This window comes from Pseudomonas sp. S2_A02, assembly GCF_054668495.1.
In genome coordinates this window covers 922747-1037102 of sequence record NZ_CP162776.1, presented here as the reverse complement: position 1 = coordinate 1037102, position 114356 = coordinate 922747, and the positions used below count along the sequence as shown (strand labels likewise).

The 114356-nt window shown below is 58.1% G+C and carries 105 protein-coding genes and 11 pseudogenes (1 of these 116 running past the window's edge); 63 read left to right on the top strand and 53 right to left on the bottom strand.

Annotated elements, in window-relative coordinates:
• A protein-coding gene (locus AB4O41_RS04495) for a GlxA family transcriptional regulator (protein WP_460146460.1) crosses the window boundary here: on the top strand, positions 1-563 show its 3' portion. 451 nt of this gene lie to the left of the window's left edge; the window shows 563 of its 1014 coding nt (coding positions 452-1014); its start codon lies off the left edge, out of view; its stop codon occupies positions 561-563.
• 111 nt (positions 564-674) lie between these two features.
• On the opposite strand, the gene AB4O41_RS04490 is transcribed toward AB4O41_RS04495, so the two are convergent.
• Together AB4O41_RS04490 and AB4O41_RS04485 are read right to left on the bottom strand one after the other, a co-directional pair.
• On the bottom strand, positions 675-1055 hold the full coding sequence (locus AB4O41_RS04490) for a RidA family protein (RefSeq protein ID WP_447789910.1): 381 nt from the start codon (positions 1053-1055) through the stop codon (positions 675-677).
• A 158-nt stretch (positions 1056-1213) separates the two neighbouring features.
• Entirely contained in the window at positions 1214-1627 is a 414-nt protein-coding gene (locus tag AB4O41_RS04485) for a tautomerase family protein (RefSeq protein WP_460146459.1), read from the bottom strand.
• Positions 1628-1781: 154 nt separating this feature from the next.
• Here AB4O41_RS04485 and AB4O41_RS04480 point away from each other — a divergent pair, with 154 nt between their 5' ends.
• Positions 1782-2669, top strand: a complete 888-nt coding sequence (locus AB4O41_RS04480) for a LysR substrate-binding domain-containing protein (RefSeq protein ID WP_460146458.1) — start codon at positions 1782-1784, stop codon at positions 2667-2669.
• Between the two features lie 50 nt (positions 2670-2719).
• Here AB4O41_RS04480 and AB4O41_RS04475 read toward each other — a convergent pair whose 3' ends face one another.
• The gene (locus tag AB4O41_RS04475) at positions 2720-3349 is read right to left on the bottom strand and encodes an FMN-dependent NADH-azoreductase (RefSeq protein ID WP_460148276.1); all 630 of its coding nucleotides are present in this window, start codon (positions 3347-3349) and stop codon (positions 2720-2722) included.
• Positions 3350-3459: 110 nt separating this feature from the next.
• Between AB4O41_RS04475 and AB4O41_RS04470 the strand changes: the two genes are divergently transcribed.
• The 5 genes from AB4O41_RS04470 to AB4O41_RS04450 all read left to right on the top strand — a co-directional run bounded on the left by AB4O41_RS04470 (position 3460) and on the right by AB4O41_RS04450 (position 10493).
• The gene (locus tag AB4O41_RS04470) at positions 3460-4314 is read left to right on the top strand and encodes a LysR family transcriptional regulator (RefSeq protein WP_460146457.1); all 855 of its coding nucleotides are present in this window, start codon (positions 3460-3462) and stop codon (positions 4312-4314) included.
• Positions 4315-4440: 126 nt separating this feature from the next.
• A complete protein-coding gene (locus AB4O41_RS04465) occupies positions 4441-5661 on the top strand; it encodes a helix-turn-helix domain-containing protein (protein ID WP_460146456.1) in 1221 nt (406 codons plus the stop codon).
• Positions 5662-5698: 37 nt separating this feature from the next.
• Positions 5699-6331: a Vgb family protein gene (locus AB4O41_RS04460; RefSeq protein ID WP_460146455.1), complete on the top strand. Its 633-nt coding sequence runs from the start codon at positions 5699-5701 to the stop codon at positions 6329-6331.
• Positions 6332-6422: 91 nt separating this feature from the next.
• Complete coding sequence (locus tag AB4O41_RS04455; protein ID WP_460146454.1) at positions 6423-7088, top strand: DUF2238 domain-containing protein; 666 nt, start codon at positions 6423-6425, stop codon at positions 7086-7088.
• Between the two features lie 204 nt (positions 7089-7292).
• A complete protein-coding gene (locus AB4O41_RS04450) occupies positions 7293-10493 on the top strand; it encodes a glycogen debranching N-terminal domain-containing protein (RefSeq protein ID WP_460146453.1) in 3201 nt (1066 codons plus the stop codon).
• A gap of 17 nt (positions 10494-10510) precedes the next feature.
• On the opposite strand, the gene AB4O41_RS04445 is transcribed toward AB4O41_RS04450, so the two are convergent.
• Complete coding sequence (locus tag AB4O41_RS04445; RefSeq protein WP_460146452.1) at positions 10511-10774, bottom strand: hypothetical protein; 264 nt, start codon at positions 10772-10774, stop codon at positions 10511-10513.
• A 456-nt stretch (positions 10775-11230) separates the two neighbouring features.
• On the opposite strand from AB4O41_RS04445, the gene AB4O41_RS04440 reads away from it, so the two are divergent.
• Together AB4O41_RS04440 and AB4O41_RS04435 are read left to right on the top strand one after the other, a co-directional pair.
• Complete coding sequence (locus tag AB4O41_RS04440; protein ID WP_460146451.1) at positions 11231-12292, top strand: hypothetical protein; 1062 nt, start codon at positions 11231-11233, stop codon at positions 12290-12292.
• Positions 12293-12308: 16 nt separating this feature from the next.
• Positions 12309-12662, top strand: coding sequence for a DUF1428 domain-containing protein (locus AB4O41_RS04435; RefSeq protein WP_460146450.1), 354 nt, complete (start codon positions 12309-12311; stop codon positions 12660-12662).
• Positions 12663-12676: 14 nt separating this feature from the next.
• On the opposite strand, the gene AB4O41_RS04430 is transcribed toward AB4O41_RS04435, so the two are convergent.
• Complete coding sequence (locus tag AB4O41_RS04430; RefSeq protein ID WP_030128949.1) at positions 12677-12871, bottom strand: hypothetical protein; 195 nt, start codon at positions 12869-12871, stop codon at positions 12677-12679.
• A gap of 124 nt (positions 12872-12995) precedes the next feature.
• On the opposite strand from AB4O41_RS04430, the gene thpR reads away from it, so the two are divergent.
• Positions 12996-13535, top strand: coding sequence for an RNA 2',3'-cyclic phosphodiesterase (gene thpR / locus AB4O41_RS04425; protein ID WP_460146449.1), 540 nt, complete (start codon positions 12996-12998; stop codon positions 13533-13535).
• Positions 13536-13937: 402 nt separating this feature from the next.
• Here the strand turns inward: thpR and AB4O41_RS04420 are convergent, their stop codons facing one another.
• The 5 genes from AB4O41_RS04420 to AB4O41_RS04400 form a co-directional block, all read right to left on the bottom strand.
• Positions 13938-15035, bottom strand: coding sequence for a polyamine ABC transporter substrate-binding protein (locus tag AB4O41_RS04420; protein ID WP_460146448.1), 1098 nt, complete (start codon positions 15033-15035; stop codon positions 13938-13940).
• Positions 15036-15174: 139 nt separating this feature from the next.
• The gene (locus tag AB4O41_RS04415) at positions 15175-16059 is read right to left on the bottom strand and encodes an ABC transporter permease subunit (RefSeq protein WP_460146447.1); all 885 of its coding nucleotides are present in this window, start codon (positions 16057-16059) and stop codon (positions 15175-15177) included.
• Positions 16056-16937 (bottom strand): ABC transporter permease subunit, encoded by an 882-nt coding sequence (locus AB4O41_RS04410; RefSeq protein ID WP_460148275.1) that lies wholly within the window; start codon positions 16935-16937, stop codon positions 16056-16058. The genes AB4O41_RS04415 and AB4O41_RS04410 overlap by 4 nt, the downstream gene beginning before the upstream one ends.
• 29 nt (positions 16938-16966) lie before the next feature.
• Positions 16967-18109 (bottom strand): polyamine ABC transporter ATP-binding protein, encoded by a 1143-nt coding sequence (gene potA, locus AB4O41_RS04405; protein ID WP_460146446.1) that lies wholly within the window; start codon positions 18107-18109, stop codon positions 16967-16969.
• Between the two features lie 315 nt (positions 18110-18424).
• Complete coding sequence (locus AB4O41_RS04400) at positions 18425-19186, bottom strand: gamma-glutamyl-gamma-aminobutyrate hydrolase family protein (RefSeq protein WP_460146445.1); 762 nt, start codon at positions 19184-19186, stop codon at positions 18425-18427.
• Between the two features lie 280 nt (positions 19187-19466).
• Here AB4O41_RS04400 and AB4O41_RS04395 point away from each other — a divergent pair, with 280 nt between their 5' ends.
• The 12 genes and pseudogenes from AB4O41_RS04395 (at position 19467) to AB4O41_RS04340 (ending at position 30557) form a co-directional block, all read left to right on the top strand.
• Positions 19467-20843, top strand: a complete 1377-nt coding sequence (locus AB4O41_RS04395) for a glutamine synthetase family protein (protein ID WP_050681361.1) — start codon at positions 19467-19469, stop codon at positions 20841-20843.
• 282 nt (positions 20844-21125) lie between these two features.
• Positions 21126-22616 (top strand): aldehyde dehydrogenase, encoded by a 1491-nt coding sequence (locus tag AB4O41_RS04390; protein ID WP_460146444.1) that lies wholly within the window; start codon positions 21126-21128, stop codon positions 22614-22616.
• 52 nt (positions 22617-22668) lie between these two features.
• Entirely contained in the window at positions 22669-23952 is a 1284-nt protein-coding gene (locus AB4O41_RS04385; protein WP_460146443.1) for an NAD(P)/FAD-dependent oxidoreductase, read from the top strand.
• A 364-nt stretch (positions 23953-24316) separates the two neighbouring features.
• Entirely contained in the window at positions 24317-24865 is a 549-nt protein-coding gene (locus AB4O41_RS04380) for a cupin domain-containing protein (protein WP_008011722.1), read from the top strand.
• A gap of 78 nt (positions 24866-24943) precedes the next feature.
• A complete protein-coding gene (locus tag AB4O41_RS04375; protein WP_460146442.1) occupies positions 24944-25390 on the top strand; it encodes an NUDIX hydrolase in 447 nt (148 codons plus the stop codon).
• Positions 25391-25646: 256 nt separating this feature from the next.
• Positions 25647-26108, top strand: a pseudogene (locus AB4O41_RS04370) (GNAT family N-acetyltransferase); the annotation flags it as partial.
• Between the two features lie 175 nt (positions 26109-26283).
• Positions 26284-27279, top strand: a complete 996-nt coding sequence (locus AB4O41_RS04365) for an L-tyrosine/L-tryptophan isonitrile synthase family protein (protein ID WP_460146441.1) — start codon at positions 26284-26286, stop codon at positions 27277-27279.
• A complete protein-coding gene (locus AB4O41_RS04360; protein ID WP_460146440.1) occupies positions 27279-27995 on the top strand; it encodes an HAD family hydrolase in 717 nt (238 codons plus the stop codon). Before AB4O41_RS04365 ends, AB4O41_RS04360 begins: the two co-directional genes overlap by 1 nt.
• A gap of 35 nt (positions 27996-28030) precedes the next feature.
• Positions 28031-28858: pseudogene (locus AB4O41_RS04355) on the top strand (L-tyrosine/L-tryptophan isonitrile synthase family protein); the annotation flags it as partial.
• A 475-nt stretch (positions 28859-29333) separates the two neighbouring features.
• A complete protein-coding gene (locus AB4O41_RS04350; protein ID WP_460146439.1) occupies positions 29334-29792 on the top strand; it encodes a TauD/TfdA family dioxygenase in 459 nt (152 codons plus the stop codon).
• Positions 29793-29952: 160 nt separating this feature from the next.
• Positions 29953-30246 (top strand): type II toxin-antitoxin system RelE/ParE family toxin, encoded by a 294-nt coding sequence (locus AB4O41_RS04345; RefSeq protein WP_460146438.1) that lies wholly within the window; start codon positions 29953-29955, stop codon positions 30244-30246.
• A gap of 2 nt (positions 30247-30248) precedes the next feature.
• The gene (locus AB4O41_RS04340) at positions 30249-30557 is read left to right on the top strand and encodes an addiction module antidote protein (RefSeq protein WP_460146437.1); all 309 of its coding nucleotides are present in this window, start codon (positions 30249-30251) and stop codon (positions 30555-30557) included.
• Between the two features lie 101 nt (positions 30558-30658).
• On the opposite strand, the gene AB4O41_RS04335 is transcribed toward AB4O41_RS04340, so the two are convergent.
• Positions 30659-30943: a fructose-bisphosphate aldolase gene (locus AB4O41_RS04335; RefSeq protein WP_460146436.1), complete on the bottom strand. Its 285-nt coding sequence runs from the start codon at positions 30941-30943 to the stop codon at positions 30659-30661.
• A 577-nt stretch (positions 30944-31520) separates the two neighbouring features.
• Between AB4O41_RS04335 and AB4O41_RS04330 the strand changes: the two genes are divergently transcribed.
• Entirely contained in the window at positions 31521-31943 is a 423-nt protein-coding gene (locus AB4O41_RS04330) for an HD domain-containing protein (RefSeq protein WP_460146435.1), read from the top strand.
• 65 nt (positions 31944-32008) lie between these two features.
• Here AB4O41_RS04330 and AB4O41_RS04325 read toward each other — a convergent pair whose 3' ends face one another.
• Positions 32009-32578: an NADPH-dependent FMN reductase gene (locus tag AB4O41_RS04325; protein WP_460146434.1), complete on the bottom strand. Its 570-nt coding sequence runs from the start codon at positions 32576-32578 to the stop codon at positions 32009-32011.
• A gap of 464 nt (positions 32579-33042) precedes the next feature.
• On the opposite strand from AB4O41_RS04325, the gene AB4O41_RS04320 reads away from it, so the two are divergent.
• The 3 genes from AB4O41_RS04320 (at position 33043) to AB4O41_RS04310 (ending at position 35217) form a co-directional block, all read left to right on the top strand.
• Complete coding sequence (locus tag AB4O41_RS04320) at positions 33043-34320, top strand: sugar MFS transporter (protein ID WP_460146433.1); 1278 nt, start codon at positions 33043-33045, stop codon at positions 34318-34320.
• Between the two features lie 194 nt (positions 34321-34514).
• The gene (locus AB4O41_RS04315; protein WP_460146432.1) at positions 34515-34868 is read left to right on the top strand and encodes a methyltransferase family protein; all 354 of its coding nucleotides are present in this window, start codon (positions 34515-34517) and stop codon (positions 34866-34868) included.
• A gap of 145 nt (positions 34869-35013) precedes the next feature.
• Positions 35014-35217 carry a hypothetical protein gene (locus tag AB4O41_RS04310; protein WP_460146431.1) on the top strand — a complete coding sequence of 68 codons (204 nt, stop codon included), beginning with the start codon at positions 35014-35016 and terminating at the stop codon, positions 35215-35217.
• Positions 35218-35623: 406 nt separating this feature from the next.
• On the opposite strand, the gene AB4O41_RS04305 is transcribed toward AB4O41_RS04310, so the two are convergent.
• Entirely contained in the window at positions 35624-36457 is an 834-nt protein-coding gene (locus tag AB4O41_RS04305; protein WP_460146430.1) for an NAD(P)H-dependent oxidoreductase, read from the bottom strand.
• An 85-nt stretch (positions 36458-36542) separates the two neighbouring features.
• Between AB4O41_RS04305 and AB4O41_RS04300 the strand changes: the two genes are divergently transcribed.
• The 5 genes from AB4O41_RS04300 to AB4O41_RS04280 all read left to right on the top strand — a co-directional run bounded on the left by AB4O41_RS04300 (position 36543) and on the right by AB4O41_RS04280 (position 39584).
• The gene (locus tag AB4O41_RS04300) at positions 36543-37436 is read left to right on the top strand and encodes a LysR family transcriptional regulator (protein ID WP_460146429.1); all 894 of its coding nucleotides are present in this window, start codon (positions 36543-36545) and stop codon (positions 37434-37436) included.
• A gap of 232 nt (positions 37437-37668) precedes the next feature.
• Positions 37669-38457 carry a DeoR/GlpR family DNA-binding transcription regulator gene (locus AB4O41_RS04295; protein WP_460146428.1) on the top strand — a complete coding sequence of 263 codons (789 nt, stop codon included), beginning with the start codon at positions 37669-37671 and terminating at the stop codon, positions 38455-38457.
• Between the two features lie 61 nt (positions 38458-38518).
• Complete coding sequence (locus tag AB4O41_RS04290) at positions 38519-38755, top strand: hypothetical protein (protein WP_258621651.1); 237 nt, start codon at positions 38519-38521, stop codon at positions 38753-38755.
• 124 nt (positions 38756-38879) lie between these two features.
• Positions 38880-39116 carry a hypothetical protein gene (locus AB4O41_RS04285; RefSeq protein WP_008006269.1) on the top strand — a complete coding sequence of 79 codons (237 nt, stop codon included), beginning with the start codon at positions 38880-38882 and terminating at the stop codon, positions 39114-39116.
• A gap of 69 nt (positions 39117-39185) precedes the next feature.
• Positions 39186-39584 (top strand): YfeK family protein, encoded by a 399-nt coding sequence (locus AB4O41_RS04280; protein WP_460146427.1) that lies wholly within the window; start codon positions 39186-39188, stop codon positions 39582-39584.
• Between the two features lie 16 nt (positions 39585-39600).
• Here the strand turns inward: AB4O41_RS04280 and chrA are convergent, their stop codons facing one another.
• Both chrA and AB4O41_RS04270 read right to left on the bottom strand, forming a co-directional pair.
• Positions 39601-40959 (bottom strand): chromate efflux transporter, encoded by a 1359-nt coding sequence (gene chrA, locus AB4O41_RS04275; protein WP_258621656.1) that lies wholly within the window; start codon positions 40957-40959, stop codon positions 39601-39603.
• Positions 40960-40994: 35 nt separating this feature from the next.
• The gene (locus AB4O41_RS04270) at positions 40995-41846 is read right to left on the bottom strand and encodes a CAP domain-containing protein (RefSeq protein ID WP_460146426.1); all 852 of its coding nucleotides are present in this window, start codon (positions 41844-41846) and stop codon (positions 40995-40997) included.
• 190 nt (positions 41847-42036) lie between these two features.
• On the opposite strand from AB4O41_RS04270, the gene AB4O41_RS04265 reads away from it, so the two are divergent.
• Together AB4O41_RS04265 and AB4O41_RS04260 are read left to right on the top strand one after the other, a co-directional pair.
• A complete protein-coding gene (locus AB4O41_RS04265; RefSeq protein WP_460146425.1) occupies positions 42037-42657 on the top strand; it encodes a cell wall hydrolase in 621 nt (206 codons plus the stop codon).
• A gap of 334 nt (positions 42658-42991) precedes the next feature.
• Positions 42992-44893, top strand: a complete 1902-nt coding sequence (locus tag AB4O41_RS04260) for a potassium transporter Kup (protein ID WP_460146424.1) — start codon at positions 42992-42994, stop codon at positions 44891-44893.
• Between the two features lie 154 nt (positions 44894-45047).
• On the opposite strand, the gene AB4O41_RS04255 is transcribed toward AB4O41_RS04260, so the two are convergent.
• Positions 45048-46118, bottom strand: coding sequence for an alkene reductase (locus AB4O41_RS04255; protein ID WP_460146423.1), 1071 nt, complete (start codon positions 46116-46118; stop codon positions 45048-45050).
• A gap of 102 nt (positions 46119-46220) precedes the next feature.
• Here AB4O41_RS04255 and AB4O41_RS04250 point away from each other — a divergent pair, with 102 nt between their 5' ends.
• The 6 genes and pseudogenes from AB4O41_RS04250 to AB4O41_RS04225 all read left to right on the top strand — a co-directional run bounded on the left by AB4O41_RS04250 (position 46221) and on the right by AB4O41_RS04225 (position 51313).
• On the top strand, positions 46221-47108 hold the full coding sequence (locus AB4O41_RS04250) for a LysR family transcriptional regulator (protein WP_460148273.1): 888 nt from the start codon (positions 46221-46223) through the stop codon (positions 47106-47108).
• A 248-nt stretch (positions 47109-47356) separates the two neighbouring features.
• The gene (locus tag AB4O41_RS04245) at positions 47357-49072 is read left to right on the top strand and encodes an amidase (RefSeq protein WP_460148272.1); all 1716 of its coding nucleotides are present in this window, start codon (positions 47357-47359) and stop codon (positions 49070-49072) included.
• A gap of 74 nt (positions 49073-49146) precedes the next feature.
• Positions 49147-49634 (top strand): annotated as a pseudogene (locus AB4O41_RS04240) (GNAT family N-acetyltransferase).
• 33 nt (positions 49635-49667) lie between these two features.
• Complete coding sequence (locus tag AB4O41_RS04235; protein WP_217854561.1) at positions 49668-50126, top strand: metallophosphoesterase family protein; 459 nt, start codon at positions 49668-49670, stop codon at positions 50124-50126.
• A 190-nt stretch (positions 50127-50316) separates the two neighbouring features.
• A pseudogene (locus tag AB4O41_RS04230) lies at positions 50317-50469 on the top strand (hypothetical protein); the annotation flags it as partial.
• A 307-nt stretch (positions 50470-50776) separates the two neighbouring features.
• Entirely contained in the window at positions 50777-51313 is a 537-nt protein-coding gene (locus tag AB4O41_RS04225; protein WP_460146422.1) for a hypothetical protein, read from the top strand.
• A 170-nt stretch (positions 51314-51483) separates the two neighbouring features.
• Here AB4O41_RS04225 and AB4O41_RS04220 read toward each other — a convergent pair whose 3' ends face one another.
• The 7 genes from AB4O41_RS04220 to AB4O41_RS04190 all read right to left on the bottom strand — a co-directional run bounded on the left by AB4O41_RS04220 (position 51484) and on the right by AB4O41_RS04190 (position 61854).
• Entirely contained in the window at positions 51484-52170 is a 687-nt protein-coding gene (locus AB4O41_RS04220; protein ID WP_460146421.1) for a tetratricopeptide repeat protein, read from the bottom strand.
• Between the two features lie 14 nt (positions 52171-52184).
• Positions 52185-52862 (bottom strand): hypothetical protein, encoded by a 678-nt coding sequence (locus AB4O41_RS04215; protein ID WP_460146420.1) that lies wholly within the window; start codon positions 52860-52862, stop codon positions 52185-52187.
• A 398-nt stretch (positions 52863-53260) separates the two neighbouring features.
• Positions 53261-53764, bottom strand: coding sequence for an SPOR domain-containing protein (locus tag AB4O41_RS04210; RefSeq protein WP_460146419.1), 504 nt, complete (start codon positions 53762-53764; stop codon positions 53261-53263).
• Between the two features lie 164 nt (positions 53765-53928).
• Entirely contained in the window at positions 53929-54798 is an 870-nt protein-coding gene (locus tag AB4O41_RS04205; RefSeq protein ID WP_460146418.1) for an AraC family transcriptional regulator, read from the bottom strand.
• A gap of 253 nt (positions 54799-55051) precedes the next feature.
• Positions 55052-59431, bottom strand: coding sequence for a response regulator (locus AB4O41_RS04200; RefSeq protein WP_460146417.1), 4380 nt, complete (start codon positions 59429-59431; stop codon positions 55052-55054).
• A gap of 43 nt (positions 59432-59474) precedes the next feature.
• Positions 59475-60632 (bottom strand): response regulator, encoded by a 1158-nt coding sequence (locus tag AB4O41_RS04195; protein ID WP_460146416.1) that lies wholly within the window; start codon positions 60630-60632, stop codon positions 59475-59477.
• A gap of 328 nt (positions 60633-60960) precedes the next feature.
• A complete protein-coding gene (locus AB4O41_RS04190) occupies positions 60961-61854 on the bottom strand; it encodes a LysR family transcriptional regulator (protein ID WP_347911969.1) in 894 nt (297 codons plus the stop codon).
• A 94-nt stretch (positions 61855-61948) separates the two neighbouring features.
• Here AB4O41_RS04190 and AB4O41_RS04185 point away from each other — a divergent pair, with 94 nt between their 5' ends.
• Together AB4O41_RS04185 and AB4O41_RS04180 are read left to right on the top strand one after the other, a co-directional pair.
• Positions 61949-63115, top strand: coding sequence for an MFS transporter (locus AB4O41_RS04185; protein ID WP_460146415.1), 1167 nt, complete (start codon positions 61949-61951; stop codon positions 63113-63115).
• Between the two features lie 269 nt (positions 63116-63384).
• Positions 63385-63657, top strand: a complete 273-nt coding sequence (locus AB4O41_RS04180) for a tyrosine-type recombinase/integrase (RefSeq protein ID WP_460148270.1) — start codon at positions 63385-63387, stop codon at positions 63655-63657.
• Positions 63658-63812: 155 nt separating this feature from the next.
• Here AB4O41_RS04180 and AB4O41_RS04175 read toward each other — a convergent pair whose 3' ends face one another.
• The 3 genes from AB4O41_RS04175 to AB4O41_RS04165 form a co-directional block, all read right to left on the bottom strand.
• Positions 63813-64193, bottom strand: a complete 381-nt coding sequence (locus AB4O41_RS04175; RefSeq protein WP_009043509.1) for a hypothetical protein — start codon at positions 64191-64193, stop codon at positions 63813-63815.
• 196 nt (positions 64194-64389) lie between these two features.
• On the bottom strand, positions 64390-64605 hold the full coding sequence (locus tag AB4O41_RS04170; RefSeq protein WP_460146414.1) for a hypothetical protein: 216 nt from the start codon (positions 64603-64605) through the stop codon (positions 64390-64392).
• A gap of 611 nt (positions 64606-65216) precedes the next feature.
• Positions 65217-66725, bottom strand: a complete 1509-nt coding sequence (locus tag AB4O41_RS04165; RefSeq protein ID WP_460146413.1) for a hypothetical protein — start codon at positions 66723-66725, stop codon at positions 65217-65219.
• A gap of 649 nt (positions 66726-67374) precedes the next feature.
• On the opposite strand from AB4O41_RS04165, the gene AB4O41_RS04160 reads away from it, so the two are divergent.
• On the top strand, positions 67375-68148 hold the full coding sequence (locus AB4O41_RS04160) for a nuclease-related domain-containing protein (protein WP_460146412.1): 774 nt from the start codon (positions 67375-67377) through the stop codon (positions 68146-68148).
• A gap of 202 nt (positions 68149-68350) precedes the next feature.
• A pseudogene (locus AB4O41_RS04155) lies at positions 68351-69782 on the top strand (IS1182 family transposase).
• Between the two features lie 204 nt (positions 69783-69986).
• On the opposite strand, the pseudogene AB4O41_RS04150 reads toward AB4O41_RS04155, so the two are convergent.
• Positions 69987-70894: pseudogene (locus AB4O41_RS04150) on the bottom strand (LysR substrate-binding domain-containing protein).
• Between the two features lie 92 nt (positions 70895-70986).
• Between AB4O41_RS04150 and AB4O41_RS04145 the strand changes: the two are divergent.
• Positions 70987-71982 carry a DMT family transporter gene (locus AB4O41_RS04145; RefSeq protein WP_460146411.1) on the top strand — a complete coding sequence of 332 codons (996 nt, stop codon included), beginning with the start codon at positions 70987-70989 and terminating at the stop codon, positions 71980-71982.
• 409 nt (positions 71983-72391) lie between these two features.
• Here the strand turns inward: AB4O41_RS04145 and AB4O41_RS04140 are convergent, their stop codons facing one another.
• Both AB4O41_RS04140 and AB4O41_RS04135 read right to left on the bottom strand, forming a co-directional pair.
• Positions 72392-73291 (bottom strand): DMT family transporter, encoded by a 900-nt coding sequence (locus AB4O41_RS04140; protein ID WP_460146410.1) that lies wholly within the window; start codon positions 73289-73291, stop codon positions 72392-72394.
• Between the two features lie 443 nt (positions 73292-73734).
• Positions 73735-74815: pseudogene (locus AB4O41_RS04135) on the bottom strand (SDR family oxidoreductase).
• Positions 74816-74888: 73 nt separating this feature from the next.
• Here AB4O41_RS04135 and AB4O41_RS04130 point away from each other — a divergent pair.
• Positions 74889-75278: a MerR family transcriptional regulator gene (locus AB4O41_RS04130; RefSeq protein ID WP_460146409.1), complete on the top strand. Its 390-nt coding sequence runs from the start codon at positions 74889-74891 to the stop codon at positions 75276-75278.
• Positions 75279-75404: 126 nt separating this feature from the next.
• Here AB4O41_RS04130 and AB4O41_RS04125 read toward each other — a convergent pair.
• Positions 75405-75539, bottom strand: a pseudogene (locus tag AB4O41_RS04125) (transposase domain-containing protein); the annotation flags it as partial.
• 557 nt (positions 75540-76096) lie between these two features.
• Here AB4O41_RS04125 and AB4O41_RS04120 point away from each other — a divergent pair.
• A complete protein-coding gene (locus AB4O41_RS04120) occupies positions 76097-76693 on the top strand; it encodes a class I SAM-dependent methyltransferase (RefSeq protein WP_460148269.1) in 597 nt (198 codons plus the stop codon).
• A gap of 113 nt (positions 76694-76806) precedes the next feature.
• Here AB4O41_RS04120 and AB4O41_RS04115 read toward each other — a convergent pair whose 3' ends face one another.
• Positions 76807-77286: a VOC family protein gene (locus AB4O41_RS04115; protein ID WP_460146408.1), complete on the bottom strand. Its 480-nt coding sequence runs from the start codon at positions 77284-77286 to the stop codon at positions 76807-76809.
• Positions 77287-77484: 198 nt separating this feature from the next.
• Between AB4O41_RS04115 and AB4O41_RS04110 the strand changes: the two genes are divergently transcribed.
• Complete coding sequence (locus AB4O41_RS04110; RefSeq protein ID WP_460146407.1) at positions 77485-77784, top strand: hypothetical protein; 300 nt, start codon at positions 77485-77487, stop codon at positions 77782-77784.
• A gap of 138 nt (positions 77785-77922) precedes the next feature.
• Here the strand turns inward: AB4O41_RS04110 and AB4O41_RS04105 are convergent.
• The 4 genes and pseudogenes from AB4O41_RS04105 to AB4O41_RS04090 form a co-directional block, all read right to left on the bottom strand.
• Positions 77923-78440 (bottom strand): annotated as a pseudogene (locus AB4O41_RS04105) (isochorismatase family protein).
• A 274-nt stretch (positions 78441-78714) separates the two neighbouring features.
• On the bottom strand, positions 78715-79641 hold the full coding sequence (locus AB4O41_RS04100; protein WP_460146406.1) for a sugar ABC transporter substrate-binding protein: 927 nt from the start codon (positions 79639-79641) through the stop codon (positions 78715-78717).
• Between the two features lie 100 nt (positions 79642-79741).
• Positions 79742-80530, bottom strand: coding sequence for a TIM barrel protein (locus AB4O41_RS04095; RefSeq protein WP_460146405.1), 789 nt, complete (start codon positions 80528-80530; stop codon positions 79742-79744).
• Positions 80527-81549, bottom strand: a complete 1023-nt coding sequence (locus AB4O41_RS04090; protein WP_460146404.1) for a Gfo/Idh/MocA family oxidoreductase — start codon at positions 81547-81549, stop codon at positions 80527-80529. The genes AB4O41_RS04095 and AB4O41_RS04090 overlap by 4 nt, the downstream gene beginning before the upstream one ends.
• A 201-nt stretch (positions 81550-81750) precedes the next feature.
• Here AB4O41_RS04090 and AB4O41_RS04085 point away from each other — a divergent pair, with 201 nt between their 5' ends.
• Positions 81751-83772: a sigma-54 interaction domain-containing protein gene (locus tag AB4O41_RS04085; protein WP_460146403.1), complete on the top strand. Its 2022-nt coding sequence runs from the start codon at positions 81751-81753 to the stop codon at positions 83770-83772.
• Between the two features lie 6 nt (positions 83773-83778).
• On the opposite strand, the gene AB4O41_RS04080 is transcribed toward AB4O41_RS04085, so the two are convergent.
• Positions 83779-84828, bottom strand: a complete 1050-nt coding sequence (locus AB4O41_RS04080) for a LacI family DNA-binding transcriptional regulator (RefSeq protein WP_460146402.1) — start codon at positions 84826-84828, stop codon at positions 83779-83781.
• 180 nt (positions 84829-85008) lie between these two features.
• On the opposite strand from AB4O41_RS04080, the gene AB4O41_RS04075 reads away from it, so the two are divergent.
• The 4 genes from AB4O41_RS04075 to AB4O41_RS04060 are packed head-to-tail and all read left to right on the top strand — an operon-like array spanning position 85009 to position 88593.
• Complete coding sequence (locus AB4O41_RS04075) at positions 85009-86121, top strand: fatty acid desaturase family protein (protein WP_460146401.1); 1113 nt, start codon at positions 85009-85011, stop codon at positions 86119-86121.
• A gap of 35 nt (positions 86122-86156) precedes the next feature.
• Positions 86157-86477, top strand: a complete 321-nt coding sequence (locus AB4O41_RS04070; RefSeq protein WP_038983770.1) for a MocE family 2Fe-2S type ferredoxin — start codon at positions 86157-86159, stop codon at positions 86475-86477.
• Between the two features lie 18 nt (positions 86478-86495).
• Positions 86496-87737, top strand: coding sequence for an NAD(P)/FAD-dependent oxidoreductase (locus AB4O41_RS04065; protein ID WP_460146400.1), 1242 nt, complete (start codon positions 86496-86498; stop codon positions 87735-87737).
• Position 87738: 1 nt separating this feature from the next.
• Positions 87739-88593 (top strand): sugar phosphate isomerase/epimerase family protein, encoded by an 855-nt coding sequence (locus AB4O41_RS04060; protein ID WP_460146399.1) that lies wholly within the window; start codon positions 87739-87741, stop codon positions 88591-88593.
• Positions 88594-88782: 189 nt separating this feature from the next.
• On the opposite strand, the gene AB4O41_RS04055 is transcribed toward AB4O41_RS04060, so the two are convergent.
• Positions 88783-89610, bottom strand: coding sequence for a helix-turn-helix transcriptional regulator (locus AB4O41_RS04055; protein ID WP_460146398.1), 828 nt, complete (start codon positions 89608-89610; stop codon positions 88783-88785).
• A 96-nt stretch (positions 89611-89706) separates the two neighbouring features.
• Here AB4O41_RS04055 and AB4O41_RS04050 point away from each other — a divergent pair, with 96 nt between their 5' ends.
• Positions 89707-90663 (top strand): threonine dehydratase, encoded by a 957-nt coding sequence (locus AB4O41_RS04050; RefSeq protein WP_460146397.1) that lies wholly within the window; start codon positions 89707-89709, stop codon positions 90661-90663.
• A gap of 116 nt (positions 90664-90779) precedes the next feature.
• Here the strand turns inward: AB4O41_RS04050 and AB4O41_RS04045 are convergent, their stop codons facing one another.
• Positions 90780-91283, bottom strand: a complete 504-nt coding sequence (locus AB4O41_RS04045) for a GrpB family protein (RefSeq protein ID WP_460146396.1) — start codon at positions 91281-91283, stop codon at positions 90780-90782.
• Between the two features lie 213 nt (positions 91284-91496).
• Here AB4O41_RS04045 and AB4O41_RS04040 point away from each other — a divergent pair.
• A pseudogene (locus AB4O41_RS04040) lies at positions 91497-92023 on the top strand (tyrosine/phenylalanine carboxypeptidase domain-containing protein).
• Between the two features lie 181 nt (positions 92024-92204).
• On the opposite strand, the gene AB4O41_RS04035 reads toward AB4O41_RS04040, so the two are convergent.
• Positions 92205-92687 carry a cupin domain-containing protein gene (locus AB4O41_RS04035; protein WP_460146395.1) on the bottom strand — a complete coding sequence of 161 codons (483 nt, stop codon included), beginning with the start codon at positions 92685-92687 and terminating at the stop codon, positions 92205-92207.
• A 185-nt stretch (positions 92688-92872) separates the two neighbouring features.
• Here AB4O41_RS04035 and AB4O41_RS04030 point away from each other — a divergent pair, with 185 nt between their 5' ends.
• Entirely contained in the window at positions 92873-93271 is a 399-nt protein-coding gene (locus tag AB4O41_RS04030; protein WP_460146394.1) for a DUF1801 domain-containing protein, read from the top strand.
• A gap of 13 nt (positions 93272-93284) precedes the next feature.
• On the opposite strand, the gene arsN2 is transcribed toward AB4O41_RS04030, so the two are convergent.
• The 5 genes from arsN2 to AB4O41_RS04005 all read right to left on the bottom strand — a co-directional run bounded on the left by arsN2 (position 93285) and on the right by AB4O41_RS04005 (position 97134).
• A complete protein-coding gene (gene arsN2, locus AB4O41_RS04025) occupies positions 93285-93755 on the bottom strand; it encodes an arsenic resistance N-acetyltransferase ArsN2 (RefSeq protein ID WP_460146393.1) in 471 nt (156 codons plus the stop codon).
• Positions 93756-93857: 102 nt separating this feature from the next.
• On the bottom strand, positions 93858-95045 hold the full coding sequence (locus AB4O41_RS04020) for an MFS transporter (protein ID WP_460146392.1): 1188 nt from the start codon (positions 95043-95045) through the stop codon (positions 93858-93860).
• Positions 95046-95105: 60 nt separating this feature from the next.
• A complete protein-coding gene (locus AB4O41_RS04015) occupies positions 95106-95804 on the bottom strand; it encodes a dienelactone hydrolase family protein (RefSeq protein WP_460146391.1) in 699 nt (232 codons plus the stop codon).
• Positions 95805-95851: 47 nt separating this feature from the next.
• On the bottom strand, positions 95852-96367 hold the full coding sequence (locus tag AB4O41_RS04010) for an HvfX family Cu-binding RiPP maturation protein (RefSeq protein ID WP_460146390.1): 516 nt from the start codon (positions 96365-96367) through the stop codon (positions 95852-95854).
• A 137-nt stretch (positions 96368-96504) separates the two neighbouring features.
• Positions 96505-97134, bottom strand: a complete 630-nt coding sequence (locus AB4O41_RS04005) for a hypothetical protein (RefSeq protein ID WP_460146389.1) — start codon at positions 97132-97134, stop codon at positions 96505-96507.
• Between the two features lie 236 nt (positions 97135-97370).
• Here AB4O41_RS04005 and glsB point away from each other — a divergent pair, with 236 nt between their 5' ends.
• From glsB to AB4O41_RS03985, 4 genes are all read left to right on the top strand, one after another.
• The gene (gene glsB, locus AB4O41_RS04000; RefSeq protein ID WP_258621718.1) at positions 97371-98279 is read left to right on the top strand and encodes a glutaminase B; all 909 of its coding nucleotides are present in this window, start codon (positions 97371-97373) and stop codon (positions 98277-98279) included.
• An 85-nt stretch (positions 98280-98364) separates the two neighbouring features.
• Complete coding sequence (locus AB4O41_RS03995) at positions 98365-99483, top strand: DUF3616 domain-containing protein (protein ID WP_460146388.1); 1119 nt, start codon at positions 98365-98367, stop codon at positions 99481-99483.
• An 84-nt stretch (positions 99484-99567) separates the two neighbouring features.
• On the top strand, positions 99568-101070 hold the full coding sequence (locus AB4O41_RS03990; RefSeq protein WP_460146387.1) for an aldehyde dehydrogenase family protein: 1503 nt from the start codon (positions 99568-99570) through the stop codon (positions 101068-101070).
• Positions 101071-101288: 218 nt separating this feature from the next.
• Complete coding sequence (locus AB4O41_RS03985; protein WP_460146386.1) at positions 101289-101639, top strand: BON domain-containing protein; 351 nt, start codon at positions 101289-101291, stop codon at positions 101637-101639.
• Positions 101640-101757: 118 nt separating this feature from the next.
• On the opposite strand, the gene AB4O41_RS03980 is transcribed toward AB4O41_RS03985, so the two are convergent.
• Positions 101758-102417: a carbonic anhydrase gene (locus tag AB4O41_RS03980; RefSeq protein ID WP_460146385.1), complete on the bottom strand. Its 660-nt coding sequence runs from the start codon at positions 102415-102417 to the stop codon at positions 101758-101760.
• A gap of 160 nt (positions 102418-102577) precedes the next feature.
• Positions 102578-103045, bottom strand: a complete 468-nt coding sequence (gene cynS / locus AB4O41_RS03975; protein WP_460146384.1) for a cyanase — start codon at positions 103043-103045, stop codon at positions 102578-102580.
• Positions 103046-103163: 118 nt separating this feature from the next.
• Here cynS and cynR point away from each other — a divergent pair, with 118 nt between their 5' ends.
• A complete protein-coding gene (cynR, locus tag AB4O41_RS03970) occupies positions 103164-104048 on the top strand; it encodes a transcriptional regulator CynR (protein WP_460146383.1) in 885 nt (294 codons plus the stop codon).
• A 1-nt stretch (position 104049) separates the two neighbouring features.
• Here cynR and AB4O41_RS03965 read toward each other — a convergent pair whose 3' ends face one another.
• The 5 genes from AB4O41_RS03965 to AB4O41_RS03945 form a co-directional block, all read right to left on the bottom strand.
• Positions 104050-104352, bottom strand: a complete 303-nt coding sequence (locus AB4O41_RS03965; protein WP_460146382.1) for a hypothetical protein — start codon at positions 104350-104352, stop codon at positions 104050-104052.
• A gap of 163 nt (positions 104353-104515) precedes the next feature.
• Positions 104516-104845 carry a hypothetical protein gene (locus AB4O41_RS03960; RefSeq protein WP_052962958.1) on the bottom strand — a complete coding sequence of 110 codons (330 nt, stop codon included), beginning with the start codon at positions 104843-104845 and terminating at the stop codon, positions 104516-104518.
• A gap of 285 nt (positions 104846-105130) precedes the next feature.
• Complete coding sequence (locus AB4O41_RS03955) at positions 105131-105310, bottom strand: hypothetical protein (protein WP_460146380.1); 180 nt, start codon at positions 105308-105310, stop codon at positions 105131-105133.
• Between the two features lie 95 nt (positions 105311-105405).
• A complete protein-coding gene (locus tag AB4O41_RS03950) occupies positions 105406-105942 on the bottom strand; it encodes a GNAT family N-acetyltransferase (protein ID WP_460146378.1) in 537 nt (178 codons plus the stop codon).
• A 181-nt stretch (positions 105943-106123) separates the two neighbouring features.
• Positions 106124-108073, bottom strand: a complete 1950-nt coding sequence (locus AB4O41_RS03945) for a DNA topoisomerase III (protein WP_460146376.1) — start codon at positions 108071-108073, stop codon at positions 106124-106126.
• Between the two features lie 252 nt (positions 108074-108325).
• Here AB4O41_RS03945 and AB4O41_RS03940 point away from each other — a divergent pair, with 252 nt between their 5' ends.
• Positions 108326-108688, top strand: coding sequence for a DUF427 domain-containing protein (locus AB4O41_RS03940; protein ID WP_007907061.1), 363 nt, complete (start codon positions 108326-108328; stop codon positions 108686-108688).
• A gap of 202 nt (positions 108689-108890) precedes the next feature.
• On the opposite strand, the gene AB4O41_RS03935 is transcribed toward AB4O41_RS03940, so the two are convergent.
• Together AB4O41_RS03935 and AB4O41_RS03930 are read right to left on the bottom strand one after the other, a co-directional pair.
• A complete protein-coding gene (locus AB4O41_RS03935) occupies positions 108891-110513 on the bottom strand; it encodes an MFS transporter (RefSeq protein WP_217854627.1) in 1623 nt (540 codons plus the stop codon).
• A 140-nt stretch (positions 110514-110653) separates the two neighbouring features.
• A complete protein-coding gene (locus AB4O41_RS03930) occupies positions 110654-112318 on the bottom strand; it encodes a GMC family oxidoreductase (protein WP_460146374.1) in 1665 nt (554 codons plus the stop codon).
• Between the two features lie 135 nt (positions 112319-112453).
• Here AB4O41_RS03930 and AB4O41_RS03925 point away from each other — a divergent pair, with 135 nt between their 5' ends.
• Together AB4O41_RS03925 and AB4O41_RS03920 are read left to right on the top strand one after the other, a co-directional pair.
• Positions 112454-113347: a LysR family transcriptional regulator gene (locus AB4O41_RS03925; protein WP_460146372.1), complete on the top strand. Its 894-nt coding sequence runs from the start codon at positions 112454-112456 to the stop codon at positions 113345-113347.
• Between the two features lie 570 nt (positions 113348-113917).
• A pseudogene (locus AB4O41_RS03920) lies at positions 113918-114273 on the top strand (DUF6124 family protein).
• The last annotated feature ends 83 nt before the right edge of the window (positions 114274-114356 follow it).

Below are 114356 nucleotides of genomic sequence, written 5' to 3'. Positions count from 1 at the left end.
GCGCCATTCATCCCGAACATCGTCCCGCCCTCGCGGAAATCTCCAAGGCGACGCATGTCACCAGTGAGCCCTATGTCATCGATCGAGACCGGCTCACTGCGTCCAGTCCCTCTGGCGCATTTCATATGGCGTTGGACTGGATCAAGGAACTGCACGATAAAGCCCTGGTCGAGGGTATCGAGGACATTCTGGCTTTCGAGGAGTCTCGCTACCGGCGCATCAAACCGGCTGAAAATATCTGTGTGAGCGCGCCGTTGCGAGAGGTGGTCAAGCTAATGGATTCCAACCTCGAAGAGCCTCTGGAGCTGGAGCAACTGGCGGTCTATGCGGGCCGTTCCCGGCGACAACTCGAACGCTTGTTCAAGGAGCAGCTCGGGACCACGCCGCAGCGATATTACATGGAGCTGCGCATCACCGAAGCGCGTCGACTGCTTCAGCACACAGAGCTGTCACAGGTAGACGTGCTGGTTGCCTGTGGCTTTGTGTCGCCCAGCCACTTCAGCAAGTGCTATAGCTCGTACTTCGGCTACAGGCCTTCCAAGGAAAAACGGCTGGTCAAATAAAAGCCGTCCTTTGAGTACCGGCGAAGATTCCCAACGGCGCAAAATTTGCCGTCGGGAATGGCCCGGTGGCAGCCGCTCGCTGGAACAGTGCCACCGGATAAGTCCGCGGACTCAGCCCTTGGCCGCCATCGCAGTAACTTCCACGCGCATCCCTTCGACCGCCAGGGACGCCACGCCAACGGCGGCGCGCACCGGCCAGGGCTTGGCGAAGAAGCGCTTGTAGACCTCGTTGAAAGCGGCGCGGTCGGCCATGTCAGTGAGGTAGATGGTCAGATGCAGCACCCGGTCCATCGAACTGCCGGCAAGCTCCAACGCCACCTTGAGCGCTTGCAGAGTGCACTCGCTCTGCTCGGCGATGCCACCCAGCTCCAGGCTGCCGTCGGCGCGGGTGGGGATTTGGGTGGAGACCAGCAGGCCGCCGAAACCGGCGACGTCGGAGGAGATGGATTCCGGGTCTGGGTCGGGCAGGAAGGTGAGGTCGCGGTTTGCCATGGGGGATCTCATGCTTGAAGGGGTGAAGGGCGGTTGTGTATGGGGCGGCTGGCAGCGGGCTGGATCAGCCACGCGGCCAGTTTACAGCCCCATCGTCGGACCGTTGGTGAATCAGTGTCGAAAACGCTCAAGGCAAGCAAGATTTGACGCTTTGACCTCTACACGGCAGAGGCACCACCGGTTTGTTGCACTAATGCCATTGCAAACTTGCCATAACCCACCGACCAATCCGAATAGTCATTCTCATGCATGAAGATGAAGATATCTTGCGGACGAACCTGTGCTTGAGCGCCGAGGTTGTCAGCAATTTTCTTATAGAGGTCCCGCTTCATGGCGTCGCTTCGACCTCTACGCATCGTAATTTCAATCACGATCAGACTGTCTGAACGAGCGACGCCATTGAAGGTGCGGCTGTAAAAAAATTGTTCCGGGTCATAGTCCGCTACCAGGTTGAACAGTTCATCCGCAGGCATACCAATGCTGTCTACCAGCGCTTGGTGTATGCCGTCGACGATGCGTTGACGTTGCTGCTGGCTGGTGCCTTTGATGACGGCTGTTCGAACGAAGGGCATGTGAGATTCTCTCAATTGATTTGGGGGGGCGCCCCTGCACAGCGGTTGATCCTGAACAGGTAACCAGGCAGGCGGGCGTCGGGTCATCTTCCAAAACCGGAAGACGACTGGAAATCGATTTATGCGCCCGAAGTAATTGAGTTAAAGTCACTTGATGAAACGACGCCTCCCTCCTTTAAATGCACTCCGCTCTTTCGAGGCCGCTGCCCGATTGGGGAAAATGACATCTGCTGCCGATGAGCTTTGTGTCACGCCTGGCGCCGTGAGTCGCCAAGTACGCCAGTTAGAGCTGAGCCTTGGGGTGGACCTGTTCGAGGGTACGAAAAATAAACCACGGCTCACCGCTGCCGGAAAAAAACTGCTGCCGGATTTGACGGCAGCGCTGGATCAGATTGAGGCCGCCGTAGACAGAATAAGGGACACCGCGACGGGTATTCTGGACGTGTCTTGCTTCAGTACGTTTACGGTCAAGTGGCTGATTCCGCGTCTTTTCGATTTCAATGCGAAGTACCCTGACATCAAGATTTGCTTGAATTCCTTTGTCCACGCTACTGATCCGGACCGAGACCGATATGACGTGATGATCACGGCTGAGCAGGGCGTCCTTGAAGGTCAAAAAAATACCCTCCTGCTGTTTCCTGAAAGATTGGGCATCGTTCTGTCACCGACGTTATCTGCGCGTATCCAACTCACTGAATTGAGTTCTATTTTCCTGCATCCGCTGCTGCACACAAAAACTCGTCCAAATGCCTGGGCAAGTTGGAGTGACGCGATTGGATATAAGGTGACCGCGCCGGTCGGAGTGGAGTTTGAGCACTACTATTTCACACTGGAGGCGGCGATTTCCGGCCTGGGGATCTGTGTCGCCCCTTGGCATCTGGTGGCCGACGACATTCGTCTTGGCCGTTTACTGGCGCCGTTCGGATTCCACCAAAGTGACTATTCCTATATTGCGAAGCGAAGTCCGGGCCCTGACAAGAAACTGGATCTGTTCTGCGCGTGGCTGGGAGGCCAAGCCGAACAGGACAGCTTTGCGGATTGAGATTGCAAACGCAGGTTCAATCGTCGCAACCAGCGAGAGCACTTGAAGCGTCAGCTAACGAGACTATCTGCCAGCCTCATGGCCTGCTGGATCGCGGCCTTGCGCGCACTCAGGTCAACGTCTTCCCCCAGGATGGTTTTCTCGACAATCACCGAGCGCACATCGCTCACGCCGATAAATTGCAGCCAGGCTTCCACGTAGGGCTTCTGAAAGTCGAAGCGCTCCGCTGGCGTGATCGATTGCGCCGAAAAATCCAGGCCGCGGGCGTACATCACCACGGCGGTTTTGTTGTGCAGCATGCCCTCCAGACCGCGTTCCGGGTCGAAGCTGAATAAAATGTCTTTCTGCGACACCAGGTCGATGAAGTGTTTGAGTTTGTACGGAATGCTGAAATTCCACAGCGGTACGGACATCACCAGGATGTCCGCGCGGTGCAGGAACGCGGCCAGATCTTTCAAGGTGTTCCAGGCGTCTTGCTGCGCCGGGGTCAAGGGCGTGCCATTGAGCCCGGCGTATTTGGCGTCCATTGCCAGCTCGTCGAATTCCGGCAACACCATGTTCCAAAGATCGAGGGTGATGATTTCGGTGTCCGGGGTGTTTTCTTGATAGCGCGCAATGAAGCCGCGGGCGACTTCAAGGGAGGCTGACCGCTGTTTGCGCGGGGAACATTCGATATGCAGAAGGGGTGGTCATGGCGTGTCTCGGGTGGTGGGGACGTTGGAATATTGCAACATAGTTTTATTTGGAATATAAATCGTGAATAAATAAGTCATTGATCACGAATAGAGCTATGTTCGATGTTCTGCTGTTAAAAACATTCGTCACTGTCGTCGATGAAGATGGTTTCAGTCGCGCAGCCGAAAAGCTGCACCTGACCCAATCTGCGGTCAGCGGTCACTTGCGGCGACTGGAAGAACAGGTCGGTAAACCGCTGTTGAAACGTACGACCCGTTCCCAGCAATTGACGCCCGATGGCGAGCGCCTGATCGCTTATGCGCGCACGATCCTCGCGCTGAGCCGTGATGCCTGGGCGCAACTGACGCGCACGCCGTTTAACGGGCGGGTGCGGATCGGGGTATCGGAGGATTTTGTCGAACCGCGACTGCTGCGGGCTTTTCAGGATTTCGCGGCGCAGTACCCAGGCATGGAAATCGACGTGCAGGTGGGTATTCCCGGCACGTTGCTGAACCTGATGAAGCAAGGCGATCTGGAGCTGGTCATCGGTTCGCTGTGCGAAACCAGCGAAGCGGGATTGCTACTATGGCAAGAACCGCTAGTGTGGGCCTGGTCGGCGCAACCCGTCACCCAGTTACCGATACCGTTGCCGCTGGCGCTGTTCCCCGAGCCCTGTCCTTATCGTGAGATAGCGCTCAGGCGACTGGCTCAGGCGGGGATCGCCCAACGCACGGCGATGTCATGCACCAGCACCGCCGGGTTGCGGGCGGCGGCATTGGCGGGTTTCGCGGTGGCGCCCATGGCGGTCAGTCAATTGGGGCAGGGACTGGCGGCTCTGGGGGCGGAGCAAGGGTTGCCGGATTTGCCGGCTGCGCAGTTTCGGTTGTTTACCTCTGCTGAAGCGGATCAGGCGATTGTCGCAGCGCTCACTCAGCTGATTGTGGAGTATTGCTCCACGCGAAGGGCTTGACCGTCATTTTCGAGGCTACGATCAAGTAAGCGGCTCCCCCTAACGGATCGGCGTGCGGCTATGCGGTCGTGAGATAGACTGATTAGCGGGCATCGACCGGTGGGGGTGACAGGTGGCGCGCTTCAGATGGATTCGCTGATCACGGCGGCGGCCCGTGCGCTTGCGGCGGGTGATCCCCTCGGCGCGCTGAACCGCATCGCCTTGCGCGATGATGCGCCAGCCCTCGCGCTTCGCGGCATCGCGATGGCGCAGCTGGGTGATCTTGTGCGCGCGAAGGCGTTGGTGCGCAGCGCCGCACGTGCCTTCGGGCCGAAAGAGGCTTTGGCCCGGGCGCGATGTGTCGTCGCCGAGGCCGAAATCGCGTTCGCCTCGCGGGACCTGAACTGGCCAACCAAGGCACTCGACGCCGCGCGGGCGACGCTTCAGGCGCACGGCGACTGGGTCAATGCTGCTCATGCGCGATACCTCGAGATCCGCCGCTTGTTGCTGATCGGGCACCTTGACGAGGCTGAACACCGGCTCGCCGAACTCGATCCGACGCCGTTACCGCCCGCATCGAGGGCAGCCTACGAACTGGTCGTGGCGGGCATCGCAATGCGTCGCCTGCAAACAAAAACGGCGCGCGCTGCACTCGAACGGGCCAAGCGTGCTGCACAACACGCCGCTATCCCCGCGTTGACGGCAGAGGTCGAAAGCGCCGCCCGCATCCTCGACACACCCGCGGCGCGGCTGATTGTCGGTGGCCAGGAACGGCCGCTGCTGCTTGATGAAATTGAAGCGTTATTGGCATCCCCCACACTGGTCGTGGACGCGTGCCGGTATGTCGTGTGCGACGCAGGCTCAGCGGTTCCGCTCGCCCGGCGGCCGGTGCTATTTGCGCTCGCCCGGGCGTTGGGCGAAGCGTGGCCCGCCGACGTGCCGAGGGAGACGCTGATTGCGCGCGCCTTTCGGATGAAGTACGCGGATGACTCCCATCGCGCGCGGTTGCGCGTCGAACTCGGGCGGTTGCGCGCGGCGCTGCACTTGATCGCCGATGTCGTCGCGACCCCGCGAGGGTTTGCGCTGGCGCCGCATGTTGCGCATGACGTCGTGGTGCTGGCGCGGCCTGTCGAAGAACAGCATGCGACGCTGCTCGCCTTCCTCGCTGACGGTGAATCATGGTCGAGTTCGGCGTTGGCGTTAGCGCTTGGCGCCAGTCAGCGCACCGTGCAACGAGCCCTCGACACGCTGGCGGCGGCCGCCAAGGTGCAGTCATTCGGTCACGGCCGTGCCCGTCGCTGGATGACCCCGCCGGTTCCGGGATTCGCGACGGTATTGTTACTCACAGGGTTGCTGCCGAGTGACTAGCATCGACTTCACCCACCCAGTGAACGAGGAGCAAGACATGAAACATTCAACGGCCGAAATCATCCGCGAATACGGACCTTTTCCAGGCGTCGACAGCGTGCATGGCGTCACCCATGACGGTCATCAGGTCTGGTTTGCCTCCGGCGACAAACTCAACGCCCTTGATCCTGCGAGCGGCAAGACGCTGCGCTCGATCGATGTCGCCGCCCATGCCGGCACAGCCTTCGACGGTCAGCACCTGTTTCAGATCGCCGAGGATCGCATCCAGAAAATCGACCCACAGACCGGCCGCGTGCTCTCCACCATCCCCGCGCCCGGCGGCGGTAGCGACTCGGGGCTTGCATGGGCTGAAGGGACGCTCTGGGTCGGCGAGTATCGCGAGCGCAAGATTCATCAGGTCGATCCCCAGACCGGGGCAGTGCTGCGCACGCTCGAATCCAACCGCTTCGTCACCGGGGTGACCTGGGTTGAGGGCGATCTATGGCACGGCACTTGGGAGGGTGAGGAGAGTGAGTTGCGGCGAGTCGACCCGGCCACGGGCGAGGTGTTGGAGAGCGTCCAGATGCCGGCTGGTGTCGGCGTGTCGGGACTTGAGTTCGATGGCCACGACCGGTTTTTCTGTGGTGGCGGCAACAGCGGAAAGGTGAGGGCAGTGCGCCGGCCTGAATAAGCCTTTGCGGCGCAAGTCTCGGGTCGTACCGCGGTGCGCGAATGGAACTAATCTACAGTGGCCGAGCGAGACCTTTTGAGGGGCTCAAGCCATGCAACCGAAGGAACATCCGCGATACGACCTGGCGCTGTTGATCGTGTTTCTTTTGATCGTCGCAGCGCTGGGGATCTCCCCCCATAGCCGAGTGGATTGGGTCCTGGAAAATCTGCTGGCCCTGCTACTGGTGATGGTCTTGGTGGGCGTCTCCCGACGGTTCCGTCTGTCTGCCGTTTCCATCAGTCTGGTGTTTGTATTTCTCTGCATTCATGAGCTCGGGTCGCACTACACCTATGCACTGGTGCCCTACGACCGCTGGTGCTCAGCCTTGACCGGGGTCAGCCTGAACAAAACCCTTGGGTTGGAACGCAATCATTACGATCGACTGGTCCATCTGACGTATGGACTCTTGATGGTGTATCCGATTCGGGAAGTGCTTGTACGAATCACACCGCTGCGCGGTTTCTGGGTGGGTTTTATCGCGCTGAACATCGTGCTGTCGACCTCGTCTGTCTATGAAATCGTGGAATGGATAGGTGGACAGTTCCTGGGAAAAGACACGGCGAAGGCATTTGTCGCTGCACAAAATGACCCATGGGACTCTCAGGCCGACATGGCACTGGCAGTGGCAGGTGCGTTCTTCACGTTATTGGTTGTCTGGTTCCGGCGACGCTTGTTTCATCGGAACGCTCAATTAAATGCCCTCGAAAAAAATTCATAAGTTCTCATTGAATGATGTCGATAAGCCGCCAATTGCTCAGAAGTCTGAAGAGCGGCGACCGGTGAGCCCCAGGGCGTATAACCGGATGGAACTGTTGCAGCAGGCGTACCGTCAATCGAGGACAGGGCCGCCAGATCCGAGTGAGAGGAAACGCCGAGGTGCTGGAGGCCATTATCCTTCGACCCCATGACGGAGGGTCTCTCCATGAGGATCGCTCAGATCGCGCCGCTTACCGAACGTTGTCCGCCCCGTTTGTATGGTGGCACTGAGCGGATCGTGTCTTACCTGACCGAAGAACTGGTGCGCCAGGGCCACGATGTCACGCTCTTCGCCAGCGGCGATTCGCAAACCTCGGCACGCCTGGAGTCAGGCGCCCACCAGGCCCTGCGGTTCGATCCACGCGTCAAGGACGGGTTACCTCATCATATCCTGATGCTCGATCATGTCCTGCATCAGGCGGATCAATTCGACGTGATGCATTTTCATGTCGATATCTATCATTTCCCCTTGATTCGACACTTGGCTGGCCGCAGCGTAACCACGCTCCACGGGCGTCTGGATATTGCCGATTACCAATCCTTTTACCCGCACTTTCCTGAAGTGCCACTGGTTTCGATTTCCAAGGCGCAACGCATCGCCGTGAAGGGAGACGTCAATTGGGTGGGTAATGTCTATCACGGCATTCCGGGCGATTTGCTGAGCTTCAACCCTGAACCGCGTGGCGATTATCTGGTGTTTCTGGGGCGAATCTCACCCGAAAAACGCCCGGACCGGGCCATCGAAATTGCCTTGAAGGCCGGGCTTTCATTGAAGATCGCGGCAAAGGTCGACAGAGCTGATCAGGTGTATTGGGAAGAAGTCATCGCCCCGATGATCGCCTCCCATCCGAATGTCGAATTTCTCGGCGAGATCGATGAATCCCAAAAGGCGGACTTGCTGGGCAATGCCCGCGCATTGATCTTTCCCATCGATTGGCCCGAGCCGTTCGGTCTGGTCATGATCGAAGCCATGGCCTGCGGCACGCCGGTGATTGCGTTTGGTCAGGGCTCGGTGCCGGAAGTGATCGACGAGGGCGTGTCCGGTTACATCGTCGATGGCGTTGCAGGGGCGGTAGCGGCGGTGCAGCGGTTGGCAGAGCTGGATCGGCGTAAGGTGCGGGCCAGGTTCGACGAACGGTTCACGGTCGAGCGCATGACCAATCACTATCTGGAGTTGTATCGCCATCTAACGGCGGGCAACACCTATGGCCATCCCTCGACACCCTTCGACATTCCGGCCACCGCGTCGCTGCAAGAGCTGCGCTTGCGCAACCTGAAAAACAACGACACCTTCGCCGTGTTCGATCCCAATGGCGACGTGCTGTTCGCGGACGACAGCCCGCAAGGGATTTTCCATACCGATACCCGACACCTTTCCGGGCTTTACCTGACGCTCAACGGTGCGCGGCCGTTGTTGCTCAGTTCCACGCTGCGTGATGACAACGCGATGCTGACCTGCGATCTGACCAATCCGGACCTGTTCGATGCCAATGGTGAAAAGATTCTGCACCACGATTTGATCCATTTGCGCCGCTCACGGTTTTTGTGGAAGGGCTCCTGTTACGAACGGCTGACCCTGCGCAATTTCGACGATTCGCCCCAGCATCTGCAATTGAGAATCCAGTTCGCGGCCGACTTCAAAGACCTGTTCGAAGTTCGCGGTGCCCGGCGCCCGCAGCGCGGAGAAGGGCACAGGGCAGAGATTACCGATGAAGAGGTGGTGCTTTCCTACACCGGCCTGGACCACAAACGGCGCATGACCCGCCTGCGTTTCGCCCCGATGCCGGCCAGCCTGACTTGCGATTCAGCGTTGTTCGAGGTGCGGCTGGCCCCGGGGGAAAGCCAGTCGCTGTTCATGGACATCAATTGCGGCGTGCAAAACCCGCCGTTTACGGTGCGCCACGGGTTCTTTATTTCATTGCGCGATTCCCGGCGCGAGCTACGCACATTCTCTTCGCGGGCGGCCTCGGTGGTGACCTCCCACGATGTGTTTAACGAGGCGGTCAGCCGCAGCGTTTCCGACCTCTACATGCTCATGACCAAAACCCGCGAGGGGCTATATCCCTATGCCGGCATTCCATGGTTCAGCACCGTTTTCGGACGAGATGCGCTGATCACGGCATGGGAGATGCTGTGGTTCGATCCCGGTATCGCCAAAGGCGTGCTCGGGCATCTGGCTGCCAACCAGGCAACCATCGTCGACCCCCACGCCGATTCCGAGCCCGGTAAAATCCTGCACGAAATAAGACTGGGAGAAATGGCCGAATTAGGCGAAGTGCCGTTCCGGCGTTACTACGGCAGCATCGATTCCACGCCACTGTTCGTCATGCTGGCCGCCGCGTATCTGGAGCGCACCAATGATTTGGGCACAGTGCGTCAGCTCTGGCCAAACATCGAAGCGGCGCTGACCTGGATCGAGGAATACGGCGACCGCGACGGCGACGGTTTTGTCGAGTATGGCCGACAGTCCGCCGAGGGGCTGATAAACCAGGGCTGGAAAGACAGCCACGATTCGGTTTTCCATGCCAATGGGCAACTGGCCGTGGGGCCGATTGCGATTGTCGAAGTTCAAGCCTATGTGTATGGCGCCTGGACCGGTGCCGCCAAAATCGCCCGTCGGCTGGGTGATCCAGAGCGGGCGCAGCGCCTGAAGTACAAGGCTCAACGCTTGCGAGAAGAATTCGATAACCGCTTCTTCGACGAAGAGCTGGGCACTTATATATTGGCCCTGGACGGCAACAAGAAACCCTGTCGAATCCGTACCTCCAATGCCGGCCATGCCCTGTTCGCGGGCATCGCTTACCCGGAACGCGCGGCATCGATCGTCAGCACGCTGATGGACCGTTCATCTTTTTCCGGCTGGGGCGTGCGCACCGTCGCGTCTTCCCAGGCTCGCTATAACCCGATGAGTTATCACAACGGCTCCGTCTGGCCCCACGACAATGCGCTGATCGCCGCCGGCTTCGCCCGCTACGGTTACCGTCGGGACGCGGCGCGGATTTTCGAAGGCCTGTTCGCCGCGTCGACCTACATCGATCTGCGGCGCCTGCCCGAACTGTTCTGCGGTTTTGCCCGGCAACGAACCCAAGGGCCAACGTTCTATCCAGTCGCCTGCATGCCCCAGGCCTGGGCCGCCGCTGCGCCGTTGTCGATGATTCAGTCATGCCTGGGGCTGAGTTTCAGGCCGAGGAAGCTCAACATTTTGTTCGACGAACCGGTGCTCCCGGCATTTCTGGACACCATCGCCTTGCGGCGTCTGGCAGTGGGTAATGAATGTGTGGACTTGATGCTCCGGCGCTCGGGGGAAAACGTCATGATCGAAGTTCTCAATCGTCAGGGGCCGGTGCGGATCTTGAGCACCAGTTAGGAGGATGAACGCCAGCGTCAGAAGGTGAACGCCTGTCCCGACGGATGCTGAGCCATTTCCGTCTCCAGCAGATGCTCAACCAGCACATCGTTCAAAAAGCGGAACTGATCGTTGAGCCCGACCACTTCGTTACTGAAGTGGTTGGCCGCTGCCGGCATCAGCAAGGCCTCGAAGTGTTTGTCGAACACCAACGCGATTGCTTTGCGAGGCACGACTTGCTGCGAATAGTAGTTGCTGCCGAACACCGGAAAACTCACGGCGAGGCTGATGGCATAAATCATGATTTCTGCTCCTCGGTTTTACCGATATTCAGCACCAAGCGGGAAAACAGGGTCAGGGTGACGGCCGTCAGGGCCAGGCAGGTCAGGAGATGGATCAACATGATTTGCCCCTCCGGTGCGGGGGTTGATTGGGGGATGAGGTTAATCCTGCACCTGACGGTTTTTTTGCGGAAGGCATTCGTGGCGATGGTGAATATTGATGTGAATGATGGTGGTGATCGGCAACGGTCTTGGGGCCTTTTCGCGAGCAGGCTCGCTCCCACATTGGATCCCCTGCGCACACGAATCTTGTGTCCAACGGTGATCAAGTGTGGGAGCGAGCCTGCTCGCGAAAGCGTCCTTGAGGGCATCATCCAATCATCTGACGGACGGAGTCCGCCCCCGACCTATACTCAAATCAGCACGTTCTTTAGCGTCGGACACCCCGTTCGGCGAAGACTGTAGGACACCGCGATCTTGAACCTGCGTTCGCTGATCGTCGCTGTGTTGGTGGTATTGGCGGGATGCGCCACGCACACGCCTGCCCCGGTAATTGTGGTGCCGGTGGTGGTGTCCCAGAGCACCTGGCAGCAAGTGGACCGGGAAATTGTCGCCGCTTCGCAACAGGCCACCGAACAGGCCAGGGTCTACGCCCGCGGGTCCATGGAGCACTGGCGCACGCGGGTTTATCAGCAGACCGAAGAAGTCTTTATTCCGTGGTTCAGCAGCTACTGGACCCAGGAATGGCTGTCGATGAAAGTCAGCTGGTACGCTATCAATGCCGGGGACGAGCAGGATGCGACAACCAAACGCCTGGCGGCCTATCTGCTGGAGCAATATCAGCAGCGCGTGCTGGAACCAGTGGCTGTGGAGATCGATCCTGACGCGATCCTCGGCCAGGCGACAGAGTTTTACGTGCAGCTCATGGGGCAGCAACTCGAGGTTATTTCCAAACGCCATGGCGTGCCGATGGCGCAGCTCAACGGTCGCATCCAGAAAATTCCGGCTATTTCACTGGGCCCGCCGCCCGTCCGTGAAGCTTCGTTGTATCAGGTGGTGCACACCGAGCTGAGCAAATTGCCGGCCTACCAGGCGCTGATCGACAAGATCCACACGGCGGGCGGCGAGAAGGGTATTGCCTCGACGGACGCAGGCATGACACCGGTGGCCAAGCGTGCCAGCAAGCGAATAGAAGCCGAAATGGCCCCGCGAGGTGCGGCCAGTGCGGTGGCGGCAATGGCGGGTAAGGCTGCCGGGGCATTGATTTCTGTAGGAGTGGCGGGGGTGCGCGCGATTATTCAGGCCAACGATAGGCCTGACAGCGAGGCACTGATTCGCAGCAGCCTGGGCAATTCGTTCGACAAGGCATGGGTGAAGCTGGTGGATAACCCCGCCACCGGCGTCATGGCCGGAACGTTGTACATGGCCAGGCAGATCGAGGGCAGCCTGGAGGAAACCGTCGAGCCGTCGGTCGGTCTGGATGCAGGAACTGTCGATTTTAGCCACGCTGATTCGACTACCCACCAGATCAACCCATAACCCGAGGAGAACGATCATGGCTTACGTTGATGGCTGTGTCTTTGCGGTGCCCACCGCCAACCGCGAAAAATTCAAGCAACACGCACAATCCGCTGCCGCAATCTTCAAGGAAAACGGTGCAATCAGCCTCGCCGAATGCTGGGGAGACGACGTGCCTGATGGCAAAGTGACCTCGTTTCCCATGGCGGTAAAACTCAAGGAAGACGAAACCGTGGTGTTTTCCTGGATCGTCTGGCCCGACAAGGTCACCCGTGACGCCGGAATGGCGAAACTCATGAGCGATCCGCGGATGCAACCCGACGTCAATCCAATGCCGTTTGACGGTCAGCGCATGATTTTTGGCGGTTTCGAAATGATCGTGAAAGCCTGAACGTAGTCGCAGGATCACTCCGGTGTCGGGGCGGTCCTGCAACTCTTGCGATTACGAATCTCGCTGTCTGAGGGGCGCTCCTTGATGAACTCGAAGCGTGGCTCGCCTTCGTTGTAGTGAACCAGCCAGCCCCATTCCAGCTCGGACTCATCCTGGCCGGGTTTCGGTGGCACGGCCCACCATGGCTCTTTACTGATGATCTGACGCATGGCGCCCTCCCGTCGATTCGGTTGCTTCAACTATAACGCGCATGCCGGCAGGTGCCAGAAATGCACTTGCTGGTGTGGTATCCCTTTGTAAAATCAAGGGTCCCAAAGCCTTGAGGTGCCAGATATGAGCGATGAAAATCGTGAGCCGTTCAAACGGCTATTCTTCGCCCTGAACTGCGCCCCCGAACAACGCCGGGCCATCGCCCAATGGCGCAACGCGCTGGGGCTCAACGTCGGGCGCCCGGTGCCGGCGGAAAACTTTCATCTGACGCTGCTGTTTCTCGGTACGGTGGGGATGGCGCAGATAGCGGGCGTCTGCGAGGCCGCCGCCAATGTCCAGATGCCCGGCATGCCGTTGACGGTTGTGCTGGATCGACTGGAAGTCTGGCGTCGCTCCGGGGTTTTGTTGCTGGCGCCCGAGCAGGCAGAACCGCCGTTGCTGCGGTTGGTGTATGCGCTGGAGCAGGCCATGTTGCCGTTTGGCTTCGAGGACACCCGTCGGGAATTTCGCCCGCATTTAACCCTGATGCGCGACTACCGGGCACCAGTCCCCGAATCCGCTACGCCGCCAGAGTTTATCCTGCGTGCTGATCGCTTCACCTTGTTCGAATCCCATAAAGGCCGGTACCGGGCACTGGCCGAATGGCCGTTGGTCTCTGCATAAGCCCACAAAAAAAAAGCGCCCGAGGGCGCCTGAAATTCACCTTAACCGAGGGAAGCCAGGTGAAGCCGTTCTTCTGAGAGGAGTGCAGCGGTGGTAAGGCGCTGCGTGAACGGAAGATGGTTGAAACCTTGCCACTGATCGTTCCCACGCTCTGCGTGGGAATGCAGCCCGGGACGCTCCGCGTCCCTTCCAGAGCCGAACGCGGAGCGTCCCTTGAAGCATTCCCACGCAGAGCGTGGGAACGATCATCTGCGCTCCACCACGGACTCCTGTGGGAGCGGGCTTGCTCGCGAAAGCGGTGGGTCAGTCACCAATGATGTTGAATGTGATGGCCCCTTCGCGAGCAAGCCCGCTCCCACATTTTGGTCCGTGGTAGTCAGATATTTTGTGTTCGATCGTGAATCACTTACCGAGCTTCACCCGCGTCCAGCCCCGGGTCATCACCCGCTGAATACCGATCGGCATGTCAGGAATCGCATACAGCGTCGCCATCACCGCTTGCGGCGGGTAGGAACCCGGGTCGTCGCGAATGGCTTCATCCACCAGTGGCGTGGCCGCCGCGTTGGCGTTGCTGTAGCCGATGTTGTTGGTGACTTCGGCGATGATGTCCGGGCGCATCAGGAAGTTCATGAGCAGGTAGGCGTTGTCGACGTTGGCCGCGTCCCGTGGGATGGCAACCATGTCGTAAAAGCTGCCGGCGCCTTCTTTCGGGATGCTGTATTCGATCGTCACCTTGTCGCCGGCTTCCTTGGCGCGGGCCTTGGCTTGCAGCACGTCGCCGGAGTAACCGACGGCGACGCAGATGTTGCCGTTGGCCAGGTCGGAGATGTACTTCGACGAATGGAAATAAGCCACCGATGGGCGAATCTTCATGAACAGCGCTTCGGCTTCGGCGATCTGCGCCTTGTCCTGAGAATTCACCGGGTAGCCCAGATAGTGCAGGGCGGCCGGGAGCATTTCTGTCGGCGAATCAAGAAAGCTGATACCGCAGGCTTTCAGCTTCGCAGCGTTTTCCGGTTTGAACAGCAAATCCCAGGAGTTCACCGGGGCATCAGTGCCCAGTACTTCCTTGACCTTGGCCGGGTTGTAACCGATGCCGATCGAGCCCCACATGTATGGGAAAGCGTGGCCATTGTCAGGATCGCTGGCAGAGGCATTTTTCAACAGCACCGGATTAAGATTTTTCCAGTTCGGCAGCTTCGATTTGTCCAGCGGCTGATAGACGCCAGCCTTGATCTGCTTGGCCAGGAAACTGTTGGACGGCACCACAATGTCGTAACCGGATTTACCGGCCAACAAGCGTGCCTCAAGGGTTTCATTACTGTCGAACACATCGTAGGTCACGCGGATGCCGGTCTCGTCTTCGAACTTCTTGACCGTGTCCGGGGCGATGTAATCCGACCAGTTGTAGACGCGCAATACCTTGTCATTGGCCTGGGCACCGGTAGCCATCGCGCCCAATAAGGACAGTGTCAGCAGAGTCCTGCCAAACATTTTCATCGGTACAACTCCATTTTCTTTTATAAAACACAAAACCGATTGTAGGAGCGAGGCTTGCCCGCGAAGAATGCACCGCGGTTTTTCAGGCATTACGCGTCATCGTTCTTCGCGGGCAAGCCTCGCTCCTACAGGTAAGGCACTAAGCCGTCGCTTCGACTCGCTGGTTTTTCGGTTGCTGCCACGACTCGCTGGCAGTCTGGTCCATGGCTTCCTGGATCGCTCGCTTGCGCGTGGCTTCGGCCTTGCGGCTGAAGTACCAAACCATGAGTGTGACGATCGACACCGCCAGCAGAATCAAACTGGCCACGGCATTGATCTCAGGCTTCACACCCAGACGCACCGCCGAGAACACTTCCATCGGCAACGTCGTCGAGCCCGGGCCAGAGACGAAACTCGCCAACACCAGATCATCCAGCGACAAGGCAAATGACATCATGCCGCCCGCCGCCAGCGACGGCGCGATCATCGGAATGGTGATCAGAAAGAACACCTTGAGCGGACGCGCACCGAGGTCCATGGCCGCTTCTTCAATCGACAGGTCCAGCTCTCGCAAGCGCGCCGATACAACCACCGCCACATACGCTGCGCAGAACGTGGTGTGGGCGATCCAGATCGTCACCAGGCCACGCTCCTGCGGCCAGCCGATCAACTGCGCCATGGCCACGAACAGCAGCAACAGCGACAGACCGGTGATCACTTCCGGCATCACCAACGGCGCCGTCACCAAGCCACCAAACAGCGTACGACCCTTGAAACGCGTCACACGGGTGAGCACGAAAGCGGCGAGGGTGCCCAACGCCACGGCGGCAATCGCGGTGTAGCAGGCGATTTCCAGCGAGCGCACCACCGAGCCCATCAGTTGCGTGTTGTCGAGCAGGCCGACGTACCACTTCACCGACCAGCCGCCCCACACCGTCACCAGTTTCGAGGCGTTGAACGAGTAGATCACCAGAATCAGCATCGGCAGGTAGATAAACGACAAGCCGAAAATCAGCATGAACTTTGAAAATCCGAAGCGTTTCATCCCCGTCCCTCCATCTCTTTAGCCTGGCTGCGGTTGAACAGCAGAATCGGCACAATCAGGATCGCCAGCATCACCACCGCCAAGGCGGATGCCACCGGCCAGTCGCGGTTGTTGAAGAACTCCTGCCACAGCACGCGGCCGATCATCAGGGTTTCCGGGCCGCCCAACAGTTCTGGAATCACGAACTCACCGACCACTGGAATGAACACCAGCATTGCACCTGCAATGATCCCGTTCTTGGCCAGCGGCACGGTGATTTTCCAGAAGTTGTTGAAGTTGCTCGAACCCAGGTCTGACGCGGCTTCCAGCAGGCTTTGATCGTGCTTCACCAGGTTGGCGTACAGCGGCAACACCATGAACGGCAGGTAGGCATAGACCACGCCGATGTACACCGCCGTGTTGGTATTGAGGATCTCGATCGGATGCGACGTGAGCCCGGTCCACATCAGGAACGCATTGAGTAGACCGTTGTTGCTGAGGATGCCCATCCACGCATAGACGCGGATCAGGATCGCGGTCCAGGTCGGCATCATGATCAACAGCAACAGAACGTTCTGCGTTTCCTTGTTGGCTTTGGTGATCGCGTAGGCCATCGGGAAACCGATCACCAGGCACATTAGCGTGCTTAAAAACGCGACCTTCAACGAGCCAAAATAGGCCGAGATGTACAACTCATCTTCGGTCAGTAGCGAGTAGTTGCCGAGGTTCAGCAGCAGCTGAAATTTCTGTTCGGCGAAGGTGTAAATCTCGGAGTAGGGAGGAATGGCCAGGGCCGCTTCCGAGAAACTGATCTTCATCACCAGGAAGAACGGCAACAGGAAAAACAGGCACAGCCACAGGAACGGAATGCCGATGACCAGTTTGCGGCCGCTGGGCACCAAGCGCAGGAACTGCTGATTGAAGGTTCTCATGAGCGCAGTACCACGCCGCTGTCGTCTTCCCACCACACGTAGACCTGATCGTCCCAGGTCGGGCGCGCGCCACGGCGTTCGGCGTTGGCCATGAACGACTGCACGATCTTGCCGCCGGGCAGCTCCACGTAAAACACCGAGTGGCCGCCGAGGTAGGCGATGTCATGCACCTTGCCTTCGGACCAGTTGTAGCGAGTCTCGGGCTTGAGGGGGCTGACCAGCATTTTTTCCGGGCGGATGGCGTAGGTGATCGACTTGTCCTGCACCGACGTACTCACGCCGTGGCCGACGTAGATCTTCTGTTGCAGATCCGGGCTGTGAATGATTGCGTGGCCTTCCAGATCCTCGACCACGGTGCCGTCGAACGCGTTCACGTTGCCGATGAACTCACAGACCATGCGGCTGACCGGCGCTTCATAGATGTCGACCGGGCTGCCGATCTGAGCGATCCAGCCCAGGTGCATGATCGCAATGCGTTCGGCCATGGTCATGGCTTCTTCCTGATCGTGGGTCACCATCACGCAAGTCACGCCGACGCGCTCGATGATCTCCACCAGCTCCAGTTGCATCTGCGAGCGCAGCTTTTTATCCAGCGCGCCCATCGGTTCGTCGAGCAACAACAGCTTCGGACGCTTGGCCAAGGAACGGGCGAGGGCGACACGTTGACGCTGGCCGCCGGACAACTGATGCGGCTTGCGTTTGGCGTACTGGGTCATGTGCACCAGCCGCAGCATCTCTTCGACACGGGCGTCGATTTCGCTGGCGGGCAAACGGTCCTGCTTGAGGCCGAAGGCGATGTTCTGCGCCACCGTCATGTGCGGGAACAGTGCGTAGGACTGGAACATCATGTTGATCGGCCGTTCGTACGGCGGCATGTCGGTGATGTCGACCCCATCGAGCAAAATCCGCCCTTCGGTCGGTCGCTCGAAGCCGGCGAGCATGCGCAGCAGCGTCGATTTGCCCGAGCCGGAACCGCCGAGCAGGGCGAAGATTTCGCCTTGATGGATCTCCAGGGACACATCGTCCACGGCGGTGGTTTCGTCGAATTTCTTGGTGACGCGGTCGACTTTCACCAACACCTTTTTCGGTGCCTGGTGACCTTCAAGAGCCTTCCTGTAGATGCTGGAGGCGTTTGCCATATGAAACTCCCAACAGATTTCAGTCGTCGGGCCAACACGGCCTGACTTAGTAGTTGATTGCAAGCCGTATCGCGGCCCCTGTAGGAGCTGGCGAAGCCTGCGATCTTTTGATCTTTATCTTGAAGAGCAAAGTCAAAAGATCGCAGGCTTCGCCTGCTCCTACGGGGATCCGATCGGGCTTATTCGGCACCGCCATCCTGGCTGCCTGGTCGTACTTGTTGTTATTGCGGTTCATCTATTACGTGAGCGACCGGCGCGCAAAGGCGCGCCCGCCAGACTCACGGGGGCAGTTAAATCGTTGAATGCTTTTTGACGTCAGCGCGTATTACGCAGCGCCGCCCTTAGCCGGCACGCATCGCCAAACGCCTGGAAAATACTCAAATAGGGGGAACTCGAAAGCACCTGCCATTCCGGGTGCCACTGCACGCCGACAGCGAAAGCCTTGCTGTGCTCGACGGAGATCGCCTCGATCAAACCATCCGGCGCGACAGCCTCAGCGCGCAGACCGGGAGCGAGCCGGTCGATGCCCTGGCTGTGAATCGAATTGACCTGGAACACCTGCGGCAGGTCCAGCGCGTCGAATACACCGCCCGGTTGCACATTCACCGCATGAGCTGGCGCGTATTGCACAGCCAGGTCCGGGTGATTCGCTTCGCGGTGATCAAGGTAGCCGGGCAGGTCATGCACCTTCTGATGCAGGCTGCCGCCGAACGCCACGTTCATTTCCTGAAAGCCCCGGCAAATGCCGAGCACCGGAACACCGGCGGCGATGGCTGCGCGCAGTAAGGGCAGGGTGGTGGCGTCCCGTTGCGGATCGTGATCCGTACCGGGGGCACTGGCCGGGCCTTGATAGTGGAAGGGCTCCACGTTCGACGGCGAGCCGGTCAGCAACAGACCGTCGAGCTGCGCGAGCAGGTCATCGATTTCGGTCAGATCGCCTAAGGAAGGAATGACCACTGGCAACCCCAAAGCCGCGACGCTGACAGCACGCAAATACTTGTCGCCGCTGACGTGGTAGGGGTGCAGGCCAATCTGTTTGACGCACGCAGTAACGCCGATCAATGGCTTGAATGCCATTTTTATCACCTCGAAGTTTCACACTTGAACGAGCTTTTCCGGAGCTTAGCCTTGTTGATTTTAATTAACAACTCTGATGTAAAAAATTCTAAACGCCATACGTCCGATCTTCAGGTTTTACGCGGTTCGCAAGACTCGACTAGCACTCTAGCGCCAAAAAACGCCCGTAAAATAAAGGGTGAGACGTCATGTGTTCGCTATTGACTTCACTTTGCCGTTCGGGTTGACTGGGCTCGTGAACGTGAAGTGAACATAATAATTAACAGCTAATAGGTGCATCATGTCGGTCCCTCTGCGTGCCGTTCAACTCAACGAAGCAAACGCATTCCTTAAGAAATATCCTGAGGTTTTGTACGTCGACCTTCTGATTGCGGATATGAACGGTGTGGTGCGCGGCAAGCGCATCGAACGCACCAGTCTTCATAAGGTTTACGAAAAAGGCATTAACCTCCCGGCGTCACTGTTTGCCCTGGATATCAACGGCTCTACGGTGGAAAGCACCGGCCTGGGTCTGGACATCGGCGACTCGGACCGCATCTGTTTCCCCATCCCCAATACCCTCAGCATCGAACCCTGGCAGAAGCGCCCGACCGCGCAGCTGTTAATGACCATGCACGAACTCGAAGGCCAGCCGTTCTTCGCTGACCCGCGCGAAGTGCTGCGTCAGGTGGTGAGCAAGTTCGATGACATGGGCCTGACCATTTGCGCAGCCTTCGAACTGGAGTTCTATCTGATCGACCAGGACAACGTAAACGGTCGTCCGCAGTCGCCACGCTCGCCGGTTTCAGGCAAGCGTCCGCACTCGACTCAGGTGTATTTGATCGACGATCTGGACGAATACGTCGATTGCCTGCAAGACATCCTCGAAGGGGCGAAAGAGCAGGGCATTCCTGCTGACGCCATCGTCAAGGAGAGCGCCCCGGCGCAATTCGAAGTGAACCTGCACCACGTCTCCGACCCTATAAAGGCCTGCGACTACGCGGTGTTGCTCAAGCGTTTGGTGAAGAACATCGCCTACGACCACGAGATGGACACCACCTTCATGGCCAAGCCGTATCCGGGCCAGGCGGGCAATGGTTTGCACGTGCACATTTCGATTCTCGACAAAGAAGGCAACAACATCTTCGCCAGTGAGGATCCCGAGCAGAACGCCGCACTGCGTCACGCGATCGGCGGTGTGCTCGAGACCCTGCCGGCGCAGATGGCGTTCCTCTGTCCGAACGTCAACTCGTACCGCCGTTTCGGCGCGCAGTTCTATGTGCCGAACTCGCCAAGCTGGGGCATCGACAACCGCACCGTAGCGGTCCGCGTGCCCACCGGTTCGGCGGATGCCGTGCGCATCGAACACCGCGTTGCCGGCGCCGATGCCAACCCGTACCTGTTGATGGCGTCAGTGCTGGCCGGTATTCACCATGGCCTGACCAACGAAATCGAACCGGGCGCCCCGGTCGAAGGCAACAGCTACGAGCAGAACGAGCAAAGCCTGCCGAACAACCTGCGCGATGCGTTGCGTGAGCTGGACGACAGCGAAGTCATGGCGCGCTACATCGACCCGCTGTACATCGACGTGTTCGTCGCGTGCAAGGAAAGCGAACTGGCCGAGTTCGAAAACTCCATCTCCGACCTTGAGTACAACTGGTACTTGCATACGGTTTGATGGGCTAAAAACCGTCAGTCAAGGATGAAGGGTTGGGTGTACACAGATCATGTGTACACCGCCAAGCCCTGTGGGAGCGGCGACGTACACAGGTTTTGCGAGCAACACCCATCAACTGTGGGAGCGGGCTTGCTCGCGAAGAGGCCATCACATTCAACATTGATGGCGCCTGACCCACCGCTTTCGCGAGCAAGCCCGCTCCCACAGTTGATGGGGGTTCTGATATTTAACCGGTTGGCATCAATCCAACGATCAACTATTCCTCTGCGTAGAGTCACAACCATGACAAACACTCGCAGCGACTGGGAGCAACGCTTCCAGTCCCTCACCCTAGAAGGCCGCGCATTCATCGACGGTCAATACTGCCCGGCACTCAGCGGCGATACCTTCGAATGCATCAGCCCGGTCGATGGCCGCTTCCTGGCGAACATCGCCAGTACCGACGAAGCCGACGCCAATGCCGCCGTGCAGGTTGCACGCCGCACATTCGAATCCGGCATCTGGGCCAAACTGCCCCCAGCCGAGCGCAAGCGCATCCTGATTCGTTTCGCTGATCTGATTCTGCAAAACCAGGAGGAACTGGCGCTGCTGGAAACCCTGGACATGGGCAAACCGATCAGCGATTCCATGAGCATCGACATCCCAGCGACCGCCAACGCGATCCGCTGGAGCGCCGAAGCAATCGACAAAATCTACGACGAAGTCGCCGCCACGCCCCACGACCAACTCGGCCTCATCACCCGCGAACCAGCAGGCGTGGTCGCCGCGATTGTGCCGTGGAATTTCCCGCTGATCATGGCCAGTTGGAAGTTCGCCCCAGCCCTCGCGGCAGGCAACTCGTTCATCCTCAAGCCTTCGGAAAAGTCACCGCTGACGGCCATTCGCATCGCGCAATTGGCCCTCGACGCCGGCATCCCCAAAGGCGTGTTCAACGTTCTGCCAGGCTTCGGTCACACTGTCGGCAAAGCGCTGGCGTTGCACATGGACGTCGACGTGCTGGCCTTCACCGGCTCCACCGCGATTGCCAAGCAATTGCTGATCTACGCCGGCCAAAGCAACATGAAACGCGTCTGGCTCGAAGCGGGCGGCAAGAGCCCGAACGTGGTGTTCGCCGACGCGCCGGATCTACGCGCGGCAGCACAAGCAGCGGCTGGTGCGATTGCTTTTAACCAGGGCGAAGTCTGCACCGCTGGCTCACGTCTGCTGGTGGAGCGCTCGATTCGTGAGCAGTTCATTCCATTGCTGGTGGAAGCCCTGCAAGCCTGGAAACCGGGGCATGCCCTCGATCCTGAAACCGCCGTCGGCGCGGTCGTCGATCAGCGGCAATTGGACAACGTGCTGCGCTACATCCAGATCGGCAAAGACCAGGGCGCGCAACTGATCGCTGGCGGCAGCCGCACCCTCGAAGACACCGGTGGCCTTTATGTGGAACCGGCAATTTTCGACGGCGTGACCAACGCCATGACCATCGCCCGGGAAGAAATCTTCGGCCCGGTGCTGTCGCTGATCACCTTCGACACCGCTGAAGAAGCCCTGCAGATCGCCAACGACAGCATCTTCGGTCTGGCCGCCGGCGTGTGGACCAGCAACCTCAGCAAGGCCCATACCTTCGCTCGCGGTTTGCGCGCCGGCAGCGTCTGGGTCAACCAGTACGACGGCGGTGACATGACCGCGCCGTTCGGCGGGTTCAAGCAGTCGGGTAACGGTCGGGACAAATCGCTGCACGCGTTCGACAAATACACCGAACTCAAAGCGACCTGGATCAAGCTCTAACACCTTTACAGCGGCGGTCGCCGGCGCGTGCCGGCGGCCCTCGGAGAAACGTATGAAACAGACTCATGTAAACAGCTACTACGCCGCGACTCGTAATCAGATCGGTGATTACCCGGTTCTTGAAGAATTGGTGGAGTGCGACGTCTGCGTGATCGGCGCCGGCTACACCGGTCTGTCCTCGGCGCTGTTCCTCAGCGAAGCGGGCTACAGCGTCACCGTACTGGAAGCCGCCAAAGTCGGCTTCGGCGCCAGTGGTCGCAATGGCGGCCAACTGGTCAACTCCTACAGCCGCGACGTCGATGTGATCGAAGAACGCTACGGCGACAAAACCGCCGAAGTGCTCGGCAGCATGATGTTTGAAGGCGCCGACATCATCCGTTCGCGCATCAAAGAGTACGACATCAAATGCGACTACCGTCCCGGCGGCATCTTCGCAGCGCTGAACAAAAAGCAACTCAACGGCCTGGCCGAGCAAAAGAGCAGTTGGGAGCGCTACGGCAACAAAAAACTGAGAATGCTCGACGCCGCTGAGATCAAGCGCGAAGTCGGTTGCGACAACTACGTCGGCGGGCTGCTCGACATGCAGGGCGGCCACGTCCACCCGCTGAACCTGGCCCTTGGTGAAGCCGCCGCGATCATCAGCCTGGGCGGCAAAATCTACGAACAATCCGCCGCCGTGGAAATCAGCTATGGCGAACCGATCACCGTGCGTACCGCCAAAGGCGTGGTGCGGGCCAAGTACCTGTTGATCGCCGGCAACGCCTACCTGCCTCAAGACCTGGACAATCGCGTCACGCGCAAAAGCATGCCCTGCGGTTCGCAAATCGTCGTCACCGAGCCATTGTCCGAACAGGTTGCGCGCAGCCTGATCAAAAACAACTACTGCGTCGAAGACTGCAACTACCTGCTCGACTATTACCGCCTCACCGCCGACAACCGCCTGCTGTACGGCGGCGGCGTGGTCTACGGCGCTCGCGAGCCGGACGACATCGAGCAACTGATCAAACCAAAAATCCTCAAGACTTTCCCGCAACTCAAAGACGTGAAAATCGACTACCGCTGGACCGGCAACTTCCTGCTGACCATGTCACGCATGCCGCAATTCGGCCGCATCGAAAAGAACGCCTATTACATGCAAGGCTACAGCGGCCACGGTGTCACCTGCTCACACCTGGCCGGCAAGCTCATCTCGGAAATGATCCGCGGCGACGCCGAACGCTTCGACGCCTTCGCCTCCCTGCCACACATGCCCATGCTCGGCGGCCGCACCTTCCAGGCCCCGCTCACCGCCATGGGCGCTGCGTATTACGCGCTACGCGACCGGTTCGGCATCTAAGCCAAACCTTACCGGCGGCCATCCCAAAAATGTGCCGCCGGACCAATGCCAGTCATGGCAGGGCACCGCAACCCCTGTGGGAGCGGGCTTGCCCGCGATGAGGCCAGCACAGTCAACATTGATGTCACCTGACACACCGCCATCGCGGGCAAGCCCGCTCCCACAGGTTTCGTACATGGGCGGACGACTATCATTCACCTATTTGATTTATCTGCCATTTATCGAACCTGCTGAGCGACACCAACAAACGTGATTTAATACCCGCCTTTCACGGTTCCGGGACGGGAAACGGCGTAATCCGCGGCCACCAGTCGCCCGCCACCCACCCCCATTACCCCTTAGGTATTCTTCGCATAAGGCTGTCATGGACACGGGCTCACGACTCAAATTAGTACGCGAAAGCTACAAACTGTCCCAGCGCGAGCTGGCCCGGCGTAGCGGCGTCACCAATGCCACCATTTCCCTGATCGAACAGAATCGCGTCAGTCCTTCCGTCAGCTCCCTGAAAAAACTGCTCGAAGGCATCCCCATGTCCTTGGCGGACTTCTTCACCTTCGACCAACCGCCGCGTGAGCATCAGTACGTGTTCCGCGCCAATGAGCAGCCAGATCTCGGGCGCCATGGGCTGCGGTTGTTGCTGATTGGCGCTTCGGTGCCGAGTCGGCAGATGCGGTTGTTGCGCGAGCAGTACGCGCCTGGGGCCAGCTCTGGTGAAGAACCCATCGTGCATGCTGAAGGGGAGGAGTGTGGGCTCGTAACCCGTGGCACGGTTGAGCTCACCGTTGATGGTCAGATTAGTGTGCTGAATGCCGGGGATGGGTATTACTTTCCGACGACGCTACCGCATCGGTTTCGCAATATTGGGGCGGATGAGGCGGAAATCATCAGCGCCAACACTCCGGCTAACTTCTGATATCGATAGCGAACAACAAACCTGTAGCAGCCATCGGTAGCTGCTACGGGTTTTTTCAAAGTAAATGGACTTCACCTCATGACCACACAACGCATCCGCCCCCTCGCACTCTGTGTCTTCCATCACAACGGAAAAATTCTGGTCAACGAAGCTTACGACTCAGTAAAAAAACAGACGTTTTTCCGCCCGGTCGGTGGAGGCATCGAGTTCGGCGAAACCAGTGTCCAGGCAGTTGTGCGAGAGGTACAAGAGGAACTCGGGTTATCCATCTCTGATGTTCGCTTACTCGGTACGCTTGAGAGCATCTTCACTTATGCCGGCACTCCAGGGCATGAAATTGTTCAGGTGTACGATGCAAAATTTGTGGATGCGAGCGTCTACGAATTGCCGCAGTTGAAGGCGTGTGAGAGTGACGGCACGGCCTTCATAGCGAAATGGCATGGCGTCGCAAGCTTCACTAATGGGTCACCTTTGGTTCCAGATGGACTTTACGAACTACTGAAGAAAGTCGCATTGCTGGATTGATATCTGAAGCAGCAAAGGAGTGACTTGAGGGGACTTCTCCTGGTCCTTCCGCTCCACGATTGACAACCCGAATCATCCAAAACACTATCGGCCCATGACCTACACACGCCACATGAACATAATGTGCACCTCCATGACCGCTTCCGGCGGGCCATGAGGTCATGCGTTCGTAGAATTTGACGTAATCACCCAAGGCCCCGCCAGAAATGGACGGGGCTTTTAGTTCTCCGTCTACCGATGGCTAACGGAGAATGAAATGTTCGAGATTAGACGCGCCACGCACAGCGATGCCCAAACGGCATTCGACATTCGCCTTCAAGCGATACGGCATCAATGCATCGGCGCCTATACCACGGAGCAAATGCTGGCCTGGACGGCAGGATCAGCCAAGGACGGGTATAGCGACCTGATGGATAAACACTTTTATCTGGGCTGTATTCAGGGTGAGCCGGTGGCGACAGGAATGCTTGATCTGGAGAGGAGCGAAATCGGCGCGATTTTCGTGCTCCCAAGCTTTATGCAACAAGGCATTGGCTTGAGAATCCTGGACTACCTTGAATGCCTGGCGCGGGATTCGGGGCTGAGGGAAGTCAATTTGGACGCCACGTTGAACGCCACTGACTTTTACCGGCGCTGCGGTTTCGTGGGTGACAAATCTGCTATTTACCATTCGCCCTCCGGGCTTCAGCTGGCTTGTGTGCCGATGGTGAAAGCGCTAGACAGGATTGATAGCTTCACCGACGGCAGACCTGGAGGAGTTCGTGCAGCCCGCAATATTCCTGATTGCCACGATTGACAGCCCTCACGACTTGTAGGAATTTAGCCGCCCGCAGGTAAGGAATATCTGCTGACGGCCAAAAAATGGCCGTTATTCACCACACAAGGGATTGTCTATGCAAGGTTCAAACACCGTTGCTCAACAGGTGTGCGGTCAGCTGGTGCACGAGCATCAGAACACCCCACACATGAACATTGCCGAGCAAATCCTCGAATGCCTGTTTCGGCGTCGTAGCCTTGCCCCAGGGCAGGATTCCGAGCTTTCATTGCAGGTATTGGAACCCCATCTGGCGAAGGTAATGCAAGCGGTCGAGAACGGTCGCCAGATTGAAATGGTCTTGCCAGCGTTCCCAGGCAAATCACCCAGCCGCAAGAAAACCCTCAGCCATCTACCCGATCTTGCTGAACATCACGCAATCGACGAGTTGTATCGCCTGTGCAAGGAGATCCAGGAGATCTACGCACCGGGCGCGCTGATTCATATCTGCTCCGATGGCTATGTGTTCTCTGACCTGGTGCATGTTCCCGATGCGGACGTCAAAGCCTACACCGACGCTATCCAGGACTACGCCGAACAGCACTATCCCGGCACGTTCGCCCATTTCGACCTCAGGGATGCCTATCCTCCACTTGATTGTCTGGACGCCATGCGTGAGGAGATGATGATCGAGCACGGCCAGTCATTGGTCTTGTTGCAGCAGCGTTTCAAGGATGATCCGCACATGATGTTGATGTACTGCGGTATCCATCGCTTCCTTTCCGAGGATTACTCGGGCCTCAAAGTATTCGCCGGCATGAGCCTTAATGCGGTGAAGAAAGTCGCCAAGCCGGCCTCGCAGCGGGTGATCCAGCGCAGTGAAGCCTGGAGTGCTCTGTTACAGGCGCGCTACCCACATTGCCTGCGCCTGTCGATTCACCCGCAACTGGCGGTGTCGACGAAGATCGGTATCCGGTTGGTGCCAACCAGTGACCTGTGGCGTACGCCCTGGCATTCGGTGGCCATCAATCGACGGGGTGTGGTCACCCTCGAAAAACGCAGCAATGTCGATGAACGTTACCACCGCTTGGTGTTCCGCAAGGGGCGTCCTTGTCACTACGCCAGTGCTCAATAATGGCGTCTCGGTTGCGGGTCGAAGCCGTACTCTTCGATCTGGATGGAACCTTGGTCGACACCTTGCCTGACATCACCTGGTGCCTGAACCAGGTATTGCTCGAACACGGTTGCCCGGCGCAGACAGCGCAAACAGTGCAGGGTTATATCGGCGGCGGGGTCACAGCGATGATCGAGCAGCTTGCCACGCAGTTCGGCATAGCCGATGCGGTCGCGCTGCACCAGCGCTATGTGACGCTCTACCAAAGCAACCTTGTTCAATTTTCCCGGCCCTTCAGCGGTGTGCTTGCCTTGCTTGAAGGTTGTCGGCAATTGCAAGTGCCGCTGGCAATCGTGACCAACAAAGCCGAGGAAATGGCCCTGCAAGTAGCCGATGCGCTGCTTCCACAGAATACCTTCGGGACGATTCTGGGGCATCGCGCGGGCAGGGCGCTCAAACCTCAGCCGGAGGTGGCATGGGAAGCTGCCCGGCGATTGTCGGTTGATCCGCAACGCTGTTTGTTCGTCGGTGACACCGAGATCGATCTGAAGACCGCCCGTGCTGCAGGCATGTACTCGGCGGCGGTCACCTGGGGATATGGCATGACCTCAACATTGCAGGCCCAAGCCCCGAACTTCTACTGCGAACAGCCAGCCGGATTGCTGCGCAATCTGCAGCAAGTCTGCGCAACAGCGCATGCATTCACCGAACATGGCGACACTGTTAAATCGTATTGATACACACACACTCTCTCTCTCAAGGAAGTTGTTCTATGGAACATAGAGACGCATGGATCGCTGCTGTCAGCGATTTGCTCGCGGGTTATCTGCTCAAAGACACGGATGATTGTTTCGAAGCACAAGGCCGAGCGCATCTCGCGCTACGCCTGGGACACTGCTTCGATCAGAGCCTGCCAGTGCGCCTGGTACTGCCAGGCTTTCCCTGCAAGTCGCCAAACGCCATCGACCAGACCTTCGGCGTGCTGCCGGACTACGGCGAAGTAATCGCCATCGAGCGCCTCGACCAGCTCGGCCAGGCCATCGCTGCGTTGCATGCACCGGGCTGTGTGGTGTCGATCCTTAGTGACGGCACGACCTTCAATGACATCGTTGGCGTTGCCGACGATGTTCGCGTCGCCTACAACCGGGCGTTGCGTGAACTGTGCACCACCCACACGATTCAGTGGGTCAGCATGGAAGACCTGTTCCCACAGGCCCAAAGTGCCGAGTCGGTTCGCGCCAGCCTGGTCAAGCAGGCCCGTCTGCCCTGGAAAAACCTTGGAGATCTGATCGAGAAGAGCCGCGAAGATGAATCCCTCAGCCAGGCCCATGACCACCTCTGCAGTCACCTCTACAACGATCTGCGACTGTGCCGGGAAGAAGGGCAGAGCGAGGATGAGTACCTGCAGCAAATCAATTTCAAAGCCTACCAAATGATGTATCGCGGGCAGGCATTGAATGCGGCAGTGGATCGTTTCTTCGGCGATGACATTCGCTTGTCGGTCCACCAGTACAGCAATGCCGGACCCAAGTTCACCTTCGGATTGGCAGAGGGGCTGACCCGTGTTTACAGCCCTTGGCATGCCGTGCCGGTGTGCAACCTCGATGGCAGCCAAACCCTTCGCACCCGCGCCCAGGTCGACCTCGACCACCACGTGTTGGTCACCTATGACGGGCGACCATGGCTCTACCACCAAACAGAAAACCCACACGCGCAAGGCTTCGAGTACGAACTGCAAAAGCTTCCGCTCTTTGGCCTGGTCGTGCGAGACCCATTGGGGTTGGGTTTCGAACGACTGTCCACCGGCCTGCTGGAGGCATTGGTGGAAACCTTCGGTTTCGTCTGCCTCAAGGGCTCTCGTTTCGACGATCAGGACAGTTTTGCTCGCAGCTGCGAACGCTTCGGCACGCTGTACGAATGGGCCTTTGGCGCCGTGCACGTGGTCAAACCTGCGGACAAACCCCAAGGCGTGGTGCACTCGCTAGAGAAAACGCCTTTGCACTGGGACCTGAACATGCTGCCCGACAGCGACGCACAGGTTCAGCGCAATCCGGAAATTCTGCGCCAGCAAATTCATGCTGTATTGCAAGACCGCGCCGCAACCGGGCGAGGGCCAGACCACCATCGTCGACAGCCGAAACGTACTGCGCAAAGTCGGGCAGCAAGTCGCCCGACAATGGCAGAACGTGAACATCACCTACTACACCAAAATGACCTACTTCGGTGGCTCCCCGCGCATGTACAGCCTGGTGGATCATCACCCCCGCAGCGGCGAACTCATCCTGCGCTACCAAGAGGGCACCGACTCGACACTGCAGACGCTTAGCCAGGCTGTGCAGGACCATGACGAAGAGGCTCAACAGGCGCTGCTCGAACAGGTCAACGCGCTGGTTTATGACCCGGAGTGTTTGATTGCTCATCAATGGAGTGAAGGGGATTTGGTGCTGATCGACAACTATCGGACGTTGCATGGGCGGTTGCCGATGTCGGCGGGTTCTTCGTCGCGGGAGTTGTGGCGGGTGCAGGTTTACTGATTGCTGTTGTCTGGAAGGCCCTGGCGACGGGGCCTTGCGAGAAGTCTCGAATCATCAGTAACCGTTTCGTCATGCTGCCTACACAATTCAGGGAAAAATATACACAGGACTAGAGAATGACCTGACTGCTCGTCTGTATTCACATGGATACAGTCGAGCAATGAATTATCTTATTCAGCAAACCACCATCTTCGTGGCATGGCATGCCTCGATTCGCGACTTGCGGGCCAAGGTTGCAATCGCTCGTCGCATTGACCGTGCCTCTGCGGGTAATCTAGGCGATATCAAGCCGGTAGGTGATGGTGTCTCCGAAATGCGCGTGGATGTCGGCGCTGGCTATCGGGTTTACTTCATCATGAGAAATGGCGTAGTCATCGTTTTGCTGGCCGGTGGTGACAAGTCTTCGCAAAACACCGATATCCGACGGGCGAAAAAATTGGCAAGGGAGGTTTAAACATGGGCCACACGTTGACTACCTTCGACATGGCGGCACTGCTCGACAGTGACGAAGCCATCAGCGAGTACCTCTCTCAGGTACTGGCAGACGGCGACAACGAAGAATTTCTTCGTGCTATCGGCTACGTGGTAAAGGCCCGTGGCATGACACAAATTGCCAAAGATTCCGGAATGGGCCGCGAAAGCCTGTACAAGGCTTTCGCGCCAGGCGCGAAACCACGTTTTGATACGGTTCTAAAGGTCATCCATGCCCTTGGCATTGATCTCTGCGCACAACCGGGACATGCGGTAAATCACTCGATTCCCTGAGAGTGTCCGTAGCTGTTTACCTTACTGGGAAAACGGAAAAAAGGTGACGGGAAAAAGGTGACAGATCTATTTAAACAAATAGATCTGTCACCTTTTTGATTTTACGGCGTATCAAACCCACGCTGCTCAATCACCCGAAACACATCGCTCACATCCTGGACCTTGATCCGGGCGATGTTGGTGACGGTGTTGATGTCGTACTCGGCGTAGTCGGGCAGGCTGGTGCAGGCCATGAGGTTGAGGTATTTGAGGACGGCGCTGAGTCGTTCGCTGAGGCAGTTGTGGAGTTCGCGCAGTGGAGCGTCGGCGTCGATGAGGAGGACGGGGTGGTCGGTGGCGAAGTGGGACATTGGGGTGTAGTGGCGGAGCGGGTTTTTCATTGTCATAAGGATGGTCCTATCGTGAAAAACGTAGTGCCACTGTTCTGCTGCGAAACAAATAGGTGGCAGCTGTGAGCGGGTTCGCAGACCGAGGACAAGACCAACCCGGCAGACCCGAAGGTCTCCCACACACAGCCGCCATAAAACGTAATGCTGGCGAAGTTTGCCAGAATTGTTGTTTGACAGTGTTAGGTCATTTCCCTCAGGGCTGCGAAACCCTATCGCTAACTGCGGTTAGCGACAGACCCACTCTAGGCAGCGATTTTGATAGCCGCAACCGGGCTGTAGGACCACACGCGGTCACTTTGGGGGGCTTGTCGGAACGCCGCATCGCCCCGTTCGGTGGCGCAGCCGCCGCAAAATGGGGTGTTGCGGTGTGTCTGAAGAAACGGGCTAGCAGGATCTGGGGCCGCTTCGCAGCCCAACGAGGGCAAGCCCCCTCACCACAAAGGGCAAATTCCTACGAAATTCTCAGACTTCAAAATCCTGGCCGCGGCTTCATCAAACGATCACGATTGCGGGTTGTTTCAAGCGCAACATTCATTTCACCAGCCGTTACGGCGTTTAACCCGAGGAGAATCCCATGAGTCAGACACTGGAACGCGCCATTGCCATTGCCGCTGCGGCGCATGAGGGGCAGGTGGACAAGGGCGGCGCGCCTTACATCCTGCATCCGCTGAAAGTCATGCTGCGGGTGAGCACTCTGGATGAGCGCATCGTCGCCGTGCTGCATGACGTGGTCGAGGACTGCGGCATCAGCTTCGACGATCTGCGTAACGAAGGCTTCAGCGAAACAGTGCTGATGGCAATTGCGTCGGTGACCAAGGTTCCGGATGAGTCCTACGAGGAGTTTGTCGAGCGCGTGGCGCAGAACCCGATCGGGCGGGTGGTGAAGCTGGCGGATCTGGAAGAGAACAGCGACTTGTCGCGGATTGCCCAGCCGTCCTGGGAGGATCTGGAGCGCGTTGAGAAATATCGGCGAGCGATAGGGGTGTTGCGTTCGTAGCGAGTGGGTTGAGAGTTCGGAGTCCATCAAGCGATACCCACCCACCGCCGCCCAAACGCTTATTACTATCGACTTAACTGGCGGAATCTCTGTGAAGATAGCCCGCTTTTTTTGCCATCGATTTGCTGCTTGAATGCTTCAAGTGCGGAAACAATCAGTGGGCGGATCGTTGGATCATTTGCGATGGTCTCTGCACTCAATTCCGTGGAAAGCAAATTTACGGATATTGATGCTTCCTCCACGATACAAGCCGACATTGTTTCCAGAACCAGCCGCAGTGCCGCCTGCGCATGCGAAGCCCGAGGTGAAGCGTTGAAAAGAGCAACGGGTTTGCCTGGGAACTCCTCAGAGCTAACGAGCCAGTCCAGCATATTCTTGAATGAGCCGGGAATTCCGCGAGCGTACTCAGGGCAAGAGATTAGAACGCCGTCCGCTTGGGCGATACTGAAGCGTAAGCCCATGATGGATTCAGGAGGAGTTTCCGTGAAGTCCGGGTTGAAATGAGGTAACTGGCCAACCTCGTGATAATGCGCTATCGACAGCCCTTTGGGACAGAGAACCTCAGCTGCACGCAATAGCACTGAGTTGGAGGAGGCCTCGCGAAGACTCCCTGAAACTGCAAGCAAACGCACCATGTCAACACTCTCCCTGATTTGTAGGGCGGGGAGTGTCGCATGAGGGCCACTTACTGCACCATCATTGGCCCTACCACCGGAGTCAAACCCTATGCCCTGGTTTCGCAGGGATGACCAGATGGCTTTGCCAGACGCGTACCCAGCAAATAACCAGTTCGAGCGTCCAAGTACCCACGGCCCTGCTGCAGCCCAAATGAGCGAATTTACCCCTTATCTCGGCATAACCCCCAAGAGATCCAGCGGCTTGCCAAACGAAAAGTCAGGCACTAAGGTAGCGCCCTCTAACGACTGGCCCCGGACTTTGGGTGAGCGGTAACGGCTACAGACAAAAAATCAGATGGCAGCGCACCCTCCTTTGGCGAGTACTTCACCGCACAAAGATAGCGCTGTCTCACTATCAAGGTGCCTGAGACTCGATAGAGTTTTCCTTGAAAGTAACAATCACAAGAAAGAGGAAGCCCGTGATGACTAACGCTAGTGCTAGCGCGACTGTCACCAACAGTTTGGCAACACCCCACACCCAACGGATGAGCACCTACGTGTTCGCGCTGTTTTTCATCCTCGGCAGCATCACCAGCCTTAACGATGTCCTGGTGCCAAAACTCAAGCACCTCTTCAGCCTCAGCTATACCGAGGCCATGCTTGTGCAGTCGTCATTCTTTTTTGCCTATTTCATTTTCGCCATACCCGCAGGCCTGCTCATTTCGCGAATCGGCTACATGAGAGCGGCCGTCCTCGGGTTGCTGCTGATGGCTGGTGGATGCCTGCTCTTCATTCCCGCCACCCAGTCCGCATTGTTTCCAGCCTTCCTCGGCGCCCTCTTTGTGCTTGCGATTGGCGTGACAACCGTTCAGGTCGTTGCGAACCCGCTGCTTTCACTACTCGGAACCGCCGCAATGGCCCCTAGCCGCCTCACCCTCGGCCATGCGTTCAATTCGCTGGGAACCACGGTCGCACCCTACCTGGGTGCCATACTGATCCTGGGCTCCCTTAATGCGGTAGATACTTCCGCATTGTCGCCAGCAGAACTGACGTCCTTCCTGTCGCAGGAAGCCAGCGTGATCAGCAACACCTATGCAAGCATTACGCTCTTCATCTGCATCGTCGCCTTGATCGTCTGGCTGAAAAGAAATGAGCTGCAACCGTCAACAAGACCTGAACGTCTCAATCCACTCGCTGCGCTCGACCTTCTAAAGCAGCCGCGCTTTGCACTCGGCACCGTCTGCATATTTCTCTATGTCGGCGCCGAAGTCACGATTGGCAGCCTCATCACCGACTACCTCATGCTGCCGACAACCCTGGCCCTTCCCGCCGAAGCCGCAGGCAAGCATGTTGCCTTCTATTGGGGTGGCGCCCTGGTTGGCCGCTTTATCGGCTCGGCGCTGATGCGCACTTTCGCGCCCGGGAAACTGCTGGCCTTTGCCGCCACGGCAGTCATTGTGCTGTTGACGATCTCTGCCACCACACAAGGCGTTGTTGCCGGATGGTCGCTGCTGGCCGTCGGGCTGTTCAACTCCATCATGTTTCCGACGATCTTTACCCTTGCGACCGCAGGGCTCGGTCATCGCGCGGCGGAAGGTTCGGGCCTGTTCTGTTGCGCCATTGTTGGCGGGGCATTTATTCCGCCATTGACAGGGTATGCGGCCGACCTCTCGACGCTCGCGATGGCATTGAGCGTGCCAGCGACCTGTTATGCCGGCATCGCAATCTACGGTTGGTATGCCCGCGCTCCGAAGCACTAGCATTCCCTTGCCTTTTACCCATTGTCTCGAGAATGTTGGCGTTCCGGCTCGGAGAGGAACTCATCACTACCGATGGACCTGAGCCAAGAAGGCGGAATCGTGCCGCGCTCATATTGCCGACGATGACGGCGGTCCTGCCGGTCGCGGCGATCGATGTCGGGCGTTTCCATTGGTCGGCGGTACCGGGCTGGTTGGTGCTAGGCGGCTACATCGCTGTGCTGGCGGGCATCGCGGTAACAGGCTGGGCGCCGGCAGTGAAGCCGTTCTTCGAACCAGGTGTGCGCATCCAGGCCGAGCGGCATCAGCGCGTGATCGATAGCGGCCCTTACCGTGTCGTGCGTCACCCCGGGTACATCGCCGCACTGTTCCTGTTCTTCGGCATGGCCCTTGCGCTGGGTTCGTTCTGGGCACTGGTGCCCGCCGCGCTGGCGTCGGCGTTACTCGTCTTGCGCACGGCATGGGAGGACCAGCTGTTGCGGTCTGAGCTTGCAGGGTATGACGATTACACCCGTCGAGTACGGTGGAGATTGGTCCCCGGCCTCTGGTGAAGGCCAGGGTTGGATAGTGGTTTCCGAGCGGGAGGAGAGGAGCGCGCCAAGGCTGGCCGCCCCTTCATGACTTCACACACTGGGCCGGCAAAAAACAACGCTTTTGCTCGCCTGTTACGTTCATAGTCAGGTCGAGGAGAACAGCATGAAATCCCGGATCATTGGGCTGCGAGTGGCCGGCACCTTCTACGCACTGATGGCCTTGGCGCAACTGGGGCGCCTGATTATTCGCCCTGAGGTTCTCGTTGATGGGTATCCCATGCCCCTGTGGCCAAGCGTGCTCGCCTTGGTATTGCTCGTGGTATTGAGTGTCTGGATGTGGTCGCTCACACAGTCGCGAGCAGAGTGAGGCTGACTCAGCCGAACAGCTCCACAAAGGCGTAATGGAGTCCGTCTTGCCGCGTTAGTATTTTTCCATTCTGCAGTCATTCCCCTAGAAAAGAATCGGTCTAAAAAGCCCGACCCAGGCTTCGAACGATTTGCTATTCTGAAGTTGTAGGTGAAGACGCAGACTGATGCGCAAAGGGATAGCGAGGAAGCGTGGGGCGCGCTCCCAAGGGTACACGGTTAGAAAGATCTCCGCGCTGAGATCCAGCCCTTATGCCGTGTGAGGCAGAACAGCCGAAAGCAACAATTTTCTGTTCTGTGAGAGGCCCGATAAACCTTGTAAGCCAGAGACCAGCGCTGGCCACCTACATCGATTCCAAAGCCCGCCTTGTGCGGGCTTTTTCGTATTTGCGGGTAGCCAGTTTGTTCTACATGGCGTTCACTTTTGCGAATGACTCGCGCACGCCTGGTTCATCGCGTTCCGCCTGTCTGAGGTGAGCCGCAAAGCCAGACTGATCCGAAGCAATCTCGGCGCGCAACGTGAGTTGCGGGATGTCATACGCCCCGGCATTCTGCGGTCGGAAAGGAATCGGCGCGGTCCTCCCTAGGTCATCAAATCGTTGTCCGAGGGCGTCGCAGGTCGTTGAAAATTTCGCCTCATCCATTCGGCCGGTCCGATAGATCACGAACGGTGGCAGCACGTCGAAACCGGGGTAAAACAGGATTCCATGCTGAATGGGGAATAGCAGATCATCGATGGGTCCATTAATGCCCCGCGGGCTGTAATGAGACTCCCATCCGCCCGCAGTGACGATCAGCATCGCCCGTTTGCCCGCCAGCGTCCCTTCTCCATAGCGGTTACCCCAGCGCGCATCGGAATGCTCTCCTACGCCATAGGCAAACCCATGGGCATAAACGCGTTCCACCCAGCCTTTGAGGATCGCCGGCATCGAAAACCACCACAGCGGAAACTGCAGAATGACGGCATCGGCCCAGAGCAGTTTTTCCTGTTCGAGGACGATGTCCTGGCTTTGTCGGCCTTCTTCGAAGGCATGTTTGGAGTCCAGCGAAGGATTGAACCGCGATTCGGCTGGCCGGCCGGGGCTGTCATCGGCGTCCAGTGAGGCTTTCCAGTCCATCGCGTATAGATCGGAGACCTGCACTTGGTGGCCGGCAGCTTCCAGGTGTTTGACGGCAAAATCTTTGAGCGAACCATTCAATGATTTGGGTCCGGGATGAGCATAAACGAGCAGAACTTTCATGGCTGAGTCTCCGGTGTCAGGAGCCAGCAGAATCAGACTTTAGCCGGTATATTGGAAATGAATAACCAATATGCCAGGTATTACCATGAATAATCTGCGACGCCTGGACATCAACTTGTTGCTGACCCTTGATGTCTTGCTCTCGGAACACAACGTGACCCGTGCGGCGCAACGTCTGAATTTATCTCAACCGTCGGTGAGTGTTCATCTCGCCAAGTTGAGAGACATTTTCGGTGATCCGCTGTTGCTGCCAGGACCACGGGGCATGCGGCCCACGGCCCGGGCCGATGAGTTGCGCGAGCCGTTGCGCCTGGCACTGGAAGCCCTGGAGCGCGCCGTGTCGCCCGCCAGCCCTTTCAACCCGGCCGAGGCCCGGCAGACGTGGAATGTCATGGCGTCCGACTATGGTGAGACGACTATCGTTTTGCCTGCGTTAGCCGGGCTGCGTTCGGCAGCACCCGGCACGCGTCTGGCGGTGTTTGACCTGGTTCCGTCACAGATCGCCAAGCAAGCGGAGCAGGGGACAATCGATCTGGCTTTTCACGTCAGCGAGGACGCGCCTCTCGGCTTGCGACGTCGCGTGTTGTTTACCGAGCAGTATGTTTTGGTGGGCCGCGCTGGCCATCCGCAGTTGAAAAAGCGGCCGACACTTGTGCAATTCTGCGAGCTCGACCACGTGATCGTGTCACGGGATGGTGGAAGTTTTCAGGGTGCCACCGACCAGGCGCTTTCGGCGGTGGGCATGACGCGCCGGGTGGTGCTTTCAGTCCCGCATTTCCTGTTTGTGCGGTCCGTGGTGGAGAGCACTGACATGGTGGCGATGCTGCCGTCGCGGCTGGTTCGCGATGCGCAGGCGCTGGAGGTGGTCGAGTCACCGCTTGATGTCCCGGGTTACGAGATGTCGATGCTCTGGCCCGAGCGTGTTCATCGCGACCCTGCGCATCAATGGTTGCGGGAGTTCATCGTGAGTGCGTTGTGATGGGCATTGAGGGAAAAGCAGAAGCTCTTTTTAGCGCAATCCATGTGGGAGCGGGCTTGCCCGCGATGGCGGCGGCACATCCAGCATTGATGTTTGCTGACACACCGCTTTCGCGGGCAAGCCCGCTCCTACAGGTTCTGCGCTTGGTATGAGCCTGCATTCTTCTGCCGCCTGTTGTGTTCATCCCGGTGCTTGTCTAATCTCGCACAAACACGCAAAAACAGGCATAACCATGCAGGCCGAGCATTCCATCGCCGAACTCCCGCAGCTGCGCCGTCAAAAAATCCTGCTGATCCTCGAACGCGACGGTAAGGTCATGGCCTCCGAATTGAGCCAGCATTTCGCCGTGTCCGAGGACACCATCCGCCGGGATCTGTCGGAGCTGGCCAGCGCCGGGCTGGTGCAGCGGGTACACGGCGGGGCGCTGCCGCGGCCCAAAGACACGGGCAAGGATTACTTCACCCGGGTCGGCGAAACCGATGAAGTGAAAACCCGGCTGGCCCAACTCGCCGCACGGCGGGTTAAAAACGGCCAGATCGTGATTTTCGATTCCGGCAGCACCACGCTGCAGATCGCGCGCTCGTTGCCCGCTGACATCTGCATCACGGCCATCACCGCGTCGCCGATGATCGCGATCACCCTGGCCGAATACCAAGGCATCACAGTGATCGTCGCCGGTGGTCAGCTCAATCCCGCCACGATGTCTTCCGGCGGCCATGAAGCGCTGCGGCTGATCGAGAGCATCAAGGCCGACCTGGTGTTTACCGGGGTTTGCGCCATTCATCCGGAAGTCGGCATCAGCTCGCTGCATTTCGATGAGGTGCCGGTGAAGCAGGCAATGCTCGCCAGCGCTTCCCATGTGATTGCCGTCACCACCGCAGATAAACTGGGGGCGGTGGAGCCCTTCGTTGTTGCGCCTTGCAACCGCGTGCACACCCTGATCACCGAACGTCATGTGGCCTCGGGCAATGTCGAGGATTATCAAAAACTGGGGATTGAGGTGGTGCAGATAGACGCTTGAGCGTCATCGCGGTCAGCGCTGCATGGGTTACGCTGATAGCTACGACGGGAGGAATGCAGTCATGACTGAGCGCCATATGATCCACTCGGAAACGCTATCGAACGGATGCACGATCAAGGTAAAGGCCGAGATATTGAGAGACGGTTCGCTGGGGATGTTCATCGGTGTTTACTGGCCGGACGGCTCGGCTATCGTTGAGGACAACCATCCGTCGCCGCATCAGATGGACATGGAAGCTGCGATGGAGTGGGCCATCGAAAAAGCCAAAACCATCGGCAACAGCCAAAGAACGCTCTAAGGCCCTGCGATAACGGAATCATTGATTGGCTGGAAGGTCGTAGTTATGGGTTTGAACGCACTGCGATTTATTTCGCGGGAAGCGTCACCTCATCCCCGCAGCTCTGACCTTTTAGGACGTTCAAATGAAGCGCACCGCGATAATGACCCTGGCCATTGCAAGTACCCTCCTGCTGGGAGGTTGCTTTCCTCACTGGGAAGATGACGACAGGTACGATCGGGATCACCGCCGTGAATACCGTCGCGACCATGACCGAGGCTATGACCAACGTGATGATCGAGGGTATGACCGCGATTACGACCGTCGTGATGATCGCCGTCGTTACCGCGATCGGGACCGTGACGACCGCGACGACGATTGATACTTGTCCGTCAACCTTCAGAGCGGGCACCACCGCCCTGATCTGCCGTTAGTCATGCGAGGAATCACCATGGGAATCCTGCCTGGACGTTTCGCTCGGCGCCTCAGCCATTGGCTGATCGCGTCGGGTATCGGCTTGACCGCCGTGGCGTTCGATGCACAGGCGCAAACCCCACCTCAAGCCACTCAGGAAATAAACAGCTTGCTGGACTTTGTCGAGCACAGTGAGTGCCGGTTTGTGCGTAACGGAAGCGAATACCCGGGCGCTGAGGCCCGGGAACATTTGCAGAAGAAGCTGAAGTATCTTGAAGACCGGAACAAGGTAAACAGCGCAGAGGACTTCATCGATCTGGCGGCCAGCCAAAGCAGTATGAGTGGCCGCGCCTATGAAGTGCGTTGTCCGGCAGGCGTACAATCGGCCAGCTTCTGGCTGAAGACTGAGCTACAGAGGCAACGGCAAGGCCAATGATTTCGTCTGGATCGGGCTAGCGCAGCAGATGCACCGCCAGCCCAATCAGCCCGCATCCCATCAGTACTTCGATTACACCCCGCTTGAAGCGGAACAACGCAATGGCCGCCGTAATGGCGATCAGCGCCGAAGGCCAGTCGAGTTGACCGCCGAAGCCGTTGGGCCAGAGCACGTGGTAGCCGAAGAAACACGCCAGATTAAGTATCACTCCCACCACCGCCGCAGTAATCGCGGTTAGCGGTGCGGTGAGCCTGAGTTCGTTGTGCGTCGATTCCACCAGCGGACCGCCAGCGAGGATGAACAGGAACGAAGGCAGGAAGGTAAACCAGGTCACCAGCGTGGCGGCGAGGGCGCCGGCCAGGAATACATGATCGGGGCCGAACACCTGATGAACATAGGCGCCGACAAAGCCGACGAAAGCTACCACCATGATCAGCGGTCCGGGAGTCGTTTCGCCGAGTGCCAGACCATCGATCATCTGCGTGGGTGTCAGCCAGCCATAGTGACCGACGGCGCCCTGATACACATAGGGCAGCACGGCATACGCGCCGCCGAACGTCAGCAACGCCGCTTTGGTAAAAAACCAGGCCATTTGGGTGAGGGTGCCTTCCCAGCCGAACAGAGCGGTGAGAATGCCCATCGGCAATACCCACAAAACAGCACCCACCAACAACAGGCGCAGCAATTTAAAACTGCTGAAGCGGGTGTGTTCGGGAGGCGGAGTATCGTCGTCGATCAACGCCGGGCCGAAGGATTTTTTCGCAGCGCCGTGGCCCCCGGTCTGGAACCTTTCAGGCACCAGACGTCCGCCGACATAACCGATGATGGCGGCGCCCAGCACAATCAACGGGAACGGCACATTGAACACGAAGATGGCCGTGAATGACGCTGCGGCGATTCCCCACAGCCAGTTGTTCTTCAGGGCCCGCGAGCCGATCCGGTGAGCTGCCTGCACCACAATGGCGGTCACGGCAGGCTTGATCCCATAAAAAAGACCGGCCACCGCCGGCACTTCGCCAAAGGCGATGTACACCCAAGACAACACGATCAGGATGAACAGCGAAGGCAGCACAAACAGCGCGCCGGCGATCAGGCCGCCCCATGTGCGGTGCATCAGCCAGCCGATGTAGGTCGCCAGCTGCTGAGCCTCAGGCCCAGGCAGCAACATGCAGTAGTTGAGGGCATGCAGAAAGCGCCGTTCCGAGATCCAGCGTCGGCGCTCTACCAATTCCTGGTGCATGATCGAAATCTGTCCGGCCGGCCCGCCGAAACTGATGAAGCCGAGCTTCAGCCAGAACAGAAACGCTTCCCGCAGACTGATGGCCTCAGGCTTCGACAGGTCCTGCTCGACGATCGAAGAGGGGGCTTTATTCAAGTGAGCATTCCTTTTTCAACTGTCGATTCAAGCCTTCACGGCGTACCAAACATCGCTGTCCAGTAGATGCCCGCGTCACTCTTCGGGTCCACCGCATAGGCCGCGCCCAGCTCGCGAAATTGTGGGTTCATCAGGTTGGCGCAATGGCCCGGGCTGGCCAGCCAGCCATCGACCACCTTGCGCACCGTGTCTTGCCCGGCGGCGATATTCTCGCCGACCTGCTGACCGGCGTAACCCGCCAGTTCAGCGCGATCACCCGGCGTGCGACCATCGCGGTCCTTGTGATCAAAATAGTTATTGTTGGCCATGGCCCGGCTGTGGATCTCGGCCGCGGAGCCCAGCGTGGCGTTCCAGGCCAGTGGCGTCGTGGCGGTAAAGGCTTGGGTGCCGCACTGGCGTGTCTGAGCGCGGGCGCTGTTCATCGCTTCAAGCAGTTTCTGTCCCTCCGCCTGCCAGTCGCCCAGACGCCCGGTCAACAGCGGACGCGCCAGCACAATGCGCCATTCACGGCCATCGCGGCTGACGCCGATGTCGACGAATTGCGGGTCCAGCACCACTTGGCAGAAGCTCTCCTGAATCGCCTTCATGGCGGACGGCGCATCACGCGGGCCGGACAAGCTGATTGCCTGCACATTGACCATCGGATAAGCCGCGCGGGCCAGAGCCTGCTGCAAGTCGCCGATGCTGTTGGCGGACAGGACCAGACGCGGATCGCTCGCCAGTGGCGGCAACTCCGAAGACGCCTGGCCGCCGCAGCGCTGCGCCTGGCTGCGGTAAACGTTGATCGACTCGACCAGCTGCGTTTCATCGGTCGCCGACGCGGCGACGCTGAACACCAGCCCGAATGACAACACGGCAAGATGCAAAACGGATGACAGGCTGCGCATGAAAATCTCCCTTGAACGGTCTGTGCCCATGATGCGCGATTTCACCCCTCCTGACGCAATGCCTTTTCGCCCCGACATGCAGATTATTGTCAGGCGGCTGGAATGACTTGTGGCGACTACAATCAAGCCAGGTCAGCGCTACAACGTCGCCGTTTCATTGCCCAGGCCAGTGTCATCGAAAGGATCGTTCATGCGATTAAAATGGGTACTCACCTGCTTCGCAATCATCCTTCTAGACGGCCAGGTGTTGGCGACTGAGCAGGAGCAAAAACAGGCAGTGGCTGAGGACAAGGCACAGATCCTGGAACAGAAAGCCGCCGAGAAGGACAGCGAACTTCCAGTGCCCAAGTCCGAGGTCATCACCCCCTCCGAAGCGCAGGCGGTCGATCCCGCAGGCGCAGCCCCTCTGGACGATGCAATCACCTGCCTTGCACGCAGCATCTATTGGGAAGCCAAAGGTGTGGCCGGTGCGGACATGGAAGCCGTCGCCAGCGTGGTCATGAACCGGCTCGGCCACGAGGGTTTTCCCGATACGGTATGTGCGGTGGTCAAGCAAGGTTCTGAAACGCATTCCTGCCAGTTTTCGTGGTGGTGCGACGGACGTGCGGATCAGGTAAAGGAAGACGATGAATATGCCCTCGCCAAGGAAATCGCGCGCAAGGCACTCAACAAGCAACTCACGGACCGCACCCATGGTGCTTTGTACTTCCACGACAGAACGGTAAAGCCCGCCTGGGCAAAGAAATACGCCAGGACGGCCGAGACCCGGAAGTTTCTGTTTTATAAACCTCGTGGCGGGACGGCGCAGTAGGTGCGAGTCGCTGGCGGAGCGTGCTGTCGGTAGAAATTTACGGTTTTTTTACGGTGGATACTCTTCCCCGCAATGATACTGGCCACGTTTTTTTATCATCGATAGGCCTGCAATTCTTCCTGATTCCAGTCAGTTAAGGTGCGAAACCTGTGGGAGCGGGCTTGCCCGCGAAAGCGGTGTGTCAGGCGACATCAATGTTGACTGTGCCAGCGTCTTCGCGAGCAAGTCGGATCGCCGCACCGCCGCACCGCCGCACCGCTGCACCGCCGCTCCCACATGGATTTCGCTTAACTGACTGGCATTGCAATCCTTCCTCCTTATCGAGAAGCGACCCGTGAGCGAAACAGCAATCCCTGCCCATGAAGAATCCCATTCCAGAACCTCGGGAGTGGGTTTGCTTGTCGCCGCGGTGGGCGTGGTTTATGGGGATATCGGCACCAGTCCTCTTTACACCCTCAAAGAAGTGTTCGCCGGTCACTACGGAGTCCAGGCCAATCACGACGGTGTACTGGGTATTCTGTCGTTGATCTTCTGGTCATTGATCTGGGTTGTCTCGATCAAGTACGTGCTGTTTATCCTTCGCGCCAGCAACCAGGGCGAGGGAGGCATCATGGCCTTGACGGCACTGGCACGCAGGGCTGCGGCGCCGTATCCCAAGATGAGCAGGGTCCTGGTGCTGCTTGGCCTGTTTGGCGCGGCACTTTTTTACGGCGACAGCATGATCACCCCGGCCATTTCGGTGCTCTCGGCGGTTGAAGGGCTACAGCTTGCGTTCGATGGCATTGAGCATTGGGTGGTTCCGCTGTCCGTGGTCGTCCTGGTAGCACTGTTCCTGATACAGAAACACGGCACGGCGCGTATCGGCATCCTGTTCGGCCCGGTCATGGTGCTGTGGTTTGTGGTGTTGGGTGCACTCGGCATTTACGGCATCTTGCAACGGCCGGAAGTTCTGCAAGCGCTGAATCCTGCGTGGGCGGTGCAATTTTTCTTGGTTCATCCGGGCATTGGCGTCGCCATCCTGGGCGCCGTCGTGTTGGCATTGACCGGTGCTGAAGCACTGTATGCCGATATGGGCCATTTTGGTCGCAAACCCATTGCTCGTGCCTGGTTCATCCTGGTACTCCCCGGCCTGGTACTCAACTACTTTGGTCAAGGCGCGCTGATCCTCGGCAACCCTGAAGCGGTACGTAATCCGTTCTATCTATTGGCACCTGACTGGGCGTTGCTGCCGATGGTCGCGCTCTCGACACTGGCCACCATCATCGCCTCCCAAGCGGTGATTTCCGGCGCGTTCTCATTGACTCGCCAGGCTATTCAGCTGGGTTACGTGCCTCGTATGTTTATCCAGCACACCTCCAGTCAGGAGCAGGGGCAGATTTACATCGGCATGGTGAACTGGGCGCTGATGGTCGGCGTCGTGTTGCTGGTCATCGGCTTTGAATCGTCCAGTGCGCTGGCGGCGGCTTATGGCGTGGCGGTGACGGGGACCATGCTGATTACCACCATTCTGTCCTCGGCCGTTGTATTGCTGCTTTGGAAAACACCCCGTTGGCTGGCTATTCCGATGCTGTTGGGTTTTCTCATGGTGGACAGCCTGTACTTCGCCGCCAACGCTCCGAAGATCTTCCAGGGCGGTGCGTTCCCCGTCATTGCCGGTATTGCCCTGTTCATTTTGATGACCACCTGGAAACGAGGTCGAAAGATCATTGTCGAGCGATTGGACGAAACCTCGCTGCCGCTGCCGTTGTTCATCAGCAGCATCGGCTCGCAACCACCTCATCGTGTGCAGGGTACCGCGGTATTTCTGACGGCCAGGGCTGATGCTGTCCCGCATGCCCTCTTGCATAACCTGTTGCATAACCAGGTACTGCACGAGCAGGTGGTGTTGCTTACCGTAGTGTCTGAAGACAGTCCGCGTGTGGCTGCGGATCGGCGATTCGAGGTCGAGGCTTTTGGTGAAGGATTCTTTCGAGTGAGTCTGCACTTTGGTTTTATAGAGGAGCCTGACGTACCTCTGGCGTTGAGCCTATGCCATTTGAAAGAGCTGGATTTCAGTCCGATGCGCACCACTTATTTCCTTAGCCGAGAGACGGTCATCCCGACCAAACGCATCGGCATGGCTCGGTGGCGCGAAAGCCTGTTCGCGTTTTTGCTGAAGAACGCCAACAGCAATCTCAAATACTTCAAATTGCCGCTCAATCGTGTGATAGAGCTGGGCACGCAGGTTGAGATGTAGACGGCAACAGTCAGTCAAACACACATCCCTGTGGGAGCGGGCTTGCCCGCGATAGCGGTGTATCAGGCAACATTGATGTCGACTGACACTCCCTCTTCGCGGGCAAGCCCGCTCCCACAGGTTTTGCACCAGATTTTTAGCCTTGCAGCGCCACTCAGGCGCTTTGAGCCGGGTTCATGGCTGGGTAATCGATATACCCCTGAGCGCCCGGTGCGTAGAACGTGTCTTTATCCGGCACATTAAGCTCGGCGCCTGTGCGAAAACGCTCGGGCAGGTCGGGGTTGGCGAGGAATGCGTTGCCAAACACCACCGCGTCGGCCTGGCCCTTAGCGAGCAGGGATTGGGCGGCGTTTTGGTCGAGCCCGCCACCGATCAGGTAGCTGCCATCGAACAGGGGACGCAACAAGGCGTGGTAATCGACGCTGGCGCCGAACAGGGCAACGTGCAGATAGGCGAGATTCAGCCCGCGCAATTGCTCGACCAGATGGGTGTAGGTTTCTTGCGGGTTGGCATCGACGATGTCGTTGAAGTTCATTTCAGGGGAGAGCTTGATGCCGACGCGATCACTGCCAATTTCCGTCGCTATGGCGTTCAGCACCTCCAGTACAAAGCGAACACGGTTTTCAACCGATCCACCGTACTCATCGGTGCGCTGATTGCTGCCCGTCGAGAGAAACTGTTCAGGCAGATACCCCGACGCGCCATGCAGCTCGACACCGTCGAAACCGGCCTCGATGGCCAGGCGAGCGGCCTGACGATAGCCCTCGATGACCGCGGCAATTTCGACCACGCTCAGCGCATGAGGAGTGACGAAGTCCTGAAGGCCTGTGGCTGTCCAGGTCTGGCCGGCGGGTTTGATCGCGGAAGGGGCCTGTGGCAGGGCGCCGTCAGGCAACAGCGAAGGGTGTGAAATGCGTCCGCAGTGCATCAGCTGCATGAAGATCCGCCCGTCGCGAGCATGTACGGCTTCGGTAACCTGCTTCCAGGCGGCCATTTGCTCGGCGGTTTCGATACCGGGAGTGCGCAGGTAACCCTGGCCAAGGGCCGCAGGAAACACCCCTTCAGAGACAATCAGCCCGGCATCGGCGCGTTGCGCGTAGTAAGTAGGCACCAGCTCGGTAGGCACCCCGAAATCATCGGAACGCGAACGCGTCATCGGTGCCATGACCATGCGGTTGGACAGTGTAAGGCGACCGATCTGGACTTGAGAAAAAAGCGAATGCATTGCGGTACTCCTCAGGAAACGATGTGGCTATCATTGATCAATCCGAATTCGGGATAAACCCGGTAAAACAGAATTGACTGATCCACTGATGGAGCAATGACATTGGAGTTTCTCAACGACATGGCGCTGTTCGTCGAAGTCGTGAAGGCGCGCAGTTTCCGCCGGGCGGCCGAGGCGATGGGGATGCCGAACTCGACACTGTCGCGCCGGATAAGTGGCCTCGAGAAGGAAATCGGGCTAAGGCTTTTGCATCGCACCACGCGCAAAATCGAACTGACCGAGGCGGGGCAGTTGTACTTCGATCGCTGCAAACGCATCGTCGACGAAGCCCGGCTCGCGCACGAGCAGCTCGGCGAAATGCTTGCCCAGCCCAGTGGTGTACTGCGGGCCTCGTTCCCGGTGGATTTCGCCACTCTCTACCTGGCGCCGCTGATTGCGGAGTTTGCCCGGTTGTATCCCGGTATCAACTTCGAGTTTGATCTGACTCCACGTCAGGTCGATCTGGTGAGTGAGCCGGTCGATGTGGTCATCCGCATGGGCGAGCCAGCGAGTTCGAATCTGATCGCCCGTAAGCTCGCCAGTTTGTCCCGTTGTCTTTATGCCTCACCTCGTTATCTCGAACTGAACGGTGAACCGATTCATCCCTCGGACCTGACCAGGCACGAATGCCTGCGTATGCGCGGCACGCGCGCCGACCGCTGGATTCTCTCCGGCAGTGACGGGGAAGGGGAGCTGGAGGTGGAAGTTGACGGTCGATTTGAACTCAATAGCGTGGGAATGATTCGACGTATGGCGACGCTGGATCTGGGTATCGCGTTATTGGGGGAAGGTATCGTTGCGCAAGACATCGCCGATGGCACACTGCGTAGAGTCTTGCCACAGTGGCAGGCTTCACCCGTCTCGGTTTACGCCCTCACCGAGACACGGCTGTTGCCAGCGAAAACCCAGCGATTTATCGAGTTTCTGCGTGAGCGGCTTCAGGATGCGTAGCGTTTCAGGGCTGTTCATGGCGTGCGTTCTTTCTCTATCTTATGCAAAATCACGGGTACGACGTACTCACCGCGTATTGATCGCATCTCCTGCATCAAGCGCCCCAAAATAAAGATGTTGAACCCATATTGTGAATAATCGACCGCGCTGATGCAGTGCAACGAGAACCGATATGAAAACCCCTTTTGAGATAAGTGATGCCTTTGAGTCAAAGATCCAGCCACCCATCAGCCGCCGACGGTAACAGCATGATTGAGGTCACCGAGGTTTCCATTGCCCAACTGCGTGCTGCGCTCGAATCGGGCCAGACGACGGCGGTTGAATTGGTCCAGGCCTATCTCGCCAGGATCGATGCCTACGACAGCCCGAACACTCCCACCGCCCTCAACGCAGTGGTGGTTCGCAACCCCGATGCGCTCAAGGAAGCGCAGGCGTCCGATGCCCGTCGGGCCAAGGGCGAAACGCTGGGGCAGCTCGATGGCATTCCCTATACGGCCAAGGACAGTTATCTGGTGAAGGGGCTCACCGCAGCCTCCGGAAGTCCCGCCTTCGCGAACCTGATTGCTCATCGCGATGCATTCACCATCGAACGGCTTCGTGCCGCCGGCGCGATCTGCCTGGGCAAGACCAATATGCCGCCCATGGCGAACGGCGGCATGCAGCGCGGGGTCTATGGCCGTGCCGAGAGCCCGTACAACGCTGACTATCTCACCGCCCCTTTCGCCTCGGGTTCATCGAACGGTGCCGGTACGGCAACCGCCGCCAGTTTCGCGGCCTTCGGCCTGGCCGAAGAGACTTGGTCGAGCGGCCGAGGGCCTGCCTCGAACAATGGTTTGTGCGCCTATACACCTTCGCGCGGGGTGATCTCGGTGCGCGGCAACTGGCCGTTGACGCCGACCATGGACGTTGTCGTGCCGTTTGCCAGAACCATGGCGGACTTGCTCGAAGTGCTCGACGTGGTGGTGGCGGATGATCCCGACACACGAGGCGATCTGTGGCGGATGCAACCCTGGGTGCCCATCCCGAGTGTCGCCTCGGTGCGTCCCGCTTCCTATGGGTCACTTGCCGTGAATACCGATGCCCTTGCCGGAAAACGCTTCGGCGTTCCTCGTATGTACATCAACGCCGATCCCGATGCAGGCACCAGCGATGCGCCTGGTATCGGCGGTCCGACGGGCCAGCGAATCAACACCCGTCCCTCGGTTATCGGGCTCTGGGAAGAGGCTCGCAAGGCACTCGAAGCCTTTGGTGCCGAAGTGATCGAGGTCGATTTCCCGCTGGTCTCCAATTGCGAGGGTGATCGCCCTGGCGCACCGACGGTGTTCAACCGCGGCCTGGTGTCCAAAGAGTTCCTTCACCATGAGTTATGGGACCTGACGGCCTGGGCGTTCGACGATTTTCTGCAGGCCAACGGCGATCCAACACTCAATCGCCTGGTCGATGTAAACGGACCGCTGATTTTCCCGCACGACCCAGGAACGCTGCCCAACCGTGAGGGCGACCTTGCCGCTGGCATGGACGAATATGTGCGGATGGCCGAGCGCGGCATCACTCCTTGGGACCAGATCACCACGGTGCCTGACGGGCTACGCGGCCTTGAGCAGACGCGCCGGATTGATCTTGAAGAGTGGATGGACCGGCTGGGGCTCGACGCAGTGATCTTCCCGACGGTGGCCGACGTCGGGCCGGCGAATGCCGATGTCGATCCGAAGTCTGCGGACATCGCGTGGAGTAACGGTGTCTGGGTCGCCAACGGTAATCTCGCCATCCGCCACTTGGGTGTTCCCACGGTCACGGTGCCGATGGGCGTCATGCCGGACATCGGCATGCCCGTCGGGCTGACCTTTGCCGGTCGTGCTTATGACGATTCGACGCTGCTTCGCTTGGCTTCGGCGTTTGAGTCGACGGGGACGAAACGATTGATTCCGCCTCGAACCCCTCCATTGTCGGGTGGCCAGAAATAGGAAGGCCGGGATTGGGGCAGAACACGTTCCAATCCCGCTTGGTAAGCGGTAAACATAGACCTCAAGGATGCGCGATGATATTGCAACACAGGCCAGTGAAGGCTGATGACATCAAAACCATTTGTAGCTTTCCCTTGACGCTCGGGAACTGTTTTATATGTTTCCGAAAGCTCAATACCCGCTGACTGAAGCTCAGCTGTCTAACGCTATTACTCAACGATTCGACTCGACGGTTGTCGAGAGCGGGAATAGCGTCGTCGGCTTTGCTAACTTTTATCGGGCTGAAACGGGTGGGGTTTGCTGTATCGGCAATGTCATCGTTGCCCAAGAGGCACGAGGTAAAGGCGTAGCGACCTTCATCGTGGAGACGATGACAGCTCTGGCATTCAATCGCTATGACGCCACAGAGGTCCGGATCTCATGTTTCAATGAAAACACAGCAGGCTTGTTGCTTTATCCAAAACTGGGCTTCTTGCCCTTTGCTGTCGAAGAGCGATCTTCTCTGGATAGTCGTAGATCAGCACTCATCCATATGACCCGCAGCAGAGCGGGCCGACCATAATACTCACCTTGAAAGCCCGCTCCGGAGCTTTGCATGAAAGTTGGCGTGATCTCCGATACCCATGGCTTACTGCGCGCCGAAGCCCTTGCTGCCCTGGAGGGGTGTGAACGGATCATTCATGCTGGCGACATCGGCAAGCTCGAAATACTTGATCAACTGGCGTCCATTGCCCCGCTGCACGTCGTACGCGGGAACAATGATCTGGACGCCCCTTGGGCAGAAAATCTCGCCGATCGACTTTGTTTCGACCTGAATGGATGGCAGACCTTGCTGGTACACGACATTGCCGATGTCCCTGCCGTGCTTGATGCAGACATAAGGCTGGTGATTACCGGCCATTCGCATAAGCCACGCATAGAATGGCGCGGCGAACGGCTATACCTCAACCCAGGCAGCGCTGGCCGGCGGCGTTTCAAACTACCGGTGACGCTGGCTCTACTTGAGGTGCTTACATGCTCGATTGAGCCGCGCCTGGTCTCGCTACTGGAATGACATTCCTGCCGCCAACCCTAAAATAGTGATGGCGGCTCATTTCCGGCCTCGGTATGCGAAAAGACCTGATCTGGAACTGCTTGGCCCCAATATCTGAACAGAAGGCGAGGTTCGGTATTTCCGAAGTAGTGATCCACGATGCTCGCGGGGGGCACAGTCAATTAGATCACTACGGTGCCTGACGGACTTCATGCCGGACATCAGCATGCCCGTCGGGCTGACCTTTGCCGGTCGTGCTTATGACGACTCGACGCTGCTTCGTTTGGCTTCGGCGTTTGAGTCGACGGGGACGAAGCGATTGATTCCGCCTCGAACCCCACCATTGTCGGGTAGCCAGAAATAGGAAGGGCGGGATTGGGGCAGAACACGCTCCAATCCCGTTTGGTAACGGCACGTCAGAGCGCGGCCTACGTAAATTCAGATCTGTGTGACCCTGCCGACAAATTTCTGCTTTCACGTAGAGGCGCGTGCTTCGATTTTTACTGAGGTTTTCACACCGCTTGGGCCGAAAGCGGACAGCTGTCGAGATGGGGGGCGGTAGCCGAGTTGGGGGGCATCTTGCTTTTCTGCGCCTTTGGCCACCTACGGTTGGTATGATCTGTGTCCGGAGCCGCCTGCTGGAGGCGGTATGTTTGAGCACAGGAAGTCCCATGAAAAGAATGCTGTTCGGTGTGTGTCTACTATCGCTGGCCGGTTGCGTCAGCTCGCCCGATACCACCTTCACCCAGGCTACCCCAGGCTGCAAAACGGCCACAGCAGAAGTCAATGGCAAACCGGTCGCCACGCAGTTCTGCATCAAAACCATCGCCTTCAAACCATCACAATACCGCGTGACGGTCAACGACCAGGTGCTGTTCACCGGTACTGACTACCAACGCGTCGCCTTCACCAAAACCATCAAGGAAGGTCCGGCCAAAGGCGCGTGCAACGAGCTGATCGAGTTGCAGGGCGCCGGCTCGAAGACGCTGCCATTGAACGAGTTGCCCACCGAATTGGTGGCGGGCTGCCGGATTACCGCCGACGCGGCCGGTAACTCCCAAGCCTTCAGCAAAGACGTCGCCTGCGATAAGGCGTTCTACAAGTCGCTGGCGCCGTTGCTGGGCAAAGTGATACCGGTTGAAGTGGCCCGCCAATGCACCGTGACGGTGGCTGAGCAGGCAGTGTTTGACCAGCGTTTCAATTTTTAGAAAAAAGGAACTGGAGCAGGGGCAGCGGCATACGATGGGTACCTGTATTTTCATCGATGTCTTCTTTTGGCCGTTTTTTGCCCTTCGCGATAGGCATAAATCAGCCAGTAGCAGGACTCCGCGCCCCCTGTCGCTGACCCACTGCGTTCGCCACTAAGCCGGCTCTCACATTACGGCATGGAAATCCTGTACTCGGCGAGCTTGGCCTTCTGCTCCTCCAGCACGTAACTTTTGTTGGCGATCTGCGAGAACTTCATGAAGTCGGCCTTGGCGTCGTCCTTGTCCCCCAAATGGTCGTACGCGATCCCGCGCGCGTAAAAGGCCCAGGCATAATCCGGCTGGCGCTCAAGGCCGGTGCTGAATGCTTCAGCGGCTTCTCGGTACTGACCCAGGTCTGTCAACGCGAGGCCCAGATGATAGTAGGTCGGCATGTGGAAGCCGGAACCCTTTCCGGCTTCTCCCAGCCCGTTGTCAAGGTTGTACTGCACGAGTTCAAGGGCTTTTTTCGGGTTGCCAGCATCGCGATACATGGAGCTTAAGTCCAGGTTGGCGCGCGGATCAGGCTTGACCGCCAGTTGCATGGATTTTTCCTTGGCCGCCACGGCTTCGGGAAAGTGCTTGAGGTTGCTGTAGGCGTCGGCCTGCACCGCGTAAATCAAACTTTGCAGTGAGGCAGGCAGCGTATTTTTCTGCAGGCATAGATCGCCTTCCTGCAGCACCAGAGGGTAGTTTTCGGCTTTGGACGCCTTAAACTGATTTGCGCAGTGGACAAGGTTGGCTTTTTGCGGGTTCTGCATCCCGGCACAACCGGTGAGGATGACGGAGCAGGCGATCAGTGCGGGCCAGCGAGCATTCATGAAAAGCATCCTTGTTAGTCGAGCAGACGAGCATTGAGGTCAGGGCGATAGACTTGCAAGAGCGGCGCGGTCACGGTGCCTTGTAGCGAGCAGAACACGGTGGTGTGTCCTGCGAGCGGCGGTGTGGTGTCGCCCGTGTCGACCATCAACACGCGGTCTACGAAACCAAATGGCGTGGCGACGCCGGGACCGGTCAGTCCTTCGGTGCGCCATTGGCTGATCGGGTCACCGACGCGGCGAATTTCAGCGCGGGTAATGGCTTTGCCCTGACTGACAAAGCGTGCGTTGTCAACGATAAGCGGCTTGAGTTTTGCGGCCACCTCTTGCGGCGAGCCATCGGCTACGAAACCCCAGAACAGAAAATTGCCGACGTTCTTGATGGTTTGGGCCTGGTTGTAATAGCCGACCATACGCACGCCGTTGACGATCAGGGGCGTTTCGAAGCGCTGGTAAGTGCCACCTTCCTGCAGCGGACTCGTGATGGTCGGTGCCTTGACCGAGCCATAATCACTCAGGCGCAAGGTACCTGCTGGCAGGCGGGCGTCGCGCAGGCTCTCGAAGAAATGCGCATCGCAACGAGAGAATTCAGTCAGCAGTTGTTCGGGCGTGGTGACGGTCTGGGTCTGGGCCTGGGCAGTGCAGGCGGCGCCGACGGCGAGCAAAGCAACGCCGGAAAAAAGAGAGCGGAACATTGAAATCATCCGTGAGGTGGGAACGAAAGCTGTCGGCTTGTGAGTCGCAAACTTTAGCAAGACGGGCCTGCGCGAGAAGGCCAGAATGCTAGAGCATCCAGATAAACGCTGTCTGGCGCGACGCGGTCGAGGATGGACACGCGTGCGAGGTGTTGACTCGGCAGTGGCGGTTCAGTTTGTATTTGCTGCGGGACGTTGCGGTTTTTGTCGCATCCAGCGGTGCGGGACTCGCCCTGGCATGGGGCGTTTTGCGAGGACGGGGGGCATTCAAGCGCTGCGTTTTTGTCCATGTTGTGCTCCCTATGCGGGGAGAGAGGGAGGGGGCCTGTCTGCGAACCAGATGGAATCCATGTAAGCCAAGTATGCAGACAGCCAGGCGCGATGATGGGAGTGTCTTGTTACCTAGTCACTGACCGCCACGTCACTAGTCCATCCAGGTCATGATTGGACTTCAGGTATTTGAGCATGTTTTGCGCCTCGGCCTTTTCTTCAAACGGACCTGCAAAAACGTGAGGCGCTTCATCGAGAATTGTTGGTATGTCGATTAGCGTCATCTGTGCAGCCATCCGTTCAAATTCTTCATCGGTATGGGCAGTAATGCGCGCTACCCAGCCGCTGCGATTTCTCAGGGCGATAGGCTCCACTTCGGCTCCGCAGCGCTTGCATCGTGAGGCTGCAGCTTTGATGGCTTGGGTGCAGGCAGGGCAGGGGCGCAGATCTTCGTGCACTAGAGCGTCAACACCGGTCTTTGCCAACCGTGGCATTAACAACACGGCGATCAGGGCTACGCCGGGAACGAAAAGCCCGATTGCAAACCATCTTGGCCCTGATCGCCCGCGTGTACTCGCAACGTAAGCGGTCATGGCCGTGAGAATGAGCCAGAGGGGGAGTGGGACGTCCATTGCACTTCCTTGCTTTGAAATTTGAGTGAGAACCCCGCTGACCGGGCTCATCAAAGTATCTACTCTTTGTCAGCTACGCCACAAAGAGAGAACAAAGACTGCAATCCACACCCCTGAGCGGACACTCGTCAACATCCGCTCAGGGTCAAAAGCTGCTTGCTCCGCTATTGCAGCGGAACATACACATCAGTTTGCCATTGATCCTGCGGTGTCTCGGGATAGACGCTCAGGTAATGAAAGAACAGTGGCTGGTCACGAAGTTCCTCTCCACTGGCGGGAAGCCAATCGCGGTAAATCGGATAGATCGTTTCGCCAATGTGATCCGGTGACCCCGCGTGTCGCACCACGACGTAGCGACCGCCAGGAATGACGATCTCGTGCACACTGAACTCATTCGGCGCTACCGCCTCGTGAATCTCGCCGCAAATGGCGAAGCGGAATGCTTGTGGCGGTGTCGTATCGGGGTTGCCATAGGGAATGCCAAAGGAGCGACTCGATGCCACCGGCGACTGTCCGCTCTGCATACGCCACTCGATGAACTTGCGCACGCTCTCATTGACGAGCCCGGTTGGCCCGCAGTGCTCAAGCGTTGCTACCCTGACTTCAGGGAATTCCACGATTCGTACTTGCATGATGATAGTCCTGGAAAAGTGAGGGATTGCGAATACCGCATTCCAGACCTGCCAGTTCGGTTCCCTCCTGAACGCACTCGGCGTCATACCGAACGCCCGCCTGAACGCCCTGCAAAATGCCTCGGGACTTTCAAAGCCGGCACCGAGTGCGGCGTCCAGTACCGAGTGTTCAGCGGAGGCGGCCAGGCGATGTGCCGCGCGTCGTAGCCGCATCAGCTGCACATAGCGTGAGACGGGCACGCCTACGAACGCGGTGAATTGTCGATGGAAGTGAAACGCCGAAAAGTTCGCCACGTGGCTCAACGTCTTCACCGACAGGTCACCTTCGAGATGGGCATCAATGTAGGCAAGTACGGCGTTGAAGCGTTTTGTGTAAGCGAAGTTGATCGGCATGTCAGACACTGGGAAAAAGCTCCTGGAAGTACGGTCGGCAATAGAGTCGACTATAGCGGCGTGAACGCGCCTAGCCGCGTTTGCTCAAGGCACGTTTTGGGTTGGCCAATGCGATATCTTCCAACGCGATGTAAAGGGCGAGGGCATTCCAGGTGTCACTTCTGGCCGATTGCTGCCTGTCATGAAGGGCTGCAATCGACCCAAACCGGCCAGTCGGTCTCCAGTTGCCAGAAGAGATCAGTAGCTCCTTTCCTGGCAAAACTCACCCGTCCTGCAACAGTTCCAGGGCACGATCAAAATCGAACAGCTCCACCTGCTCCGCGACCAGAACCAGACGTTTGGCCAAGGCCCGATCGAGTGACAGATTGCGCAGTTCGGTAAGCGCTTCCATAGCCGCCGTGTCACTTTCGGCCAAAAGACCTTTGAGCCTGTTCAGTTGTTCGCTCAACTTGGGGCCATCCTGCAGGCCATCGCTCATCGATGCCGGGGCGTTTGCTGTCAGGTCAGCCAGAGCGGCCAACGTCGGCAGCAGGCAACGCTCGACCTCCGTCGCCAGGTCATGCACCACCATAGCGGGCTCGCCGTTCTGGCAGGCCAGCTCCAGCACAGCGGCGGCCTGCGCCACGGCCCTGGCACCGATGTTGCCGGCCGTGCCGCGCAGGCTGTGGGCCACACGTCCGGTCGCGCTATCATCCGAGTCGGCCAGTGCGGCCTGGAATTGCTCGGCAAAACCTGTCTGAGTGTCGCGAAACTTGCAGAGCAGGCGCAGATAGAGTTCTCGCCGGCCCATACAGGTCGCCAGGCCGGCAACCATATCAATGCCCTCAAGACGATCCGGCAGTCCATCCGACAGGCCTACATTTGGCGATGCTGGAGCAGCCTGTGGCCTGATCCATTTTGCCAGTGTGGCGAACATGTCATCGACATTGAGTGGCTTGGATATGTGGTCGTTCATGCCACTGCTCAGGGCTCGCTCGCGATCACCGTCCATGGCGTTGGCAGTCATGGCGATCACCGGCAAAGCATTAAAGCGCGGCTGTTGGCGAATCCGCTGGGTGGCGGTGTAGCCGTCCATCACCGGCATTTGGCAATCCATCAGCACGCCGTCGAAGCTGCCATCCTCGGTCAGGATGTCCAGGGCCTCCTGGCCGTGCCTGGCCAGTCGCAGCTGTATTCCGACACTCTCCAGCAGCTCGCAGGCCAGTTCCTGATTCAGCTCGTTGTCTTCTACCAGCAGCAGCCGGGCTCCATTCAGGCTGGCTACGGTGCTGGCATTCTGTTGGGAGCGTTCGCCGGCCCGAGTATCGCCCTGCGGGCCTTTACGCAGCACCACAACGATGGCTTCGAGCAAAGAGGACGGTGTTACTGGCTTGGTCAGCACCGCCGGTAACTGGATGCCCTGGCGCTCGGCTTCCTCGCGTGCCTCTTCGCGGCCAAAGGCGGTGACCATGATGACCGACGGGGTATGCATCAGGCTGGCGGAATGCATTCTACTCACGGCTTCTATGCCATCCATGCCGGGCATCCGCCAGTCCATCAGCACTAGATCGTAGGGCAGCACCTTATGCTCGGCATCGGCCAGCATGTGCAGCGCCAGGCTACCATTCTCCGCGACATCCACCTCCAGGCCGAAGCTGCGCGCCATGCCCGAGAGGATTTCACGAGCACTAGCATTGTCGTCCACCACCAGCACCCGCATACCCAGCAGTTCGTCGGCCTTGAACATGCGACGCGGCTGAACGCCTTGCTGCACGCCAATGCGTACCTGGAAATGGAACGTGGAGCCGACCCCCGGCTCGCTCTCAACCCAAATGTGGCCGTCCATCAGCTCCACCAACTTCTTCGAGATGGACAAGCCCAGCCCGGTGCCACCGTACTTGCGCGTGGTCGAGCTGTCGGCCTGACTAAACGACTGAAACATGCGCGAACACTCCTCGACGGTCATGCCGATACCAGTGTCGCGCACCCAGAAATGCAGCTGCACGCGCTCTTCGTGCGTGCCAATTTCTTCCACACCGACCACAATCTCGCCGCGTTCGGTAAATTTGGCAGCGTTGTTGCCCAGGTTGATTAGCACTTGACCCAGGCGCAAGGGATCTCCGAACAGAGCAGTGGGTAACTCAGGCTGGGTCTGGAACAACAACTCCAGGCCCTTGTCCTCGGTCTTGAGGCCGATCATGGCGGCGAAACTGTCGAGTACGTCCTCCAGGCGGAAGGGGGTTTGTTCGAGGTTCATCCTGCCGGCCTCGATCTTGGAGAAGTCGAGGATGTCGTTGATGATCCCCAGCAGGTTCTCCGCCGAGCGATGCACCTTTTCGATGTAGTTGCGTTGGCGATTATCCAGTTCGGTACGCAGCGCCAAGTGGCTCATGCCGATGATGGCGTTCATTGGCGTGCGGATCTCGTGGCTCATGTTGGCGAGGAACTCGCTCTTGGCCTGGGTCGCGTCCTCGGCCGCCGCCCTTGCCTCTGCCAGTGCAGTCACGTCGATGTTGATGCCGGTTGCGCGCAATGGCTTGCCGTCAGGCGTGCGTGAGAATCGGTTGAGCGATTTGAACGTGCGCACCAGCCCATCGTTTTGCCGCACGATGCGGAAGTCGAACTCGACGCGATCATCGCCACTTTGGACTGCGCTCTCGAATGTACTACTGATATGCGCCACGTCATCGGGATGCACCAACGCCTTCCAGTGCTCCAGAGTGCCACCGAATCCGCCAGGCTCAAGCCCGAACAGCGCTTCGAGCTGTGGCGTCCAATAGTTTTTACCGCTGACCAGGTCAACATCGAATAGACCGATGTCGCCGGCCTCTTGCGCCAGATTCAGGCGATCGCTGGCAGTACGTAGCTTGGCCTCCATCGCCCTGCGCTCACTCACGTCGCGCACCGAGGCACAAACACAGACGCCACGCCCTTCCAAGCGGGGCAGGTGGGACAGACCAATTTCCACCGAGAACAGGCTGCCGTCCTTGCGCACGCCGTGCAGGTCATTCAAATCGCCGCCCATCTGCCGGGTTCCGCCGCTGGCAATGAACCCGTCGCGTAGCCGAACATGGCGCTCGCGGGCGGCCTGCGGCACCAGACGCTCGATGCTGGCACTGATCAGTTCGCCGTGTTCGTAGCCAAACAGGGCATCCATCTGCGGGTTGGTCATCAGGATGTGGCCGTCGGCGCCCAGCACCAACATGCCGTCCGGTGCTGCCTCGATAATGCCGCGGTACCACGCCTCGGTGGCGCGCAGTGCCGCCTGCTGAGCCTCCAGCTCCTGGGCCTGGAGTTCCAGTTGCAGGGCCTGGGCACCCATTTCGTCAGCCTGGCGACGAGTTTCCTGCAGCAGCGCCTGGGCCGCCTCGTTGCGCTCCATAATGGCCATCGCACCGGCCAGCCTCGGTAGCACTTCCTGCAGCAGCAATGCCTCGTTCTCTTCCAACGGGCGAAAGCCGGCCATTTCCACAACCCCGAGCAGACGCTCGCCACGCAGTACAGGCTGAACCAGCAGATGGCTGGCAGGGGCTTCGCCCAACTGTGCGCGCACACGCCAGAACTGCTCAGGCAGATCGTTGAGCTGGCGGGGTTGGCGATCCAGTGCGCACTGGCCAAGTAGCCCTTCACCGAGTTCCAGCTCAGCGCGCAGTGGGTGCTCACTGTCCGCCGCATAACCACCCAGCAATTGCAGGCGTGGCGCACCTTCATAGAGAACGTACAGCGCCCCTTGGCACATGCCCAATAGTGGCGCGATGCGGCAAAAGAAAGCCTGGGCCAACTGCTGCGGCGTCTCCGCCTGTTGCAGATCCACTTGCAGGAGCGAGGCATGGGCTTTGACCCAGCGCTGGCGCTCAAGTTGACAAGCCTCCAGTTGCAGCGTGGCGATGGCGCGCGCCAGGTCGCCAGTTTCGTTGCGCAGGTCGGTGTGAGGGATCTGACTGTCCAACTTGCCGGATGCCAGCTCGTCAACCGCCGCGCGTACGCGGTTCAGCGGCACGCCGATGGAACGGCTGACCAGCCAGGTCAGCAGCAAGGCCAGCGTCGAACCGCCCAGCAGCAATACATAAGTGATTGTGCTGCTGCGCTGCGCATACTCGGCCAGATTCTTCGCCGTATCGTGGATGTCGGCTTCTTTGTTTTTCTCTATCTGGATGAGCAGCTCGTCGCTTTCCTGCTCCAGCGCGAGAAATTCCTTACTGTTGAGCAACATCAACGCCTGACCCAGGGAACCCTTGCCGGCCAACTCCAGCGCTTCATCGCCATTTTTTTGCAGGCGCTGCAATACCATCTCAAACGCCAACAAGCTGTTGAGGCTGCTCTGTCGCCGCAGCGTTGGGCGAACCTGCTCCAGAGCCTCGTGCAGACGCTCCTGAGCGATGGCCATCTGGGCCCTGGCGCTGATGCGGATGTCCGCGTTGCTGGTAGCGACGGCGCGTTGCAGTGCCAGCAACAGATGCGGCAGCTGCACCCGAACCTCCTGCACATGCTGGATACCGACCAAATCCTGCTGGTACAACTGCTGCATTTCGTACCTGAGTGAATATTGAGTGCGTAGGCTTTGCACACCCAGCATCAGGATCAATATCAGCAGCGCAGCGAAGCCGATGATCAATTTACTGCGCAGGGAAAGGCGCTCGAGCAGCTCGAACAGTCTGTTCATATACCGCCTCGTTTAGCTTGATGTGCAGAATGATGCAAAGGGCTCAGGGCTGCTCAGCGATCTGCTCAAGTGAGGCCAACTGCTTGGCCATGTCCTGGTCGCTGTCGGCGAACCGCGCGGCAATTTCCCGGAACCGCTCGGCATTGGCCAGAAAGGCGTCGCAGATGTCTGGGTCGAAATGCGAACCGCGGCCTTCGCGGATAATCTCCACCGCCTGCGCATGGGGCATACCGGGTTTGTACACGCGGCGGCTGATCAGCGCATCGTAGACATCCGCCACGGCCATCAAACGGGCGCTGATGGGAATGTCGTCGGTGGCCACCCCTTGCGGATAGCCACTGCCATCCCATTTTTCCTGGTGCCCGTAGGCGATTTCCTTGGCCAGAAGAAGGAAGTCGACGCCTATCCCCAACTGATCCTCGGCGTGCTGGATTGCATCGCGCCCCAATGTAGTGTGGGTCTTCATGATCTCGAACTCTTGCGGGGTGAGACGTCCCGGCTTGAGCAGGATGCGATCGGGAATGCCGATCTTGCCGATATCGTGCAGCGGTGCCGACTTGAACAGCAGCTTGATAGTTTCGTCGTCGAGGAAGTGGCGGAAGCGTGGATGCTCGCGCAGCAGCTCGGCCAGCAGTTTGATGTAGTGCTGGGTACGACGAATGTGGTTGCCGGTTTCGTTGTCGCGGGTTTCGGCCAGCGATGCCATGGCGTGGATGGTGACGTCCTGGATGGCGGTCACCTCGCGGGTGCGGCGCTGCACCTCCTGCTCCAGAAATTCGTTCTTGTCGCGCAGGAAATCCGCAGCCGCCTTGACCTTGATCTGGGTCGCGACCCTGGCCATGAGTACCGGGGGGATGATCGGTTTGGTGATGTAGTCCGCAGCGCCCAGGCTCAGGCCGCGAATCTCGTCCTCGGTGGCAGCCATGGCGGTAAGGAAAATGATCGGAATGTGGCGAGTGCGGGTGTCAAGTTTGAGCTGCTCGGCAACGTCGTAGCCGGACAGGCCCGGCATCATGATGTCCAGCAGGATCAGATCGGGAAGTGGGTCGCCCTGGAGAAGCCGCAACGCTTTCTCGCCGCTGTTGGCTGCCTTGACCCGATATCTGTCCTTGAGAAACTCGGTTATCAACATCAGGTTGTCGGGGGTGTCGTCGACCACCAGAACGGTGGCTGATGGATAAACGTTCTGCATGCTATCCATAGATATTGGCTCCCTTGCCTGACAATTAAGGAGAGGCCGCACCTACGCCGTTCCCTTGCTGGAAAGCGTAGCTAGAAAATTTGCAATCGTTAGGAGAAAGTCGGAGGTTTATGGGTATCCGCTTCTGGCCGATTCGTGCCTTCCCCGATCGGCAGAAACCGGCCAAAAGCGGTCTTTCACGACGGCCATTTAAGACGTGCGGACGCCCCATCAATGCCAGAGCTCACGATTGTTCCAGTAAGGCAAACCACCTATTGATAGTGCACCCAAAAATGCTTTGGTCACTTCAACATCACGAGTACCCGGAAATATCAGCTTACGCCTCCGCTTACATCCGGTGATGTTCCAGCAAGAAGTCCACGAACAATCGCACCCGCGCCGGCATTGCCGCCCCGCCGACGAACACCGCATGAATCGGTTCCTGGTCCCCGGGGTTCCAGGCTTCCAACAGTGGAATCAGGTCGCCGCGCTGCAGATCCTCGCTCACGCTGAACTCACCGATACGTGCAATGCCGGCACCTACTCGCGCGAGTTGTGCCAGCGCTTCACCACTGCTGCATTCGATGTTGCCGCTGACCTTTAGGGAAAACTCTTTTCCATCGCGGATGAACGGCCAGTTGGGCTCGGCACGCCGGAAGTTGAAGCGCAGGCAGTTATGCTGTAGCAGGTCTTCCGGTTCCTGGGGGATGCCGTGGCGCTGCAGATACTCGGGCGATGCCACCACTACCTGGCCGGTGTCGCCGATCCTGCGCGCGGTCAGCGGGCTGTCGGGCAGATGGCCAAAGCGGACCGCGACGTCGGCCTGCCCGCCGAGAATGTCGACCACTTCGTCGCCGAGGGTGAGGTCGACGACGATGTTCGGGTAACGGGCGCTGAATGCTGCGACCAAGGGAACGATGGCCAGCCGCCCATGGCCAAGGGCGGCACTGACCCGCAATCGCCCCCTGGGTACGCCTTGGTCGGCGATGGCTTCTTCGACCTCGTCCATGTCGGCCAGGATACGCCGGGCGCCGCGCAGGAACGCTTCGCCCTCGGCAGTGAAGGTGATCGCTCGGGTGGTGCGCAACAGCAGGCGGGTGCCAAGACGTTGCTCGGTACGCGCGATGATCCGACTGACTGCCGAGGGTGTCAGGCCCAGTGCACGCGCGGCGGCCGACAGGCTGCCTTCCTGCGCCACGGTGGTGAACACGCTCATTTCACCTGACCTGCCGTTGAAATCCACTTGTGCCTCCTGCGCAAAGGTGATTGCCAAAAATGCTATCTACCGCCTGAAAAGACTGGATCGTAGCATTAGCGGCATAGATAAGGAGCCTTCCATGCGTATCAACCCACCACTTGTCGCGCTCGCCATCGGTGCCTTTGGCATCGGCGTAACAGAATTCGCCCCTATGGGCATGTTGCCGGGTATCGCTGCGGATCTGGGCGTTTCCATTCCCGCCGCCGGTTTGCTGGTCAGTGCTTATGCGCTGGGCGTATTGCTCGGCGCACCGCTGATGACCCTGACCACCGGCAGGATTCCCCGGCGCCATCTGCTGATCGGGCTTATGGCGATTTTCACCCTGGGTAATCTGATGTCAGCCCTGGCCACCGATTACTACAGCCTCATGGTCGCCAGGGTGGTGACCTCACTGAACCATGGTGCATTTTTTGGCGTTGGCTCCGTCGTCGCCGCCAGCGTGGTCGCTCCAGAGAAACGTGCCGGGGCGGTTGCGGCGATGTTCATGGGCCTGACCTTGGCGACCATCGGCGGTGTGCCGCTGGCCGCCTGGTTTGGCGAACTGTTCGGTTGGCGCACCGCTTTCTGGGGTATTACCGGCCTAGGCTTGGTGACCATGGCTGCGTTGTGGTTTGCCCTGCCCAACGTGCGGGCGCCGCAAAGTGTCGGTGTAATGGCGGAAATTCGGGTATTGGGGCGCGGCCCGGTGCTGGGCGCGCTGGCCCTGACCGTAGTCGGCTCGAGTGCCATGTTCACCGTCTTCACCTACATCGCGCCGATCCTCAGCAGCGAGACCCATGCGTCCACCGCCTACATCACCGCCATGCTGATGCTATACGGTGTTGGTTTGACGCTGGGCAACATGTGGGGCGGCAAGGCCGCTGACCGCTCGATAGATCGCACCCTGATCGTCTCGCTGAGCGTGCTGATTCTCGTCTTGTTGGCGTTCACCCTGCTGATGCGTTGGACGGTGCCGGCTGCTCTGGCCATCCTGATATGGGGTATCGCCAGTTTCGCCCTGGTGTCGCCGCTACAGATGCGCGTCATGGAAGCAGCGAAGGACGCGCCCAATCTTGCCTCTGCGGTGAACATTGGCGCCTTCAATTTTGGCAACGCGATTGGCGCAGCGCTGGGCGGAGCGGTGATCAACGCTGATCTGGGTTATCCGGCGATTTCCCTGGCCGGAGCGGCGATGGCTGCTCTGGGGCTGCTGATGGTGTTGGCTTATGCCTGGCGTTCCAGAACGATTGAAGCAGCAGTGGTGTGACGAAGATCGGGGGAGTGGTTCGTTACCATCGATGAGTGGCGGCAAGTAGTAGAATTGCTGCCCTTGGCGAGGGGCGGCAACCGGTCAATTTTAGCCATTGCTGACCGGCAGCTTTGGGTCGGTTAGCGCCCACCACGCACCGTAACTGATCCACCCTTGTCCTCCCTCAACGTGGAGGACAAACCATGAAGATCATTGCTATATATAGTCATTAGCCTTGGAACAAGGGAAAGCTTGTCGGACAGAAAGCCCCGCTCCGAGTCAGATATATCTGGGCTATCCGGATAAGACTTCAGCTTGCTGAGAAGACACGTGATTTGGCGCTATTCAACTTGGCGTGGGTGACAGCCATTGGCCTTGATCCAACCATGTACGGTACTCACACGCTACGTAGAACCAAGGCATCGTTGATCTATCGCAGGACGAAGAACCTGAGAGCTGTCCAACTCCTGCTTGGTCATACGAAGCTTGAAAGCACCGTCAGATACCTGGGTATCGAGGTCGATGATGCCGTGGAAATGGCTGAACAGACGGAGGTGTAATTCCTCTGCGATGGTCGCAACTAAACTGTCGCCAATAGCTGCCAGACTAACTGAATTGTAAGCGCTCCATAAACCCTACCTGCACATGAAGCGCCGATTCAAGGATGCTGAGCTCCCATTTCTCGCTCGAATCGACCGATCCGCCGGACGGTCTGTTAGTCGTTACGTGTCTGTTCAAGCCGCTTATCAAGCTCGCTTGGCGGCAAGTTCGGCGTCGAGTGAAGCGTCAGCCATACGGCCCGCAGAATGTTGATCGCGGCCATGTTCAGGTGTTGTTCGGCGGCGTGGAGGGCCAGTTCGGCTGCCAGGCGCTTGTCGGCAGCACTGAGGTGCGCCGTTTTGTGGGTCATGTCCGCATCGACGTTGGCCAACAGCCCCTGGAGTTCCTGCACCGCCTGATCCGATGCCTGACGCATGTCCGCCAGCAGGCGGCTGGCTTCGGCAGGCGTCATGGCCAAGGCGCGGACGCTGCGAAAAGTCAGGCGGGCGGGCAAGGTGGCCAAACTGAAACCCGTCGAAATTAACTTGCCAATCATGCGAATAACTCCTGTAAACGAGTGCTTCAGCAGCGTATCAGAGTAAATCGCAAAAAAATGTCTGCTCATCGCTTGCCAGAATCAACTCTCCGCCTCTTTTTGGCATCAAGCGTCTGATCGTCGTCAGAACCCTCGAACGATGCGCCCATAGGCACTTTGGAGTCGGATTCAGGCAGCCTTGGCAAAGGTGTTGCACCTAGCCGATGTCCAATTTCTTCAATCGAGCCAGGATTTGTTTGATATGACCGGCGTTTTCACCCATGGTCCACAGTGCACCACGGACATTTCCGCCCACGTCCTGTGCCCCTTGCTCCTCAATCAGCAGGGTCAACTCTATAATGGCCGCCTCTAAGGCCTGCTTATTTTCGAACAGCCTTTCCAGTACATCCGACAGTGAATAATCGCTTGGCATGGTGTCGATTCCTTTCGAGAAAGCTCAAGCATGGCAGCGACAGTGCCCCCCATTGGAACCTGCAATAGGTTGATTGGAGTATGGTCAATTGAAGAAGGCTGTCACCGGCTACTTTCGATCCAAAGCGGACTGTTACACTCATTGGCGAATGAAGAGGGTACTTGTTACCTGATATGAAAGATTCCAGCAACTCAGCTTGCGACCCAAAGTACCTTTTTCCTATTGTGGCGCTTTCAGCTTAGTCGGGCGTTTAGGGCGAGGGCTGTAACGTTCTATCTCTCGAATGTACTCGCGCGCTTCGCGAAAATAGTAGCGCATCAAATGAATTCGCAGGTTCTTCCTTAGACGCCAATTACAGTTTGCACCTGCGCAAAGAAAGAAAAAACAATGCCAGCTGGTTGGAGTCAGATAAAAATATAGCCAGGCAAATAAGCGCTACGATAATTAATTGATCAGACGTATTGAGCCATCCGCTGTCTGTTCCTCGCTTGCTCAGGTGCGAAGCATCCACCTATACAGGGCGAAAATAAGTGTCGGTTATCGACCCATAACCGACGCTCGCAAACGTCTACGAAATTAGGGGTGATTCACACTATCGCGAAAGACATGTTTTATTGCGCTTTCGTCCATTCATCCATTGCTCTTTCTTGCTCTGCCGATACCTTGTTTTGAGGTTGATAGAGTTCCGGCACGACTGTATATCCGGTGCGTGAAGCGGCATTGCCGGTCGTTCCCTGTAACCTTGCCTTTTCCGCCTTCAACCATTCATCCATTGCTCTTTCTTGCTCTGCCGATACCTTGTTTTGAGGTTGATAGATTTCCGGTGCGGCTATATACCCGGTACGTGAAGCGGCATTGCCAGTCGCTCCCTGTAACCTTGCATTTTCCTCTTTCAACCATTCGTCCATTGCTCTTTCTTGCTCTGCCGATACCTTGTTTTGAGGTGGATAGAGTCCTGGTGTGACTGTATGCCCGGTACGTGCAGCGGCATCGCCAGTCGCTCCCTGTAACTTTGCTTTTTCCTCTTTAATCCATGCATCCATTGCTTTTTCTTGCTCTGATACCTCGTTTTGAGGTTGATAGTGCCCCGGAGTGACTATATGTCCACTGCCGTCATAACTGGGTTCGTCGTTTTTAACGGTGCCATCCTTCAAGCGCTCCGATGAACTAGCAATATCTCTTAAACTTCTATCGTCCTTTTTAGTTTCAGTCGCAGCCTGGCTTGAGTTCTGACTGACAGAATTTTCACTCGATTTAACGGTGTTTACGGTGGGTGTGTCACTAGCTGTGTTAGATTTTAGGGGGAGGGCAGCGGGAGCAGAGACGGTGTCTACTCTAACTTTTGATCTGCTTTTTTTCGCCAATTTATTACCTTTTTTTTGCATTTTCTTAGCCGTTGAAAAAGCAGAGTTTAGTTCTTTTTTATTGTTGCGAATAAGATTGTCAATTGGGACGTAGCTAATAATTTGGTTGGGTTTTCTTTTGATACTTGAATTGTAAAACGTCACTTGCCTTTGTGTTAGCTGAATATCAGCAATGGGCTGCAGCCGAGTGAGACCAATAATCGCCTCGCGAGCAATAGCATATGTAAGTTGATCAAGGCTGTAAGAAAAACTATTACTGGATTTTGGTATGGCAGGGGATGGCACCATTACTTCAATGGTACTATCATGCTTGGAGAATATTTTTCCTGCCACTAAATCTTTATATGTGTAAACAACATTGCATTTCGATCGAATTCCACCCCAAGCGTTGCGTATAGATACTGAAGATACTTCTGCACTTATTTCAATGCGGCCGCTGTAAGTTCCAAATTCGATAAAACGATCACTGTTATGAATTTCTTTCTGGGTCACATTCTTGATCGCATTCCCCCAGTTTGAAATTTTTAGTTCGTTTGAAAAATTATTGTCTATATCTACATTTTTTTTGGTTTTTATTTCTGCAGGAAGCACAATGATATCTACATTGTATGCAAGGTCATAATAGTCAATATCAGGAACAATGCCCTTGTCTCTTTCGCTTGAAATTTCTGAATAGTTTCTTATGTCCGCGCAACTCGTAACTCCGAAAAAGCTAAAAGCCAGCACGAGTAAGACCGTTCTTTTTTTTATCGACATGTTACTCTCCTATAATTGTTGATTTAGGACGTGCTTTGTCGCTGAGGTATAACAGTGATTAGACCGAATTCGGTGATAACGAAATAATAGAGGTCTCTAGATAACTCTGCGCTACCAATTCCGACTTTTTTTAAAAATCCATATAAATCATAGGTCTATATTTCACACCCAACACCTCAGCTGTAATCGCGCGACTTCTTTTTTTTTTGGCGCCAATATAACTAGCCGATGACAGAACGCGATCAATAGGGGCGAGGAGACTGAATGTAACCTTTGGCTTTGGGAGGCCGATTCCTGCCTGTCATGACTGGCCGAAATCCACAACCCTGAGCGGACACTCGTCAACATCAGCTCAGGGTCAAAAGCTGCTTGCTCCGCTATTGCAGCGGAACATACACATCAGTTTTGCCATTGATGCCTGGCCGCGTTTGCTCAAGGCACGTTTTAAGTTGGCCAGTGCGATCTCTTTCCAATTGTGTAGGAGCGTGATTTTCGTTCCGGTTTTGCCTGTCAAATCTGCTTTAAAACGTTTTTACACAGCCAGAGCCGAAGGCAGACATATGTTACCTCGCCTAAGCTAGGAAGGAACAAAAGGGAAGGCGTAGCCACATCCGGCTTACTGACACACCTTCGCCACGCAAAGGAAGCAATGAATATTTTTGTGATGCTCCAGCCGCTGTTCGACATCCTGAAGTGGCTGCTGCCATTATTGGTCTTGGCCATCATCATCAAGACGCCCTGGTTCAAGGGCTGGTTCGGTGAGTTGCTGGTGCGGGCATTCGCCCATTATGGGCTGGATAGCCAGGTCTACCGTCGGTTGCACAACGTCACACTGGATACGCCCGATGGCACTACCCAGATCGATCATGTGTTCCTGTCGCCTTTTGGCATTTTCGTGCTGGAAACCAAAAACATGAGCGGCTGGATCTTCGGCGGTGAGCGCCAGGCCCAGTGGACACAGCAGATCTTCCGGCATCGCTTCAGGTTCCAAAACCCGCTGCGGCAGAATTACAAACATCTAAAAGCGATAGAAGCGCTGCTCAGCGTTTCGCCCGAGCACGTCCATTCTGTAATCGCCTTCGTCGGCGGCAGCCGCTTCAAGACCGTCATGGCGGACAATGTCATCCAAGGCGTCAACTGCATCCGCTATATCAAGTCCTTTCAGCAGCCTGTGTTTAACGAAGTGCAGGTGAGTGTAATGGTGAAGGCGCTGGAGAGCGGGAAGAGGGCCGGTACGCTCACTACCCACTACGAGCATGTACAGTGCCTGAAACAGCGAAACGACCCTTTCGCGAAACGCAGTTGCCCGCGTTGTGGAAGCGCTTTCGAAATTCGTATCCGTAAGATAGGCGATAGAGCAGACGAGCGATTCTGGGGTTGCAGCGCCTACCCCAAATGTCGAGCGAAGCAGGATTTGGATTAGTCCTCTAGGCACTTCGTCCAGTGAAGTCGCGAATGAAAGCAAACGACTGATCATCCATTCCCCGGCAAAAGCGGCCGCTCACGAATGGTCGTATCGATCCAAAGCTGACTGTGGAGACAGGCAGAAATCGGCCCAGAGTGTGTAAAAACGCCTCCGCAAACCCTTGCTATGATTTCTGAGGATTTCATCGCAGGGATCGCCCATGAAGCGCTTTATCCAAGGTGAACATCGAGGCCAAGGCACCTTACTTCCCGAGAGCCTCGACGACTACGTCAGCGATACCAATCCGGTCCGCGTAGTCGACGTCTTCGTCGACGAACTCGACCTGGTCACTCTGGGTTTTGAAGGTGTCATTCCAGCCGATACTGGCCGGCCTGCTTACCACCCCGCGATCTTGCTGAAGATCTACATCTACGGCTATCTCAACCGCATCCAGTCGAGCCGACGTTTGGAGCGAGAAGCCCAACGCAACATCGAACTGATGTGGTTGACCGGGCGTTTGATGCCGGACTTCAAGACCATCGCCAACTTCCGAAAAAGACAACAGCCAGGCCATCCGAGGCGTCTGTCGCCAGTTCGTTGTGTTGTGCCAGCAGTTGGGACTGTTCGGAGAACATCTGGTCGCCATCGATGGCAGCAAATTCAAAGCGGTCAACAACCGCGACCGCAATTTCACCAGCGCCAAACTGAAGCGGCGCATGGAAGAAATTGAATCGAGTATCAATCGTTACCTGACGGCACTCGATGCTGCCGATCGGCAAGAACCAACAGCTTCCGAGCCCAGTGCCGTGCGGCTGGAAGAGAAAATCGCCAAGCTTAAAACTCAAATGAAAGAGCTTCAGGCGATCGAAATCCAGCTCAATGAATCGCCGGATAAACAGGTCTCACTGACCGATCCAGACAGCCGCTCCATGATGACGCGCGGCACGGGAATCGTTGGCTACAACGTGCAGACAGCGGTCGATACGCAGCACCATTTGATCGTTGCGCATGAGGTGACCAACGTCGGTTCCGACCGCGATCAACTCAGCTCAATGGCCAAGCAGGCCCGCGAGGCGATGGCATCGGAGACGTTGTCGGTAGTGGCGGACCGAGGTTACTTCAAAAGCGAACAAATCCTGGCTTGTCACGATGCAGGCATCACCGCCTATGTGCCCAAGCCGATGACCTCTGGAGCCAAGGCTGACGGGCGTTTCAATAACGATGCCTTCGTCTATGACGCGGCAAAAAACGAATATATTTGCCCGGCTGGAGAGGCGCTGATCTGGCACTATTCCTACGTTGAAAAAGGCCTGAAGCTGCATCGTTACTGGAGTTCGAAATGCCGGGGCTGCGCGTTGAAATCGCAGTGCACCCCGAGCACGGAACGACGAATTCGACGCTGGGAACATGAAGCTGTACTAGAGGAAATGCAGGCCCGGCTGAGCAATGCACCGGAGATGATGCGAGCCCGAAAACGGACTGTTGAGCATCCCTTCGGGACGCTCAAACAATGGATGGGTGCGACGCACTTCCTGACGCGGAAGCTGGCCGGGGTGGGTGCGGAGATGAGTTTAAATGTGCTCGCCTACAACATGAAACGGGTCATGAAAATCATCGGTGCTAACGGTTTGATGAAGGCGTTGTCGGCCTAAAAAAGGCTGATTTTGGCCCATCCCAGAGGCTGTAAAAACAGCATTGACGTGTTCCAAGTCGCGACTGATGCGACACGCAGCATTTGCCTTGCGATCGTTCAGCCACGAACGTCGATGATCCAAGACGATGAGGCCATGAGCGTTTTTACACACTCTGGGCCAAAAGCGGTCGTATCCCAGCGTTATCGATAGGGAATAGAGCTTTCAGTTTTCACTACGTAATTCCTCTGCAAGCCACTCAGTAAGCGCGCGCACTTCAATCCGATCCTCTGCGCCATATTGTCTAAAAACGGATATCGCTTCAGGTAAAGGGACGCTTTCTATACAAGGTCTCACCAGCATACCGTTATCAATAAGCCTCCCAGCTGTTCGGCGCCACCCCATTGCAATTCCATGCCCCTCGACGGCGGCTTGGAGCATCAAGGGGTAACTATCAAACACGGAGCCCTGAGGATAGCCCTCTAATGTCTGACCAAAGGCGTGCAGCCAGGTATCCCATTCCATCAAGTGCGGTGGCGTGGCGCGATGGTGTAAAAGCGTATGGAGGCGAAGATCGGTAATCCGGAGTGACTGTCGGGCGGTCAGGTAATGAGGACTGCACACAGGAAACACTTCATCAGCAGCGGTGAACGCCAGAGCATGCAAGCCGCTGGGGCGTCCGGTACTTTGTAAGGCAACGTCAAAATGGTCATTGAATTCAGTCAACGGTCGAGTGGATGTCGCGACCTGGATCTCGATTTCCGGGTGTAGCTGGTGAAACATCGAAAGGCGCGGCATCAACCAATAGAACGCTTCGCACAACTGACACAGTAAAACGACGCGGTTTTTACGCGGTGATTCACGAAGGGTGACGGCACTGTCGCTGATACTTTGCAATGCGGTGCTCACCACTCGCCCTAGCTCACGCCCCTCCTGCGTCAGGAAGACTGCGCGGTTGCGGCGGCAAAAAGCTTCAACCCAAGATTTTCTTCAAGCCCACGGATCTGGCGGCTGATCGCCGCTTGAGTGATGTGCAATTCATCGGCAGCCTTCGAAAAGCTTTCCAGTCGAGCAGCCGCTTCAAAGGGCAGTAAACTGGCAAGCGGCGGCAATGATTTCCCAAGCGTATTCATAATCAGACGTTATGCATCCAAGACCGAGAACTCGTTTGTAGCATACCCCTGGCGCTGTGCACCATGAGCTGAATACCTCGCGGATATGCCTGATGATCATTGCTCACTCAAACATCATCGCCGGAGTGACCCTTGCCGTGGTCGCGACCCTGAGCTGGGCTCTGAATTTCATAGCCCCCTACGTCATTGGCGCCTACAGCATCTATGACTTGATGGTTATCCGGTTTCTGATCGCGGGTGTGCTGGGCGTGGTTGTCATGGTGCTCTGTCGCGCCCAGCTACGGTGCCTGCGTCGCAATCAGCAATTTCTCGCCGCCGGTCTGGGCGTGATCGGATATCTCGGGTACAGCACCTGCATTGCCGCCGGTGTTATTTTTGGCGGCCCCGTGCTGACTCCAGCGTTCATTGGCATGGTGCCAGTCTTGTTGGCACTGCTCAGCAACGCCACGAAAAAAACGCTTCCATGGCGCAGACTGATGATACCGCTGACATTTTTGACTGGCGGGCTTGTGCTGACGAACATCAGCAGTATCAATCAACCCGTTGCGGGCCACGGGTCGTGGCTGATGGGGTTGATTTTTTCTGTCTGCGCCGTTGTCTTGTGGCTCGCATTCAGCTTGCTGAATCAGAGTGCACTGGAGAAACTCCCGGCCAATGCGTCAGGTGTATGGACAGGCCTCCTGATGGCCGGTGCCGGAACGGGCACCGTGTGCTTGTTACCGGTTGTGCAGGCGCTCGACCTTCTCAAGCTGCCAATCCTTGGTTTCAGTGTTTCCCTGGCAGGACATCTGTACGTCTGGGGCCTGGTTATTGCGGTGATGTCCTCACTCGCCGGAGCCTGGGCATGGAACGCAGCATCCCATCGTCTTCCCATGGTGCTTTCTGGACAACTGATATCCCTTGAATCCCTGTTCGCTACATTACTCGGCTTGTTGTTTCAAAGTCGGCTGCCAACACTTTTAGAAGCATTGGGTCTTGCTGCCGTTCTGGCCGGTGTGGTTATGGCTGTTCGTATCATCCTGACTTCGATCGATAACTCACCAGGCACGATAGAAAAACTGACTTCGTTTGCTCCTGATAGTCATTAACCGGTACTGGAAGCGGTCTGAAGAAGATAACCATAATTGGATTTAGCGACCGTTTTTGTCGATTGCAGCCCTTTGTGATGCGATCAGACCAGCCTGGATCTTTCTGTTCAAACCGAAGCGGGTCTGGTTATTCCATGTGCGGGCCTGGGCATCTTGGATTACTCCAAAGAGCTCTCGCCGCCTTGCATCGAAGTGAACATTTTCGGTATTCCACATCCTCTCTATGGTGAGTTGTTTCCTCAGCAGGTCACTCTGGATGAGCGTCAATTTAGCTAATCTGTTGCATCGACCGGTTGAATCCACAGTCGAAAGCGGCCCTTGGCGACAGGCAAAAATCGCCCAGAAGCGGTCAGTCGCTCAAAACACTTAAAACCAGTGATTGCTAGAGTAATCAGGATCCGAAAATAGCTCACTCGGTCGAAGGGACGGATGCTTTGCTGCCCAAGCGGATTAGTTCATTGGAGAAACACAGGCCGACGATGATCAGTGCCGCTCCCGCGTACAGGCTTTCGCGCGGTACTTCATTGAGCGCCACAAACGCCAGCAGCGCGGCGAACAGTGGCTCGGTCAGCTCCAGCGCCTGTACTTGGGATGGCTTGAGATACTCGATGGCCTTGGTGGTGCAGAAGAAGCCGAGGATTGTCGGCAGCGTGGCCAGCGCCAGCAGTGCGGCAATCGCCAGCGGCGACAGCTCGCCCATCGCGAAACCATCGGCCGCAGCCGGCATCAGCAGGTACAGGCTGCCAAAGAACAACAATTGTCGGGTGAAGTGCAGCCCCCCCGACACACCCATACGCTTCATGGCAACCGAAAAGGCCCCATAGCCGCAGCCGGCCATGGAGGCGAGCGCAGCACCTTGGAGGGTAAAGCCCTGCTGCAGGTCGCCGCCGAAGATCACCGAGATCCCAGCAATAGCCAGTGCGGCGCCCACGGTAGCGTTCGCGGTGATGGCATCCTTGAGGAAAATGCGCCCCAGAATGATTGAGGAAATTGAGGCACTGGCCATCAGCACCACCACCACACCTGCTGCAGCGTAGTGTCGATAGGCGGACGTTTCGAAATGGAACAGCACAAAGATGCCAAGGAATGCGCAGATAGCCGCCTGAGTCCATTTGATCGACGCCGCCGGGCGCTTGAGGAAAAACAGTAAGATCGAGAGAAGCACGCAACCAAGTACGGTCTTGATGACAGCGACACTGCTAGCGGTGAAACCATTACTCATGAGTACTTTGCTGAGTACACCGATCGTTGCGTTCAGTGCCGCAGCGGAGAGTGCAAACATGACGCCTTTGCTGAAAGTAGATTGCATTGATGACGATCCCTGTCGCTGATTTGTCGTTCGATAGAATGCCGCCCCACATCGACGGCGCAAAGATTGAGGATACGAAGATCCCGCCAAGCCCAGTATTTATTGTGGCATAAGCTGGATCGCCCAGTAGGATGCTGTAGGCCTTCTTGAAGTTCCAGTACGAAATGGCAGAAAAAAGAGGGTGGATCAGGTGGACGTTCACTCCCATGCATCGCCGTGAAGTAGTGCGCAAGCGTATGGCTGAGGCGATTGAGTGTTAGTTAAACATACCTCCAAGCTAGAGGCGATTTCGCACCCTGTTCTCCCAGCATAGAATCGACAAATGACTCGACAAAGGCCGATTTCAAGCACGATGGTTGAAATTCTAAGTTGACGAATCCGCATTACTTACCTTAGGAAAGTCCATTTAATCGGGGCTAACGGCTTTGTCGCCCCATGAGAAGTCAGCGGGCCTTGCCCTTGGCTATGCAATATGAGTTGACGAATGTTGCAGTGTGCTGCAAAGACTGACGTATATCCGGTTTGGCTATTCCATGCCTGTTGGCAAATTGCTCGACCGCCGCTGTATCAAAACGAGTGGTCTGGATAAAGTCCAAGGCTTCGGGTTTTGTATTCAAAAAACGCGCGACGGGAGGAATACTCAGTAGCAACTTCAGAAATCGCAACGAAATGTAATGCTTGGGAGACTTTAAGCCAACGGGTTTTGCCACCTGTACCAGGAGTTCTCGCAAGTTGGGAGTTTGGTCATCAAGCGCCAGCAGTTCCTGGCCAGCCATGGCAGGATCAAAAGCACAAACCGCCACCAGTTCAACCAGGTAATCCACGGTAACCAGTGGTAGCCAGTGCTCGGCGGTACCGGGCACCTGCAGTCAGCTTTCCCTGTACAAGGTTGCGTATCAGCTCCACCAGCGGCTGACCGTCAAGGATATGCCCCGTGCGGCTGTGTCCACAAACCGTCGCGGGGTGGACAACGGTAATCTCCCCGCCCTTGGCGGACATGACCTCCAGGGTCGCAAAATGCGCCTCCAGCTTGCTCCCCTCGTAACCACCGACATGCCGGTAGACGGCAGGCCAATTCGTCAGCGCCGGATAACGAGGATCAATCCCGATGCGTTGCAGATGCTCATGATTTTTCAGCATGTAGCCGCCGATCATCACTAACCGGCTTTTTTGCTCAGCCGCCAACAGCGCCACGCGCTTTGCCCCTTCTACATTCACCGCACGAGAATGCTCCACTGAAAGCCCCCAAGCGAAGTGGGCGCCTAGGTGGAATATGACTCTGGCGTGCCTTAGCACTTCTCGGTCAGCTAGACTCAGTCCGAGGTTGTCCCGTTCCAGATCGCCAGCTACGGCAAATACCCGGGTTGCGCTCCCTCCCAAATTGTCGACTTGCTCCCGCAGTGCAGCTAGTCGCTCTGGGCGACGCATCAACACCCGAATGGTGTGACCTTTTGCACTCAGGTACGCCACCAAATGTTGACCGATGAAGCCTGTACCCCCCGTGACAAAGCACTCCACGCTCATTTCCCTGCTCCTGGTTAAGGTGAGAAATCAAGCGTAAACTATCGACCCAACTCTATAGTCAAGCGGTGTTTTCATGAAAATCGGCGAACTCGAGGCCCGCAGCGGCGCCAGCCGCCATACGCTGCGTTACTACGAGCAAATTGGCCTGATCTCACCGCTGCGGGGAACTAACAACTATCGCGTTTACACAGCGCAGACTCTGCAGGATCTGAACTTTATCCAGCGCGCGCAAAGCATGGGGTTTTCCCTGGGGGAAATAGGCGAGATTCTGGATGCGCAGCGGAACAAGCTGATCGATTGTGCTGACGGCGCGAAGCTAATTGAAAAGAAGATGGCAGAAATCAAACAGAAAATCGCCAACCTCCAAAGCATTTATCGGTATCTGGATGAAGAGCGTGCAACCCTCGAAGCCAGTGCGGCCAAGCAACTTGAGCTTCAGCAGCTGAACAACTCTTCCAACTGAACTGTCAGCATCTGGGAAACGGAAGCAGCAGCCTGCTTCCAGTTTCAAACCCATCGCTTACGCATTTTCTAAAACCTTCTGGCCTGGCCCTGGACAGTAAGCGTCCGCCCAAAAGGCCTTGCGTGGTTAAACGGGCGCCCATCTATGCGGCAGCAACTCGATAATCTCACGCGGCCGCTGCATCGGCAGTCGCGTGAGCACGCCCTTTAAATACGCATACGGATCAAGGCCGTTAAGCCGTGCCGACTGGATCAAGGCCAAAGGTTTTCACCCAGCCTTTGACGATATGGGTCGTAAGCTGACGTTTTCGAACGTCCGCTTCTGGCCGATTCTGTTGAAAAAGTCGGCCATGGTTTCCACGGTAGAAAAGTACGCACTTGAGATTGAAGTCTTTACATTGAGCAGAGGATTCCGGGCTCAGATTTCGTGTAGCGGCGCGCCAGAAAGGCGTTCTCAGCAGTCAGTATGCGGGCAGTCTGGAAGAACCGACTTTTTCAACAGAATCGGCCGATAGCGATCTGTCAGGAAGGGCTGCAACCGAGCCAAAGTTAACTGTCGCCACAAAGCTGAATCAGCTTAAGCAAACGCGAGAATTGTTTGAACTATATATTCCTTGCGGGAATGCAATACATAAAATTAATGAATTTTTATTATTGCTGGGTATAACGTAGCTTGATTCAAGGACATGGAGAACCGCCTTGAAATCATACCCTCTCAACGCTGCTGAAAAATTTGATACCTCACGAGCCAATGAGTACGGACGACAGAGCCGTATTGCACTAGCCGGATATGACGCTTGCCAAGACTTGGCGGCGTGCATGCTGGCGGCAAGCCTTGGTAATACAAGCATGGCAAAAATACTGGTAGTGGGCGCTGGGGGCACGGCGCAGGAGATTATTGCTATGGCCAAGCTTGAGACGGGTTGGCGCTTCACTGCCGTTGATCCATCCGAGCCGATGCTGGAGGCAGCAAAGCAGCAGTTAGAGGCGAACAACTTGCTTGAAAGAACGACCATGCATCTTGGGCATGTTGAAGACCTGTCAGCAGACGAATCATACGACGCAGCCACCTTGATCGGTGTACTCCATCATCTTGATGGGGATGATACCAAGCGACAAATTTTACGATCCATTCGGACTCATCTAAAGCCGGGTGCACCGCTGATTGTCGCGGGGAATCAATATGCTTATGCCAGCCAGCCGTTACTGCTTGCGGCCTGGGGGCAACGGTGGAGGCAGCATGGAACCAGCCCGGATGAAGTGAAGGTCAAGCTTGGGAAAATTCTTCAAGGCGCGGACCCTCCACACTCCGAGGCGGCGGTTCAAAAGCTGTTGCATGACGCCGGATTTGGGGACGCCACCCGTTTCTTCAGCAGTCTTTTCTGGGGGGCGTGGTTGACGTGCAAAGCGGCCTGAACATGGAGGCTTTTTGGCCGATATCTGCCGGTTACAGTTTTTCAGTCCCGTACCCGGCTTCAGCACCGGCCACATCCGACACGTCCAAGCGCGCCAACCCCAGGCACCGCTGGTTAACCCTTCAGAGCCGCTTCGATCGCAGCGATGTCGATCTTTATCATCCCCATCATGGCGTCGAACGCGCGCTTGGCCGCCGCTCGATCAGGATCGGTTATCGCAGCTGTCAGAACGCGTGGGGTGATTTGCCATGACAGCCCCCACTTGTCCTTGCACCAGCCGCATGCACTTTCCTGGCCGCCGTTTTTGACAATTGCGTTCCACAAGCGGTCTGTTTCGGCTTGGTCGTCGGTCGCCACCTGAAACGAGAAAGCCTCGTTGTGCTTGAACGTCGAGCCCCCGTTCAGCCCAAGGCAAGGAATGCCCATCACCGTGAACTCGACCGTCAAGACATCGCCCTGTTTGCCCGCCGGATAATCGCCCGGTGCGTGAAAGACAGCTCCCACAGCGCTGTCCGGAAACGTCTCGGCATAGAACGTCGCAGCATCCAGCGCGGTGCCGTCGTACCAGAGACAAATCGTGTTTTTGCTGATCATCTCGGTTCTCCAAAATAGGGGACTGATGCATACATTTTAGTAGCGTAGGCAACCGGGCTATTTTGGCAACTTCCGGAGGGTGGCAGGCCAGCGCAAATCAGTCCGCTGAACGGCGCCAAGGGCAGGCACAACACCGTCTAATCTGAGTAGTACACGAGCACAAATGTGGCTCATGCCTCTTGCTACAGGGGAAACGGGATGACCGGAACAACAGCGTGCCAATGCTCATCATGGGTCCTGCTCTCCCTGTTAGCCATCAACCTGACGCTGACGGCGGGATGTTCAAACAAGGCTGCCACGGCTCGCTATTCGGCCTCAAACATAGGCTCAAGCTGTTATGCAAAAGCGCTACCCACCGCTGGCGAAGGTGGCCTGGCTTGGGGCTCTACCTTGAACATTGCGCGCGAAAAATCCCTGACTAATTGCATACGCTATGCCGGCCGATCCGGTGGTACGCCGGATACCTGCCACGTGGTTTTGTCGGAGTGCAAAAATTAGAAAATGGCTCGTTAGATGGAACGAGCGAGTAATGTCAGACCCGATATCCGACACGCTCGGGCCTGACTCGCGGCGCAAGCGGAAACGACGCCGACGAAGGATAGATCGACCCAGTCCGAGCCGATCTATCAACGTTGGTCAGAAGTTCCAGTTCTCAGCGCGAACGACACGACAGAATGGGCCCGCCAGGGTTGCATTGTGATGAGCGACGATATTTTCGGCCGTCAACGCAGGGGTGTCGGTGCAGGTATGACCGTCGGCGATCAGCACTGCATCGAACCCAAGATCTCGTGCGGCGCGGCAGGTGCTGTCGACACAATACTGGGTCTTCATTCCGGCAATAACCACACCTTGAGATCCACACGCTTTTAACCGATCGGCCAGATCAGTCATGGCGAAAGCGTTGGGTCGGCTTTTTCGAAGATCACTTCGTCGCCTTGTAGCAGCAGTTCCTGCACCAATTGTGTCAACGGGCTCGCAGGCTCGATAGGCGAGCCAGGCGGACCCACATGGCGAGTCAGGAAAACTGGCGCGCCTGCCTTCCGGGCTTTGCTCAGCAGGCTATTCAAGGTATTTAACAGCGCTTCGCCAGCCCAGGGTTTATCCGGGCCATGAAACAATCCAACCTGCATATCGAGAATCAACAGTGCATGCATAGTGCTTTTCCTTGCGTTTGGACCAGTGACACAAGGGCAAAAGAAAAGGCCCTCTCCATCACTGGCGGGCCTTTGAAGTTCGTGCGTTATTGGCTCACGACACCTCTCACGACCCGCCCTGGGCGGTCGTGGTTGTGGTGGTCGAGGCAATGCGTGGTTGATTCATGAAGCTGACAGTACCTGCACGGTGCCTGGTTGGCAAGGACGCGCATCCGTGTGCCAAACATAGTGATGCCACGGGTCGCTTTGAGGAGTAGGCCGCAACCGTTTGACGCTATCTATAATGCTGCTCAAACACCGCTACCTGCTCCGGCGTGATCAGCTGAAAGGGCACCCAGACATCCGTTTCGACCGGCTCCCCTTTGATCATTTTGATGGCCGATTGCAGCGCGCTGGTCGCTTGCGCTTTGGGGTCTTGAAAGACAGAGGCTACGAGCATCCCGCGCTTGATGGCCGCGAGGCCGTCAGGCAGGCCGTCGATGCCGACAATTGCAATCTCGCCCTTGGCTTTGCCGGCTTGCTGCAGTGCCATGGCGGCGCCGATGGCCATCTCGTCGTTGTTGGCAACGATGGCATCGAAGCCGGTGCCGGCCAGCAGCCAATTGCTGGTCAGGTCCATCCCTTTATTGCGCTGCCACTCGGCACTTTGTTGTTCGACGATCTTGATCCCGGGATAGTCCTTGAGCACCTGTTTGACGCCTTCGGTGCGGTCGTGCGTGGAGTTTTGTGCCAAGTCGCCCATGATGATTGCGATGTTGCCTTTGCCCGCCATCTTGTCAGCCAGGTAGCGCATTTGCAGTTGCCCGGCCTCAACGTCGTTGGACGCCACCGTGACCACGCCTTTGGGCAGGACGCGTTCGTCCGGATGGCGGTTGACGTAGACCAGCGGTATTTTCGCTTCGACGGCGGCGCGAGTCATGTTGGCGGTGGCGGCGGTGTCCACGGGCAGGACGATGACGGCATCCACTTTCTGGCCGAGAAAGCCCTGAATCTGATTGAGCTGGCGAACCACATCGCCCTGGGCATCCTCGAACTGGATCTGTACGTTCTCCTTTTTGGCGGCATCTTCCAGGCCGCTGCGCACATAGGTCATGAAGTTGTCGTCAACCCTGGCAATGCTGACGCCGATGCGATAGCTGGCGGCGGCCCATTGGCTGAAGAGGAATAACAGCGTGGCAAAAAGCAGTGTGCAGCGACGCATGATGGTTTTTCCTTTTTTGTTATGAGTTGAAATTCATCAAGATCAAACGTGAGGGTTTCTGGCGCTCTCTGAATCAAACCCGCCGAGAGCGCCAGCGTCTTCAATCCAGCGTGAAGGCTTGCCGAAAGCGTTCAAGTGCCGCTTCGCTGTCGCCGCTGGCCCAGCCCTCAAGCCCGACGACACCGGTGTATCCCATGCGAAACAAGGCTTTGGCAATGGCCGGATAATGGATTTCGCCGGTGCCGGGTTCCATGCGGCCGGGGACATCGGCGACCTGGATTTCCCCGATGGCGCTGCCGGCGCGCTGGATCAGTTCGATCAGGTTTCCTTCGCCGATCTGGGCATGGTAAAGGTCCAGGTTCATCTTCAAATGAGGGCTGCCCACGGCCTCGATCAGCGCCAGGGTATCGTCGGCGCGAGCGAAGGGCGTGCCGGGGTGGTCAACTTCGGTATTGAGGTTTTCCAGCAAGAATACCCGACCAGCGTCTTCGCCCAGGCGAGCGATTTTTTCCAGGGTCTTGCAGGCGTTCAGCCACATGCGTCCGGTGGTGTGGGCTACGGGTTTGACCGGCAGGCCTTGGTCACCCAAACCGGTGCCATGCAGGTTGAGGCTCGGGCAATTCAGTTGTGCAGCGACGGCCAGCGATTCTCGTGCGCTGTCGAGCAGGTGCTGGATGTCTTCGGGGTCGGTCAGGTTGCCCGAGATGTAGCCGGTCATGGAGGTGAAGTCAGCGCCCGTGGCGACAAGGGCCGCAATGTCTTTCTTCGTCCAGTCCCAGAGTTCAGCACTGAAACCCAGCGCGTGAATGCGTTTGACGCGCTCTGTGAACGGCAGATCGAGGAAGACCATCTCGGCACTGATCGCCAGTTTGAACGGTGTGAAACTCATGAATGGGCTCCTTGCACGCGCACAGGTTTGCCCTGCTGGAAGGACTCGATACACGCGCGGGCAATGGCCAGTGCCGCCCGGGCATCTTCACCGCTGGCGAGTGGTTTTTCGCCGGTGCGCAGGCAATCGACAAAGTGATTGAGCTCGGCCACGTAGGCATCACGCAGCAGGTCGGTGTCCATGCGTTGGGTGTCGGCCTGGATGCCATTGGCCAGATAACGTACCAGGTCAGAATCATTGAGGCTGCCCATGGTCAGCATGCCAGCGCTGCCGAACACTTCCCCTCGAACATCGTAGCCATACACGGCCTGGAAATTGGCCTCGGCCGTCGCGATGGCGCCGTTGTCGAAACGGATCGTGACCACTGCGGTGTCGAGGAAGCCCTTGGCCTTGTAGTCCGGTGCGATCAGGGCATCGGCCATGACAAAAACTTCGACCGCGTCTGCGCCGGGATTGAGGTAGCGCAGGGTATCGAAGTCATGGATCAGGGTTTCGAGGAAAATCACCCACTGCGGTGAGGCCGCCGGATTGTTCAGCGCCGGGTCGCGGGTCAGCGAGCGCAGCAGTTGCGGCGTACCGATGCGGCCGGCGACCACGTCCAGATGGGCAGCCCGGAAGCTTTTGGCAAAGCGGCGGTTGAAGCCGACCTGCAGCGGCACACGTGCGTCGGCGGCTGCGGCTATGGCGCGGTCCGCCTCGTCGAGGGTGATGGCCATGGGTTTTTCACAAAACACGCCTTTGCCGGCGCGGGCCGCACTGATCACCAGTTCGGCATGGCTGCGGGCGGGGGCGGCAATCAAGACAGCATCAATTTCCGGGTCATCGAGCAGTTGCTGTGGATCGGTATAGACCCGTTGCACACCCAACTCTGCGGCCAGGCGCGCGGCTTGACCGGGTGTAGGGTCGGCGATGGCGGCCAGGCAGGCGCCGGGAATGTGTCTGGCGGCAGTCAGGCCGTGAAAGCTGCCCATGCGGCCGGCACCGATGAGACCCAGGCGGATGATCTTGGACGTACTCATGAAATGACTCCCTTTTATTGTTGTTCAATGACTCGCAGCAGGAATGTCCTCGCTGGCGTCAATCAAGGGAGCAAGGGCTGTGCCAATGTATAAGTTATTGATATTTAAGTAATTAATTAATATTGATTGAAAAATGTGTTCATTTGCATGACATGTCTACACTGACATGTCTAAAACGTGAACATAGAAGCGGATCAGACGATGGTGAACCAACAGCTGACAGCCTTCAGCGCGCAAGACCTCGATTACATCACCGCGCTAGGGCCTGCATCGTTGAACGAAGGACCGATCGCCGAGCTGGACCAGGCTTGGCTGGCTTGCCTGAAAGGGCGCATCGATCGACCGGCCGGCGTCCGGCAGGTTATTTGGGATTCCTGGCTGCGCAGCGTCAGTGCCGGCCTCGACCCTGAGGATGGCGAATACCGGTTTGTCGCCCCGACCGTTCTGGCTGCGACGCTGGCGGCCAATCGCGCCTTGATCGCCGCGGCGGCGGAGGTCATGAAGGGATTGCTGGCTTACAACCCCAGGGGCCATATCAATCTGACCGATGCCGCAGGAACGACCTTGTATTTCTGCGGTCTGGACCTCACGCCTGTGGGCAGTCGGCTGCTGGAGTCAGTGCAGGGCACCAACTGCACCGGGCTGGCGATAGCCGAAGATCGATTGGTGTATGTGCTGGCCGAGGAGAACTTCGGGATCGGCCTGCGTCGCCGGCGCATGCATTGTGCTGCCGCGCCGATCAGGGATGCGCAGGGCAGGACGCTGGCGATGCTGACCTTGACCGCCGAGCCGGGCTGGTTTCATTTCCATACGCTGGGCACCGTCCAGGCAGCGGCCGAAGCGGTCTCGCGGCAGATGGCGCTGCAAACACTGCTGGAGGAACAACAAACCGTCCTCGAAGTGCTCAACGAGGGTCTTGTGGTGCTGGATGAGCGGGGCTGCATCAAGGCGCTCAACCGCTATGCCCGCCAATTGTTTCGCGTGGGGCGGGATCTGTTGGGCAGCCCGTTCCAGCGTCTGGGCCAGAGCGAACTGACCGATGAGATTCTGCTGCGCGGCGGGGAAGGGCAGCAGTATGAAGGGATAAGAGATCTGGATTGCACGTTTGAGCTGCATGATCGCAGCCTCTTGGCATGTCTGGTGTCGGTGTGCCCACTGGAGCAGGGTGGGCGCATTGTTTCGTTGCGCGAGAACCGGCGCATCCGGGAAATTACCCGGCGAATAATCGGCACTCAAGCCAGCTACACCTTCGAGACCATTCAAGGCAGTTCGCGAGCCATACAGGACGCGTTGCACTTGGGGCGGATTGCCAGTCGCAGTGATTCGACCACGCTGATCCTGGGTGAAAGCGGTACCGGCAAGGAGCTGTTTGCCCAGGCAATCCATAACGCCAGCGACCGTTGCAGCGGTCCTTTTGTGGCCGTCAATTGCGGGGCCATCCCGCGAGATCTGGTGCAGAGCGAACTGTTTGGTCATGTTGAGGGCGCCTTCACCGGATCGGCCCGTGGAGGCTCTGCCGGGAAGTTCGAATTGGCCGATGGCGGAACGATTTTCCTCGACGAAATCGGTGACATGTCTTTCGATGCCCAGGTCAGCCTGCTGCGCGTTTTGCAAGAAGGAGAGGTGACTCGCGTGGGCGCGAAAAAATCCCGGCAAGTGGATGTGCGCATCATCGCCGCCACCCACCGCAACCTGAGCCAGGCGGTTGCCGATGGCGCCTTCCGTGAGGATCTTTACTACCGGCTCAACGTGCTGAACCTGACGGTTCCGCCGCTGCGGATGCGCCGGGAAGATGTTCCATTGCTGGCGCGACATTTTCTCAATCGTTGCACCCGGTCGCTGCGCAAATCGGTGCAGGGCATCTCGCCAGAGGCATTGGATATTCTTTCGGCCTACAGCTGGCCGGGTAATGTTCGTGAGTTGGAAAACACCATCGAGCGCGCGACCAATCTGGCGGTGACCGGACTGATCCAGCCAGCTGATCTACCGCTTGAAATCAAGCAAAGGCTACGTCAGCCGGCGCCGGGAAGTGTGCCCGAGCCCCAGGTTGCCCTGGACCTTGGCACCCATGAAATGAATGCGATCATCGCGGCACTCAGGGATACCCGTGGCAACATCCGCCTGGCCGCGAGGCAGCTGAATGTTTCTCGCGGCGGGTTGTACAACAAGATGAATCGGTTCGGGCTGAGTGCCGATGTTTTCCGGTCGGAACCCAACCTCTGAGGGCACTCACGCTCGGGCGTTTTCTGAGGTGATGATCTGCAATGGAATATGGATTCGATGCCTGATCGGATCGAAGTCCGGCGTGGTCTGCAACTCGACCAGCAACTCGACCAGCGCGGTTGCCAGTAATTGCGGCTGGGAGTCGATCACCAGACTGATCAATCCCTGATCCAGCGCTTGTCGCGACAGTTCGGTCGACTCCTGCAGAATGCAGCACAGCGACGGCCGCTTTGGCTGCTGCGACAGAGCGCTGATAATGCCGTCACCGCCACCGCCGACCACGCACAAACCGCGCAAGTCGTCATGCCGCGCCAGCAGGTCCAGCGTCGCCTCTTCGGTGATGTCGCAGTTGTCCAGATTGATCACCGCTTCCAGCAGCCGCAACCCCGGGGCGCGCTCCGCCAGGTAACTGCGCAACCCCTCGACCCGCGCCTGATGGCCAAGAAAACGGTGACCGCCGAGCAACACCCCGACACTGCCTTTACGGGCGCCACACGTGTGCGCCATCAGCCAACCCATGGTACGTCCGACCTCGTGATTATCCTGGCCGACGTAAGGCTCATCCGCCGCCTCATGAATGTCGGACAGCATTGCGATCACCGGCACGCCGGCCTCTCTGATCTGCGCGATGGCGGCACTGATCAGCGGATGCGCGAAGCTGACCACCGCCAGACCATCGCACTGCACCGCCAGTTGTTCGATCTGGGCAATGATCGCGCTGGGCGTGCGATCGAAAACGTACTCGAATTGAATGCTCAGGTTGGCGCCGGCCTGACGCTGTGCCGCCTCGGTGATGGCGGCGGCCACGTTGCCATAAAAAGCCTGGGCGGTACCGAGCAGCAGGATGCCGAAACGATAGGTGGGACGCCGTTCGCGGATCCGCTGACCGATCAGCCGGGCGGCGAAATAACCGACCGCTTCGGCGGCCTGGAATACCTGCTCGGCAGTGTCCGGGTTGACCGGAGCCCTGGCGTTGAGCACGCGGTCCACGGTGGCGACACTCAGGCCAGCGTGTTCGGCAACAGTGGCGATGGTTGGGCGTTTAGTGTTGTTCATGGCGGGCCCCGCAAGCGCTTTGATAGAAAACTATCAAGCTTCAATGGGCCTGGATGATAGCTTGATAGGGAATGTATTCAAGGGCTTGAGGGTGATTTCTGCGCTCTCTATATTTTCGCAAGCGATGTGATCCTGCGTCGAAAAGTGCCTAAAACAATCAAGCTTGCGGAGAACAATAAAATGCCTGAACAAAACGCAGCCTTTGAAAACCCTGATAAGCCCGTGCCTCGGGATTATCGATTGACCGGCCCCGAAGCCGCCAGAGCGGCACAAAAAGGCCTGGTATCGGCAAGCTGGTACCAATCCCCCATTTCTCGTAAACGCATGAAGGAATTGATGCAGCGCCGCGATGGTCCGGCCTTGCTTGATACCGCGATCTGGCTGTCGGCGATGGTTGTGACCGGGTTCGGCGGTTATTGGTTCTGGGGCTCCTGGGCCTGCGTTCCGTTTTTCTTCGTCTACGGGATGCTCTACGGCACGGCGTCCAATGCCCGTTGGCACGAAGCGGGTCACGGTACGGCGTTCAAGACCCGCTGGATGAATGATGCGGTCTATCAGCTGTCGAGCTTCATGTTCATGTTCGAACCCCAAGTCTGGCGCTGGAGCCACGCACGGCACCATACCGACACCGTCATCGTCGGCCGCGATCCGGAGATCGTCGAGCCACGTCCGCCAAGCCTGATCAATATGGTGCTGAGCCTGTTCAGAATGCCTTATGCGTTGAAGACGATGTGGTCAGTCTGCCGGCATGCGGTAGGGCGGATGGGTGAAGAAGAAAAGACGTTCATCCCCGAATCCGAGTGGCCCAAGGTGGTGAGGGACGCACGCGTCTGGCTAGCGATTTATGCGCTTACCGTGGGCACTGCGCTGTACATGCAGAGCTGGTTGCCACTGATGTTTATCGGCCTTCCGACCCTCTATGGCGGTTGGCTGTCTTACCTGTTCGGCCTGTCGCAGCATGTCGGCCTGGCTGAGGACGTACTCGATCACCGCAGCAACTGCCGCACGATTTACATGAGCCCGGTGCTGCGCTTCATGTACCTCAACATGAACTATCACCTTGAGCACCACATGTATCCGATGGTGCCTTTTCATGCGCTGGCGCAGCTTCACGAGGAGATTCGCGACGACTGCCCGCCGCCTTACACCAGTCTGTTCGAGGCCTTCAAGGAAATCCTCCCGACCATCTGGAGGCAGCGCAAAGACCCGACTTATTTCGTCTCTCGTCCTTTGCCACAACGCGCAGCGCCGGCCGCCAACGTCCAGGCAGAACCTGAAGTAACGCCGGCCTGACACCTCCTGTCTGTACCACTACAAGAGAAAACGCCATGACCGATCAATGGATCGATGTATGTGCCGTGGACGATATCGACGATGAAGATGTCATTCGTTTTGACCATGGCCAGCACACCTATGCCGTCTACCGCTCCGCCGACAGCGAGTTTTTCGCCACCGCGGGCCTGTGTACCCATGAGTCCATCCATCTGGCCGATGGCCTGGTGATGGAGCATGTCATTGAGTGCCCCAAGCACAACGGGCGTTTCGACTACCGCTCCGGCAAAGCCCTTGGCGCACCGGTGTGCGTCAACCTCAAGACCTATGAAGTCCGGGTCGAGGCGGGGCGTGTGCTGCTCGCCATCACGGTTTAACTGCGCGGAGTCTGTGTCATGAATCCTGCCAATGCTCCATTGATCATCGTCGGCGCCGGGCATGCGGGTGGCCGCGCGGCCCTGACCTTGCGCGGCGAAGGTTATAGCGGTCGCCTGATTCTGATAGGCGACGAGTCCCACCCGCCCTATGAACGTCCGCCGCTGTCCAAGGGGCTGTTGCAGGGCACGGTCGATCTGGCGGGTTACAGCCTGTGCGACACCACTCAGCTCGCCGATCTGGACATCGAACACCTGGCGGGTCACTCGGTGAAGTGCCTGGATCCACAGCAGCATCGTCTGCAGTTGGCCGACGGCAACTGGCTGCATTACGCCCGTCTGTTATTGGCGACGGGAGGGCGGTCGCGCAGACTTGCCTCGGTGCCTGAACATCTGCTCAATGTGCTTTATCTGCGTACTCATGACGAAGCCCTGGCACTGCGCGCTTCGTTGCAGCCTGAGGCCCGGGTGGTGATCATCGGCGGCGGTTTCATCGGGCTCGAAGTCGCCGCCACCGCTCGTGCCTTGGGTTGCACGGTGACTTTGCTCGAGGCCGGGCCGCGCTTGGCGGGACGGGTGTTGCCGGAGCAACTGTCCAGTGTCCTGCTGGACCTGCATCGCAGTCAGGGCGTGGATGTCCGGCTGAATGTGGCCATTGAGGCGGTGCAGGGCGCTACTCACGTTGAGTCCGTGCAACTGGTCAACGGCGAGTTGCTTCCCTGCGACCTGGTGGTGGTGGGCATCGGCATGCAACCCAATACCGAGTTGGCAATGGTCGCCGGGCTTGAGGTCGGCCAGGGCATCCGTGTCGATGCCCAACTGCGCACCAGTGCGCCGGACATCTTTGCGGCGGGCGATGTCTGTGAGTTTCGGCTGCGCCCGCAAGGCGTTTTCCAGCGTCAGGAAACCTGGCGCAACGCCGAGACCCAAGGTCGTCACGCCGCCCTGAATCTGTTGGGCGGCGAACTGCCCTTCGAGGTCATTCCCGGTTTTTGGTCCGATCAATACGACTGGGGATTGCAGACCGTGGGCGTGATCGCAAACACACAACCCACGGCGAGCCGGACAACCCCGGGTGGCGGTTTCCTGCTGTTCTACCTCGATTCCGAGCAACGTCTGCAAGGTGCTTGCGGCTGGGGGCAGGGGAATAGCATCGCCAAGGACATCAAGTTGTGCGAACGACTGATTGCCCACCATAACCCCCTTTCGGTGAACGCTCTGGCCGACGCCGATGTACCGCTCAAACAACTGCTGAGGAACTGACATGCGTGAATTCCTGGTCTTTCAGTCCCAGTGGGCCATGCAAGATCACCGCGGCCAATGCGACCTTCCCCTGGAAGCGCAAGTGGAGAAAATCGCCGCCGCCGGCTTCGACGGGATCACCGACCATTTCTGGGTCGCGCCACATGCCGCACGCCTGCATGCCGCCGCCAAGGCGCAAGGCTTGCAAATCGAAGGGCAGGTGTTCCCTCGCACCGTGGATGATCTGGCGGCAGCGATCGATATCGCGTCCCGCTACGGCTGCCACCACCTCACGCTGCAAGCAGACGTGCGGCCGCGCACGCTGAAGCAAGCTATCGAGCTGATCGAAGGCTGGCAGCGTCTGGCCGAGCAGGTGGACTTTCCCGTTCTGCTGGAAACCCACCGTTATCGCCTCACCAATGACTTGTTGTTCACCCTCGACATTCTCGCTGAAATGCCCGATCTCAAACTGTTGGCCGACCTGTCCCACTATGTCGTGGGCCGCGAACTGCCAGAGCCGGCCACTGCCGAGGACGACGAACAGATCCATACCATCCTGCGCCACAGTTGGGGTTTTCATGGACGCGTCGCCAACGGCGAACAGGTCCAGGTGCCCCTGAGCTTCGCCCAGCATCGACCCTGGCTGGAGCGTTTTCTGGGTTGGTGGCGTTATGGGATCGAGGATTGGCTGGCCCGACCGAACACGGCCGACAGCCTGTCCTTCACCTGTGAACTCGGCCCGCCGCCTTATGCCATTACGGGTGCCGACGGACGCGACATCACCGATCGCTGGGCGGAGGCGCTGATGCTTAAGGAGGTGATGCGTGAGGTTTGGAATGACTGCCGGGGGCGGTCAAATGATGGGGGGCTGATTTAACGCAGTAGTGGTGTAGGGCGGACAGCTTTCGACTGTGGATTCATCGGTCGATGCAACACTCCTTCTGCTTACTCAGAATTTAGTTGTGTTGCGTCCAACGGTTGAATCCACAACCCAAACCGGTCGGTCTTGGCGGGCAGGAGTTGGCCGCTAGCGGGTCCTCAACCAAATGGCAAAACGGCCAATAACCTAGCTTTGACCGTACGTCGAACGCCTTCGCAATTGCGCTGGACTGACTCCAAGGCGTTGCTTGAAAGCGGTTGTCATGTGCGCTTGGGAGTTAAAGCCGCAGGTGAGTGCGATTTCCGACAGGCTGGCGGTCGAATCGCGCATCGATGCTCGGGCCTTGGCCAGGCGTCGGTCGATTAGATAGCTATGAGGGCTCTTGCCCGTTGCGTTCTTGAATGCGCGCATGAAGTAACCTTCGGACAATTCAAGCAACCCCGCCATTGCCTGTATACCCAGTGGTCCGTCGAGGCCAGCATCTATGAATTCATCGAGCAGGCGCATCCGGCTGCCGGTTATAGAGCCTTGGGGCGGCGTCGAGGACGCTTCGATGCCCTCCGCCCGTTCAGCCAATGCGAATGCCCAGGCTTCACAGTCGTCCTCCACGGAAGCCTGCAACAGCGCGCGGCGCATTCGCAGGGCGAGGTAAACGGCTGGTTGGTCAATGCGATTGTTGAATGCCCGGTCACCCAGCAATGAAATACCGTCGGCGCGCATGACCCGCAGGTATTCACCGCCATTCGGTGACTCGGACAACACATCACAGCCTGCGGGGACGAACGCCAGTCCATTGGGCATGGCATCGAAGGGGCACACTCGGTCGCTGCCAATGGCGTGCAAGCCTCGTTGGCTGTCGAAGGCAAAGCCGATTGCTGCCCGGGTCGCAACATATCGGGTCGCGTAGGCGGCGCCGGGTAGCAATTCGATCGCCCACGGCCCGGCCTCGAGACGACGAATCGGTTCAGGTACGAGCGAGGGCTGCAGACGGTTTCGAAGGCTCATGAACACCATAGTAGTGAAGAGGGGGCGTAAAAGTCAGGTCAGTTTTTTGAAAGCCGGCGTGACGTGCCCGTGCCTAGACTGGGAAAAGCCTCAGGAAGACAACTCATGCACAAACTGACTCGCGACGATCTCGAACAAGCTGCCCGCCACGTATACCAAGTCATGCCTGCCACCGCCCAATACCCTTGGCCACTGCTGGCTGAGCGGTTAGGTTGCACTGTCTGGGTCAAACACGAAAACCACACACCTACAGGCGCTTTCAAAGTACGGGGTGGCATTACCTTCTTGCACTGGCTGCGGCGCGAACACCCAAGCGTGAAGGGCATTGTCTCCGCTACGCGCGGCAACCATGGTCAGAGCCTGGCGTTGGCGGCAAGCACGCCGGGTTTGAGGGCTCTGATTGTCGTGCCGGAAGGTAATTCGCTGGAGAAGAACAATGCCATGCGCGGCTTTGGCGGCGAAGTGGTTGAGTGTGGTCGCGATTTCGATGAGGCCCGTGAAGAGGCCGCGCGTCTGGCGCAGGTGCATGACCTCTACCTGGTGCCGCCGTTCCACACCGAGTTGGTCAAAGGTGTGGCCACGTATGCGCTGGAGCTGTTCATCGCTGCGCCGGATCTGGATACCGTCTACGTGCCGATTGGCTGTGGATCGGGGATTTGCGGGGTGATCGCCGCCCGCGATGCGCTGGGCCTGAACACCCAAGTGGTGGGCGTGGTTTCCAAAGAGGCGGCGGCGGCGAAGTTATCGTTTGAAGCTGGGGCAATATGCGAGACCGACTCGGCAAATACCTTTGCGGATGGCTTGGCCGTGCGTAAGCCAGTTCCCGATGCGTTCGCCATCTACGGGGCCGCTTCGGCGCGAATCGTCTCTGTCAGCGAGGGCGAGATTGCCGAGGCCATGCGCGTGTATTACACCGATACCCACAACCTCGCTGAAGGGGCAGGTGCGGCAGCGCTGGCAGCGCTCATTCAGGAGCGTGAAATGATGCAGGGTAAAAAGGTGGCTGTGATTCTGTCCGGCGGGAATGTTGATCGGTCGGTGTATGCGAGCGTGATTGGGTGATTGGGTGATTGCGAGCTGATTACTCCAACCCGCCTCGCGACGTGGCCAGAGCTTCAACTCTGTTTCTGATCTGAACTAACGCTGACTGGAACAGCCTGTGACAGGGGGCAGGGAAATCAAGTTTGAGACCGACCCATAAGCCCGTCGATAAACGGTGCTTTCTGTGCCAGGTATTCTCCTATGCCGTCGGTGTTGCTTGCTTCCAGTTCAAGTTTTAAGTCTTGATACTGCTGGCGAATCACAGGGGCGTCCCTGAGCAGGTCACGAAAACGGAGCATTCTTTCGATTTGACCGTGGCCGGTGACACAAACGTGGGCCTTATGTGTTCGCACACCATCAACATCGCGACGATAAAAATGGTGTCCCGCCGACAGATCGCTTCCCCGTGCGTACCCTAGTTCGCGCATGACATTGTCTCGGGAGGATTCGTTTCGATGCTCCGCAACCTCGACCAGGAGATCGATTTCTGGTTTGGCTGCGAGCCCGGGAACGGCGGTACTTCCGACATGATGGATGGCAACAAGCTCAGTGCCAAACGCCTTCGCGATCTGCTCTTTGGCACTAAAGAAAAGCGCGGGCCATCTACTGTCGTAGGGGGAAATCTTGCTGGTTAGTGCCATGTGCTTCTTCCTTGTATCCGCAGGCTTGGCAATATGGAGACTCCAGGATTGTGCGTGCTCCACACGCCGCCAGGCAGCATCCATGCGAGGGCGGGATGTTAGCGTCTCCAAGGAACACAGAAAAGCCTGGTTCAGACTCGACTTGTCCCGAACGCCACGCTTCAACAACGACTAGACTTTTGCGATTGCCCCTCGTCTCCCAAGGAGAGTTCTGTGAGCGCCGCTGCCCTGTCCGAACTCGATGCCGCTTTGCCTGGTTTGGCCCGCAAGATCCGCGTGCTGGATGCCTTGGCTTGGCCGGATGGCGTCGAGGAAGTATTCCTGGCGCGTTGGCGCGCCGGGCATGCAGAACTGCCCAGGGTCGAACTGCGCCCGCGCGAGCACAGCGCGGACATCGCCGCCCTGGAAGCCTTTACCGACCGCTGCGATGAGGGGCATCCGGCCGGGCGCTATCTCGCCATGACGGCGCGTAGCTATGCCACAGCCGGGCGGAATTGGTGGGCCATCTGTTCGCCGGGCGCCTCAGTCTGGGTGATACCGTTCGTTTGGCTCCGCTCTTCGAGTCCGGCTGGCTCCAGGGGCCGGTTCATATCCCGGCCTGGGCCGCCGATCTGCGTCGGCTCGCCGCTAATCTTGCCTTCTCGGCCTTTATCGCCCAGATCAAGCTGGATGTGCTCGATCTGGAGGTGCTCATGGCCTTCGCAGACGAGCATGAAGCCGATGCCAGCGCCTTGGCTTGAATCCAGCAGCGTAACGACCTCCACCCCCTGTGGTTGGCTTGTACACCAGCAGGAAACTGTTCCTTCCTCGACGCCAGCCTGTACCTTCTTGTTGCCGGACTTCAAAAGCGTTTCTCAGGGATGATATTGCTGGCGATCAGGCATGATTTATTTGTCTGTCTGTCTGTCTGTCTGCCGCTCGCTACATTTTGCTGTTTCTGGGATCGTCCGCCGGGTTGAGGTAGGTGATTCCCCAAGGGCCAGTGCCGTGGAGTTGGAGAACGGTTTCCTGTTCTCGACTGGCGCCGTACATCGACATGCCGACAGGAATGATCAAGGTGTCGCCCGGATGATAGGCCTTGGCTCGTGCCGGATCGAATGTGTCTCCGGTGGCGAAGTAGAAGGTGCCGGAGATAACGGTTACGTGTTCGGTCACGGGATGGGTATGCACGCCGATTTTCGTATTTGCCGGCAGCTTCAAGCGCAGGGTAAAGGGCTCGGCGGCTTTGAGGTCGCCTTCAATCACTGCGATCATTGCGCCGGGCCCTACCGACGGCGCGGCTTTCCATTTGAGTTCGGATGAGGTGGCGGCAATAAAACCTGCTTCCTCGGCCAAGGCGGTAGGTGCCAGAAAGGCTACGCTGACCAAGGTCAACAGAGCCGCGATGGCTTTATGGGAACTCATTATGGCCTCCTCATGTTGGGGTATATCGCAGCAAAAGAGCGGCAGAGCTTGCGCGATCACGTCATATACGATGACGGTAGTCGAATGTTGGAGCGCAGATATACCCATTGTGAACAGTGCTATAACGCACAGATATGAACAGTGGGCTGAACGTTTGATGACCACCCTGAGGAGTGACAATCATCATGAAGAAGATCGACACAAAGGCAGGCGAGGGGGAAGGCTCTGTCGCTGAGCTGATAGAGACGAAAATCCAGGCGTTGGGTGACTGGCGGGGTGAGACGCTCGCTCGGGTTCGGGCCCTTATCAAGCAGGCTGACCCCGACGTGGTCGAGGAGATGAAGTGGAGAGGGGTTCCTGTGTGGTCGCACGCCGGCATCATTTGCACCGGTGAGACGTACAAGAATGCCGTGAAGATGACCTTCGCCAAGGGCGCCTCGCTGGAGGATCCTTCAGGTCTGTTCAACGCCAGCCTCGAAGGCAACACCCGACGCGCCATCGATATTCATGAGGGCGACAGTATTGATGAAGACGCGTTGAAGACGCTGATTCGCGCCGCGGTGACGTTTAACACGTCGGTGTGAATGGCTGACGGCACTATTCAGTCTCAGAGGACGCTGACCCAGTACCGAGAGGAGCCTTTAAAGTTTTTCGCAGATAGCTCGCCGACGCAGGACACAGATGCTTGAACTGAGCTGTTTGGCTGATTGCGACAGGCGTTTCACCCCTATCGAGCAGTTCATAGCCATTGGCTGTGAAAAAACCAGCGGCGCTTTGGGTCAGCAAATGAAGTCGGACTGCGCCTTGGGAGACTGCATACTGTTCCAGTTCAGACAACACAGCTTTACCTAGCCCCTCACCACGACGCGTTTGACAAACGACCATTGAGCGAAGCAACAGATCAGGGCCAGAACCCTCCAGCCCCCCATAAGCAACCCATTTCCCATCCACGTCGAAGTGGTAAAACTGCAGTCCCGGTTCGCTTACATCATCGCAGGGCAGTCCGGCTTCACTCAAACACTCACGGAGCTGATTCAAACCGCTCGGCCCCACTTTCATCATCTGCATCGTTTGCTCCATTAATAGATTTTTGGCACTCAATGTTAGCTGGCTTGATCCTGGCACTCGCCACTTGATAGTTCTGGGGAGCGGGTTCGCGGCTGCGGTGAACTAAGGCTTGCGCAGCACAAGCAACAGCAGCGCCGCAGCCGCCAGCACCGCCCCGACGATGAAGGTGCTGGCCGAGCCCGAGGTCTCCCACAGCGCGCCGGCGAGCACACTGGCGATCAACAGGCATACGCCGCTGATCAGATTGAACAGGCCAAATGCCGTGCCCCTGAGATGTTCGGGCGCGGTATCGGCGATCAGCGTCGCGAGAATCCCTTGGCTGAAGCCCATGTGCAGGCCCCACAGGGCCACGCCTGCCAGCATGCTCGTGATCGAATCCGCTTGCGCCAATAACAGGTCCGCCAGAATCAGCAGGACGATGCCGACACACAGCACTTTGGTGCGGCTGATCCGGTCGGATAACCAGCCGGCCGGGTAGGCAGACACGGCATAGAGCAGCGACATGACCACCATCACCATCGGCACCCAAGTGGCCGTCAGGCCTGTCTGTTGCGCCTTCAACACCAGAAAAGCTTCACTGAAGCGGGCCAGCGTGAAGAGCCCGCCGACGATCACCACCCACCAGTAATCGCGGGAAAAATTCCGCAGAACCTTCCAGTGAATAGGTGAGCGAAAGGTGCGTTCGCCAGCGGCAGCGGTCGGTTCTTTTACCCCGCCGACAATCAGCGCCACCGATATCACCGCCGGGATCACCGCAAACCACAACACCAGATGGATCTGCCCGAGCCAGAGCATCAGCACAATTGCCAGAATCGGACCCAGAATAGCGCCCACAGTGTCCATCGATTGGCGCAGACCAAAGCAGGCACCACGGATTTCGGCGGGTGCGATATCGGCGACCAATGCATCGCGCGGCGCGCCACGAACGCCTTTGCCGATGCGATCCAGAAAACGCGCGGTGAACACCACATCCACCGAATGCGCGAGGGGAAAGAGCGGCTTCGACAAGGCCGCCAGACCATAGCCCATCAACAGCAGGCCTTTGCGCCGGCCGATGAAGTCGCTGATGGCGCCGGAGAATATTTTGGTCAGCATCGCGGTCGCCTCGGCAATGCCTTCGATTACCCCGACGGTCAATGCGCTCGCGCCCAAGGTCGTGACCAGAAACACCGGCAGCAGGCTGTGCACCAGTTCCGAAGACAGGTCCATAAACAGGCTGACAAAACCCAGGGCCCAGACTGTGGAAGGGATACGCAATGAAGCCGGTCTGGGTTTTGAGAGGTTGTCCATGCTGGTTTCCGGGATTAATGCTCACCGATTATTTATGTCGCCAACCCCAGCGATCAGGCCTTAAAGATTCTGACTCAAAAACAGCAACGTATTGCCATGCGCCTCGACCGCCGCCCGCTGGTTGTAGCTGTCGCGGTGCGAGCAGTTGAAGCCGTGCTCGGCACCCGGATAAACCTCGATATCGACGTCATCGTTGAACTCGAAACGCTCGGCGATTTGCTTCACGGCGTCGATGGGGATGTGGCTGTCCTGTTCGCCGAAGTGCATCAGCATCGGCACCTTGATTTCACCGGCCCGATCCAGTTGGTTCTGAATGCCGCCGCCGTAGTAGGCGATCGCTACATCCACGAAACCGTTGGCCGCGGTGTTGTACGACAGCATGCCGCCGAAGCAGAAACCGATAGACGCGATTCTGCCGTCCAGCCCGGTATGCGTCTTCAGAGTGTCTATGGCCAGTTTGATGTCGGCCTGGGCCTTGGTGGTGTCGGTGGCGTTCATCAACTCGACGGCGCGTTTCCAGCCAGCTTCGTCGTAGCCCAGTTCGATACGGTGGCCGTTGCGCCAGAACAGATCCGGCGCTATCACCAGGTAGCCGTCGGCGGCGTATTGCTCGGCGACCGAGCGGATGTGCTCGTTAACACCGAAGATTTCCTGAATCAGCACAATCCCCGGACCTTTACGGGTGTGGGGAATGGCCAGGTAAGCGCCGAATGTGCCTTCGGCACTGGTGATCTCGATCCATTGGGTGGTCACGCTCATGATGGCTCCTTTACATAAGTTGGGTGGGTTATCGAGATGCTGGCGTATCAGCGGAGACTGCGCCGCCAGAAGTATCGAGCCAGCAACGCGTCCATGCTGAGTTTGCCGGCCCCCGAAAGCAACAACGGCACGAGGGCTGCGAGGTAGATCAGCGGCAGTTTGAAATTGCCATGGCCTTTATTGCTGATGGCATAACCCTGCGCAAGTTCACTCAGGGTAGACCAATCGGTCGGCCAGTGAACGGCAGCGGTGGCGACGATCGTAACCACGATCAGTGTTATGGACGAAAGGCGCGTCCCAAGGCCTACCAGCAGGGCGAGGGCGCAGATCAGCTCGGCCCACATCGCCAGTTCCCAGTTCAACGTGGCCGGAACGTGGTTGAAGGGAAACGGGAAGGTGTTCTGGATGTCGGCGAACCAGTTCTGGCCGTTCCATTTTTCCAGGCCTGACTCGAAAAATTCCCAGGCCAGAAACACCCGCAAGGTCAGGGGCGCGATCCAGCTGCCGGTACGGTCGAGGTTCAGGTGCAGGCCTTTGAGGGCTGATGAGAGAGAGGTGTTCATGGGCTTGAGCTCCGGGATTCATTGTGGGAGCGAGCCTGCTCGCGATAGCTGGCTGACAGTCAACATTGATATCGACTGTTATGGCCTCTCGCGAGCAGGCTCACTCCCACAGGAGAATTGTTGGTGTTCTGGATATTTCATTCGGTCAAAAGAGTGCTTCTGGCCGACCGTTTGTACTTCAACGCAATCTTGCCCAGCAGCCGAATGATGATCGCCGAAAACATCAAACCGAATGGCAGGACGTACCAGGCACTCATGGGGATGCGTTTGAAGTTGGAATAGGTGAACACCGCTGCGAGCACCCACATGCCGCTGACGTGTAGGGCTTTCCAGGCAGTGGGGCCGATCAACCGCGCCGTGGTTTTGAACGAGGTCAACGCCATCAGTAGAATGAACAGGTAACCGACCGAGCCCGGGATGTTGCCGACCGTGGTGCGGCCGGGCCAGAACTCGGGGTTCAGTTGGCCGTAGCTGTAGATCAGGATGGCGTGTACCAGATGGGAAAGCGCAAAGGCCAGGCCGATGAAGCGTCGTTCGCGCACCAACGATCGGGTGAAAGGCGAGGGCACCAGCACAGCCAGCGCGGAGGCGGTGAACGCGGCGATAAACAACACAAACGAAGTGCGTGCGGTGGCGCGAATGGCGCTGCGCGTCGCTTCCACCAGATCGGGATTGAGCAGCAGAATCAGGCCGGTCATCAACAGCACCAGCAAGGACAGCAGGCCAAACAGCGACCAGCCGTGGTAACGGGGAACCTGGGTCATCATGACAACACTCCTGAGCAAGGGCCGACCCGGTTTTGCCGGAGGTCAGCGGACGACAGAAGTATTTCAACCGGATGTATGGTCGGTATGTCTGAAAAGTCGCCCGATGCAAGTTGATGTATCCCGGGCCGTGACAGATACATTCCCGTACAAAACTGTGATTTGTGATCCGGTGCCGACTTGGGGCGTCTAGCGACAGTGTCCCCGCAATCCCATGGGGCGAGACTTCGGAACCCGGCATGCAAGCGCTGTTGAACGAGATCCTTGACGCAGTCCGACCGTTGATCGGTCAGGGCAAAGTGGCTGACTACATTCCCGCGCTCGGCACAGTGCCGGCCAATCAGCTGGGCATTGCCGTGTATGGCAACGACGGCGAGTTGTTTTGCGTCGGGGACGCCGAGACGCCGTTCTCGGTGCAGAGTATTTCCAAGGTGTTCAGCCTGGTGCAGGCCATCGACCATTCCGGTGAAGCCATTTGGGAGCGCCTGGGCCACGAGCCGTCCGGCCAACCGTTCAACTCGCTGGTGCAGCTGGAATTCGAGCGCGGGCGCCCGCGCAATCCCTTCATCAACGCCGGTGCGCTGGTGATCTGCGACATCAACCAGTCACGTTTTGCCGCGCCGGCATTGTCGATGCGCGATTTTGTCCGGCGTTTGTCTGGCAACCCGAATGTCATGGTGGACGGCAAGGTCGCCGAGTCGGAATACCAGCACCGCGCGCGCAACGCGGCCATGGCTTATCTGATGCAATCGTTCGGCAATTTTCATAACGACGTCGAAGCCGTGCTGCGCAGCTACTTCAGCCATTGCGCGCTGCGCATGAGTTGCGTGGATCTGGCCCGGGCTTTCTGCTTCCTGGCCAACGACGGTTTCTGCAAACACAGCGGCGCACAGATCCTCAGCGCCCGCCAGACCCAGCAAGTCAACTCGATCATGGCCACCAGCGGACTGTACGACGAAGCCGGCAACTTTGCCTATCGCGTCGGTCTGCCGGGCAAGAGTGGCGTGGGCGGAGGCATCGTTGCGGTGGTGCCGGGGCAATTCACGGTGTGCGTGTGGTCCCCGGAATTGAACGCCGCCGGCAACTCCCTCGCTGGCATGGCCGCGCTGGAATTGTTGAGTCAGCGGATCGGCTGGTCGGTGTTCTGATGGCATTTGACTAGCGCTCGATGACCGCTACCGTGAAGCAGGCATTCTTTGACTCACCCGAACGGGTGAAGGGGCGGGTGACTTCATGGTGAATTTCGGTTCCGCGCTTCTAGTCTTCAATGACCCGGACACTCATTTGCGCAAAGGGTTGTCTGCCGTGGTCCAGATAGGTGACACCCTGTGGGTCGCCAATGATGAATCCTTGAGCCTGGAGCGCTTCACCTTGCGTGAGCGCGTCGGTGCGGGCGAGTTTCTGTTTGACCAGCACAAACAATTCCCGTTGGCGTCCCTGTTGACGCTGCCGGTCATCCCGACGATTGGCGAAGAATTCGTTGAAGCAGACCTGGAAGGCATGAGCTACGGCCGCGACACGGGGTATCTCTGGATTGTGGGGTCTCACAGCCTGAAACGGAAAAAACCCGATAGCACCAAGTCCCTGAAGAAAAACGCCGAGCGTCTGGCAACTGTCAGCAGTGATGGCAATCGTTTTCTCCTGGCCCGGATTCCGGTGGTCGAAGAAAACGGAACGTTCACTTTGGTGAAGAGCACCGTTAGCGATGATCGAGTCGCCGCCCAGTTGGGCGGTAATCAACTGGGTAACGAATTGCTCGATGAACTCAAGGACGACGAGCATGTGGGGGCATTTCTGCACATCCCCGGCAAGGACAACGGGTTCGATACAGAGGGCCTTGAGATCAACGGCAATCGTGTGTTTATCGGGTTGCGGGGGCCGGTGTTGCGTGGCTGGGCAATCATTCTGGAGGTCGAACCCGAGGACCATCCCGATGCTGCTCACACACTGACGCTGAAAAAAATCGGGCCCAAGGGGCGCAAATATCGAAAGCATTTTCTCCAGCTGGATGGACTCGGCGTCAGAGACTTATGCATCGATGGTGACGACATGTTGATCCTGGCCGGGCCGACAATGAACCTCGACGGGCCTGTCAGCTTATTTCGATGGCACGACGGCGCCAGGCCAACAGACGAAAGTTTTGTCTTCAGCGAACAATTGACGCCGGTCCTGGAGGTTCCTTACGGACAAGGAGAGGATAAAGGCTGCGATCATGCCGAAGGAATGACCTTTGTCAGCACTGCGGGTGTAGAAGAGCCCTTGCTGCTGGTGGTCTATGACGCGAACGCCGCGTGGCGCAGACAGGGGAGCAATCGCCTGGAGCAAGATGTATTTCGACTGGCGAAAAAGTAACCGCCACTGCATCCCCGGTGAATGACGCTCCGTGAATTTTGCTATACATTTTCCGACCGTCCCCCTGCATGGTGAAACCGTTTCATGTCTCTTGCGCTCGAACGTCTAGTCGCTGGCACGCCGATCCCTTTTGCCGGTAATCGTGTCACGGTCGTCAGCCCCGAGCTGGCGGCGCGCTTTCAGCCCGGCGACCATCTGCTGGTAGAGCAAGTCAGCGGCGAATTGCTGCTGATTCCGGTGGCGGACCAGCAAGCGGCGGCGGTCGCCATCGAACGTGCCGAGGTGGCGTTCGCTGCGATGTCCAGCGTCTCGGATCACGCCATCAGCGAGTTCTTCGATCACTTTGCTCAACGTCTGGAAACTCCGGAATGCTGGGCCTTGATTGCGGCTGCCAACCTGGCCGACATCGAGCGGGCCAAGGCTCGCGGGCGGTCCACCACGCGGCTGCTCGCCGATGAACGCATGCGCGGCGACATGATCGCCGGCCTCAGGGCCTGGCGTGATGCACCGGCCACCCGCGGCAAGGTTGTGAGTTGCGTCGAGCACGACGGCTGGAAAGTCGAGCAAGTGGTGTCGCCGCTGGGCATCGTTGCGTTCGTGTTCGAAGGCCGGCCGAATGTCTTTGCCGACGCCGCCGGTGTATTGCGCACCGGTAACACGGCGGTGCTGCGCATTGGCAGCGATGCGTTGGGCACTGCCCAGGCCATCGTCACCCACGCATTGAATCCTGCATTGGCTGATGCCGGACTGCCCACCGGAGCCGTTTCGCTGGTGGAAAGCGTCAATCACGCCGCCGGTTGGGCGATGTTTGCCGACCGGCGCTTGTCGCTGGCTGTGGCCCGTGGCTCGGGACGTGCGGTCAGCCAGTTGGGCAGCATCGCGCAACAGGCCGGCACTGCCGTCAGCCTGCACGGCACCGGTGGCGCCTGGCTGATCGCCGACAAGGACGCCGATGCCCGGCGCTTTGCCGCCGTGGTGCGCAATTCGCTGGACCGCAAAGTCTGCAACACCCTGAACGTCTGCCTGATCCACCGCGACCGTGCCGCCGAGCTGGTGCCGCTGTTTCTCGACGCCCTGCAACAGGCCGGTGCCGCTCGGGGCCAGGGCTGCAAGTTGCATATCGTCGAAAGTAGCGAGCAGCATTTGCCAATTGATTGGCAGACCGCGAGCATCGAGGTGTACCGCGCCGAAGGCTATCAGACCGAAGCGTTGGCCGAACGGCTGTCCGAGGATCAATTGGGTCGCGAGTGGGAGTGGGAAGAAACCCCGGAAGTCAGCCTGAAGATCGTCGACGACCTGGATCAGGCCATCGCTTTGTTCAACCGCTACAGCCCGCAATTCACCGTGTCGCTGATCAGTGAAGATGCCCCGGCGCAGGAGCGTTTCTACAACGCGGTCAACGCACCTTTTGTCGGCAACGGGATTACCCGCTGGGTCGACGGGCAGTACGCGCTGAACAAGCCGGAGCTGGGGCTTTCGAACTGGGAGAGCGGGCGCTTGTTTGCACGTAGCGCGATTCTCTCGGGGGATGGCGTGTTCACCATCCGTAGCCGCATGACCCAGACGGATCTGTCGGTCAAACGCTGAGACGGCACTCCAGAACAGCCGGCATCGGTAGTTAAGGGCTTGAACACCGCAGTCCTGTGGGAGCGAGCCTGCTCGCTCCCACAAGTTTGCGCGGCTTAACTTCCCGACATCAGGGCTGTCCCCCGACCCCAGACAACGGCCGCACTATACTTAATATGTGTCCGTGTCTGCGTGGGGACGGACAGCGCTCATCTGACTACGCGAGGGAGGGTTGCGCCATGAAACTTCATTCCTTTCAACATTACTCTCATGATCTGGAATCGGTCGTTCACGACGCGTGGATTACCACCAGAGTGAAGTCGGCCCTGGCATTGGCCGACTCAACCCTTGGCCTGCATGTCCATGTCAAAACCCATGCGGGCAGGGTGGCGTTGAGCGGCCGCGTCAACACTCACAGGCAGTGTGAGCATGCTGTTGCTCTGGCCCGCTCGGTTCATGGCGTCGTCGACATCGACGCCAGCGAATTGCTCACTCACGTGTTCACGCCGGGCAGTTTTTCAGAAGCGCCTAATGCCGAAGAGACCACTGAACGTCGGTCACAATCGTCTACAAAGATTGACGATAAATGATAGGGGCGATCTTGTGAGTGTCGCATTCCCGGCCGGGAACTGAGGACGGGCGTAGTCGCGCGCGTGCGTACTTTGTAACGCTGCGCCAAGCCTGGCGCAGCTCGGGCGGGCGAGGCCTTCAGGCGGCTTGGACCGCTTGACCATATACCGCACAGGTGTCCGGGTGCTCGGCCAGCGACACGAAGTTGCGACGGCTGGCATCCAGAGCATCGACGGAGCCGGTCTCGATGTCATAAACCCAACCATGCAGATTCAGCAGGCCTTTTTCCTGGGCCAGACGCACGCTCGGGTGAGTCTGGATATTTGCCAGTTGGGCGATGACATTTTCCCGGACCATCGAACTCACCTTGGCTGCATCGCTGGCGTGAGGGCGGGAATCGTTGATCACCTTGGCCGACTCGGCGTGTTGCAACCAGCCACTGACGGCGGGCAAGTGATCCATGCATTTGCACTGGGCGATGGCGGTCATGGCGCCACAGTCCGAATGCCCGCAGATCACGATGTCAGTCACGCCCAATACCGCGACCGCATACTCGACCGTGGCCGACACGCCGCCGGGGTGCGGGCTGTAAGAGGGCACGATATTGCCGGCATTGCGCACCACGAACAGTTCGCCGGGCTCTTGCTGAGTCAGCAGTTCCGGCACCACACGGCTGTCGGAACAGGTGATGAACAAAGTGCCGGGATGCTGGGTGGTGGCCAGGTGTTTGAACAGGTCGGTACGTTGGACAAAGGCTTCGTTCTGAAACTTCAATAAACCTTCGATGAGCGCTTTCATGGCGGACTTCCTTGAAATGAATGAGGGGGGCCTGCATAACCTGTAGGAGCGAGGCTTGCCCGCGAAGAACGATGACACGTAATACCTGAAAAACCGTGCTGCATTCTTCGCGGGTAAGCCTCGCTCCCACAGGTTCTGCGTCTTAATTGACTGGGCTGCTTTAGAAAGGGCGCAGCGGCAGGAACTTGCCGTCGAGGGTAATCACCGCGCGAGAACCACCTTCCGGGTCTTCAACTTTCTTCATGTCCAGCTTGAAGTTGATCGCGCTGATGATGCCGTCGCCGAATTGCTCGTGAACCAGGGCTTTGAGCGTGGTGCCGTAGATTTGGATCATTTCGTGGAAGCGGTAGATGGTCGGATCGGTCGGGACACCTGAGAGGCTGCCGCGCAGCGGAATGATCTGCAGGCGAGCCACGGCGTCGGCGTCCAGTTCGAGCTTCTCGCCAATCACCTTGGCGGCGGCTTCCGGCAGCGGATGCTGGCCGAGCAGGGCAGCGGTGACATAGGCCAGGCCCAGACCGGTGCCGTCAGTCAAATCCTGCCAGGACAGATTCTTGCGCGCCTTGGCATCGAGAATCGAAGTGGTCAGGGCCAGACTCGGATCCTGGTAAGCGTGGGACTGTTGCATGGTGTGACTCCTATCGGTTGTGGCTTGAAAGTGGAGCCATCTTCGGACGATTGATCCATAGCGTCCAAGACCGATATACAATGCATCGCATAAGTCCAGCCTATAGATGGTGTGCCCCTTGCTGCTCCGACATTTACGTTACTTGCTGGCGGTCGCCGACCACGGCGGCTTCACCCGCGCCGCCGAGGCGTTGCATGTCTCACAACCGACGCTGTCCCAGCAGATCCGGCAACTGGAGGAAACCCTGGGCGTGAGCCTGTTCGACCGCACCTCGCGCACGGTCAAGCCGACCGATGCGGGGCTGGCCTATATCGAAAGTGCCCGTCGGGTATTGGTGGAACTTGAAGCAGGGAAACGCGCACTGCACGACGTGAAGGACTTGTCTCGCGGCACTTTGCGATTGGCTATGACGCCAACGTTCATGGCATATCTGGTGGGGCCGTTGGTGCGCGACTACGTGGCGAAGTTCCCCAACATCCATCTGCAAATTTTCGAGCTATCGATGGATGACATCGAGGCCGGGTTGCTTGATGACTCGCTGGACATCGCCATCGCCTTTACCCCGGTGAGAAGCCCCGACATCGAGTGCGTGCCGGCATTTGTCGAGACGTTGGGGGTGATGGTCGGGCGCAGTCATCCGTTATACGAGCGCCAGAATCCGCTATCGCCAAAGGAGGTGGCGCAACTGGAGTTCGCGTTGTTGACACCGGACTTCATCACCCGGTCCTCCATCGACGGGTATTTTCGGCAACAGAACATCACGCCCAAAGTGGCGATCGAGGTGAACTCGGTGAGTACGTTGCTGGAGGTCATTCGTCACGCGCCGATGGCCACCATCCTCCCGGAACCCATCGCCACTGCGGAACGGGCATTGCGCCGGATTGAATTACAAGGCGAAGCACCCCGGCGCGACGCGGCGTTGTTGCGCAGGAAGAACAATTATCACAGTGCCGCGTCGGTAGCGTTCGCGAACCTGGTGATGGCCGGCAGCGCCAGCGTGTAGATCAATCATCCACCGACTGGCAGATGCCATTGCCGCCTTTCTTGCTGGTATAGGTCACGGCAACAGAGTCGTCATCGGCGATGCTGATCGAGATCGTTACGTCCGGCCCCTTGGCCTCGAAAAGGCGATCGTTGATCATTTTGGTCTGGGCTTCTTTGCTGTTGATCAAGACCGGGCCATCCTGGTCGGCATGGACCATGATTTTCCCGGGGCAGTCCACATCGAAGGCAGGAACGCCGGGAACGCTGTTCGCATGAGCGGCACCCGCCAACGCCAGTAGCATGAATGTCAGGGTTTTTTTCATCGCAGACCTCCAGTGGATAAACCGATGTCCAGCGCTCTGTTAACCATAGCTCTGTTCTTTTAACTCAGTGCGAAGTTAGAAGTGCGTACGCGACAAACAAGAAGGCCCCGCTCGATGAGACGAGCGGGGCCTTTCTGTTTATGGGGCGACCCATTGAAAGAGATCAGTACAACCGATCAATCACCCGAACTTCGTTCTGGTTCTGCATCGATGCCCACGCCTGTTTCAGCGTTTGCAGCACATTACCGATGAAGTCCTTGTCGGCCGCGGCTTTCTTGCCGACATAGCCCTGGCCACGACGGTACATCTTCAGTCGGGCGAGCAGGTTCTGGTTGTTCTGGTCGAACTCTTCTTCGTGGGCATGGGGCGACAGGCAGTCGATATGAACCTGGCCCGATTTGCTGATCCACAGAATATGGCTGTCCTGGCTGTCTTTTTGCGCAGCGAACAAACGAGCCAGTTCATCGATAGTAGGTTGATTGTTCAGATTCATTGTAAGCCCCTTGACCATTTGGTGATCTTTCAAAGTTGATTCGCTAATACAAGTAGCCCATCGGTTAGTTGATCCCTGGCACCGAAACCAGGACGTCAGCGGTCGGCCGTCAATACGACGGGGTCCCGCGTCTGTTGCATGTAGTCGTGTTGAATAACTGCTACGCAATAGCGTCACAACGAAGAGAAGCAGCGAAAACCTGGAGGCCACTGCCGACATTTCAGGGTCGGCCACAAGCTTCATGAGGATTGATCGCTAGCGCTTCTCGTCCTTTGTACTGGACGTTCAGGCCAGGTCAGCTTCTTCAATCTGCCTTGTGGGCAGCGTGTATCCGGGGGAAAACAGCTCGGCGGTCAGACGAGCTTGCTCAAACGTGTTGCCTGTACTCCCGATCGGGGAGATGTCTGCATCATGCAAGGGCAAATCGGAGGCGTCAACGGTTTTGTAGTGATTATTTTTGTTCACTACATATTGTCCGACAAAGTGGTTTTGGAATTAAAAAGGCAGATGTGGCTGGCTGTGGCGTCGCTGAGATTCAAGATTGCAGCCGTCTGCAACCCCTACCCCGGCCCTGTAGGCGCTGCCGAAGGCTGCGATCTAAAGCGGTAAACGGTGCACGGATAACCGTCGATCGGCAGGTGATACAGGGTGAAATCACCGCCCGTGAGATCGGGCATCACCTTGGCCCAGAACAGCCGTGCAGGCTGGTTGGCATCAATGTGGAAAATCTGCCATTGACCGGGGAACCGGTTCAAGAGGGCAGAGACGACAAACCTCGCGACGCCTTGGCCACGAAAGCGTCGACTGACAAAAAAGTAGCCGATGTTGTGTTCCGCGCCGACGATATGGGTTTCGTTATCCACGGTCACGAAACCGGCAAGCTCGCCGTCAACCTTGATCAGAAACGGCCTGGTTGCCGGGTTGCGCCAGTAATCAAGCTTGGGCTGGATGTTGAAGTAGCCATGTTCCCCGAGTTTCAGCGGCAGCCATTCACTGAAATCGTGGATGTAGAACTGCATCAGGTTTTCGATGGTTTCCAGTTCGTCGCGCTGAGCGGCGTGCAGTTCGATTGAGGGCTGGCTTCTGATTGTCGTCATGGTCGATACCTTTTCAGAAAGCAGGCTGTTGCCCGATACGCCGCGGAACCTGTAGGAGCGTGGCTTGCCCGCGAAGAATTCACCGTGGTTTTTCAAGTATTACGCGTTATCGTTCTTCGCGGGCAAGCCTCGCTCCTACAGTTGAAGAACACTAGACCATTCAGGTTCGCTCGAACTGCCCTCAACCTTTGCCCGCCGGTTCCGCCGCGCGCTTGGTGCCGGTCGAGGGTTTGCGTTTGGCCGGTTTTCGCTTGTTTTTCCACGGTGTGGCGCCACGCCCGGCCGGGCTTGCCGGCCCGCTGATGGTCAGGTTCAGGCCGGCGCAACGGGCCACTTGCTTGCTCATCCACGCAGCCTGTTTGGTGACGAATTCTTCCAGGCTCATTTCACCGCTCTGCACCATGTCCAGGGCCTGTTCCCAGATCGCCGTGGTACCGGGGTCGGCAATCGCGCGCGGCACGGCGTCGATCAGGCTGAACGCTGCCGGCGTCGCGGCCAGGGCCTTGCCGTTCTTGATCAGGTAACCTCGGTCCAGCAGGCCCTGGATGATCGAGGCGCGGGTGGCTTCGGTGCCAATGCCAGTGGTGTCCTTGAGCTTTTGCTTGAGCAGTGGATCTTCCACCAGTTTGGCGACGTTCTTCATCGCCTTGATCAGGTCGCCTTCGGTAAACGGCTTGGGCGGCTGGGTCCAGAGGTCCTTGAGCTTCACGTCGGCCACTGCGCAGTCACGCCCTTCGGCCAATGCCGGCAGTGTTTGTGGTGCCGGTGCTTCGCGGCCCTTGGCTGGCGCGAGGGCCTCGGGCAGGGCGCGTTTCCAGCCGGGTTCGGCAAGCTGCTTGCCCACGGCACGCAAGGCTTCACCGGCACAGTTGAAGTCGGCCAGGGTCCGGTCGTACTCATGGTTGGGCAGAAATTGCGCCAGGTACCGCGCACGAATCAGGGTGTAGACCGCCCGTTGCTTGCCTACCAGACGGTCGAGGTTTTTCGCCGCAGCAGTGGGAATGATGCCGTGGTGAGCGCTGACCTTGGCATCGTTCCAGGCCCGTGAGCGGCGCTGGGGCTCCAGGTGATCGTGCAAGGCGTTCAGGGCCGGGTCGGCTTGCCGAAGCGCCGCCAGAATACTCGGGGCTTCGCTGTGCTGACTCAGCGGCAGATAACCGCAGTCGCTGCGCGGGTAGGTGATGACTTTGTGGGTTTCGTACAGCGCCTGGGCAATATCGAGGGTTTCCTGAGCCCCGAGTCCGAGCTTCTTCGAGCAGACTTCTTGCAACGTGCCCAGATCGAACGGCAAAGGCGCGACTTCACGCATCCGCTCGGTGCGCAGTTTGATCACCCGAGCGCTCGCCGCACCACCAATGGCCGTAGCCGCTTTCTGAGCCAGCGCCTGATTCAGGCAGCGGTCCTGATCATCGCAAGCGTCAGAGGCCGCATGCCACTGGGCGGTGAACGCGGTGCCGTCGTGCAGCAGTTGCACATCGATCGCCCAATAAGCGACCGGGACGAAATCGGCAATGCTGCGGTCGCGATCCACCACCAGGCGCAAGGTCGGCGTCTGCACCCGACCGACTGGCAATACACCCTGATATCCGGACTGACGCCCCAGCAGGGTGAACAGCCGACTCATGTTCATCCCGATCAACCAGTCGGCCCGGGAGCGCCCCAATGCCGAATGATAAAGGCTGAACGTCTCGGCCCCGGGCTTGAGCGCCACCAGAGCCTTGCGGATTGATGCATCGTCCAGCGCCGACAGCCACAGCCGCCGGATCGGCCCGCGATAACGGCAATGCTCCACCAGCTCCCGGGCGATCATTTCGCCCTCACGATCGGCGTCGGTGGCAATTACCAGTTCACTGGCCTCGCCGAGCAAGCGTTTGACCGCTTTGTACTGGCTGGCCGTGCGCGGTTTGACGGTCATCTTCCATTTTTCGGGAATGATCGGCAGATCCGCCAGCACCCAACGCTTGTAACGCGCGTCATAGGCATCCGGCGGTGCGGTTTCCAGCAGATGGCCGATGCACCAGGTCACCGTGACGCCCGTTCCCAGCCAGCAGCCATCGCCCCGGCGCCTGGCGCCGAGCACGGCCGCGATGTCTTTGGCCTGGGAGGGTTTTTCACAGAGGTACAGCTGCATAACCACCATCATCAATCAGTGTTCGAGAGGTGCACAGAATGGCGGCTGATGAGCGATGGAGCAATCTTTATCTGTATGGATGTACAGCTTAAGCTGTTGCGGTTGATGACAGCAGGTTGGGGCATGCTTTTGGGGGACCTCACTGTAGCCCAAGCAAGCTCCGTTCGGCTGTGAAGCAGTCGCGATGCCGAAACATGAGGTATACCTGTCGGAGCGCGGATACAGCACAGCAGCGACAGAGGATCCTACTATATGAAAGCCCCCGGACCCGGTAATCCCATCGCCATCAGCCCTCAACCCGGCTGTGTGGTGGTGAAGTTCCATGGCATTCAAGTGGCGTCATCCACTCGGGCGCTGGTCATGCATGAGGCCAATTATCCTCCGGTGTACTACATCCCCCGCGAGGACATCGCCGAACAATATTTCGCCCGCACCGACCACACCAGCTATTGCCCGTACAAGGGCGATGCGAGCTATTTCAGCCTGCAAATCCCCGGGCATGAAGGCGCCAATGCGGTATGGAGTTATGAGCATCCGAAGGTGTCGGTCGCGCAGATTGGCGGGTATGTGGCGTTTTATCCTGAAGAAGTGACGTTTGAGGTGCTTGATACCTGAGGTGCAAAAAGCATTGTGGTGAGGGGCTGGCCTAATGTCAGCCAGTTGACAGAAATTCAGAGGCTGCGAAGCAGTCGCAAAACGGACACCATGCTCCCGCGCATGACAGCTTTTAGGGCCGCTTCGCGACCCAACGGGGGCAAGCCCCCTCGCCACAGGAAGCCTGCTCCCACCGGTAAGCTATCGCTAGAGATGCATGCCGTCAGTTCTTGTCCAGATCTACGTTCTTCGTCTCACGCAAACAGATCATTCCCACCACCAGGCTCACCCCGGTAATCACCACCGGGTACCACAGTCCGTAGAAAATATCCCCGGTGTACACCACCAGGGCAAACGACACCGTCGGCAGGAAACCACCGAACCAGCCATTGCCAATGTGGTAGGGCAGGGACATGGACGTGTAGCGGATGCGGGTCGGGAACAGTTCAACCATCAGTGCCGCCAACGGGCCGTAACACATGGCGGAGATGATGATCAGCGCGACAATCAACGCCACGATCATTGGTTTGTTGATCAGCTGGGTGTCGGCTTGCGACGGATAGCCGGCCAGGGTCACCGCGCCGCGCAGGGCAGCTTCATCGTAACCATCGATTTTCACCTCGCCGATGCTGATCTGCACGGCGCTGCCGGCCGGAGCCGCTTCGCTGTTGTAGGGCAGGCCTTGTTTGACCAGGAAGGTTTTGACCTTGTCGCACGGGCTATCAAATTTAGCCTTGCCCACCGGGTCGAACTGGAAGGTGCAGGTGGCCGGGTCGGCCAGCACGGTGATCGGTGCCTGGCGGCTGGCCTGGTCGATGGCCGGGTTGGCGTAATGGGCCAGGGTCTTGAAGATCGGGAAGTACAGCGCGGTGGCCAGCAATAGGCCGATCATCAGCACCGGTTTGCGCCCGACCTTGTCCGACAGCCAGCCAAAAAAGATGAAGAACGGTGCGCCAATGATCACGCTGACGATTAGCAGGCTGTTGGCCAGGGCCGGGTCCATTTTCAGGAATTGGGTGAGGAAGAACAGCACATAGAACTGCGCCGCGTAGAAGGTCACCGCTTGCCCGGCGTTGATGCTGAACAGCGCAATCAGCACCACTTTCAGGTTGTCCCATTTGCCGAAGGAATCGCGCAGCGGCGACTTGCAGAGCTTGCCTTCTTCTTTCATTTTCACGAACGCAGGCGACTCATGCAGGCTCAGGCGAATCCAGGTCGAGATGCCCAGCAGTACGATCGAAAACAGAAAGGGAATGCGCCAGCCCCAGACTTCGAACTGGTCACCGGTGAAGTAGCGGCAGCCGAGCACCACCAGCAGCGACAGCAGCAAGCCGAGGGTGGCCGTGGACTGAATCCAGCTGGTGTGGAAACCGCGTTTGCCCATCGGCGCGTGTTCGGCGACGTAAGTGGCCGCGCCGCCGTATTCACCGCCCAGCGCCAGACCCTGGAGCATGCGCAGCACCACGAGGATGATCGGCGCGGCAATGCCGATGCTCGCGTAAGTCGGCAGCAAGCCGACGCAGAACGTCGCCAGACCCATGAGGACGATGGTCGCGAGGAACGTGTATTTGCGCCCGATCATGTCCCCCAATCGCCCGAACACCAGCGCACCGAATGGCCGCACGATGAAGCCGGCGGCGAAGGCCATGAGCGCGAAGATGAACGCCGTGGTGTCGTTGACCCCGGCGAAGAATTGTTTGCTGATGACCGCCGCGAGGGCGCCGTAGAGGAAAAAGTCGTACCACTCGAACACCGTCCCGAGGGACGAGGCGAAAATGACTTTCTGGGTTTCCTGACTGGTGCCGGCGCTGCGGACGGCTTCCAGGGGCTGAACATGTTCTGACATATCGGTATCCCTCACAGTGATTGTTTTTGTTGTTCCACTGGTGTTGCGTAGTCCTTGCAGCGGTATTTCAACATCCTTAAATCTAGTGCGATCCCCTGTGGGAGCGGGCTTGCTCGCGAAAGCGGTGGGTCAGTCGACCTCTATGTTGAATGTAATGCCGCCTTCGCGAGCAAGCCCGCTCCCACAGGGGAGAGGTCTATAGGCGAAGGGTTGAGGATCAATTGCGCGGCTTTCTCGGCGATCATCAGTGTCGGCGAGCAGGTGTTGCCCGAGGTGATGCGCGGCATGATCGAGGCGTCGGCGATGCGCAAGCCGGGAATGCCGTGGACGCGTAGCTCGGCGTCGACCACCGCGTCCGCATTGTTGCCCATCTGGCAGGTGCCCACCGGATGGAAAATCGTAGTGCCGATCCGGGCGGCGGCTTCGTGCAATTGCTCTTCACTCTGCAAGCTGTCGCCGGGCAGGTACTCGACCGGTTTGAATGCTTGCAAGGCCGGCGCGGAGACGATGCGACGAGTTAGGCGGATGGCGTCGGTGGCGACTCGCAAGTCTTCGGGATGGCTCAGGTAGTTGGGCTGAATCAGCGGCGCTTCCCGCGGGTCGGCGGAGCGAATGTCTATTCGGCCACGGCTTTGCGGGCGCAGATCGCAGACCGATGCGGTGAAGGCGGGGAAGGCGTGCAGCGGTTCGCCGAAACGCTCCAGCGACAACGGTTGCACGTGGTATTCGAGGTTCGCCGAGGTCTGCTCCGGCCCCGAACGGGCGAAGGCGCCGAGTTGGCTCGGGGCCATGGACAGCGGGCCACTACGGTCATACAGATAACGCAGGCCCATGCCCATCTTGCCCCATAGCGTGCCGGCGATCTGGTTCAGGGTGCGGGCGTTTTCCAGTTTGTAGATCAGCCGCAGTTGCAAGTGATCCTGCAGGTTGCCGCCCACACCGGGCAGTTCATGGACAACGCCGATGCCCAGTTTTTGCAGCAGCGGGCGAGGGCCGATGCCGGAACGCTGGAGGATGCCCGGTGAACCGACGGAACCGGCACACAGGACGATTTCCTTGCGCGCCTTGAAGGTTTTGGCCTGGCCTTGCCAACGTGCGCTGACCGCTGAAGCACGGCCGTTTTCCAGTAGTACGCGGTCCACTTCGACGTCAGTCAACACCGTGAGATTGGCGCGCTGGCGGATCGGTTTGAGAAACGCCTTGGCCGCGTTCCAGCGGATCCCGGCTTTCTGGTTGACCTGGAAATAGCCGCAGCCTTCGTTGTCGCCCTGATTGAAGTCATCAATGCTGGCGATGCCGCTTTGCTCGGCCGCCGTGCGGAAGGCATCGAGAATCGGCCACGACAGCCGCTGGCGCTCGATCCGCCATTCGCCGGCAGCGCCATGAAATTCCGAGTCGCCGGCAAAATGGTTTTCGCTTTGTTTGAACAGTGGCAGTACGTCTTGCCAGCTCCAGCCGGCATTGCCCTCGGCCGCCCAATCGTCGTAATCGCCAGCCTGGCCGCGCATGTAGATCATGCCGTTGATCGAGGAACAGCCGCCGAGCACCTTGCCGCGTGGGTAGCTCAGGGCACGACCTTGCAGGCCCGGTTGCGCTTCGGTCTTGAAGCACCAGTCGGTGCGCGGGTTGCCGATGCAGAACAGGTAACCGACGGGGATGTGAATCCACGGGTAGTTATCGCGGCCGCCGGCTTCGAGCAGTAACACGCGATGCTGCGGGTTAGCTGACAGTCGATTGGCCAGCAAACAACCGGCCGGCCCGGCGCCGACCACGATGTAGTCGTATTCATCAAGGGAAGTCTGCATCCCTGACCTCGTATTGTTGTTCTTGTTGTCGGTCATCCTAGTTGTTAGCTTTCGTTAAAAGAATGTTAGTTTTTACGCAGCTGCTGTGCGTTTTTAAACAGCGTCATTCACACGGCATAACGACAAGGAGGGTTCATGTTCGACTGGAATGACCTGCGGTTTTTTCTCGAATTACAGCGCAGCGGCCGCTTGCTCACCGCCGCTCGCCGTTTGAACACCACCCACGCCACCGTGGCCCGGCACATCGAAGCCATCGAAAAAAGCCTCGGCACCGCGCTGTTCGTCCAGCATGCCCAAGGCTACGAATTGACCCCGGCCGGTGAAGCGCTGCTCAAACACGCCGAGGCCATGGAAAACGTTGCGCTGCTGGCTCAGGAGGAAATCACCCAATCATCCGCGCCGCTGGGCAAGATCCGCGTCGGGGTGACGGAAGGGCTGGGCATCATGTTCCTCGCCAGTCGCATGAACGGGTTGTTCGAACGCTATCCGGGGCTGGAAGTGGAGCTGGTGGCGGTGCCGCGCTTCGTCAGCATCCTCAATCGTGAAGCCGAGATCAGCATCCACCTGGAACGCCCGGCCGCCGACATGCTGGTCACCCGCAAACTCACTGACTATCGCCTGGCGCTCTACGCCAGCCAGGCCTATCTGGACCGTTCGCCACCACTGCGCAGCCGCGAAGATCTCGGTCGTCATGCATGGATCGGCTACGTCGACGACTTGCTGTTCAGCCAGGAACTGATGTTCCTCAACAGCTTCTGCCGCAACCCCCAAGTGGTCTTTCACAGTACCAGCGTCATCGCCCAGCAACAGGCCGCGCGCTCGGGCCTGGGGATCGCCGTGCTGCCGTGCTACATGGCCAGTGCCGATCCTCAACTGGTGACGTTGCTGCCGGATGAAAGCATCCAGCGCAGTTATTGGATCAGCACTCGGCGCGAGTTGCATAAATCGGTGCGGCTGCGGGTGCTGTGGGATTATGTGGTGGAGTTGTGTGAGCGTGAGCAGGATCTGCTGCAAGGCTCCTACGGGTAAGGCTGTTCACTTAAGAGAATCTTGAGTCAGTGAGAAACCTGTGGCGAGGGAGCTTGCTCCCCGCTTGAGTGCGTAGCACTCACAAAAATCGGCGATTGTTCAGATTTTGGGGCCGCTTCGCGGCCCAGCGCGAGCAAGCTCGCTCGCCACAAAGGTAGGCATGACTGAAGAGTCGCGCTTAAGTGAACAGCATTACGCTCCACGGGGCACGTTTTAAACAAGAAAAACCGCGATCGTTTAAATGAAGCTTGCCGTTACCATCCAAAGGCTACAACGCCTTGCGCCACTCCCTACACGTAAGACAGAATCCGCCGGCTTGTGCGCCTTGGGCCCGCTCGGTAACTTGATTCTCGTCACTGCTCATCAGTGATCGGGTCTGCAAGCCCGCCGGAATACCAGTCGCATAGCGCTGCCAAAGGACGCTCGTTTATGTCCGCGAAATGGCGGCTTTGTGCGGGAGATCTTCGGATCTGCCGGGTTCCTGGTTTCCCGGTCTTGCAGACCCGCACACAGCTGCCACCCATCATCTGCAAGTGATGCTGGTAGCTCCTAATGAACAATCAGGACTTCATGATCAAACCTACGCCCAATCCGCCGGACACCGATCCGATATCCCCGTATGAACGCGATTCAAAAAACTCAACGAGGCCGCCGAACGTGCCCTCGACTTCCACTTTCCGTCGAATGCCGATATCAAAGCCACCGCGCGTAAACCCAGCAAGCTGTTTGCCGTGGCCCCAGAGGCCACAGCCGAAACCCTGGCGATTTTTTTGGTCGAGACGCTGGCCTCGGTCGATGTGATGGTCCATCAGTTGGTGGATCATCTGGAGGGTGAATCGCGCTACGCTCTGCTGGGCATTTCAAACAGCATCATGGTGGCGGAGATCACGGCGAACCGGGTTCTGGATCACATTGGTACACCTTAGAAGTGTGAGCTCCATTCCCCTGTAGGCGCGAGGCTTGCCCGCGAAGAACGATAACGCGGTGTGCCAGACCTGACGCCTTCGCG

Coding starts and splice junctions, on each gene's coding strand:
- AB4O41_RS04490 (WP_447789910.1), bottom strand. CDS start 1,055: ATGGCAAACCGCGACCTCACCTTCCTGCCCGACCCAGACCCGGAATCC.
- AB4O41_RS04485 (WP_460146459.1), bottom strand. CDS start 1,627: ATGCCCTTCGTTCGAACAGCCGTCATCAAAGGCACCAGCCAGCAGCAA.
- AB4O41_RS04480 (WP_460146458.1), top strand. CDS start 1,782: ATGAAACGACGCCTCCCTCCTTTAAATGCACTCCGCTCTTTCGAGGCC.
- AB4O41_RS04470 (WP_460146457.1), top strand. CDS start 3,460: ATGTTCGATGTTCTGCTGTTAAAAACATTCGTCACTGTCGTCGATGAA.
- AB4O41_RS04465 (WP_460146456.1), top strand. CDS start 4,441: ATGGATTCGCTGATCACGGCGGCGGCCCGTGCGCTTGCGGCGGGTGAT.
- AB4O41_RS04460 (WP_460146455.1), top strand. CDS start 5,699: ATGAAACATTCAACGGCCGAAATCATCCGCGAATACGGACCTTTTCCA.
- AB4O41_RS04455 (WP_460146454.1), top strand. CDS start 6,423: ATGCAACCGAAGGAACATCCGCGATACGACCTGGCGCTGTTGATCGTG.
- AB4O41_RS04450 (WP_460146453.1), top strand. CDS start 7,293: ATGAGGATCGCTCAGATCGCGCCGCTTACCGAACGTTGTCCGCCCCGT.
- AB4O41_RS04445 (WP_460146452.1), bottom strand. CDS start 10,774: ATGATTTATGCCATCAGCCTCGCCGTGAGTTTTCCGGTGTTCGGCAGC.
- AB4O41_RS04435 (WP_460146450.1), top strand. CDS start 12,309: ATGGCTTACGTTGATGGCTGTGTCTTTGCGGTGCCCACCGCCAACCGC.
- AB4O41_RS04430 (WP_030128949.1), bottom strand. CDS start 12,871: ATGCGTCAGATCATCAGTAAAGAGCCATGGTGGGCCGTGCCACCGAAA.
- thpR (WP_460146449.1), top strand. CDS start 12,996: ATGAGCGATGAAAATCGTGAGCCGTTCAAACGGCTATTCTTCGCCCTG.
- AB4O41_RS04420 (WP_460146448.1), bottom strand. CDS start 15,035: ATGAAAATGTTTGGCAGGACTCTGCTGACACTGTCCTTATTGGGCGCG.
- AB4O41_RS04415 (WP_460146447.1), bottom strand. CDS start 16,059: ATGAAACGCTTCGGATTTTCAAAGTTCATGCTGATTTTCGGCTTGTCG.
- potA (WP_460146446.1), bottom strand. CDS start 18,109: ATGGCAAACGCCTCCAGCATCTACAGGAAGGCTCTTGAAGGTCACCAG.
- AB4O41_RS04400 (WP_460146445.1), bottom strand. CDS start 19,186: ATGGCATTCAAGCCATTGATCGGCGTTACTGCGTGCGTCAAACAGATT.
- AB4O41_RS04395 (WP_050681361.1), top strand. CDS start 19,467: ATGTCGGTCCCTCTGCGTGCCGTTCAACTCAACGAAGCAAACGCATTC.
- AB4O41_RS04390 (WP_460146444.1), top strand. CDS start 21,126: ATGACAAACACTCGCAGCGACTGGGAGCAACGCTTCCAGTCCCTCACC.
- AB4O41_RS04385 (WP_460146443.1), top strand. CDS start 22,669: ATGAAACAGACTCATGTAAACAGCTACTACGCCGCGACTCGTAATCAG.
- AB4O41_RS04380 (WP_008011722.1), top strand. CDS start 24,317: ATGGACACGGGCTCACGACTCAAATTAGTACGCGAAAGCTACAAACTG.
- AB4O41_RS04375 (WP_460146442.1), top strand. CDS start 24,944: ATGACCACACAACGCATCCGCCCCCTCGCACTCTGTGTCTTCCATCAC.
- AB4O41_RS04365 (WP_460146441.1), top strand. CDS start 26,284: ATGCAAGGTTCAAACACCGTTGCTCAACAGGTGTGCGGTCAGCTGGTG.
- AB4O41_RS04360 (WP_460146440.1), top strand. CDS start 27,279: ATGGCGTCTCGGTTGCGGGTCGAAGCCGTACTCTTCGATCTGGATGGA.
- AB4O41_RS04350 (WP_460146439.1), top strand. CDS start 29,334: ATGCTGTATTGCAAGACCGCGCCGCAACCGGGCGAGGGCCAGACCACC.
- AB4O41_RS04345 (WP_460146438.1), top strand. CDS start 29,953: ATGAATTATCTTATTCAGCAAACCACCATCTTCGTGGCATGGCATGCC.
- AB4O41_RS04340 (WP_460146437.1), top strand. CDS start 30,249: ATGGGCCACACGTTGACTACCTTCGACATGGCGGCACTGCTCGACAGT.
- AB4O41_RS04335 (WP_460146436.1), bottom strand. CDS start 30,943: ATGACAATGAAAAACCCGCTCCGCCACTACACCCCAATGTCCCACTTC.
- AB4O41_RS04330 (WP_460146435.1), top strand. CDS start 31,521: ATGAGTCAGACACTGGAACGCGCCATTGCCATTGCCGCTGCGGCGCAT.
- AB4O41_RS04325 (WP_460146434.1), bottom strand. CDS start 32,578: ATGGTGCGTTTGCTTGCAGTTTCAGGGAGTCTTCGCGAGGCCTCCTCC.
- AB4O41_RS04320 (WP_460146433.1), top strand. CDS start 33,043: ATGACTAACGCTAGTGCTAGCGCGACTGTCACCAACAGTTTGGCAACA.
- AB4O41_RS04310 (WP_460146431.1), top strand. CDS start 35,014: ATGAAATCCCGGATCATTGGGCTGCGAGTGGCCGGCACCTTCTACGCA.
- AB4O41_RS04305 (WP_460146430.1), bottom strand. CDS start 36,457: ATGAAAGTTCTGCTCGTTTATGCTCATCCCGGACCCAAATCATTGAAT.
- AB4O41_RS04300 (WP_460146429.1), top strand. CDS start 36,543: ATGAATAATCTGCGACGCCTGGACATCAACTTGTTGCTGACCCTTGAT.
- AB4O41_RS04295 (WP_460146428.1), top strand. CDS start 37,669: ATGCAGGCCGAGCATTCCATCGCCGAACTCCCGCAGCTGCGCCGTCAA.
- AB4O41_RS04290 (WP_258621651.1), top strand. CDS start 38,519: ATGACTGAGCGCCATATGATCCACTCGGAAACGCTATCGAACGGATGC.
- AB4O41_RS04285 (WP_008006269.1), top strand. CDS start 38,880: ATGAAGCGCACCGCGATAATGACCCTGGCCATTGCAAGTACCCTCCTG.
- AB4O41_RS04280 (WP_460146427.1), top strand. CDS start 39,186: ATGGGAATCCTGCCTGGACGTTTCGCTCGGCGCCTCAGCCATTGGCTG.
- AB4O41_RS04270 (WP_460146426.1), bottom strand. CDS start 41,846: ATGCGCAGCCTGTCATCCGTTTTGCATCTTGCCGTGTTGTCATTCGGG.
- AB4O41_RS04265 (WP_460146425.1), top strand. CDS start 42,037: ATGCGATTAAAATGGGTACTCACCTGCTTCGCAATCATCCTTCTAGAC.
- AB4O41_RS04255 (WP_460146423.1), bottom strand. CDS start 46,118: ATGCATTCGCTTTTTTCTCAAGTCCAGATCGGTCGCCTTACACTGTCC.
- AB4O41_RS04245 (WP_460148272.1), top strand. CDS start 47,357: ATGATTGAGGTCACCGAGGTTTCCATTGCCCAACTGCGTGCTGCGCTC.
- AB4O41_RS04235 (WP_217854561.1), top strand. CDS start 49,668: ATGAAAGTTGGCGTGATCTCCGATACCCATGGCTTACTGCGCGCCGAA.
- AB4O41_RS04225 (WP_460146422.1), top strand. CDS start 50,777: ATGAAAAGAATGCTGTTCGGTGTGTGTCTACTATCGCTGGCCGGTTGC.
- AB4O41_RS04220 (WP_460146421.1), bottom strand. CDS start 52,170: ATGAATGCTCGCTGGCCCGCACTGATCGCCTGCTCCGTCATCCTCACC.
- AB4O41_RS04215 (WP_460146420.1), bottom strand. CDS start 52,862: ATGTTCCGCTCTCTTTTTTCCGGCGTTGCTTTGCTCGCCGTCGGCGCC.
- AB4O41_RS04210 (WP_460146419.1), bottom strand. CDS start 53,764: ATGGACGTCCCACTCCCCCTCTGGCTCATTCTCACGGCCATGACCGCT.
- AB4O41_RS04200 (WP_460146417.1), bottom strand. CDS start 59,431: ATGAACAGACTGTTCGAGCTGCTCGAGCGCCTTTCCCTGCGCAGTAAA.
- AB4O41_RS04195 (WP_460146416.1), bottom strand. CDS start 60,632: ATGGATAGCATGCAGAACGTTTATCCATCAGCCACCGTTCTGGTGGTC.
- AB4O41_RS04185 (WP_460146415.1), top strand. CDS start 61,949: ATGCGTATCAACCCACCACTTGTCGCGCTCGCCATCGGTGCCTTTGGC.
- AB4O41_RS04175 (WP_009043509.1), bottom strand. CDS start 64,193: ATGATTGGCAAGTTAATTTCGACGGGTTTCAGTTTGGCCACCTTGCCC.
- AB4O41_RS04170 (WP_460146414.1), bottom strand. CDS start 64,605: ATGCCAAGCGATTATTCACTGTCGGATGTACTGGAAAGGCTGTTCGAA.
- AB4O41_RS04165 (WP_460146413.1), bottom strand. CDS start 66,725: ATGTCGATAAAAAAAAGAACGGTCTTACTCGTGCTGGCTTTTAGCTTT.
- AB4O41_RS04160 (WP_460146412.1), top strand. CDS start 67,375: ATGAATATTTTTGTGATGCTCCAGCCGCTGTTCGACATCCTGAAGTGG.
- AB4O41_RS04145 (WP_460146411.1), top strand. CDS start 70,987: ATGATCATTGCTCACTCAAACATCATCGCCGGAGTGACCCTTGCCGTG.
- AB4O41_RS04140 (WP_460146410.1), bottom strand. CDS start 73,291: ATGCAATCTACTTTCAGCAAAGGCGTCATGTTTGCACTCTCCGCTGCG.
- AB4O41_RS04130 (WP_460146409.1), top strand. CDS start 74,889: ATGAAAATCGGCGAACTCGAGGCCCGCAGCGGCGCCAGCCGCCATACG.
- AB4O41_RS04120 (WP_460148269.1), top strand. CDS start 76,097: ATGCTGGCGGCAAGCCTTGGTAATACAAGCATGGCAAAAATACTGGTA.
- AB4O41_RS04115 (WP_460146408.1), bottom strand. CDS start 77,286: ATGATCAGCAAAAACACGATTTGTCTCTGGTACGACGGCACCGCGCTG.
- AB4O41_RS04110 (WP_460146407.1), top strand. CDS start 77,485: ATGACCGGAACAACAGCGTGCCAATGCTCATCATGGGTCCTGCTCTCC.
- AB4O41_RS04100 (WP_460146406.1), bottom strand. CDS start 79,641: ATGCGTCGCTGCACACTGCTTTTTGCCACGCTGTTATTCCTCTTCAGC.
- AB4O41_RS04095 (WP_460146405.1), bottom strand. CDS start 80,530: ATGAGTTTCACACCGTTCAAACTGGCGATCAGTGCCGAGATGGTCTTC.
- AB4O41_RS04090 (WP_460146404.1), bottom strand. CDS start 81,549: ATGAGTACGTCCAAGATCATCCGCCTGGGTCTCATCGGTGCCGGCCGC.
- AB4O41_RS04085 (WP_460146403.1), top strand. CDS start 81,751: ATGGTGAACCAACAGCTGACAGCCTTCAGCGCGCAAGACCTCGATTAC.
- AB4O41_RS04080 (WP_460146402.1), bottom strand. CDS start 84,828: ATGAACAACACTAAACGCCCAACCATCGCCACTGTTGCCGAACACGCT.
- AB4O41_RS04075 (WP_460146401.1), top strand. CDS start 85,009: ATGCCTGAACAAAACGCAGCCTTTGAAAACCCTGATAAGCCCGTGCCT.
- AB4O41_RS04070 (WP_038983770.1), top strand. CDS start 86,157: ATGACCGATCAATGGATCGATGTATGTGCCGTGGACGATATCGACGAT.
- AB4O41_RS04065 (WP_460146400.1), top strand. CDS start 86,496: ATGAATCCTGCCAATGCTCCATTGATCATCGTCGGCGCCGGGCATGCG.
- AB4O41_RS04060 (WP_460146399.1), top strand. CDS start 87,739: ATGCGTGAATTCCTGGTCTTTCAGTCCCAGTGGGCCATGCAAGATCAC.
- AB4O41_RS04055 (WP_460146398.1), bottom strand. CDS start 89,610: ATGGTGTTCATGAGCCTTCGAAACCGTCTGCAGCCCTCGCTCGTACCT.
- AB4O41_RS04050 (WP_460146397.1), top strand. CDS start 89,707: ATGCACAAACTGACTCGCGACGATCTCGAACAAGCTGCCCGCCACGTA.
- AB4O41_RS04045 (WP_460146396.1), bottom strand. CDS start 91,283: ATGGCACTAACCAGCAAGATTTCCCCCTACGACAGTAGATGGCCCGCG.
- AB4O41_RS04035 (WP_460146395.1), bottom strand. CDS start 92,687: ATGAGTTCCCATAAAGCCATCGCGGCTCTGTTGACCTTGGTCAGCGTA.
- AB4O41_RS04030 (WP_460146394.1), top strand. CDS start 92,873: ATGAAGAAGATCGACACAAAGGCAGGCGAGGGGGAAGGCTCTGTCGCT.
- arsN2 (WP_460146393.1), bottom strand. CDS start 93,755: ATGCAGATGATGAAAGTGGGGCCGAGCGGTTTGAATCAGCTCCGTGAG.
- AB4O41_RS04020 (WP_460146392.1), bottom strand. CDS start 95,045: ATGGACAACCTCTCAAAACCCAGACCGGCTTCATTGCGTATCCCTTCC.
- AB4O41_RS04015 (WP_460146391.1), bottom strand. CDS start 95,804: ATGAGCGTGACCACCCAATGGATCGAGATCACCAGTGCCGAAGGCACA.
- AB4O41_RS04010 (WP_460146390.1), bottom strand. CDS start 96,367: ATGAACACCTCTCTCTCATCAGCCCTCAAAGGCCTGCACCTGAACCTC.
- AB4O41_RS04005 (WP_460146389.1), bottom strand. CDS start 97,134: ATGATGACCCAGGTTCCCCGTTACCACGGCTGGTCGCTGTTTGGCCTG.
- glsB (WP_258621718.1), top strand. CDS start 97,371: ATGCAAGCGCTGTTGAACGAGATCCTTGACGCAGTCCGACCGTTGATC.
- AB4O41_RS03995 (WP_460146388.1), top strand. CDS start 98,365: ATGGTGAATTTCGGTTCCGCGCTTCTAGTCTTCAATGACCCGGACACT.
- AB4O41_RS03990 (WP_460146387.1), top strand. CDS start 99,568: ATGTCTCTTGCGCTCGAACGTCTAGTCGCTGGCACGCCGATCCCTTTT.
- AB4O41_RS03985 (WP_460146386.1), top strand. CDS start 101,289: ATGAAACTTCATTCCTTTCAACATTACTCTCATGATCTGGAATCGGTC.
- AB4O41_RS03980 (WP_460146385.1), bottom strand. CDS start 102,417: ATGAAAGCGCTCATCGAAGGTTTATTGAAGTTTCAGAACGAAGCCTTT.
- cynS (WP_460146384.1), bottom strand. CDS start 103,045: ATGCAACAGTCCCACGCTTACCAGGATCCGAGTCTGGCCCTGACCACT.
- AB4O41_RS03965 (WP_460146382.1), bottom strand. CDS start 104,352: ATGAAAAAAACCCTGACATTCATGCTACTGGCGTTGGCGGGTGCCGCT.
- AB4O41_RS03960 (WP_052962958.1), bottom strand. CDS start 104,845: ATGAATCTGAACAATCAACCTACTATCGATGAACTGGCTCGTTTGTTC.
- AB4O41_RS03950 (WP_460146378.1), bottom strand. CDS start 105,942: ATGACGACAATCAGAAGCCAGCCCTCAATCGAACTGCACGCCGCTCAG.
- AB4O41_RS03945 (WP_460146376.1), bottom strand. CDS start 108,073: ATGCAGCTGTACCTCTGTGAAAAACCCTCCCAGGCCAAAGACATCGCG.
- AB4O41_RS03940 (WP_007907061.1), top strand. CDS start 108,326: ATGAAAGCCCCCGGACCCGGTAATCCCATCGCCATCAGCCCTCAACCC.
- AB4O41_RS03935 (WP_217854627.1), bottom strand. CDS start 110,513: ATGTCAGAACATGTTCAGCCCCTGGAAGCCGTCCGCAGCGCCGGCACC.
- AB4O41_RS03930 (WP_460146374.1), bottom strand. CDS start 112,318: ATGCAGACTTCCCTTGATGAATACGACTACATCGTGGTCGGCGCCGGG.
- AB4O41_RS03925 (WP_460146372.1), top strand. CDS start 112,454: ATGTTCGACTGGAATGACCTGCGGTTTTTTCTCGAATTACAGCGCAGC.